The following is a 115,343-nucleotide window of genomic DNA, read 5'->3' on the forward strand; positions in this document are numbered from 1 at the left end:
AGTTCTTCACGTCGCTGACCAGTTTGTTGTTGGCGGTCTGGCCCGGGAGGAGCATGCCGTCGCGGTCGAGCGCGGCGAACCGGGCGCCTTCGCGAGCGGCCGACTCGAGCACGTTCTGCACCTCGTATATCCGCGTCAATTCGCTCACTCCCACGATCAGCCCCAAGAGCAGGGGCGCCACGCAGGCGAACTCGACCGCCACCGCGCCGCGGCGCGAGTCGGACCCAAGGCGGCGACGGGCACGAGGATTGCGGCCGACGACGCGGCGGTTCGAGGCGAGGGGGTCCATGACGAACGCTCCGGAACGGGGGAGGGCGAATGCGGGGTTATAAGCCGGGGGTGCGGCGATTCACTCGTGACGCATAAACGACTGGGCCTGCAGCACCACGCCGTTCATGAAGGGCATCGGAACCAACGCGACGTCGTTGTAAGCGACCCGCGCCCGAACCACGAACATCTGCCGCGGTTCGGCGGCGGAGACCTCCAGGTTCGGCAAGTCTTCGATCCCCGCGCCGGTCGCGGCGGGCGGGTTCGCCGAGTCGAACGCGCTGGCGTCCTTGACGAACACCGAAGTCGCGCCCGCCTTGATCGCCGAATTCATCGTCTGATTGACCCGCGCGGTCACGTTGGCCGTGGTCGTTCCCTCGGTGGCGCCCATCCGGGCCGCGACGCGCACCGCGCTGTTCAGCACGTTGGTCACCATTTGGGCATGGCCGAACTCGATCAGCGCGAACACCAGGAACATGAACACGGGCAAGATGAACGCCGTCTCGACGACCGTGGTTCCGCGGCGCGAGGAGCGCCGAGCGCGGCGGATGTGGGCGAGACGGAGCACCATCGTTCGGCGACCTGGGCAAGAGTCGCGCTTCGCGCAGCGGTCGGCTTCGATCGGCCTGCGACGGACGTCGGGGCGAGCGAATCGACGAGTGCGCAACGGCGCGAGAGGAGGCGGGCGAGAGACAAGGCGGGATTCAGGCGGGACAAGAGCCGAGTCGCGGCGCGCCGCACGGGGCGACGAGGCCGCATTCTCGGCTACTACAACCCTAGGTCGGAAAACCGGGTTGGGAGCGGCTTTCCGCAAGATCGGCGGAAGATTTTCGCCCGCCGGGGGCCAGCTGCGCAGCCGCCCGGATCGATCCTGCCGCCCCGGCGAGGAAGGATCCGGGGCTCAGAACCCTTCCTTGCGCATCACCGACGACGCGGTGATGGTCTTGCCCCCCATGAACCAGGGGCTGGGGATCCAGCTCACGTTCGAGAAGTCGACCGACGTGGTCACGGTGATCGGGGTTCCCGCGGTCGCCGTGCCCGGATTGGGCGTGACGGTCGTCGCGACCCCCGCGACGCCGATCCCCGTGGCGTAATCCGCGACGGCGCTGGTCACCGCGTCCGTCGAGGAGGTCAGGACGACCGCCTGGCGGGCCCCGACGCGCGAGGCGTTGACGAGCACCTGCTGGATCATCAGCGCCCGACCCACCTCGATGATGCCGATCAGCAGCATGAAGAACACCGGCGCCACGAGCGCAAACTCGACGACCGAGGCCCCGCGACGATGACGGCGCTGCGTGCGTCGCCGGCCGATCGAGTTGAGAAAGCGAGCGTTGTTCATAGCAAGGTCGACGGTTGAGGATTGCGGTTGTCGTTCGGGGCTACTTCACCAACACGACCGGCGAGAAGACGAAGTCGCTCGTCGAACTCGACGAAGGGACGATGCCCGTGACGACCATCGGCGCCGGCTGGACGATAACCCGCTTCGAGGTCATCGCCCCGGTGAGCCGCACTTCGAGGATGCGGATCCCCGCCCAGCGGACGATCGTGTATTGGGCGTTGTTCCCCGGGCCGACGACCTTGGAGAAGATCGGGATCATCCGCGGTTTGCCGATGATCGAGGCCAGTTCGTCTTTGACGCCGGCGCTGATCCCCGTGTCGCCGTTGAGTTGCAGCTCTCCCAGACCGTCGAACACGACTGACCCGCCGTGGTAGGCCAGATCGGCCGCGGAGACGCCGTGGAGGATCTGCCGGGCGATGTCGGCCGTGCTGTTGTTCGAGCTGCCGATGTCGACCGTGCCGCGATTTCCCGGCGAGCCGGTCCCCTGGGGATACAGATTCACCTCGCGGATTCCGTCGGAACCGCTGGTCACGGCTCCGGTGGCCGGGTCGTAACGCCAGTTGTCGCTGGTGCTGCCGGCCAGCAGGGCGTTCCAGGTTTCGACGTCGAGGGCGAACGGCAGCAAATCGAGATTCCCTCCGCCGGGCGGGACGGTGAATCCCTTGACGTGCCGCGAATACGCGGCGGTCGCCTCGGCGTCGACCCCCTGGCCGGTAAGGCCGAAGACCTTGGCGAAAAAGAACGGCACCTCGCCGTTGAGCGTGCCGTCGCGCCGGACGCGCACGCGGACCGCGTTGTATGCGTCGGCGTGACAGGTGCTGAGCTCGCCCGTGGTCGTCGACAAGTCGGCGATTTGTCCAAAGACGACGTCGCCGGCGGATTGGTTGCCGGAGTTTTCGCTCAGGGCGGGATTGACCCCGCCGACGGGGTTCACGCCGGCGTAGTCCGAGGCGACGGTCCGGCTGGCGGTCATTGCCCCCGCGGCGTCGGTTCCGGTCGAGACCCGCTTGGCGTGTTCCCAGCAGGCGGCCAGGGCGGCCGCGTCGGCGGTGCGCTGCAGCTCCTGCTTGTTCGACAGGACGTAGCCCACGTCGACCGAGAACGCGACCATCCCCAACATGACGATGGTCATGACCGCCGCCAGCACGGTGATCGTCCCTCGTCGTTCCGTCGCGCGTCGGCGGCGCGTGTGGCTATGCGAGCGGCTCATGACGAGATTCCTTATATTCGCTGGGGGAAACGAGAAAGCGAGGATGCGTCGACGAGAGTCCGTCGAGGGCGCGGCGGCGGGGGGTCAGGGATCGAGATCCGTGTCGACGTCGATCGGGGCCACGAGTTCGTAGACTTGTCCGACCGAATCGGTCCAGCGGAGCCGGGTGAGCGTGAGCGATTTGACCCGATTGCCGGCGAAACTCACCCCCGACTGCTCGATCGACACGGCCGGGCGATAGCTGTTCAGGTTGGTCGCGGTCGACGCATAGGAGAGCCGCAATTCGCCCTCCTCGTCGCCGAACGCTCCCCAGGAGGCGCTCGTACCGCCCACGACTTCGTAGGCGATCCGTCCCTCGTCGAGGGTCAGCCGCTGGACCCAGCTGACCGTTTCGTTGTTTTGGTTGAGCGTTTCCCCGTGGGCGCCGTCGCGAGCGCTCACGAAGTCTTCGTCATGCCACCGCTGCACCTGCATGCCGCCGGGGATGAAGCCGGGGTGGCTGCGGTGATTCAGGGTGAATACGAAGTAATCGCCGGAAACGTCGCCCGTCGGCGAGGTGACCATGACGACCTGCGGGGCGCTGCTGGGGCCGTCGGGTTCGCCCAGTTGCAGTTCCCAAAACTCCTCGATCTTGACGATGTCAATCGCCAGGGCCTCGCCGACGGCGACTCCCCCCCACGCGACCAGCGCCGCGACCAGGGCCGGCCAGCGCCCCCGCGCCTGGTTGGTCTCCGTGGCAACGCTGACCGGCAGCGCATTCGGCATGGGACGACTCGAACAGGCGGGGCGGCGCATGGCAGACTCCGGCAAAGGCGAGAAGGAACGGGGCGGGAGCAAGTCGACGCCATGTTCAGCGAAACTGCGCGCGCACGCAGTCGCCCTGAAACAGGGCGTCGACCGGGGGGAAATTCGAACCGGACGATCCGCGGCCGGGAGGCCCGGCGGATGCGATCGCCCTTAGGCAGGGACGTCAGGCGGGAAAAGCAGGCGGGACGAGATGCGGAGGCGGATCAGTGCAATCGCTTCGCTCCGCGAACCCCGGCGGGGAGAGGAGCGACGAACGACCGTGATCAACCACGATTGAAGCCTATGTCCAAAAACCCCAAGAGGTCGCCATTCGGGGGGGTATTTCCGCGAAATGCGCGATTCCGCAGCGAGACTTCGGGCGCAGGGCCCCGAGACGTGCACGCACGGCAACAGAGACTCGCGCGATGATGCCCGAAGTCGACCGCCGAGTCGGCAATCGGTTGCCTTGCGCGCGGCCAGTCGCCGACCCGAAATGGTCGTCTGTCAATGCATTAGCGATACACGATCGGCCGGACGAAGTCGCGTTTGCTGACCGTGAGCGCCAACTCGCCGAAGTTGTAGTCGCGGGCGTCGTGACCGCCGGCGATCGTGATGCTCTCGATCGCGTCCGCGTCGCGGTCGTCGTCGGAGTTCAGGTCCGGGGCGATCAACCCGTTGAGCGGACCCGACACGCCGCTGCCGTTGGTTCCCAGCGACTCGCGGCCGTCCTTGTAGCGCAGCGGCTGAATCGGCTGCGAGACGTTGTACGTGCCGGGGACGAGGTTCTCGAACAGGTAGGCCCCTGCGGCGTTGGTGGTCGTCGTGAGGAAGACGCTCTGCCCGTTGATGTCGACGCCGCCCAGGTACATCAGCACCCCGGCCAGCCCCGGTTCGCTCGGATCCATGACGCCGTTGTCGTTGCGGTCATGGTAGACGTGTCCTCCGATGCTCGACGGGAGCGTTTGGACGAGCGTCGGCTCGTCGTCGACGTTGTTGGCCAGCGTGATTTCTTCCTCATTGCCGCCGACTTCGGCCACGTTCAGCAGCGTGCCGGTGAACGTCGGAGCCACGGTGACGGTGATCGTGATCGTGCGGGTTTCGCCGTTGGCCATGTTGCCGAGGTTGAACACCAATTCACGGCCGTTCTGGCTCACGGGGGTCAGCGAGGCGCTGGTGAACGAGACCCCCGAGGCGGGCAGAGTGTCCTTGACCATGACCCCCGTGGCGTTCGACGGGCCGTTGTTCTTGATCGTCAGCGTATAGCTGAACGACTCGCCCGGCTGGACGGGGTCCTTGGTGTCGGTCTTGGTGATTTGCAGGTCGATCTTGGGGACGACCGGGTTCTCGGCGTCGTCTTTGTTGTTCAGCAGGTTGTCCTCGTTCGGGGCCGAGACCTCGGCCTCGTTCCGCAGGGTCCCCGTGGCCGAGGCCTTCACGTCGGCCAGAACGGTGATGACGATCACGTCGCCGGCGGCCATCGTGCCCAGGCTGCCGGTGAGCTTGCCGCCCGAATGGGCGAGCGCGATCCCGCTTTTCGTCAGGCTGTGCGAGACGTACGTGACGCCGGCGGGCAACGTGTCGACGAAGCTCACGTTGAACGCCGTTGCGGGGCCGTCGTTGGTCACCGTGACGGTGTAGGTCAGCCGTTCGGTCGGCGAGACGGCGCCCTTGTTCACGTCCTTGGTCAGCACAAGGTCGAACCCGTAGAAGCCGAAGTCGACCGTCAAGTTCGAGTTGGCCGCGGCATTGGCGCTGCCGAGGAGCGTGACCGCTTTGCTGACCACCCCGTGGCCCGCGAGGGCGTAGCCGTTGTCGTCGTTGTCGATTTTGTCGTCCGGGTCGGGCGTCGGGTCGTTGCCGGTGCTCGACTTGAGTCCGGCCAGCGCCTTGCCAGTCGTGAAGTTGCTCGCGTCGACCTGCACGACATAGCTGCCGGGGAGCAGGTTGGTGAAGGAATACTTGCCCTGGCTGTCGGTGTTCGTCGTCGCGAGGAAGACGTCGACCCCCGGGGTGTAGACGTTGTCGCCGTTCGTGTCGGCGTACAGATTCAGCTTGACCCCGGCGACCCCCTTCTCGCCCGAGTCGAGCTTGCCGTTGTTGTTCGAGTCGATCCAGACGGTGTCGCCCAAGGTCATGCGAGGCGAGGCGGTGAAATCGGCCCGCTTGTTGGTGAGCCCCACCAGCCCGATGCGCGACACCTGGCCGTCGACCGCGGTGACCCCCTCGAAGGTGAGCTCGACGGCTCCGACGTTGGCCCAGTTGACCCCCGAGCCTCCCTTGGCGGTGGGAGCGTCGTTGAAGCCGAAGACGAGCGAGGCGGTCGGGGCGCCGCCGGGGGTCTGCGGGACGATGGCCCGGAATTCCGACCAGTTGTTCGCGTCGGTGTAGACGCGGATCGACACGGCCGACGAGGGATGATCGGCGCCCACGGTGAGCGCGATCCCGGTCATCGTGTTGCCGTCGTGAACGGTGAAATTTTGCCCCCCCAGGCCCGTGGGATTCAGCGCCGTGCCGCTTCCGTCGACCCCGTCCCAGACGAGTCGGGCGTTGCCGGTGACCATCGACCCGCTGGCCAGGCGCAGGAAGCCGTCGGCGCTGATGAGCGACACGTAGGAGTATTTGTCGGTCCCCGCGGTGATCTCGACGTACATGTCGCGCTCGCCGCCGACGACCTGGGCGTCGACGACCGACGACGGAGTGCTCGAGGGCATCGGAGGCCGGGCCTCGACGACTTGTTCGGAATCGAAGCCGTCGATGGTCAGCCCCTCGGCCCCCTCGGCGTCGGCGGCGGAAATGACGACCTTCTTCACGTCAGCCCCGGCGACGAATTGCATCGAGCCCGGCAACGTGGTCTTCACTAGGTAAGTTCCCGCCTGGAGCCCCGCGAACCGGTACTCGCCCTGGGCGTTGGTGGTCGCGGGCGCCGTGGCGAGCACGTCGCCCGCGTCAAAGACGCCGTTGCCGTTGTCGCGGTACAGGGCGACCTGCGCCCCGGCGACCGCCACGTCGTTGGCCGAGTTGTTGTCTCCCTGGAGGTCGAGGCGGACGACGCCGACGATCTCGGCCATGTCGGCGGCGAGGAGCTGGCGGGACTCGAGCGTTTCGAATCGGAGTTGCTTCCGGGAACCGGACCACGGCGAGCGAGAATGGAAAGCCGGCATGCCAGCACCTCGTGCGTTCGTTCGGGGGTGTCGAGAGACTCTGTCTGTCTATCGGCAACGTCGGTCGCCAAAATCCGCTCTGACTGACCGCCGGCCAGGAGAAGGGAATGCCGGCGCCAGCGGCGCTGGCGCTAGCAATCGGACGTGGCGGCCGCTACAATTTTTCGCGTCGCGTCCCGCGTTTCTCTTGCCCCCGGACTCACGGCTATGGCGAAAAAACCCGCCAAGAAGGCTGCTTCCGCGAAACCCGCGAAGAAGGTCGCCGCCAAGAAAGCGGCCCCCAAGAAGGCCGCGGCGAAAAAAGCCCCCGCCAAGAAAGCGGTGAAAAAGGCCGCTCCTAAGAAGGCGGAGGTCAAGAAGGCCCCTGTCAAAAAGAAGGCGGCCAAGCGGGTCCGGGCCGTCAAGGAAGTCCGGCTCAAGGCCTTCTGGGGAGTCTTCAATCAGTCGATGCGCCGGTTGGCCATTTTCGACTTCAACAAGAAAAAGGACGCCGACAAGAAGGCCGAAGAGTTGACCAAGAGCGGCAAGAGCCCCCACTTTGTCCAGCTTGTCAAAGAGGTGATCGAAGGCTGATCCCCTCGTCGTGCCGGGTCGTCGTGCCGGCGACGCTTGAAGCTGCGTCGCTGCACCGCGCTTCGCTCGCAGCTTAGCCCAGCACCGCCGCCAATCGCGCGCGCGTCGCCGGGTCGTGGAACTCCAGCTTGCCGAACCCCCGCAATGCGCCGATCGCTTCGGCCGCGGCTTGGTGCTCGGGGTAGTTCGTCACGAGCATGACCGGCACGTCGCGCGTCGCCGGGTTCGCCTTGAGGCGGCGGATGACGTCGATTCCGTCCGAGTAGTCGACGTCGAGCTTGCGGTTCACGAGCACCAGGGCGTAGGGTTCGCTCGCCAGCGCCGCGAGCGCATCGCTCGCCGCGTCCGCTTGGCGGACTTCGCAGTCGAACGCGGACGTGAGAAACCGCTTGATCGCGGCATAATCGGGACCGCAATTGCCGACGTCGAGAACAAGCTTGGGCATAATCATTGTGCGAGGATCGCTGCAGTTAGCGAGACGATAGGAGATGGAATTGTCGCGGATCGTCGCGGTTGAGACAAACGGGGCGATCCCCCCTGCATGCTCAGGGACTCGCCGATGCCGTCTTCCTTCGTCGAAGAGCCCGCACCCAACCGGCCCGCTACGGCAGCGGGATGTCGCGCAATTCGAACTCGATCGGGACCGACACGATCGCCGCGGGGGTCTTGTAGATCCATTTGTACTGGGCGATGTCCCCCTCGATTTCGAACAGATAGGCGAATCCGATTTCGTCCTGCGTTTGCACGACCGTCTCGAAGCCGACGTGCTCGATCTGTTCGCCGGCTTCGTTTTCCAGGTAGGTGATGTTGTCGAAAACCCATCCGCGGTGCGATTCGAGCCCCGTCTCGCGCCCCTCGATCCGCAGCCGCATGTGAACTTCCCACAATTCGCCGTTCTTGCGGACGCGGTCGAGGGTGACCGCGACTCCGGCCGATCTCTGTTCCGCTCGCTCGGCCGTAGCGAGGTCGGCGAACGTGAACGCAGCGATCTTGCCCGGGGTCAGGGCCGTGAGCCGCCCGGTGATCGTTGCGAGCATCGTCGCCTCCCGGGCCGGCAGGACCAGGGGGAGCGTGATCTCACTGGCGTAGTTGCCCGCGGTCAGCTCGACGTCGATGACTCGTTGCTTGGTTTGCAGCGGAATCGTCCGCCCGTCGTCGGCCACGGCCTTCACTCCGGCGGCGTCGAGCGATAACGCGATCGGCGACAGCCGTGGTTCCCAGGCCGTTTCGAGCACGACCAGCAGATTGCTCTCCTCGGGGACTCGCAGTCCCCGCTGGGCGTGGACTGACGTGGCCTCCAGCCGGAAGGGTCCCGCATAAGCGGCCCGGCCGCTGCGGCGCAGTTCGTGCTCGCCCCGCTCAACGAGCCCCAGCCCCTGGTCGCCGGAGTAGGCGTACGGAGACAGATTGGCGTCGTCGAGCAACAGATCGATCGCGGACCAGAACTCGACGTCCTGCAGCGACAGCGTCACGCGCACCGGGGCCGAGTCTTGGCCGAACTGATTTCGGTAGTCGACGAGCTGGTTGCCGGTCGCTTTGGCGATCGCGGCGAGAGCCTCATCAAGCGGCGCGTCGTGGAGCTCGAGCGTCAGCCGCGACGCGGCGACCGCGGCCTCGGCGGTCGAGCGTTCGATGGTCGAGCGAATCCGCTCCAGCCGCAGCTTGACCTCCGCCGGCATCGCGTCGACCGGCTCGGGGAGTCGGGCGAGGAACGCCGGCATGTCGGCCGCGGCGATCCCCGCAGCGACGACGGTTTGTTCCGCCGCGTCGCGCTCGGCGGCGTCGCTGGCGTTGAGCCGTGCGACCAGCGCTGCCAATTCGCCGTCGGCGAGCTCCGCGGCAAAGGCGCCGGCCCCTGACGCCGCGATCGCCAGGATCGTCGCGACGACCAGCAGCGGGCCGACCCCTGCGGAGCGTCGCCGCGTCGCGCGGAGGAGCGTCGTCCGCAGAGTCCTCATTGCGTGTTTCCCCCATTGGCCGGCGACATGTGGTCTGCCTGCTCAGATCTTCCCAGGATCCCCAAATCGCCTTGTGCCGATTGTACCGGCTCGCCGAGTCGCGGCGAAGCAGCCGCAGCCGAGGGGGGCGGTTCTGCACGCGATTTGAAGGAAGCCCGGGGTCGGGGGAAGCGAGCCCCAGGCAAAGCGACCGAGGGCTCCGCTGCACTACGTTCCCGGCCGGTATGCGGAGGCGCGGTCGTCCGCAAGCTAGGCTTCAACCGGGGGAATCGCCCCGCCGTCGGGGAGTCGCCCCGCCGTTCTCGATGGAAGAAGGTCCCCGATTGCATGACGATTCTTGCGCGCATCGCCGCGACAGTCTTGGTCGTTGCGCCCGCGGTCTGCGCGGCTGCGGAGCCGCCGGCGTTCATGATGCGGGCCGTCGTCGCGGGACGGCTCGTCGAGGGGCAGCCGATCGCCTGGTCGACCGAGCGGGTCATGCTGCTGGGACGCGACGGCGCGCTGTACGACTTCGCCGCTGCCGAGGCGAAGCAGGCGAAGCGGATTGCGGGCGCGTTCCAAGGCTATTCCAGTTCGCAAATGCAGGCGCTGTTGCGGGAGGAGTTCGGCGCCGGCTGGGAGGTGACGCCGACGGCTCATTTCGTCGTCGCTCATCCCCGGGGTCCATGGAGCGCCTGGGCCGAGCGGCTTGAATCGCTCTATCGAAACTTCGTGCGTTACATGAGCGTCCGGCAAACGCAGCTCGCGGTCCCGGCGACGCCGCTTGCGGCGGTCGTGTTTCGCAACGAGCAAGAGTATTATCGTTACGCCGCCGCGGGGGGGGCGAACTTGGCGCCAGGGACGCTCGGGCACTACGACCCGGCCAGCAACCGGATCTACTTGTTCGACGTCGGCGGCGGGGGCGCCGACTGGTCGCTCAACGCATCGACGATTATTCACGAGGCGGCCCACCAGTCGGCGTACAATACGGGGGTGCATTCCCGCTTTGCCGAGCAGTCGCGGTGGGTCGTCGAGGGGCTGGCGATGCTGTTTGAGGCGCCCGGGGTATGGAACCCGGGCCCCGTGACCGAACGGGCGACCCGGATCAACGGCGATCGGCTGAGGCACTTCCGGCGCACGGCCAATTCGCGCCGCGAGGGGTGGATCGCGGGGCTGGTGGCGTCTGACGAGCGGTTCACCGCCGATCCGCTCACCGCGTATGCCGAGGCGTGGACGCTGACGTATTATCTCAGCGAGACGCGTCCGCAGCAGTACGGAGCGTATCTCGCCCAGGCGGCGCGGCGTCCGCTGCTGGGGAAATACCCGGCGACCGACCGGGCTCGCGACTTCGCCAAGCACTTTGGCGCCGACCTGCCCCTGCTGGCGGCCCAAGTTCAGCAGTTTGTCGACGAATTGCCTTGAGCGGGCCTGTGCGTCCACAGACTCACGCGACGTTTCCCAGAGACATTGCCGCGGAGGATTACGGAGGGCGCATGAGGACGCCTGGGCTCGATCCCAGCCGCCCGTCCGCTGCGCCCCCATCGTTTCAGGACACGAGCGGCGCGCCCTCCGGGCGTGAATTGGCCCAAACTTCTCGCGGTTCGCGACGAGGCGTATAATCAGGACGACACTGCGGGCGCTGCGAGGAGGCGCCCTTCCGATGGATCAGTCACTTCGATCGCGAACGTTCTGGGCGCTGCTGGCATGGGGAGCGGCGTGGCTGCTCGTCGGCCCGACGCAGGCCCAGGAGCCCGCAGCCCCGGCCCCGGGCAAGCTGGCCGCCCTCGTGAAGGTCGACCTGCCGCTGGTCGAGGGGGCCGACCGCACCCTCAAGCAGGCGCTGGTGCGCACGCGCGATCGGTTGCTCGTGGCGGCCCGTGCCGTCGGCGACGCCGAACGACCGATCGTTGTGCTGGAGTTTTCTCCCCAAGCAACCGGCGGACGCACCCCGTTCGAGACGGCCCTCTCCCTGGCCCGATTTCTGACCGGGCGCGACATGGCTGACGTGAAGACCGTCGCTTGGCTCCCGCGCTCGGTCCGGGGGCACGGCCTGCTGCCGGCGTTGGCGTGCGAGGAACTGCTCGCGGGGGCCGAGGCCGAGTTCGGCGAGGCAGGCGTCGACGAGCCCGACCCGCAGGGAGTGAGCGACGTCGTCATCCAAGCCTATCGCGAGGTCGCCGCCGCGCGGGGCATCGTTCCCGAGGCGGTGGCCGTCGCCATGGTCGACCCGAGCGTCGAGCTCAAGCAGTTGGAGACCGAGGAAGGCGTGCGGTTCGTGACGGCCGACGCCCTGGAGCAGTATCGCCGCAACCGCGAGGTGCTCGCCGAGCAGACGGTCGCCGCGGCCGGGGCGCTCGCTCGCTTCACCGGAGCCGAGGGACGGCGGCTGGGGTTCGTAAAGTATCTGGCCGGCGACCGGGCGGCTGCCGCGCTGGCGCTGGCGGTCGCCGAGGATTCGCTCGTCGAGCGGAGCACGCTTGGCGAGGCGTGGCGTCCGGCGATCATCAACGTCACGGGCGAGCTTGACGTGGCTCGCGCACGGCAGATCGGCACGCTGCTGGGCCATCACCTCGACGCGGGGGGGAACTGGGTCGCCCTGCGGATCGACAGCGCCGGGGGAGACCTGACCGCTTGCCAGCAACTCGCCCAGACGCTCGCCGAACTCGACGGGCAAAGCGTGCGGACCGTCGCCTACGTCGCGGGGCAAGCGCGGGGCGGGGCGGCGCTGGTGGCGCTGGCCTGCGACGAACTGGTCGTGCACCCCGAGGCGAAGCTCGGCGCGGGACCCGTGCGCCCGGCCCCGGCGCCGCGCGACAACCGACCGCTGGCTCCGCCGCAGTTGCCCGGCATGCAACCGCCGGTCGAACGACATCCCGACGCACAGCTCGACGCCGTGCTGGCCGACCTGCGTCGTTCGCTCGCTCCGCAGACTGGGCGCAGTTGGTCGCTGTTGGCCGCGATGATCGATCCCCGGGTCGAGCTGTTCGAGTACCGCCGCAAGACGACCGGCGAAATGCAACTGATGAGCCCCGAGGCGGTCGCCCAGCTCGCCGACGCCGACCAGTGGAATCGGGGCCCGGCGGTGCAGGGCGGAGGGGAAGAACTGCTGCTCACGGGGACGCGCGCCGCCCAACTGGGGGTCGCCAACCACACGGTCGACGACTTCGACCAATTCCGGCGGTTGTACGCCCTGGAGGGGGAGCCCCCGGTGCTCGCCCCGAACTGGGCGCTGGAATTGGTCGAGGCCCTTGCTTCGCCCGGGTTCTCGATGCTGCTGCTGTTGATCGGACTGGCGGCCTTGTTCGTCGAGATCAAAACCGCCGGACTGGGGGTCGGCGGGGTCGTCGCGACGGTTTGCTTCGTCCTGTTCTTCTGGGCCAAGTACCTCGATCAGACCGCCGGCGTCTTGGAGATCGTGCTGTTTCTCACCGGCGTCGTGCTGGTGCTGTTGGAGGTGTTCGTCGTCCCGGGTTTCGGCATCTTCGGTTTGGCGGGAGGGTTGTTGGTGTTGTTCTCGCTCGTGCTGGCGAGTCAGACCTTCGTCCTCCCCAAGTCCGAGGCCGACCTGCGCGAACTGCGTCGTTCGCTCAGCACCGTGGCCGGGGCCGTACTGGGGTTGATGGTCGTCGTCGCCGCGGGGAGGAAATATTTGCCCCATGCGCCGGTGTTCAACCGGATGATCCTCTCCCCGCCCCCGCCCGAAGAGCGGATCATCCGTTCGAGCCGCGAAGCGGTCGTCGACTATCGCCGGCTGGTCGGCCGCACAGGCCGGGCGACGACGAACCTGTGGCCGTCGGGCAAGGCCCGGATCGACGGCGAATTGGTCGACGTGATCGCCGAAGGGGATCCGATCGACCGCGACGCGGAGATCGTCGTCGTCGCCGCGACGGGGAACCGGGTCGTCGTCCGCGCGGCGGAAACGGCGTAGACAGCCTCGCCGTCAATATCCCCTCTTCTTCAACGCTTCTCAGCCGGCGTCGCGGTTCTCGTGCTCGATCGCCGGAACGTGTCTACGGGGCGATTTCCGTCCGCGAGCATTTCCGCCGCCCCTCGATTATGATGGGGCGGTTCTGGCGGTTCGTTCTCTTCGCAGGTTTGCCGAATATGAAGCGCATCTCGTTTTCGACGACTGTGGCATGCGTCGCAGCACTCTTGTCATTGTCACTTGCGACGACCGGACTTTCTTGGCTTGCTCCCCGCGCTGCGGCGGTCGAAACGGTCTGGGTCGGCGGCGCGACGGGCAACTGGTTCGACGCGGCGAACTGGTCGACCGGCGTCGTGCCGAATTTGCCTAACTCGGAAGAAACGAATGTCCGCATCGACGGTCGTCCGGAGGCGGGTTCAACTGTTTCGGTCAATGGCAATGTGAACATCGATCATTTAACTATTGATTACGGGGACACTCTCGAAGCAGGTTCCGGGGGGTTATTCGGTGCGAAGACGACCACGATGGCGGGGAAGTTGTTGCTTTCCGGAACTGGATCGTTGTATCTCATCCCAAACGGCTTGTTGAACGTCGATTCGACCGGCGAAGTCGTGTTAGGGGCGGGGAGCCCTCGGATTCTTGCTCAATCCGGAGGAAGCTTGTGGAATCGCGGAATCGTTCGCGGCGGGGGTACGATTCAAGCCCCGTTGATCCTCGTCAATGAGGGGACTGTTCAAGCGGACTTGCCGGGACAAGCCTTGCAGTTCCTGCTGCTGAACGGGTTTCCCCCGCTTCACTTCAACAGCGGGCTGATCGTTGCGACGAACGGAGCGAGACTTGAGATCACTGGCGGCGTCAACAATGCGTTTGGTCTGCAGCAAGGAATCGTCGAAGCGAGAGGGGACTCGACGATTTCGTTCACCGGGACCGGGAGCAACAACAGCACCGTCATTGGCGGACGTCTCGTCACGACTGTCGAGGGGGGAACGTCGGAAGGACTGGTGGCCCTTAACAAGATTCGACTGGAGAACGTACACAGCGAGGCCCGCGTCGAGATGGACGCCGGATCGATCCTGGGGACGTTCGTCAATGACAACTTATTGACGCTGACAGGTTCGACAGTCATGGGTCCCGGAACCGTTTTTTCAGGCCAAGGGCGTTTGATGCTGAACGACGGCTCGCTCGTCGGGTCCGGTTCGTCGTCTCAATCGGTGAGTTCGCTGGTGAATTCGGAGGGGCATGCGATCGTCGGCGTCGGCTCCGTCGGCTCGTCATACCTCCGTTTGACGAACAGGGGGCTCATCGAAGCGGGGCCTTCAGCTTCGCCAGGAACGTCCAAGATCTTGGGAATCATGGCTCAGTACGGGCAGTCTTATTATGGCGGCCCCTTTGTCAATTCAGGAACGCTGCGTGCGACGGAGGGATTCACTCTGATGGTGCAGACCCAGAGTTCCCCGGCGGCGACGATCCTGAATAGCGAGGGAAATCGCCACGGTTTGATCGAGGCCGGCCTGGGCGGAATCGTCGATTTTACTGGAAACAGCGTCGAGGGGGGGACGCTCAGGACCGCAGTTCCCGGGCCGGATGACCCTCCCGAAGCCGTTGCCGGATTGATCCTAAGACTGAACTCGATCACCGACGTCCGTTTGGAAGGCTTGCTTGATTTTACGAAGAACATTCAGACAAATCCAAGCATCAACGTTGCCGGGGTCATTGATAATCAAGGTGAACTAAGGTCGAGCTACTTCTGGTTACAGCAATCGACGACGCTGACTGGCGGCGGAATTGTACGCATTGGCGATGTTATCGGGGGCAGTGTCGGGGTAGCCGTGAACACGTATGCGCGAACATTCGTCAATCAAGACAATACGTTGGCCATCCGTGGTACGCTGAACGGCAGCAAGTTGGATATCGTCAACCGGGGCGTTATCCAGGTCGACGGCTCGGGCAAGTCGCTCACGATCCAAGCCAACACCCTCACGACGAACCCGGCGGCGGCGCTGGTCAATTCGGGCGTCATTCAAGCGATCGACGGGGCGACGCTGCAATTGGATTCCGTAACGAATTTCGAGGGAAGCGAAAAAGGGACGATTCATGCCGGCGATGCATCAACCGTGCGGGTCCAGAATGTCTTGGGCGGAAGACTGACCTCTTCCGAGACTGGTGTCATTCAAATCGCTCAAAACGGCTCGTTGCAGAACGTTCGTATCGAGGGCGAAGTCGAATTGATCAGCGGTATTGGAAAGCTGGCCGGAGCCATCGATAATCACGGGTTGTATGCGATTCGAAATCCGTCCGGCGCTCAATTTGGGCCGTTCCTCGACATCACGGCCCCGTGGACTCGCCTTGACGGGCCGGGCGAATTGGCATTCACCTCATTCGCTACCTCGATCTTGATTTCGGGTGCGCCGACTCCTGCCGTTCTGATCAATGGTCCGCAGCACACGATTCGCGGATGGGGAAGTATCTTGGTCTCAGGATTCCTGGAGAACGAAGGAACGATTGCAGCCGCTCCGACTTCTCCGCTGCAAATTGTAGTGAAGCGAGCGGGTCGGTTTATCAATAACGGAACGCTCTCGGCGGTGGGCGCCGGCGCGTCTATCGAAATCGTGACGGAATCCTCGCGGTTCGTGAACAACGGAATTCTCGAAGTAGGGCGAATCTTCAGCGTCGCTCAGGACTCCTGGCAATCGTTGGAGGTCGTCAACGCCCCCGGGGGCGTCGTCCACTTCGGAACGGGCGTCGGTTCGCTCCGGCTTTCTTCCGACGGCCCGGCGGGGACCGAGGTGACCTTCTTCAACTCTGAAGGGGCGTTGGTCGTCGGCGGAGGATCGATCACGCTGCACGACGCCAGCGGCGAGGATCACGTCACGACGTTCCGCAACGCCGGCGTGATCCGGACCGAGCCCGCCTCGCCGCTTGCACAAGCTGCGGGGATCAGCGTGCTCGGCGGTTTCGAACAGCTTGCCACGGGCCGGCTCGAACTTGGGCTGAAGTACGCCGAGACGGGGGGGTACGATCGGCTTGTCGTCAACGACGGCGACGCGGTGTTGGGCGGCGCGCTGGCGATTTCGCTCCGCAACGGATTCGTCCCGGCGATCGGCGATCAATTTGAGGTTCTGTTGGCCGACGACGGCGCGGTCGTCGGCGCTTTCGCCGCGCTGGAGGTCCCGTCGCTGGGCCCGGGGCGCAAGTGGACGCTCGATTACTTGCCGCACAGCGTCGTGTTGGGGGTCGCCGCGCTCGAGGCCGACTTCGACGCGGACGGCCAAACCGCAAGCGCCGATCTGGCTGTTTGGCAGGGCGGCTTCGGGTCGACCGGGGCGATGCCCAGCGCAGGAGACGCCGACGGCGACGGGCTCGTCGACGGGGCCGATTTCCTCGCCTGGCAGCGGGAGTTCGGTCAGGGAGCCGCGACGATCGCCGCTCAGCGCCTCGTCCCCGAGCCGGCGAGCGTCGCACTGGTCGCAACTGAAGTCTTTGCTCTAGCCGGCGTCGGGATTCGCCGCGGCCGCAATCGCGATGTCAAAATGCGCAATACTGGGGGGCCCCGCTCGGTCGATCCCGTACGATAAAATGCGTGGCGGGACGGCGCGCGTCGCCGTCGGTTCTCACTTCCCGCGATCGATCTTGTCGGGGCGCTGAACGATGGCATTTCGCGGGATAGCGACGATCCTGGCGTGCGCGGCGCTGGGGTCGGGGCCGGTCTGGGCGATCAACGGGGCCAGCATGGCGTTGCGATCCAACGGGGTCAGCAGCGGCGTGGCGTGGCGGCTCAACGACAGCGGTTACGTCGGCACGTACGTCAGTCTCGCATCCCCTGGCGAGATCATCGTGAGCGTCAACGCCCGGGGGCTCACGGCGGCGAACCCCGAGCGGATGAACGTCGTCATCGGCGACGAACGGGTCGGCTGGAACGTGACGACCGCGTCGACCACGTACCAGCACACGTTCCAATTGCCGGCGGGAACGCACTTCGTGCGGACCGAGTACGCCAATGGGCCGACGACCTCGGCGTTGATCGTCAACAGCGTCGACGTCGCGGGCGCCGCGGTTCTCAACGCCAACAACGGCGCCAACGCCCTGGCGGCGGCCAACTCGTACATCGCCACTTACCGTCAGGGGAACGCGACTGTGCAACTGCCCGCGGCCTGGGCGGGGGCCGAGGTGCAGGTGAAGCTGCGGAACCACGCGTTCAATTTTGGCGCGGCCGTCCCCAACAGCTTCAACGGGTCGCTGCTCGTGCCAAACCCGGCGCCGAACTCCGACGCGGCCCGGTTCCAGCAGGCCTTGCGGGACAGCCGGATCAATTCGCTGACGGCCGAAAACGCCGGCAAATGGGACGCCAACGAGCAAACTCGCGACGTGCTGACCTCGAACGTCTCCAACCCCAACGGGGGACCGAACATTCCCTATATCGATCGCATCAGTGACTTTGCCGCGGCGAACGACATGCGCTATCGGGCCCACAATGTCATCTGGGGCCCGAACTCCAGCGGCAACAACAACCAGCAGCCGACCTGGGTGCACAACATGCTCCAGAACCCGGCCGCAATCGACGCGGCCACGGGACAGCCGAACTCGGTCGCCTTGCGGGAGGAGGTGAGCGAGCGGATCGGCTACTACGTGCAGGATCGGGCTCAGCGTTTCGCCGAAGTCGACGTCTACAACGAGAGCTATCACACGGGCTCGAACCTGCCGGGGTCGATCAACTCGTATTGGAGCCTGTACGGCGTCAACGGGATCGCTTCGATTTACAAGGAAGCCAACGACGCCATTGCTGCGGCGGGGGCCGATGCCCGAGCGTTCGTCAACGAGTACAACGCGTTCAACAACGAGGCGGGCGATTATTACGCCAACTGGTACGCCCGGCACGTCGAGGCGATTCAGACCGCGGGGCAAACCCTTTACGGCGAGGACGTCGTCGGGGGGATCGGCGTTCAGTACTACAACGGCGGCACGGCCGGCAGCCACAACGCGGCCCGCAGCTACGCGGCGCTCCACAATCTGGCCGTTCAGGGGCTGCCCATGTCGCTGACCGAATGGGGCGTCACCGGCGGCACGGAGACGAACGCCGCCAACATCCTGGCCGACACGGCGACCCTGGTCTTCGGGACCCCCGAGACGACCGGGTTCACCCACTGGAACATCCGCGCGACCCCGGGGGCGTTCGCGCCGGTGGGGTCGCTGTACAACAACGACTGGTCGCTGCGCGAGACCGGGGTCCGGTGGCAACAGCTCATGGCCGAGTGGGACACCGATTTGGCGACCACCGTGGGCCCGGACGGAACGGTCGATTTCCGCGGGTTTTTCGGGGATTACGACGTGACGCTCGGCGGGGAGACCTATTCTTTCTCCTTGGTCAAAGGGATCGACCAGTACGAGTTGTCGCCCGCCCTGCCGATAGTGGCCGATTTTGACTTCAGCGGCGTGGTCGACGGGGGGGATTTGGCGGTTTGGGCAGCCAACTACGGCACCCTCGAGGCCACGTTCGGCGAGGGGGACGCCACGGGGGACGGGGTCGTCGACGGAGCCGACTTCCTGGTCTGGCAGCGCGCCAGAGGGGGCTCGGCCGGCACGCCGGCGGCGAACGCGATTCCCGAGCCGGGCGCAATCGGGCTCTTGGGGCTCGCCTTGGCCCTGGTCGCCGGGCTGGATGACGGGGCTTCCTGCGGAAGAACAGGGGGTCTGCGAAGTTTCTGCGGGCGATTCGCTCGCCCGGGGGCGGCGGCGCTGCTGGCGCCGTTTGGGTCGAGTTTTTTGGCGTGAAATTCGCTGGCCCCCGCCCTTGTGCCTCCTGGGGGCACGGGTATATTAACCGATTCGCACAAGCTTGCCCCTCCCCGGCTAGCGTAGCTCAATTGGCAGAGCAGCTGATTTGTAATCAGCAGGTTGTGGGTTCAAGTCCCTCCGCTAGCTCTGCGCTTGGTGGCTCGTTGTTGGGGGAAGGCTCGATTCGCCGCTGGGGACGGTTTCGTTTCCAGTGCGGCAATCGGACTCGGGGCGGCGCCTGGGCGTTACGCCGGGTCGCCTGAAGTTGAGTCTTCGAGCGTCGGCGCCGTCCCAGTCCTTGCGATCCTGGCGGCCCGCCGGGGAGTTACCGAAGCGGTCAAACGGGTCAGACTGTAAATCTGATGGCTCTGCCTTCGCAGGTTCGAATCCTGCACTCCCCACTGGAGACATGTCCGAACCTCGAAGCACGAAATCCGAAAGGGAGTTGAGCCTTTCCCGAACAGTTGTGAGTTTCGGATTTCGAGCTTCGAATTTCGAGTTTCACGTCCCGCGGGTGTAGCTCAATGGTAGAGCAATAGCCTTCCAAGCTGAAGACGAGGGTTCGATTCCCTTCACCCGCTTTGAGGCTGTCGGTTTCGGCCGATGGTCGTCGGCGAGGAGTTAACGAGACGATTCAACAGACGAGGATGATCGCCCGCTTTGGCCGACAGCTGATCGCCGACAGCCGATGGCCTGCTTCCGCTGCTGTAGCTCAGTTGGCAGAGCACTTCCTTGGTAAGGAAGAGGTCATGAGTTCAAGTCTCATCAGCAGCTCTTGCGAGTCGCCCCGAGCGAGTCGAACCGGTTGTTCATTTCAGTCACTGTGCTGCGATTTTTGGGTTTCGTCTTAGCAGCGTTTTTGGCCCATAAATCACGATTTGAGAATGGTCAGGGAGTAACATGGCAAAGGATACTTTTGAACGTACCAAGCCGCACGTGAACGTCGGCACGATCGGTCACATCGACCACGGAAAGACCACCACGACCGGCGCCATTCTGGCCGTGCAGGGCGCCAAGGGTCTCGCCAAGCCGAAGTCGTATGCCGATATCGCCAAGGGCGGTACGGTTCGCGACGCGACCAAGACGGTCACGATCGCCGCTTCGCACGTCGAGTACGAGACCCCCAATCGTCACTACGCCCACATCGATTGCCCGGGCCACGCGGACTTCATCAAGAACATGATCACGGGGGCCGCCCAGATGGACGGCGCCATCCTGGTCGTGTCGGCCGCCGACGGTCCGATGCCGCAAACCCGCGAGCACATTCTGCTGGCTCGTCAGGTCGGCGTCCCCCGGGTCGTGGTGTTCCTCAATAAGTGCGACCTCGTCGACGACGAGGAGTTGCTTGAGTTGGTCGAGTTGGAAATCCGCGAGTTGCTCTCCAATCACGGCTTCCCCGGCGACGAGATTCCGATCGTCCGCGGCAACGCCAAGGGCGCGTACGACAACCCCTCGGACCCCGAGGCGTCGAAGTGCATCACCGAGCTGATGGAGGCGATCGACGCCTACATCCCCGAGCCGGTTCGCGAGACCGACAAGCCGTTCATGATGGCGATTGAAGACGTCTTCTCGATCGAAGGTCGCGGCACCGTCGCCACCGGGCGGATCGAGCGGGGCGTGGTCAAGGTGGGCGAGGAAGTGTCGATCATCGGCCTGACCGACGCCCCCGTGAAGACGACCTGCACGGGCGTCGAAATGTTCAACAAGAGCCTCGATCAGGGGCAGGCCGGCGACAACGTCGGCTGCCTGCTTCGCGGCGTGAAGCGCGAAGACATTCAGCGCGGTCAGGTGCTTGCCAAGCCGGGCAGCATCACCCCGCACACGAAGTTCGAGGCCGAGGTCTACGTCCTGTCGAAGGAAGAAGGGGGCCGGCACACGCCGTTCTTCAGCGGCTATCGCCCGCAGTTCTACTTCCGCACGACGGACGTCACCGGCACGGCCAACTTGGTCGGCGACGCCGAGATGTGCATGCCCGGCGACAACGCCCGGTTGAGCGTCGAGTTGCAGAAGCCGATCGCCATGGACGACGGGGTCCGCTTCGCGATTCGCGAAGGGGGCAAGACCGTCGGTTCGGGCGTCGTGACGAAGATCGTGGAGTAACGAATGACTCAATGTCCAAGTCCCAATGACCAATGGCAAGTTGGTCATTGGTCATTGCGGCCTTGGTCATTGTTTGTAGGGGCGTAGCTCAATTGGCAGAGCGCTGGTCTCCAAAACCAGAGGTTGCGAGTTCGATTCCCGCCGCCCCTGCCATACAGGGGGCTGTCAGCGATCGGCTGGCGGCCGTCGGCTAGGCAGACAAGTCTCGGCAGACAAATAGGGAACGCAGGTTTGGCTGACAGCTGACGGCTGTAGGCTGACAGCTTGACACAGGGACGCACTCACGTGGCTGAGTTGATCGCAGGCATGTTCAACGGCTCGCGCTACAAGCGGAGCCAGGGGCGCGTTTGGCGGCAGATCACCTTTCTCGCCTTGGCGGGGATGATTGCCGTCGGCGCGTGGCGGTTGAGCTCGATGGCCGACGTGTGGCGCGCCGGCTGGCTGACCGGCGCCAACCGCTGGGTGGCGGTCTACGGGCTGCCGGGCCTCGTGTTGGCAGCCGGAATTTGGGGGGCGTTTCGGATCGTCAACTACCCGAAGTTCGCCGACTTTCTCATCTCGGTCGAGGCCGAGATGAACAAGGTCTCCTGGCCGAGCCGAGGCGAGTTGTATCGAGCGTCGCTCGTGGTGGTCGTCGTGATCTTCTTGCTCGTGACGATCTTGTTTGCATACGACTTGATCCTCAAGACGGTCATTAGCTGGTTCTTGGGGGCCTGAGTCCGACGGCGGGCGATCCTCGCCTGCGGGTCTCGGCACTGCGTTTGACATAAAGGCGCGCTCTGCAAGGGGCGTGACATGATTCGGTGAGCGACGAGCGGGAAGAACTGTCCGAAGATCTCACTGCGGCCGACGGGTCTGCGGTCGAGGCGCAAGCTGCGCCCCTCGAAGACGAGTTGGCCGACGCGACGGATTCGCTCGAATCGACCGACGAGTCGAGCGAAGAGGTTCTCGCCGAAGCGGAGCCTGAGGAGGCCCCGGCCCCCGCGGCGAAGCCGGCGAAGGCGGCCGACGCGAAAAAGGAACCGCCCGGGCCGGTCGTGATGGACTGGTACATCCTCAAGGTTCAAAGCAACCGCGAACGGTCGATCGCCGACGCCCTTCGCCGCAAGATCAAGATCGAGGGGCTCGACAAGTACTTCGGCGACGTCGTCGTGCCGACCGAAAAGGTCACCGAGTTCAAAGGCGGAAAGAAGAAGGTCGTCGAACGCAAGCTTTATCCGGGCTACATCGTCGTGCACATGTGCATTAACGACGACACGTGGTTCGCGGTGCGTGAGACCTCGGGGATCGGCGATTTCACGGGCTCGGGGGGCAAGCCGACCCCGATGCTGGCTCATGAAGTCGCTCGCATTATCCACAAAGAAGAGGAGCAGACCGACGAAGCCCCCAAGTTGGACATCAAGTTCAAGCTGGAGGACAAGGTCAAGGTCAAGGACGGCACGTTCGAAGGCTTCGAAGGGGACGTCAGCGCGATCGACGAGCAGAGCGGCAAGATCACCGTCATGCTCAGCATCTTCGGCCGCAGCACTCCCGTTGAATTGGAATACTGGCAAGTGGAGGGGGTGTAGCTCTAATCCTGAGGCGGCAAGCCTCAGGTCAGAAAGAGCGCGTCCGTCCTTCCGGCTTACAGCTCACAGCTTACGGCTCGGTTTATCATGGCAAAGCAATTAGTCGGCGTCGCGAAGTTTCAGATCCCGGGCGGGCAGGCGACGCCTGCGCCGCCGGTCGGCACTTCGCTCGGCAAGTACGGCGTCAACCTCGGGCAGTTCGTTCAGGCGTTCAACGACAAGACCAAGGAAGCCGGGGGGATGATGATCCCCGTGGTCGTGAGCGTCTACAACGATCGCTCGTTCGACTTCATCACGAAAAGCCCTCCGGCGGCCGTGCTTTTGAAGAAGGCTGTCGGGCTGGCCAAGGGTTCGGGCGTCCCCAACAAGACGAAAGTCGGCACGGTGACGACCGCCCAGATGCAAGAGATCGCCAAGATCAAGATGGCCGACCTCAACGCTCGCGACGTCGACCACGCCGTGCGAATGATCGCCGGCACGGCCCGCAGCATGGGGCTTGACGTCGTCGATTGAGTCGGCGGTCGCGGCGTACAGAGCCGTTCACTACGTCCAACAAGCTTACAGAGTCGCGGAGTTTACGGAGGGAGAAGCGAGAACGAAGCGCCTGCCGTTGCGAAGGCGTTTGCTCCTAGGAGCTTCGAGCGAATTCCTCGGACTTCCATGTTCGCCGTGTCTCCGCGGTTCACTCCTAACGACATTTTGATCGTCGCATGGTCGGCGATTGAGGCGAGAACGATGCCCAAAGTAGCGAAAAGAATGAAGTCGGCCGCGGCGAAGCGCCCCGCGACCTCGTTGCCCCTGGCCGAGGCCGTGGCCGCGCTCAAGAAGTACCCGGCCCCCAAGTTCGATCAATCGGTCGAGGTCGTCATGCGGCTCGGGATCGACCCGACGCAGGCCGACCAAATCGTCCGCGGTTCGATCGTGCTGCCGCACGGCACGGGCAAGGATCAGCGGATCGTCGTGTTCGCCAAGGGCCCGCAGGCGAAGGCCGCCGAGGAGGCGGGCGCCGAGCATGTGGGGGACGAGGACCTCGCCAAGAAGATTCTCGGCGGGTGGACCGACTTCGACGTTTGCATCGCAGCTCCGGACATGATGAAGATCGTCGGCCAGTTGGGCCGCGTGCTCGGTCCGCGGGGGCTGATGCCCTCGCCCCGCGCCGGCACGGTGACTCCCGACGTCGCCAAGACGGTGGCCGAGTACAAAGCCGGCAAGGTCGAGTTCCGCAACGAGAAGGCGGGCAACGTCCAGGCGCCCGTCGGCAAGCTGAGCTTCGACGACCAAAAGCTGGTCGAAAACATTCAAGCGTTCATCGACCGAATCGTGTCGCTCAAGCCGACGTCCTCCAAGGGCGTTTACGTGAAGAGCGCTCATATCAGCGCGACGATGACCCCCAGCGTGAAGCTGGCGACTTAACGTGATTTTATTGATCGCGGCCGGGCTCGGGGACGAGCCGGCTCGCGGGCTGCAGTTCGTGCGAGATCCCGGGCTGCTTGCCCCCCCACTGCCTACAGACCCTGTTGACGCCATGAGCAAGTATCTCAAAGGCCTGATTACCGACGAGCTGAAAAGCCGGCTCGGCAGCGTGACCGATCTGGTGGTGGTCGACGTCCTGGGCTTGGACGCGAACACGACGGTCGAGCTCCGCAAGCAGCTGGCTCAGAAGAACATCAGCCTCATGGTGGTCAAGAACAGCTTGGCCCGCCGAGCGGCCGAGGGGACGACCCTCGCTCCGGCGTTCGAGGGGGCGCAAGGCTCCGCGGCTTTGGTCTGGGGCGCCGAGGACGTCGTCTCGCTCGCCAAAGAAGTGACGCGAATCGCCGAGGACAAGAAGTACGCCAAGTTCATCCCCAAGGGAGGGGTGATGGACGGCGCCAAGCTCTCGGCCGCCGACGTCAAGGCGGTCAGCAAGTGGCCGAGCCGGGCCGAGCAACTCAGCTTGCTGGTGGGCCAGATCTTGGGCCCGGGCCGCAAGTTGTCGGCTCAGTTCCTCGGTTCGGGGGCCAAGCTCGCCAGCCAGATCAAGAAGAAGGGCGAGGAAGAGTGATTTATGATTTCGGACTCAGGATTTCGGATGTGCCTCTGAAGTCGTGGCCGATCGCTTCGAGTCGTAAATCGCCATTCATCATTCATAAATCAGAAATCCGAAAACGACTTTGGGGCTCGTCCCCGCTACTGCCAGAAAGGGTATTGTCATGAGCGACGCAGCCGTTGCCGAATTTTCCGCCGCCACGAAAGAGTTGGGCGACAAGATCGTCCAGCTCACGCTCAAGGAAGCCAAGGAGCTGAGCGATTATTTGAAGGACGTTCACGGCATCGAGCCGGCCGCCGGCGGCGCGGTCGTCATGGCCGGTCCGGCTGACGGAGGCGGCGGCGCCGCCGCTGCCGAGGAGCAGACTGAATTTGACGTCGTGCTCGAAGGTTTCGGCGATCAAAAGATCGGCGTCATCAAGGTCATTCGCGCCATCACCGGCCTGGGCCTCAAGGAAGCCAAGGACCTCGTCGAAGGCGTTCCGAGCAAGGTCAAGGAAGGCGTCTCGAAGGAAGACGCCGAGAAGATCAAGAAGGAACTGACCGAAGCCGGCGCCACCGCATCGATCAAGTAGCGTTCGCTTGCCCAGGCGTTCACGTCAGCGCGGCCGGCGTCTCGAATTCGGGGCGCCGGCCGGTCGCGACGCGTGACGCCGGTCGGCGATCGTCGTGCGCGCCGGCTGTGTCCGAACCGCACGGCACGCGCTCGTCGCGTCCGTCCCCGCGGATTTGACCGCCGAGATCGCTTGGCCGACAGGCCCCGCTTGTCGGCGGACGAACCGGCGTCCGCACGAGACTTTTGGTTCGGCGTCACGCGCTGCGACCCGGTCGACGCGTTCGACCATTTTCGCCTTCGCTCGACCGCCGCCTTCCCCGGCGGACGCGCGATCGCGGACCTATCCCACCTCGCGAAAAACGGAGCAGTTTGCCCCATGGCAGTCAAGGCTCAGCGGCGGCTTGTGACCAACGAAGTTCGCCATTTCGGCAGCGGCCGAGAATCCTTCGCGATCCCTGATCTCACCCAAATCCAGACCGAAAGCTACGACCGGTTTCTGCAGTACAGCGACGGCCCGACCGCCAAGCGCAAGGTCGAGGGCCTCGAAGCCGTGCTGCAGGAAATCTTCCCGATCGAGAGCTACGACAAGACGATCCGGCTGGAGTATCAGCGCTACGAGCTGGGCAAGCCGCGCTACAGCACCGACGAGTGCCGGCAGTTGCGGTTGACCTACGGTCGCCCCTTCCGCATTTGGCTGCGCCTGGTCAAGGATCAGCCGGTCGAGGAGGAGGTCTATCTAGGCGACATGCCGATCATGCTCGGCGGGGGCGAGTTCATCATCAACGGCGCTGAGCGCGTCGTCGTGAGCCAACTGCACCGCAGCCCGGGTATCGACTTCGTCACGGAGATCGAAGCGGGCGAGCGCCGCACCCATTCCTGTCGCGTCATCCCCGAACGCGGCAGTTGGATCGAGCTCAACACGACCAAGAAAGACAGCATCACCGTTCGCATCGACCAGAGCGGCAAGTTCTCGGCGATGACCCTGCTGCGGGCGATGGATCCCAAGTACGGGCTCGACTCGGAGATCATCCGTCAGTTCTACACGCCGACGAAGGAGAAGATCGTCGACGGCCGCAGCGCCGGCAAAATCGAGGGGAAGGTCTCGGTCGACGACGTCGTCTACCCGGTCGGCAGCGAACGCGCCGGCGAAATCATCATCGAGAGCGGCCAGCGGATCACCAAGAACGTCGCCGAGATCATCTGCACCAGCGGCGTGAAGACGGTCGAGGTGATCGAACCCCCGAAGACTCCTCACCTCGTCAACGCCTTGGCCGAGGACAACACCTCGAGCCACGAAGAGGCGCTGCTGCGCATTTATCAGCGGCTCCGTCCGGGCAACCCGCCCCAGTTGGAGAAGGCGCGGACGTTGTTCCAGGAAAAGTTTTTCGACGCCAACCGATATCGCCTCGGTCGGGTCGGTCGGTTCCGCATCAATCGCAAACTGGGCCTGAACGTCTCGGAAGACGAGATGGTGTTGCGACCCGAGGACCTGATCGCCTCGGTCAAGTACCTGCTGATGCTGGTTGCCGGCGAAGAGGGGGCGTACGTCGACGACATCGATCACCTCGGCAATCGCCGCTTGCGGACGATCGACGAATTGGCGAGCGATGAAATCCGCAAGGGCTTCCTCAAGCTCCGCCGCACCGTGCAGGAGCGGATGAGCCTGAAAGACCAGGAGGACATGACTCCGCGGAGCCTCATCAATCCCAAGAGCATCTCGGCGGCGATCGAGTACTTCTTCGGTCGGGGCGAGTTGTCGCAAGTCGTCGACCAAACGAACCCGTTGTCGATGCTGACGCACGAGCGGCGGTTGTCGGCGCTCGGCCCGGGCGGTCTCAACCGCAAGCGGGCCGGCTTCGAAGTGCGCGACGTTCACATTTCGCACTACGGCCGCATCTGCCCGATCGAGACGCCGGAAGGAACGAACATCGGGCTCATTTCGAGCTTGGCGATGTACTCGACGGTCGACGAGTACGGCTTCCTCGTCACCCCGTACCGGGTGGTGAAGGGGGGCAAGCTGACCGAGGAGGTGATCTGGTTACGGGCCGACGAGGAATCGAACGCCTACGTCGCCTCGGCCGACGTGCCGGTGAAGGACGGCAAGATCGTCGGCGAGACGGTCGTGGCCCGGTATCGCAGTGACTTCGTTCTCGTGCCGACCGACAAGATTCAATACACCGACGTGGCGCCCAGCCAGATGATCGGCGTCTCCGCGGGGCTCATTCCGTTCCTGGAGCACGACGACGCGAACCGCGCACTCATGGGCTCCAACATGCAACGGCAAGCGGTGCCGCTGCTGCTGGCCGAACCGCCGGTCGTGGGGACGGGCCTCGAGATCGACGTCGCCCGCCACTCGGGGATGCTGGTGCGGGCCAAGAACAAGGGGACCGTCACCTTCGTCGACGCCACCCGGATTGAAATCGGCGCCGACAAGTACGAGCTTCGCAAGTTCGTCGGCCTGAACGAGCGGACTTGCCAGAACCAGAAGCCGATCATCAAGCTCGGCGACAAGGTGGAAAAAGGCCAAGTGATCGCCGATGGCGCCGCGACCTTCAAGGGCGAGCTCGCCCTGGGCCGCAACGTGCTTGTCGCGTTCATGTCGTTCGAGGGATACAACTTCGAGGACGCGATTATCATCAGCGAGGAGTTGGTCCACGCCGACACGTACACCTCGATTCATATCGAGGAGTTCGACGTCGAAATCCGCGAGACGAAGCTCGGTCGAGAGGAGTTCACCCGCGACATCCCCAACGTCAGCGAGAAGGCGCTCCGCAACCTCGACGAGAACGGCATCGTCCGGATCGGCACCTACGTCCAGCCGGGCGACATCCTGGTCGGCAAGGTCTCGCCCAAGAGCAAGACCGAACTGACCCCCGAGGAGAAGTTGCTCCACGCGATTTTCGGCCGGGCCGGCGAGGACGTGAAGAACGACTCGTTGGAAGTCCCCTCGGGCATCGAAGGGATCGTCATCGAGGCTCAGAAGTTCTCGCGGCGGATGAGCCTCACCGAGGACGAGCGCAAGGCGTTCGAGAAGTCGCTCAAGGAGGCCGAGAAGGAAGGGAACGAAGGGATCGCCGTCGCGTTCAAGGAACTGGTGGGCGAGATCGAAAAGATCCTGCAGAAGAAGCTCTCCGACGAGGACGGCAACGAGCTGATCCACAACCAGGAAGCCCAGTTCATCGCCGACCAGGCGGTGCGGTTCCGGGTCGATCTGCTCGACATCCGCAGCGACGATCGCCACAAGGCCGTGCAGGCAGCCTACAAGCAATTGTGGCCGAAGGTGGAAGAGGCGATCGACCTCCGCGATCGCCGACTCAACTCGATGAAGCGGGGCGACGAACTCCGCAGCGGCGTGCTGCAGATGGTGAAGGTCTACATCGCCACGAAGCGGGTGATCTCGGTGGGCGACAAGATGGCCGGCCGCCACGGGAACAAGGGCGTGATTTCCAAGATCTTGCCGATCGAGGACATGCCGTTTTTGCCGGACGGGACTCCGATTCAGATCATGCTCAACCCGCTGGGCGTGCCGAGCCGGATGAACGTGGGCCAGATTCTCGAAACGCACCTCGGCTGGGCGGGGGCCAAGCTCGGCTTCCGCGCGGTGACGCCGGTGTTCGACGGAGCCGAGGAGTCGCAGATCAACGACGCTCTGGGCGAAGCGGGCCTCCCGCGCCACGGCAAGATCCGGCTCAACGACGGCCGCACGGGCGAGCCGTTCGAGCAGGAGACCACCGTCGGTTTCATCTACATGCTCAAGCTCCACCACTTGGTGGACGACAAGGTGCACGCCCGCAGCACGGGCCCGTACTCGCTCATCACCCAGCAGCCTCTGGGGGGGAAGGCGCGGTTCGGCGGCCAGCGGTTCGGCGAAATGGAAGTGTGGGCTCTCGAGGCCTACGGCGCCGCGTACATCCTGCAGGAGTTGCTCACCGTAAAGAGCGACGATGTCGAAGGCCGCACGAAGATTTACGAGTCGATGGTCAAGGGCGAGAACACGCTGCAAGCCGGCACCCCGGCCAGCTTCGACGTGCTCACGAACGAAATTCGCGGCTTGGGTCTGAATATGCAGCTCGAGAAGCGCGCGGCTCTGTAAGGGCGGACATTGCGAATTGGTCATTGACCAATTTGAAATCCCAACGTGACTTCACAGCCGGTTCGTCTCCCCGACGACCGCGGTCACTTGTACGAGGAAATCCATGAGCATTCTTGAAGGCTCGAATTACGATCGCGTCAACGACTACGGCTCGGTGAAGATCAGCCTGGCGCGGCCGCATGATATTCGCAGTTGGTCGTTCGGCGAGGTGAAGAAGCCCGAGACGATCAATTACCGCACGTATCGTCCTGAAAAGGACGGCTTGTTCTGCGAGCGAATTTTCGGCCCCGAGAAGGACTGGGAATGCGCCTGCGGCAAGTACCGCGGGATGAAGTACAAGGGAATGATCTGCGATCGCTGCGGCGTGAAAGTGACCCACAGCCGCGTGCGCCGCAAGCGGATGGGGCACATCGAGCTGGCGGCCCCGGTCGTCCACATCTGGTTCTTCAAGGCCATGCCGAGCCGGCTGGGCAGCCTGCTGGCGATGAAGACGACCAGCCTGGAGAAGGTGATCTACTTCCAGGATTACGTGGTCGTCGACCCGAAGGAGACGCCGCTCAAGGCCCAGCAACTGCTGACCGAGGAAGAGTACCGCTCGGCCCGCGAGCAGTACGGCGAAGGCGCTTTCGAGGCCGACATGGGCGCCGAGGCGATTCGCAAGCTGCTGCAGAACCTCGACCTCGTGAAGCTCAGCGAGGAGCTCCGCGTCGAACTGAAGGAGACCGGCAGCAAGCAGAAGGCCAAGGACCTGATCGCCCGGCTGAAGACGGTCGAGTCGATCCGCGATTCGGACAACAAACCCGAGTGGATGGTGCTCGACGTCATCCCGGTGATTCCTCCGGATTTGCGACCGCTGGTGTTGTTGGACAGCGGCAACTTCGCCACGAGCGATCTCAACGACCTCTATCGTCGGATCATCAACCGCAACAACCGGCTCAAGAAGCTGGTCGACTTGAACGCCCCCGAGGTGATCATCCGCAACGAAAAGCGGATGCTGCAGCAGTCGGTCGATGCGCTGTTCGACAACAACCGCTGCAAGCGGCCCGTCCTCGGCAGCTCGAACCGGCCGCTCAAGTCGCTCACGGACATGATCAAGGGGAAGCAGGGTCGGTTCCGCGAGAACCTGCTCGGCAAGCGGGTCGACTACTCGGCCCGGTCGGTGATCGTCGTCGGTCCGCGGTTGAAGCTGCACCAATGCGGCCTGCCGAAGAAGATCGCGCTGGAGCTGTATCAGCCGTTCATTATCCGCCGGCTGAAGGAGTTGGGGCACGCCGATACGATCAAGTCGGCCAAGAAGATGCTCGAGCGCAAGGACGAGGAGGTCTGGGACATTCTCGAGGAGGTGATCACCAATCACCCCGTGCTTTTGAACCGGGCTCCCACGCTGCACCGCATGGGCATCCAGGCGTTCGAGCCGATCCTGGTCGAAGGCAACGCGATCCATCTCCATCCGCTGGTCTGCCGCGGCTTCAACGCCGACTTCGACGGCGACCAGATGGCGGTTCACTTGCCGCTGTCGATCGAGGCCCAGGTCGAGGCCCACACGCTGATGATGTCGACGCACAACATCTTCAGCCCGGGCAACGGCTCGCCGATCATCAGCCCGTCTCAGGACACGGTGATGGGTTGCTACTACCTGACCATGAACGTCCCCGAGGCGCGCGGAGACGACATGGCGTTCGCCTCGCCCGAGGAAGTCGAGACGGCCTACGCCGCCGGCAAGCTCCACACGCACGCCAAGATCAAGCTGCGGCTTCCCAAGGACAAGTGCCTGCGCGACGACTTTGACGCGAAGACCGGCTACGGCAAGCGGATCAACACGACCGTCGGTCGCGTGATTTTCAACCGCATCCTGCCCAAGGGGATGCCGTACTACAACATGCCGCTGCGGTCGTCGGACTTGGCCCGCGTGATCAGCGACTGCTACGAAATGCTCGGTCGGCGGTACACGATCGATTTGCTCGACGACATGAACCAGATCGGGTTCCGGCAGAGCACGCTCAGCGGGCTGTCGTTCGCGACCGACGATCTGGTCACGCCCGAGACCAAGGGAAAGATTCTCGCCGAGGCCGAGAAGGAAGTCATCAAGACCAACAAGCACTACCAGCGCGGGATCATCACCGAGAACGAGCGGTACAACAAAGTGCTCGACGCGTGGACCCATGCTCGCGAGCAGATTACCGCCGAGATGATGACCGGCCTGGAAAGCGACTATCGCGGCAACGCCTACGTGAACCCGATCTTCCTCATGGCCCACTCCGGCGCCCGCGGCGGCATCGAGCAGATGCGGCAGTTGGGCGGCATGCGCGGGCTCATGGCTAAGCCCTCGGGCAAGATCATCGAGACGCCGATCAAGGCCAACTTCCGCGAGGGGCTGACCGTGCTCGAGTACTTCAGCTCGACCCACGGCGCCCGCAAGGGTCTGGCCGACACGGCCCTCAAGACGGCCGACTCGGGCTACCTGACCCGCAAGCTGGCCGACGTCGCCCAGAACGTGGTCATCACCGCCGAGGACTGCGGCACGACCCAAGGGATCACCAAGGGAATCATCTACCGAGGCGAAAAGGTCGAGGTGAGCCTCGCCGACTCGATCCGCGGCCGGGTGAGTCGGGCCAACATCGTCAACCCGATCACAGACGAGGTGATCGTCGCCGAAAACGAGATGATCACCGCCGACATCGCGCGGAAGATCGAGCAACTGGGGCTGGAGAAGATCCAGGTCCGCAGCCCGATGACCTGCGACGCGGCGCTGGGCGTCTGCCGCCGCTGCTACGGCATGGACCTGTCGACCGGCGCCATGGTCGAGGAGGGGATGGCCGTCGGCATCATCGCCGCTCAAAGCATCGGCGAGCCGGGCACCCAGCTCACCATGCGGACCTTCCACATCGGCGGCGTGGCCACCGGCGACGTCGAGAAGAGCGACATCAAGACCAAGAAGGGGGGCATCGCCAAGCTTGCCCGGCTCAAGGTCGTCACCAACGACGCCGGCCAGCAAGTGGTGCTCACCCGCAACGGCGAGATCGCCCTGGTCGACGAGAAGGGGCGCGAGGTCGAAAAGTACGAAGTCCCCGCCGGCGCCGTCCTGCAGGTCCAGGAGGACGAAGCGGTCAAGGCCGGGGCCGTCATTTGCGAATGGGATCCCCACTCGATCCCGATCCTCGCCGAGACCGGCGGCAAGATCCGCTACGAGGATCTCGTCGAGGGCGAGACGATGCGCGGCGAGGCCGACCCCAGCGGCAAGCGGCGGTACGTCATCATGGAGCACAAGGGCGATCTCCATCCGCAGATCGTCGTCGAGAATCCTGACGACGGCAAAATCATCGATTTCTACTACATGCCCGAGCGGGCTCACATCGAGGTCGACGACGGCCAAGTCATCACCCCCGGCACATTGCTGGCGAAGACTCCGCGCGAGGCTTCGGGAACCCAGGACATCACCGGCGGTCTGCCCCGCGTCACCGAAATCTTCGAGGCCCGCAAGCCGAAGGACCCGGCCGTCATCGCCGAAATCGACGGCGTCGTCGAACTGTTGGGCGAGAAGAAGCGCGGCAAGCGCTCGATCATCGTCCGCAGCGAGGCGGGCATCGAACGCGAGCACCTCGTCTCGCACTCCAAGCACTTGCGGGTCCACGCCGGCGATCATGTCCGCGCGGGCGAGTCGCTGGTCGACGGGCCGCTGGTGCCGCACGACATCCTGCGGATCTCCGGCGAGGAAGCGGTGCAGCAGTATCTGACCCGCGAAATCCAAAACGTGTATCGCAGCCAGCGCGTCGAAATCAACGACAAGCACATCGAGATCATCGTCTCGCAAATGCTGCGCAAGGTGAAGATCGAGTCCCCCGGCGACACCGACCTGCTTCCCGGCTCGGTGATGGACAAGTTCGACTTCCGCTCGGCCAACGAAGCGGTCTCGAAGTGTCTGAAGATCACCCACAAGGGAGACAGCGACTTCTCCGAGGGGGCGATCGTGCCCAAGGACGCGCTCGAACAGACCAACGCCCAGATCGAGTCGCTCGGCGGCGACATCGCCAAGGGCGCCAAGCCGAAAATGGCCACGGCCAGCACGCAGTTGCTCGGCATCACCAAGGCGTCGGTTCAGTCGAGCAGCTTTATCTCCGCGGCCAGCTTCCAGGAAACGACCAAGGTCCTCACCGAGGCGGCTCTGGGGGGCAAGACCGACTTCCTCGTCGGTCTCAAGGAGAACGTCATCCTCGGTCACCTCATCCCGGCCGGCACCGGCTTCAAGACGGTGCAGGAATCCGAGGTGCGGATCCAGCCCGCGGCCCTCGAGGCCCTGGCGGCCGAGAAGGAGCGGATCCTCGAACGGTCGTTCCCGTTGTTGGAGTCGGCCCTGCAAGCCCAAGGGGGCGGCATTCCCGACAAGAACGGCGACGCTCCGACCCCGCAGGAGCACCCGGGCACGCTCGACGCCCTGCTGGGCGGCGGCGAACCGGCCCTCCCCGAGTCGGCCGCGCCCGAGAGCGACGACAAGGACGCCTGAGCGCCGCGGCGATTGCCCGCCCGGTCGCATTCGCAACACCACCCGACGGGGGGCCGATTCGGCCCCCCGTCGTCGTTGGCGAATGCAGGGGCGGCGCGATCGAAGGCGAATCTCGTCGCGGTCGCGGTCCACGAGCCTAGCGGCCGCGACGCCGAACTCGCCGAGTCGCAATCGCTCGCCCTGCCGACGCTCGTGCCGGGCTTTGCGTTGCCGCTGGCGGACGTCCTTCGCGGGTGAGCCGCATCCCGGAAGGCGCTCGTAGCCCCATTGGGCCGTAACTGGCGCCAAGCTTCGGGCTTCGGCAACCGCCGGGGCGCGAGGCGGGGCGGAATTTGCCGACGTTGGGTCGAGTCGGCCGGCCGGCTGGAAATCTTCGCTCGCTGGCCATTTCGCCCAGTTGACGCCCTTGGCGGATTGCCCTAAAATCCGCGGTTCGCCCTCGTATTCGGGGGTCAGTAGGGTTCTTTGACACTTGGGAGTCGGTCCCGTTGTTCCGTCGATTTCGTCCCGGTTTTCGGGGGGAAGTCGCCGCGAGGCGGGCCGTATTCGACGGGCCGGTGCGCCCTGGAGCGAGTCGTGGCATCTGCGAAGGAAGTCATCAGGATTCGGATGGAGGCGTACGACCACTCGGTGCTCGACCAAAGCGCCGCGGAAATCGTCGATACGGCCAAACGGACCAATTCCGAAGTTCACGGCCCCATCCCGTTGCCGACCCGGATCGAGCGGTACACCGTTCTGTCCGGTCCCCACGTGGATAAGAAGGCCCGTCAGCAGTTCGAGATTCGGACCCACAAGCGGCTCATCGACATCGTTCAGGCCACGGCCAAGACGATCGAGGCGCTCAATAAGCTGAGTCTGCCGGCTGGCGTGGATATCAAGATTAAGGCGACGACGGCCTAACGGGGCGATTGCGGCGATGTCGGCGACTTGTCGGTCGTCGGGATTGCCAGTCGCGATTTATCGGGCTGTCGTCGATTTCATACCGACCTCAGCGAGTTTTTTCACCGCTATGACTTGGAAGCTCGAAGGGTAAGCCGGGGCATGCCCCGCGTCTCCCGTCGAGCCCAGCCGATCTCGGGGATCACCAGCGATGGCCACGCAAGTGCGCGTTCCAGGCATTCTGGGGCGCAAAATTGGCATGACGCAGATTTACGGCGAAGACGGCGGCGTCGTTCCTGTGACGGTCGTGCAGGCGGGTCCTTGCCACGTGCTGCAAGTGCGCACGGCGGAACGAGACGGCTACGAAGCGGTCCAGTTGGGGTATCTCGACAAGCCTCGGCGATTGGCTCGCCGCAGCGAGCGCGGTCATGTCGCCAAGCTTGACAGCAAGGCGGCCAAAAAGCGAACTGCTGCCGGCGTCGAAACGCTCCCCAAGGCTGGGTGCGAGCCGAAGCGGTTTGTCCGCGAGATTCGCGGCGGCGCCGGCGACCTGGAGGTGGGCGCCGCGGTCGACGTGACCGCCTTCGAGGGGGTTCAGCGGGTCGACGTCGTCGCGACCAGCAAGGGTCGCGGCTTCTCGGGCGCCATGAAACGGCACAACTTCAGCGGCCAGCGGGCCACGCACGGCGTCAAGAAATGCCACCGGGCCCTCGGCGGCACCGGTTGCAGCGCGTTTCCCAGTCGGCTGTTCAAGGGCGTCCGCATGCCGGGGCAATACGGCAACGCTCGTTGCACGGTCCGGAATCAGTTGGTGGTCAAGGTCGACTCCGAGCAGAACCTGCTGTTGATCCGAGGCGCCGTCCCCGGCCCCAACGGCGGTTACGTGGTGGTCAAGCAAACGAACAAAGTGTGATAAGGGAAGGCCGTCGGCTGTCGAGCGCAGTCTCTTGGCCGGATCGTCATTTTCGATGCATTCGTCCGGCTCACGCCCGGCAGCTTACAGCTCTTAGCTAGCAATCATGCCCAAGCTTACTGTTCTCGATGCCAAGGGTCACAAGGTCGGCACCTACAATTTGGAGGTGTCCGATCTCGCTCCGCGCATCAACAAGCAGCTTCTGCACGACGCGGTGGTCATGTACCAGGCCAACGCCCGGCAGGGGACGCACAAGACCAAGAATCGGCACGAAGTGTCCGGTTCGACCCGCAAGATGTACAAGCAGAAGGGGACCGGCAACGCCCGGGCCGGCCATCGCAAGAGCGGCATTCGTCGCGGCGGCGGTCACATGAAGCAGATTCATCCGCGGGATTACAGCTACTCGTTGCCGCGCAAGGCGTTGCAGTTGGCCACTCGCATGGCCCTGGCCGCCAAGCTGCGGGACGACGAAATCGTGGTCGTCGACAAGCTGGAGTTCGCCGCCCCGAAGACCCGCGAGATGGCCGGCGTGATCAGGGCCGTCGGTTGCGACGGGGCCTCGGTGCTGGTCGCGACGGCGGCTCACGACGCGAACGTGTACAAGAGCGCCCGGAACATCGCCAAGGTGGCGATCTCCCCGGCGAGCGATTTGAACGCCCTGAAGCTGCTGTCGGCCCGCAAGGTGCTGGTGACGACCGCCGCGTTGGATTACTGGAAGGCCAAGGCCGCCGGCAACGGCAAGGCCGAGGGCGAGTCGTCGGGAGTCTGACGCCGATCGAGCGGACGCCGAGATCGCTTGAGCAACTGACGACGAACTACGGAATACGGACTTACGACCATGCCACGACATGTACCGCTAAAGCCGGGCCTGACGCTTGAGCCTCATCAGGTGATCGTCAAGCCGCTGGTGACCGAAAAGGGAATGCATAAGTCGACTCGCAACAACGCGTATGCGTTCGAGGTGAATCGACTGGCGACCAAGGCGGACGTGAAGCGTTCCGTCGAGGAGTTGTTCGAGGTGAAAGTCCTGAAGGTTCACACGCAGAACCGCAAGGGAAAGCCGCGGCGGACGCGGTTCCGTTTCGGCTATACGGGCGCCTGGAAGAAGGCGATCGTCACGCTCGATGCGGAACATCGGATTGAATTTTTCTAAGGAGCTGTCAGCTGGGGGCCGCAAACTGTTAACCAGAAAGTGGATAACGGCTGAGCGGTTCAAGGCTTGGAGCTTACAGCCTAGAGCTTGATTATGGGTATTCGCAAATACAACCCGACGTCCGCCGGCCGGCGCAACGCCTCGGTGAGCGACTTTGCCGAGCTGACTCCAGGCGCCAAGCCGGAGAAGAGCCTTCTGCGCCCGAAGCGCAAGACCGGCGGTCGCAACAACCAGGGGAAGATCACCGCCCGTCACCGCGGCGGCGGTCACAAGCAGCAGTACCGGTTGATCGACTTCCGACGGAACAAGGACGGCATTCCGGCGAAGGTCGACTCGGTGCAGTACGACCCGAATCGCTCGGCCCGGATCGCGCTTTTGTTCTACGCCGACGGCGAAAAGCGGTACATCATCGCCCCGGCCGGACTCAAGGCGGGGGACGAGGTGATGAGCGGCGAGACGGCCCCGGCGAAACTGGGCAACTGCCTGCCGCTTAAGAAGATGCCCTTGGGGACGGAAGTCTACAACATCGAACTGCAACCGGGCCGCGGCGGCGAATTGTGCCGCAGCGCCGGATCGCGGGCGACGCTCATGGCGCGCGAAGCCGATTGGGCGCAGATTTCGCTTCCCAGCGGTGAAATCCGCCGGATTCCCGCCGCCTGCCGGGCCACGATCGGCGCCGCCAGCAACGGCGACCACAGCGCCATCGAGTTGGGCAAGGCGGGCCGCAAGCGGTGGATGGGGCGCCGTCCCCACGTCCGCGGCACGGCGATGAACCCGATCGACCATCCCCACGGCGGCGGCGAAGGTCGCACCAAGGGGGGGCGCAATCCGGTCAGCCCGCAGGGCAAGTGCGCCAAGGGCGGCATGACCCGCCAGCGTCGCAAGGCGTCGAACAAGGCAATCGTCCGTCGTCGCCGCAGCCGGCGCTACGGGGTGCAGAAGTTGGTCACGAAGTAAATAGGAGCTGTAAGCCGTAGGTCGTCAACCAGAGCAATGGCTCCGGCTTTCGCGATCTGGCTTAGAGCTTTATAGCCAAGAGCTTAGAGCCACTTATGGGACGTTCACTCAAAAAAGGCCCGTACGTCGACCCCAACGTGTACGCGAAGGTCGAGAAGCAGAACGATGCGGGGACGAAGAACCCGATCACGACGTGGGCCCGGGCGTGCACGATCATCCCCGAGTTCGTCGGCCACACGTTCATGGTCCACAACGGCAAGAGTCATTTGAAGGTGTTTGTGACCGAAGACATGGTCGGCCACAAGCTGGGCGAGTTTTCCCCCACCCGCAGCTTCCGCGGCCATGGCGGCAAGGGCAAGAAGTAGCAGAGGAGCTGTTCGCTGGAGGCTGCAAGCCGGAGACTTCGTCGATTCAGCGTTTTTCAGGCTAACGGCCCATAGCTCATAGCGTAGAGCTTCAATTATGTCATACACAGCAACGCACAAACACGCCCGCATCAGCCCGCGCAAGGTTCGGCCGATCGCCGATCTGATTCGCGGTCAGCGGGTGGACGACGCCCTGGCGATTTTGCAGTACCAGCCGCAGCGGGGCGCCCGCATGCTGGAGAAGGTGCTCAAGAGCGCCATGGGCAACGCCGAGGATCTGCGGGCTCCCAATTTGGGCGGACTGCGGGTCGTCGAGGCGCGGATCGACGGGGGGCCGATGTTCAAGCGGGTTCGCCCCCGGGCTCGCGGCATGGCTCACGTGATCAAAAAGCGGATGTCCCACATTATCGTTTCGCTCGCCTAACGCTCGCGCGAGCGGACTTCGCCGCTCGACGGGTTCGCAAACTCAGAAGTTACTTATGGGTCAAAAAGTCAATCCCATCGGTTTCCGCACCGGCGTCATGCTCGGCTGGAAGAGCCGCTGGTACGCGTCCAAGAAAGAGTTCGCCGAGTTGTTGGTCGAAGACCATAAGATTCGCAAATACGTCCACGCAAAGTACAAATTCGCCGGAATCCCCAAGGTGGAGATCGAGCGGACCCGCGACGAAGTGAAGGTCGTTCTGTTCGCCGCCCGTCCGGGCGTGATCATCGGCCGCAAGGGGGAAGAGGTCGAGCGGTTGCAGGACGAGCTGCAGACGCTGGTCGGCCGGCGAATCAACATCAAGATCGAGGAAATCGGCCGCCCGGAGTTGCAGGCGCAGCTTGTGGCCGAGGACATCGCCGAGCAGTTGGCCAAGCGGGCCAGCTTCCGCCGGACGATGAAGCGTTCGATGGAACAAACGATGGAAGCGGGCGCCAAGGGGGTGAAGATCCAATTGGCGGGCCGACTGGGCGGGGCCGAAATGGCTCGCCGCGAGAAGCAATCGCTCGGGTCGATCCCGCTGTCGACGTTGCGGGCGAAGATCGACTACGGATTTACGGAGGCCAAGACCGCTCAAGGGCACATTGGCGTCCAGGTGTGGGTCAACCAAGGCATGTTTGAGGACGAGACCGATGGCGCTGATGCCCAAGAGGGTCAAGCACAGAAAAAGCCAAAGAGGTCGTATAAGAGGTAATGCGACGCGCGGCAATCGAGTCGTGTTTGGCGAGTTCGGTCTGCAGTCGCTGGAAGGCGGCTGGCTGAGCGCCCAAACGATCGAAGCCGGGCGTATCGCTGCCCAGCAATACATCCGCGGCGAAGGCAAGTTGTACATTCGGGTGTTTCCGCACAAATCGATCACGTCGATTCCGCTGGAAACTCGAATGGGCAAAGGCAAGGGCGAGCCCGAGTTTTGGGCCGCCACGATTCGCCCCGGAACCGTGCTGTACGAACTGGCTGGCGTGAGCGAAGCGGCCGCGAAGATTTGCTTCGCCCGGTTGGCTCACAAGATGCCGGTGCGCGTGCGGATGATTAAGCGAACCTGACGACTGGCCGAAAGCTGAGAACCGACCGATGTCCAAAGTCACTGAACTCCGCGACATGAGCGACGAGCAGTTGGCGCTGACCATCAAGGAAGCGGCCGACAAGCTGTTCCGTCTGCGGGTCCAATCGCAGACCGAGCGGCTCGACGCGCCGACCGAGCTGCGTCGCCAGCGTCGCCTGATCGCCCGCGTCAAGACGATTCAAACCGAGCGGCGGCTGACCGCCAGCAAGTAACCGCGAGCAAGCAAGCGGCGGAACGCCGACAGCTGAAAGCTGGAACCTATGCCCAAGAAAGTAATGACCGGCGTCGTCACCGGCGACAAGTGCGCGAAGACCCGGCGGGTCGAGATCAATCGGCTCGAGCGGCACCCGAAGTACGGCAAGTTCATCCGCAAGCGGACCGTTTGCCACGTCCATGACGAGGCGAACGAGTCGGCGGTGGGGGACACGGTCGAGATCGTCGAGTGCCCGCCGAAGTCGAAGCTGAAGCGGTGGGACTTGGTGCGGGTGGTGGCCAAGAGCCAGTTGGTCGACATCGCCGCGATGCGAGCCGCCGCCAAGCAGGCCCAGGCGGCCGAAGGCGCCAACTAAACGAGCCCCGGAAACAACCTCACGGCAAGCCGCGGCCTCGCGGGGCGTCGTTCAAGATCGCCCGTCGAGCGTCGCTCGAGAGCCCGACGAAAGTCGCTAGAGAGTCAGTCAGCCATGATCCAAATGCAAACTCGCCTGAACGTCGCGGACAACACCGGCGCGAAGGAAGTGATGTGCATCAAGGTGCTCGGCGGCAGCCGCAAGCGCTACGCCCGTCTGGGCGACGTGATTATCTGCAGCGTCAAGAGCGTAATCCCCGGCAGCGACGTCAAGAAGAAGGCGGTCGTGCGAGGCGTGATCGTGCGGGCCAAAAGCCCCTCGCGTCGCAGCGACGGCAGCTACGTCCGATTCGACAACAACGCGATCGTCATCATTGACAAAGACAACAATCCGCGCGGCACGCGCATCTTCGGGGCCGTCGCCCGGGAGTTGCGGGAGCGCAAGTTCATGAAGATCGTCAGCCTGGCGAACGAGGTGGTGTGAGGCGCGGCCTCGCTGCGGAACTGCGGCCATGGGACGACAGGACCATGGAACGGCAGGACCCGGCGGCGGCTCCGTCAGTAAAGACAGACGCCTCCCGCTCCGTTCGATCCAACGTCCCATCGTCCCAACGTCCTCGAATCGTCCCCGCCCAGCCATGTTTATTCGCACAGGCGACAACGTCCAAGTGATAGCCGGAGCCGACCGCGGAACCGTCAGCCGGGTGATCCAGGTCGACCGGGCCGCCGGCAAGGCGCTCGTCGAGGGCGTCAATCGCGTTTACAAGCACGTCCGCCGCAGCCAGAAGCACCCTCAAGGGGGCCGACTGAGCAAGGAAATGCCGATCAATCTGTCGAACGTGGCGTTCGTGTGCAGTTCGTGCAACACGGCCGTGCGGCTCGGGTCGCGGTTCCTCGACGACGGATCGAAGGAACGTTTCTGCAAGAAGTGCGGCGCCTCCGCGGGCCAGATTTCGCCCGCCCACAAGTCGCACGCCAAGAAGTAAGTCACAAGCAGTCAAGCCACCGTCGCCGAGACCTGATCTCGTATCCCAAGTCTCCCGACTCAAGCCTCACGCCTCCCATGACCCCGCGCCTGCAAGAACGATACTCGACGGAAATCCTGCCTTCGATGGCGGAGAAGTTCGGTCGCGCCAACCGACTCAGCCTGCCGAAGATCGAGAAGATCGTCGTCAGCATGGGCGTCGGCAGCGCGATCGCCGACAAGAAGCACATGGACGACGCCGTCCAGGCGATGACTGAGATCACCGGCCAGAAGCCGATGGTCTGCCGGGCGCGCAAGTCGGTCGCCGGTTTCCGACTCCGCGAGGGAATGCCGATCGGCTGCAAGGTGACGCTCCGCGGCGCCCGGATGTACGAGTTCCTCGATCGGTTGATCTCGCTGGTGTTGCCCCGCGTGCGTGACTTCCGGGGGCTCAGCCTCAAGGCGTTCGACGGTCACGGCAACTACAGCCTGGGGCTTACCGAGCAGCTCGTGTTCCCCGAGCTCAATCCCGACAAATATCCGCGGCAGCAGGGGATGAACATCGCCATCTGCTGCAGCGGCGGATCGGACGACGAATCGCGCGAGATGTTGCGAGGATTCGGCATGCCGTTCCGGGCCGAAGGAGCGGCGGTGTAAGCGAGCCGTTTGCCGCGGCTCGTCAGTTTGATTTCCGTGTAACGTTGCAAAGTTCCTAACGAGGCCCTTACGTGGCAAGCAAGTCGAAGATCGCCAAGGCCGAACGCACGCCGAAGTTCTCGACGCGGCGCGAGAGTCGGTGCAAGTTGTGCGGACGTCCTCGGGCCGTGTATCGCAAGTTCGGCGTGTGCCGGATTTGTTTCCGCAAGCTGGCCGACCAGGGATTGATTCCCGGCGTGAAGAAGTCGAGTTGGTAAGCGAGTCGGCTATTCGTCGAGCCCCGCGGCCAGCCAGCCGCCGGGCCGAGTTCCTTTCAGGTTGTTACGAGTTCAATCGGGGGCGTCGCCCCCAGTTGTTGGCAGCGGCGGGGATGCCGAACAATCCCCCGGGAGTTTGAAACCGCAATGATGACCGACCCCATCGCCGACATGCTCACCCGCATTCGCAACGCCGTTCGCGTCGAACGGCCGATTGTGGACATGCCGCTTTCCAAGGTGAAGCGCGGCGTCGCCGAGGTGCTGAAGCGTGAAGGCTACATCTGGGACTTCCACGAGGAGCAGGGCGAGGAAGATCCCGCCAAGCGGCTCTGCATCGACCTGAAGTACGGTCCCAACGGCGAACGGGTCATTCGCCATATCAAGCGCGTCAGCAAGCCGGGCCGCCGCGTGTACAGCAAGGCGATCGACTTGCGGCCGATCCTCAACGGCTTGGGCATTTCGATCATCAGCACCAGCCGCGGCGTGCTGAGCGATCGCGAGGCTCGCCAGAAGAAACTCGGCGGCGAAGTGCTGTGCGAACTGTGGTAAAGGGCCTTCGGCTCGCAGCGACAAGACGCTTTCAGTTCAGGTTCAACTCAAACGCATTAACAGGAGCGGCCCTTAAGCATCAGACCGTGTTCGGCCGCTTGTTCAGGCGATCATCGCTTGGCCAAGCGCCGACGGCTGACAGCTGACAGCCCCCCGCCATGTCCCGAATCGGCAAGAAACCCGTTGAGATTCCCTCCGGCGTCAAAGTGACCGTCGCTTCGCGCGAGATCACCGTCGAGGGGAAGCTCGGCAAGCTTTGTTGGACCCACCGTCCCGAGGTGCAGGTCGTCGTCAGCGACGACGGCAAGGAAGCGCTCGTCACGCGCGAGAGCGACGAGCGAGCCCCCCGCGCCCTGCACGGCCTGACCCGCGCACTCGTCCAGAACATGGTCGACGGCGTGTCGAAGGGCTACGAAAAACGGCTGGAGATCCAAGGGGTCGGCTACCTGGCGGCGATCCAGGGGGACGTCCTCCAATTGCGCGTCGGGTTCGCCAACGAAATCCACAAGAAGATACCCGCTGGTCTCGACGTGACCTGCCCCGACCAGACGCACATTTCGATCAAGGGGATCGACAAGCAGAAGGTGGGACAGTTCGCCGCCGAGGTGCGGGCCGTCCGCAAGCCGGAGCCTTACAAAGGCAAAGGCGTCCGTTACGAAGGCGAACAAATCCGTCGCAAGGCCGGCAAGACCGCCAAGTAGTTTCGGAATCCTCCCGGCATTCGCCGCATCGCTTGCGGCCTAGCGCTCCAACCAACTCGACACGACCATGGATCATAGCAAAGCACTCGGCAAGCAGCGTCAGCGCCGCAAGTGGCGCGTCCGCAAGCGGCTCAAAGGCGACGCCGAGCGTCCCCGGCTCAGCGTTTGCCGCAGCCTGAAGAACATCTCGGTGCAGGTGATCGACGACTCGATCGGCAAGACGATCGCTTCGGCGTCGACCGCCGACAAGACGCTCGCCAAGACGATCAGCTACGGCGGCAACTGCGACGCGGCCGCGGCGATCGGCAAGGCGATTGCCGAGCGGGCCAAGCAAGCCGGCGTGACGAAGGTGCGGTTCGACCGCGGCGCCAACAAGTTTCACGGCCGCGTAGCCGCTCTGGCCGCCGCGGCCCGCGAAGCCGGCCTGGAGTTTTAAGCATTCGACCACCGCAGGCCCCGCAGGGCGCTTGCCGTTCCCCTTTGCCATCGAAGGATTCCCAACCGTGTCTACCGGCTCCTCCGAACGCCAACGCGGCGAATTGTCCGAAACCGTGGTGAAGATCAAGCGCTGCTCGGCCGTGGTGAAGGGCGGTCGTCGATTCAGCTTTGCCGCGATGGTGGTCGTGGGGAACGGCCATGGCAAGGTGGGCTGGGGTTACGGCAAGGCCAACGAGGTCCCCCCGAGCGTCGAGAAGGCGGTCAAAGAAGGGATGCGCAGCCAGGTCGAAATTCCGCTGGAGGGGGAGACGATTCCGCATGAAGTGCGGGGTCGCTACGGCGCCGCCCAGGTGGTGCTGGTCCCTGCCGGTCCTGGCACCGGGGTCATTGCGGGCGCCGCGGTGCGGGCCGTTTGCGAGGCCGCCGGCATCCACAACATCCTCACGAAGAGTTTTGGTTCCAATAATCCCGTGACGCTGGTCAAGGCGACGATCAACGCCTTGCAGCAGTTGCGACCCAAGTACGAGATCGAGCGCTTGCGCGGAGTCACCCTGTCATGAATTTGAGCGACGTCAATCGCGGCATTCATCGCCACAAGAGCCGCAAGCGACTGGGCCGGGGCATCGGCTCGGGCCAGGGCAAGACCGCGGGCCGGGGCCACAAGGGCCAGGGCGCGCGCAACGGTTACTCGCGCCTGGTCGTGTTCCAAGGGGGCACGATGCCGGTCGTGCGCCGCGTTCCCAAGCGGGGTTTCAACAACCGTTGGGCCCTGACCGTGGCGGTCGTCAACCTGGGACAGATCGACGCCGCGTTCGCCGCGGGCGACGAGGTGACCCCTGCGACGCTTGCCGCGAAGAACCTCGCCGGCGGTCGGTACGACGAGTTGAAGATCCTGGGCGACGGCGAGCTGACCAAGAAGCTCTCCGTCTCGGCTCACCGGTTCAGCAAGTCGGCGATCGAGAAAATCGAGAAGGCGGGGGCTCAAATGGTCTTGCTACCCGGCAAGACGCCGGTGGAAGATAAGAAGAAGGCGGCCAAGGCGGCGAAGACGGCCAAGGCCTGAGTTCGCCGCAAGCAAAGCCGCTGGTCGAGAGCCGGCGGCCTTGGCCGCCGCGTGATCGGCGTTCAAGGTCGCCGGCTTAGTTCTTGTAATTCTTGATCGCGGTCCGCCGCGCAGTAGGACGCACAAGTCATGTGGGAAAAACTCCGCGTCGTTTGGCAGATCCCCGAGCTGCGGCGGAAGATCCTCCTTACGCTTGCCCTGCTGGCCGTCTATCGGCTCGGCTTCCAAATCCCGTTGCCGATCGTCGACCCGCAAAAGGTCGAGGCGTTCAGCAAGTCGGGGGGCGGCGTCGCCGACGTGCTGCAGCAGGTGGCCGTGTTCAGCGCCGCCCAGGTGAGCAACGTCACCATTTTCGGCCTGGGGATCATGCCGTACATCTCGGCGTCGATCATCTTCCAGCTCTTGGGCAGCGTCTATCCGCCGCTCGAACGACTGCAGAAGGAGGGCGAGGCGGGCCGCAAAAAGATCAACGAATACACCCGCTACGCCACAGTCTTCATCTGCATCATCCAAAGCTGGATCTACATCAACGCCTACGTCGTGCAGTACGACCTGGTCGACGCCAACTTTCTCAATCCCGACACCGGCAACGTCTACTTCGGCTCGAAGGTCATGGCGGTGCTGACGATGACCGCCGGCACGATCTTTCTGATGTGGGTCGGCGAGCAGATCGACGAGTTCGGCATCGGCAACGGCATCAGCCTGCTCATTATGGCGGGCATCCTGGCCGGCATGCCGGGGGCGTTCGTCGAGCTGATCGGCAAGAGCAAGCTGGAACTGTCCGGCGGCGGCGGCGATTTGGGCATCGAGCAACTGCTGCTGTTGGTGGCCATGTTCTTCAGCGTGATCGTCGGCGTGGTCTTCATTACGCTCGGCCAGCGGCGGATCCCGATGCAAAGCGCCAAGCACATCCGCGGGCGCAAGGTGGTCGGCGGCGGCAAGAACTTCCTCCCGCTCAAGGTCAATCAGGCCGGCGTCATGCCGATCATTTTCGCCAGCAGCTTGCTGATGCTGCCGGCCCTGTTGTTCGGCATGCTGGCTCGCATCAACTGGGCCGAGGGGAGCTTCTGGAGCCGGTTGTTCACCGGGGCGACCGAGGCGTTCCAGCGCGGCAACGGGTTCGTCTATGCGGTGTCGTATATCGCGCTGATCTACTTTTTCTGTTTCTTCTGGACCGCGATTACGTTCAATCCGAAGGACGTGTCCGAGAACTTGAAGAACTACGGTTCGTTCATCCCGGGCTACCGTCCCGGCAAGCGGACGGCCGACTACCTGGAAAAGGTGATGGTTCGCATCACCTACGTAGGAGCCGGCTTCTTGGCCCTGATCGCGATCATCCCGACGATGATATCCACCCAATTGGGCGTGTCGTTTATGGTGGCCCAGTTCTACGGAGGGACCGGCCTGCTGATCGCCGTGAGCGTGGCGTTCGACCTCGTGCAGAAAATTGACAGCCACTTGGTGATGCGCAACTACACAGGTTTGTTGGAAAAGTCCTAAGCCGCCCTTCGCCTCGCCGGGCAGTCAGTCGCTGCATCCGGGCGTCGCCCAACTCGCCCCGTTCGGGCGAGAGGTCATGCCATGCGTATAGTGCTCTTTGGCGCCCCTGGCGTCGGCAAGGGGACCCAGGCGGTGCGCTTGTCGCAACGGCTGAGCGTGCCGCACCTGTCGACCGGCGACATGCTGCGAACCGCTCGGGCCGAGGGAACTGCGGACGGCGTCGAGGCGGGCGCCCACATGGACGAGGGCCGGCTGGTCCCCGATGCGCTCGTCCTGCGGATCGTCGAGGCTCGACTCGCCCACGGCGATTGCGGCGGGGGGTTCATCCTCGACGGCTTTCCCCGGACCGAGCCGCAGGCCGAAACGCTCGACGAGTGGCTCGCCGACCAGGGTTTGCCGCTCGACGGCGTCGTGCAGATCGTGGTCGGCAAGGAAGTGATCCTCGAGCGGTTGTCGCTCCGCGGTCGCTCGGACGACGACGTCCGCGTGATCGAACGCCGACTCGATCAATACGAGCAGCTCACCCGGCCGCTGATCGAGTACTACGAACACCGCGGAATAATGCGCTACGTCGACGGCATCGGCACGCCGGACGAGGTCTTCCAACGCCTGCTGCGCGAGTGTGCGTAGTTCCCGCCGCTTTCCGAGTCGCCTTGACCGCAGCCTCCCCCCGAGAAGTCGCTTGATTGTCGAAACGATGTTGCAGTTGAAGTCCACGCGCGAGATCGGATTGATGCGCCGCTCCGGCCTAGCCGTGTGGCGTGCGCATCAGATAGCCGCGCGGATGATCAAGCCCGGCGCCACGACCTACGAAATCGACAAGGCGATCGAGACGTACTTCGACGGCATCGGCGCCGAGCCGCTGTTTCGCAACTACCCCAATACGGTCAAGGGCAAACCGCCGTTCCCCGCGGTCACGTGCATGAGCGTCAACGAGGCGGTCGTCCACGGCATTCCCAGCCATCGGCCGCTGGTCGAGGGGGACGTGGTGAGCATCGACACCGGCTGCCGGCTCAACGGGTGGTGCGGCGACGCGGCCTACACCTACTCGGTGGGCCGACTGAAGCCCGAGGTGCAGCGGTTGTTGGACGTGACCCAGGGCACGCTGCAATTGGCGATCGACCTGCTTCACACGAAGAGCTACTGGAGCGCAATCGCTCGCGAGATGGCCAAGTTCGTCCGCGACCACGGCTACTCGACCGTCGAGTGCTTCGTCGGGCACGGCATCGGTCGCGACATGCACGAGGATCCCCAGGTCCCGAACTTCCCCAGCCGGTCGCTGCGGGGGAGCGGGGATTTCCGGATCGAGCCGGGGCTGGTCATCGCGGTCGAGCCGATGGTCAACATGGGAACCAAGCGGGTCAAGCTGTTGGGGGACCATTGGACCCAGGTCACGTCCGACGGCAAGCCGAGCGCCCACTTTGAACACACGATCGCGATCACGGCCGACGGGCCCCAGGCCCTGACCATCGGCCCCACGAGCCCCGCGGAGACAGAGTTGGCGGCGGTCTGAGCGGGAGGAGGCTGCCGAGGGCCGTTCCCCCCTGGAAATCCGGCCTGTCCGGCTCGCCCCGACCGAGCGAGCCGAATCCGCCAAGGCAAATTATGTGCCCAGCCCCCTTGCCCCTTGGGACTCGGCGCGGCTAAATTAACCCGTTTCGCCAAATACCGACCGGGCCAACCCCCCGGAGGACGTGATGAAAGTCAAAGCCAGCGTCAAGCGAATCTGCGACAAGTGCAAGGTGGTTCGCCGCCGCGGCGTCGTGTACGTCGTGTGCGCCAATCCCCGCCATAAGCAGCGTCAGGGCTAGTCCGCCCCGAATCGCGCCCGGCATCCCTGCCGTAAGTCGTTCGCATCGCGACACTTCGAGATTGAAAGAGACCATCCATGCCTCGTTTGCAAGGCGTCGACATCCCGGCTGATCGCCCGACGGTGATCTCGTTGACCTACCTATACGGCGTCGGGCCGAAGATCGCCCGCGAGTTGTGCCACAAGGCGGGGGTCGATCCCCACGCCCGGGCTCGCGAGATGTCCGAGGACGAGGTCGCGCGGATCGCCGCCTTGCTCGACAAGGACTATGTGGTCGAAGGCCAGTTGCGCCGTCAGGTGAGCCAGAACGTCTCCCGACTGCGCGACATCGCCTGCTATCGCGGGTTGCGGCACCGTCGCGGCCTGCCGGTCCGCGGGCAGCGCACCAAGACCAACGCTCGGACCCGCAAGGGCCCCAAGAAGACCGTCGCCGGCAAGAAGGGCGTCAAGGATCTGCGTTAATCGCGGTCGCGACGACCCTCCCCCCGGCGCCGCACGCGGCTTGACGATTCACCCCCCGTTCAACCTTTAAGATTCCCGACGGAGTCGACGCGCAGTGGCCAAAGAAAAGAAAGCCGTCAAGACGAAGGTCAAGACCAAGAAGGCTCGTCGCAACGTGACGGTGGGCGTGGCCCACATCGTGGCGACCTTCAACAACACGACGGTGACCATCACCGACACCAAGGGAGACGCCTTGTGTTGGGCGAGCGCCGGCACGAGCGGTTTCAAGGGAAGCCGCAAGAGCACGCCGTTCGCCGGCCAGTGCGCCGCGCAGCAGGCCGCTGAGAAGGCTCGCAAGTTCGGCATGAAGGACGTCGACGTCAAGGTGAAGGGCCCCGGCAGCGGCCGCGAAAGCGCGATCACGGCGCTCGAGGCGGCCGGCCTGAAGGTCAAGAGCATCGAAGACGTCACCCCGCTCCCCCACAACGGTTGCCGCCCCCGCAAGAAGCGGCGCGTGTAACGACGATTCGCATGCACGATGCGTGCGGGGCCTCGGCTCGACCCGGCTCCGCAATGCGTCTGCTGGCATTCCATTTTTTTCCGTCGCCCGCCCGGCAGTCGCCGCACGTGGTCGGCCCCTCAGGATTGCTTAGCTCGCTCTATGGCTCGATACAACGGACCGGTTTGTCGTCTCTGCCGTCGTGACGGCATGAAATTGTTCCTCAAAGGCGTTCGCTGCGACTCGACGAAGTGCGCGTTCGACCGCCGCGACTCCCCGCCGGGGCAACAACAGGCCCGCCGCGGCAAGCCGACGGACTATGCAATTCACCTCCGCGAGAAGCAGAAGGTGAAGCACTACTACGGCGTGCTCGAACGGCAGTTTCGCCGCTATTTCGACATGGCCGACCGCGGCAAGGGGAATACGGGCGACTCGCTGTTGGCCCTGCTCGAGCGGCGGCTGGACAACGTCGTCCACCGGCTCGGCTTCGGCGCCAGCCGCGCCGACGCGCGGCAGTTGATTAACCACGGCCACGTCACGGTCAACGGCAAGCGGGTCGACATCTCCAGCTACCTAGTCTCGGTCGGCGACGTCATCCGGATCAAGAATCGGGCGAAGAGCCTCGACCGGGCCCGGGCGACCCTGGCCGACTTCAGCCGCGACGTGCCCGACTTCCTGTCGGTTTCGACCAGCGACATCCCCGAGGGGGTGGTCGGCCGGTTGCCGACGCACGAGGACGTGTCGTTGCCGGTGCAGACGCAGTTGATCGTCGAGTTGTGCTCGCGGTAAGCGTCGCTCGTCGCACGCGTTATCGATTCGTCGAACAAAGATTCAAGCGACAACCAACCGACGACCGCTTCGCCGCGCTGCGGCTTCGCTCGTCGTCCCTTGAGGAGGTTTCTCATGCATATCCGCTGGCGTGGTTTGGAGCTGCCGAGTCAGGTCGTGTGCGACGCCGCGACGTTGACCCCCACCTACGGCAAGTTCTTCGCGGAGCCGTTTGAACGCGGCTTCGGCACGACCGTGGGCAACGGCCTGCGGCGGATTCTGCTTTCCAGCCTCGAAGGGAGCGCCGTCACCCAAATCAAGGTCCACAACGCCCAGCACGAGTTCACGACGATCGAAGGGGTGATGGAAGACCTCACCGACATCGTGCTCAACATCAAGTCGCTGGTCGTCAAGAACCACAGCGAGTCGACCAAGGTGCTGCGCGTCGAACGCACCACCGCGGGGGTCGTCACCGCCGCCGACATCGAAACCGACGAAGCGGTCGAGATCATCAACAAGGATCTCGTGATCGCCACCCTGACGGCCGACGTGCCGTTCATCGTCGAGATGGTCGTCGAGAACGGTCGCGGCTACACCTCGGCGTTCGAGCACGGCGAGAACATTCAGGAAATCGGCATCATCCCGATCGACTCGGTCTTCAGCCCCGTGACCCGCGTTCGGTACGCGGTCGAGGAGACTCGCGTCGGTCAGAAGACGAACTACGACAAGCTGACGATTGAAATCTGGACCGACGGTTCGGTCAGCCCCGAAATGGCGCTGGTCGAGGCGGCGAAGATTCTTCGCAAGCACCTCACCCCCTTCGTGCAGTACGCCGAGCTGGGCCCGCAGGTCCATTCGGCCGCTCGCGGCGGCGGGGCGCCGGGGTCCGACGCGGCCCTTGAATCGAAGCTCAGCATGCCGCTGTCGGAGTTGAACCTGTCGGTTCGAGCCGGCAACTGCCTGGAATCGGAAAACATCATGACGGTCCGCGATCTCGTGCAGCGGAACGAAGACCAATTGCTCGAGGTCCGCAACTTCGGCGAGACGACTCTCGCCGAGGTGCAGCAGAAGCTTCGCGAGTTGGGGCTCCACCTGGGAATGCGCGTCGCCAGCCCCGCCGGCAGCTTCTAATACTCCGTACTCAACGCGATCATTTTCCCGGCGCGGTTCGGCGCCGTTCCGGGATTCGCCTCACGCCACATCGCCGACGGTAGTCACTGCCATGCGTCACCGCAGAAAAGGCCGCAAGCTCGGTCGCAATCCCAATCACCAGCGCGCCCTGCTGCGCAGCTTGGCCAGCGCCCTGTTCCTCACCGAACGCGATGCCGAGTTCGACGACAACGCCCCCAAGGTGAAGGGGCGGATCATCACCACGATCCACAAGGCGAAGGAAGTTCGCCCGCTCGTGGAGAAGTGCATCACGATCGCCCGCCGCGGTTTGCTGGCCGAGAAAGCCGCGCGCGAGTTCGGCACGTCCGCTGAACGCCAGAGCGAGCAGTGGAAGGCGTGGCGCGAGAGCGAGTCCTGGAAGAAGTGGAACCAGGCGATCGCCCCATGCGTCGCCGCTCGTCGCCGCTGTCTGCAGCTCTTGGGCGACAAGCAGGCCGTGCGCGTCCTGTTCGACGAGGTTGCCGAGCGGTTCCTCGATCGCCCGGGCGGATACACGCGGATCGTGCGGTTGGCCAAGCCCCGGTTGGGCGACGCCGGCGTGCAAGCCCTGCTGGAGTTCGTCGGCCAGCGCGATCGCGTCGTCGAGCGGAGCCAGAAGCCGAGCTTCGAGACCGCTGAAGCGTAGGCGTAGGCTTCGCGCCAAGTCTTGCTGCTGACGGATTGTCCGACGCCCAGGAGGAGCTATGGAGAGCTCGTCGCGCGGGTTCGATTTCACTGCCGCGATGCGCAACCTCTGCGCCGACATGGTCCGCCGGCTTCCCGAGTTGGGGCATGTCGAGATCGAACGCGTCGCCGTCGGCATCGTGCAAACACGCCGGCCCGTCGCTCACGGCATGTACGCGGCTCTCACCCCGCTGCGGTTCGAGGGGGGCCGGACCGAGAGCGTCGTTCGCGGCCGCCGCTATCGCGTGCAATCGCTCCGCGACGCCCGGGGGCGGGACTATCTGTACCTGCTCACGTTCTATTTGCCGCGGTTCCAGAACACGACGCTCGAGGAGAAGCTCTCGACCGTGCTCCACGAGTTGTGGCACATCGGGCCGAACTTCGACGGCGACCTGCGGCGGCACGAGGGGCGGTGCTTCGCCCACGGCCGATCGCGCAAGGACTACGACGCCGAGATGGACCGCCTGGCCCAGCGGTGGCTGGCGGAGGACCCGTCGCCGGCTTTGTATGAGTTTCTCGATCGCAACTTCGACGAGTTGCAGGCCGAGTTCGGCTTCGTCGCGGGGGATCGTTGGCCCGCCCCCAAGCTGATCCCCGCGTGACAGCAGTGCGGGCGCCGGCCGATCTTGCCGGCGTTATGCAGACGGCGTACTCTCCCCCTCGCGTCGCGTTGCGGCCCGCTGGCCGGGGGAGTTCCTGGTCGCCGGCGTCCGTTCCTCGCCCTTCCGCACAAGTTCGAGCGATTCGATGCCGTCCGTGCTTCGCACCGGCTGTTTTGCATGGTTCGTCGCAGCGACGCTGGGGGGGTGCCACAGCGTGGCGCCGACGTCGACCGATGCGCTCGACAAGCTGCTGAAGCCGGTTGCGCTGACTCCCGACAAGGTGTTGCTCGAGGTCTACCAAATTCGCGTGTCGCCGGCGCAACGCACCGCGGCCGACGCCGCCTGGGCCGCGGCCGACGAGCAAGTCCTCTCCCCCGAACTGCGGACCAAGCTGCTGGCCAACGGATTGCGGGCCGGGGTGGTCGGCACGGCAATGCCCTCCGAGTTGACGAAGTTGCTGAATCCCGACGGCTCGGCGGCCTCCACGCCGAACTCCGGCGAGCAGCTCATCACGCAAAAATCAATCTCGCCGCCGGCCGCGAAGAGGATCGAGCAACTTCGCTCCCATGAGGAGATGACGGTGCTCGTCAACGAGGTGCGCGACTCGCTTAGCCTGCTGATCAGCGACGACTCGGTCCGCGGGCGGACCTACTCCCAGGTGCAAACGGCTTACGTGGTCAAGGCGGCCGCCGAGCCGGGGCAGCAGGTCGTCGTCCGCGTCACTCCCGAATTGCAGTACGGCGAAATCCGCAATCGCTATCAGGGCCGCAGCGACCAGGGGATCTTTATGTACACCCCGTCGCGCGAGCGGGAGTCGTATCCGCAGTTGGCGATCGAGGCGAAGCTCGCCCCAGGCGAGTCGTTGCTGTTGGGCGGGTTGGCCGATTCCGCGGGCAGTCTTGGCCACGCGCTGCACGGCTCGGTCGCCAAAGACGAAGCCGTCGGCGAATCGCGGCTGGTTTTGGTCCGCGTCGCCAAGGTGCCCGACAGCGAGATCCTGGCGGAGCGGTGACCCGCTCCCGGCGCCGGATCTTGCCTCGTGCGGCGCCCCCTCTTCGTCGGGGGGGGATCCTGGTAAAATTGGCAGCCGTTGCCCGGACGGAGCCGATTTCCCCAGCCTCTTGCCTCCCCCCGCCACTCCCTCGAAGGAGCCCCGCCATGCCTCTGGTGCCCATGCGTTTGCTGTTGGATCACGCCGCCGAGAACGACTACGGCCTCGCCGCGTTCAATGTGAACAACATGGAGCAAATCCAGTCGATCATGGAGGCGGCCAAGGAGACTGATTCGCCGGTCATCGTCCAGGCCAGCCGGGGAGCCCGCAGTTACTCGCAGGACAACTACCTGCGGCACCTGATGCTGGCCGCCGCCGAGCTGTACCCCAGCATCCCCATGGCGATGCACCAAGACCACGGCAACAGCCCCGAGACCTGCAAGAGCGCCATCGAGAACGGCTTCACCAGCGTCATGATGGACGGCTCGCTCGAAGCGGACGGCAAGACCCCCGCCAGCTACGATTACAACGTCAAGGTCACCAAGGACGTCGTCCAACTCGCCCACGCCCAAGGGGTGTCGGTCGAAGGGGAACTCGGCTGCCTGGGTTCGCTGGTGAGCGGCGAGGGCGAGCAGGAAGACGGCCACGGCGCCACGGGGGTGTTGTCTCACGACCAGTTGCTCACCGATCCCGAAGAAGCCGAACGATTCGTCGCCGAGACCGGCGTCGACGCCCTGGCCGTGGCGATCGGCACCAGTCACGGCGCGTACAAGTTCAGCAGCAAGCCCACAGGCGACGTGCTGGCCATGGACCGCATCATCGAAATTCACAGGCGGCTTCCCAATTGCCACCTCGTCATGCATGGCTCCAGCAGCGTGCCGCAAGAGTTGCAGGACGTCATCAACAAGTACGGCGGCAAACTGAACCCCACGTTCGGCGTGCCGGTCGAGGAGATCCAGCGGGGGATCAAGCACGGGGTGCGCAAGGTGAACGTCGACACCGACAATCGTCTGGCGATCACCGGCGCCATTCGCAAGGTGTTCGCCGAGAGCCCCGAGAAATTCGACCCCCGCGACTATCTCAAACCCGCCCGCGAGGCGATGAAGCAGGTGTGCGTCGCCCGGATGACTGCCTTCGGCCAGGCCGGCAATGCCGGCAAGATCAAGCCGGTCTCGATCGAGAAGTTCGCCAGCTATTACGGCAAGGCGTAACGCCGCGGGCAGGCTTCCAGGCTTCCCACGACCCGATTCGCCGCCAGGGACGTCGAGTGCGCCAAGCAGACGCCGAGCCGCAGGCTCTGCTCTTGGCGAACTTGGCGGCCTTGGCGGTTTTCTATTCCCCCCCTTTTTTGTCGGTGAATCTGCACGAGGCTCGTCCAAGTTTGGCCCCATCACGGTGTGCGGATAGAATCACGCCATGCGCGCTGCAGAATCCTTGGCGACGATTCAGGATGAAGCGCACCTGATCGCCGAGCGCCAGTTGCTGTCCGGCGGCGACGTCGTGCCGGGATTCGAGTTCCTATCCCCGATCTCATTGCTGCACCGTGATCCGCCGCGAGACGACGCTTGCCGACGGTCGGCCGGGGTGGCTGCTCATCTCGCAGATCGAGCATGCGCGGATCAGCGCCGAGTTGGCCGCTGCGTGCGTGCCTGATGCGCTGCTTCCCGCTCGCGATGGCGGCAACGGCGCTTCGCCTCGCGCTGCGCCGCTTCAAAAGTCGCACGACGCCGATCTTGTCGCCGTCCGCGCCGAGGTTCTCGCCGCCATCGCCGCCCACGACGACGGCTGGCGGCAATGGGAATCCTCCCCCGGCCTCGACGCCGACGGCCGCCCGCGATCGTTCACCGAGTTGCCGCTGGTGGAGGCCCTGCGGATCTGGTCCGCCTCGATCGCCGCGGCCGCGACGATCGGCCCGCTCGCGGCCTGGATGATCGCAGGGCATTTTCGTCGGCTGCTTGATCACAGCGAGTCGCTAGGGCGCGAACCGCTGGCCGACCTGTGGCGGGCGACCCACGATCGGCCGCGCGAGTTGCGTCTCGACGAGTGGCAATTCGCCGACCCGCTCGTTCGCACGCGCGCCCTGGCCGACGCGGCCCTCGCGGCGCTCCGTACGTTCGACGCGGCCAGCCTGTGGTTCTGCTGCGGCTGCGGCGGGTTTGACGGGGCTCGGCAGGACGAGGAGGCGATCTCCTGCAGCCCGCTGAAACTCGAGCTCGTCGGCGGGGCGACGACGACGCTCCGATCCGCGCCCGGCGGCGCAACCGCCGACCCGTGGCCGTTCACGCCGCCGGAGTTGACGCTGATCGCGCCGGCCCTGTTGGTCCCGGCGCGGCGGCATGGAAGTGCGTCGGAGCTGCTCGCCGCCGCGGCGCCGTGCGAGTTGCGCTGGACTCTTCGCTCCAGGTAAGCCGCGCTGCACGTGGGCCGTTCTCTCCGAGAATTGCCGTCCGCTCTCGGAGAAAGCGGACTACGAGGCCGGCGGCGCCGTCGAGATCCGTCGCAGACCGGCGCGACAGGCGGCCATGTCTCCCGCGGCGAGCGCCTCGCGGGCGGCCGCCAGCGCCGTCTCTTGCTCGGGCGTGAACGGCACGGCCGCGCCGGGGGGGGGAGGCGACGGAACAAGCTTCGTCCCGATCGCCGCGATCAGCGCGGGGAGTCCCGCGCCGGTGGAAGCGCTCACGGCGATCGCCGATCGCGATCTCTCGACCGCCGTGCGTTCCGGCAAACCCAACCGATCGATCTTGTTGAGCACCGTGATCGTCGGCGTTTTCCCCAGATCGCTGCCGATCTCGCCCAGCAGTTCGGCGCGCTGGGAGGCGGCGGTCGAATCAAGTTCGCCGAGCGAGTCGGCGGCCAACTCGCTCGCGTCAAGCACCCACAGCGCAAGGTCTGCCGCGGCTAGTCGCCCCCGGGCAAGCTCGACTCCCGCGGCCTCGAGCGGATCGCTCGCCTCGCGCAGCCCCGCGGCGTCGGCCAGTTCGATCGGCCAGCCGTCGAGCGCGGTCGCGGCGGCGACCACGTCGCGGGTCGTTCCCGGCTGGTCGTACACGATCGCCCGGTCGTAGCCGACGAGCGCGTTCAGCAGCGTACTCTTCCCCACGTTCGGTCGCCCGGCGATCGCCACGCGCCACGGGGTCGTCAGGTGCAGCCCCAGCGGCGCCCGCGCGAGCAGATCGTCAAGGAGCGTCGCGGCATCAGCTCGATCGTCAGTCGCCAGCGCATCGGCGATCGCGTCCAACTCGCAGCGCAGGGCCCCTTGCCGCTGGTCGAGCAAGATTCTCGCCGTGCGCAGAGTCGGCGCCGCGGCGAGCGCGATCTCCGCCGCCGCCTCGATCGAACCCGCGCTGTTCGCGAGCCAGTCCTGCCATGGAAGAATCTCGCAGCCGGCCTGCGCAAACGCCGCCAGAATCCGTTCGACCGCCGCGACGCCGCCGTGGCAGTGCACCTCGACGGCCTCGTCGCCGGGGCGCGTCACGACGACGTCCTCCGCGCTGGCCTCGTCGTCGCGCCACGCTCCCAGGGCGATCCGCATCAGCGGTTGATCGCGAATGGCACGCCTGCTGGCGGCTTGAAATGCGCGATCCACGGCGTCCAACGCCGCGGGGCCGCGTGCAGCGACCACCGCAATCGCCCCGCGCCCGGGAGGAGTCAGCACGCTCGCCGCATTGCGAGGCGACGCGGGTTTCATAAGGCGTGCCGCTCGTCGAGTTCTTCCGCTGCGGCGTTCAGCCCCGCGAGCGTCAGGTGCGGCACGTGGCGCACGGGAAGGGCGCCGGCGTTCATCTCGGCGACGAACGCCGCAGCGGCCCCGCCGGTTATGAGCGCCTGAGCGACGTCGGCGCGGGTTGCGGCAAGGCGGCGGACGAGCTCCATCGCTGCGCCGATCGCGCCCCAATACAGCCCCGCGGCGATCGCCTCCTCGGTCGATTTGCCCAGCGGCGCGGGAGGCGAATCCCACACGGTCGTCGACAAGTCAGGCAGCGCCGCAGTCCCGGCGTGCAGCGCCGCAGCCGCCACAGCCGGGCCCGGCAAAATCGCCCCGCCGAGGAACGTCCCGTCGACGCCGACCAAATCGACCGTGGTCGCCGTCCCCATGTCGACGACGATCGCGGCGCCCTGCGGCACAAGCCGATGCGCGGCGACCGCATTCAGCAACCGATCGATGCCGACGCGCTCGGGCCGCTCGACTTCGATCGCCAGCGGCAGGTCGGTCCCGGCAACGCGGCGCACCACATTGCCGGCTCGCGCCAAAGCGCCGGCCAGGGCATCGGCCGCGGCGGGATGGACCGAAGCGATCAGCCCGCGCCACAGCGGCGCTTCGATCTGCTCGTCGCACCAGCGGTGGATCTCGCTCAGCCACTCGGTCGTCGGCCGATCGCGATGCCGCACGGCGAAGGTGGCCGCCGGGGTCGCCAGCGCCGGCGGGGCGATCTCCAGGCACGCCGCCGCGGCCGGCTTGCCGCCGGGACAGTTTTGCGCGACCGGAAACCACCCGAGCTTCACGCGGCAGTTTCCCACGTCGATGGCCAGTACGCCGCGGGCGTCGGTCGCGTTGTTCGCGGAGTGCGTCATGCGTTCTGCCGAGCGGCATCAAGCATCTGATAAGTGCGGCGGGTCAGATCGTTGAGCCCTGCGCCGGTCACGGACGAGAAGAGAATCACTTCCCGCCCGGTCGCGGCGGCCAAGGCCTCGCGCACCGCGGGGGCGTCGGGGAGCTCCGCCTTGCTCACGGCGATCAACTCGGGCCGGTCGGCCAAGTCGACGTCGTACTGGGCGAGTTCGGCTCGGATCGCCTGATAGTTTTCTACGGGGTCGCTGCCGTCCATCGGAGTCGGCTCGACCAAGTGCACCAGCACGCGACACCGTTCGACATGCCGTAGGAACTCGTGCCCCAACCCGGCCCCCTCGTGGGCGCCTTCGATGAGCCCCGGGATATCGGCCATCACCAGCGTGCGATCCATGTCGATCTGCACGATTCCCAGGTTGGGGATCTTGGTGGTGAACGGGTAGTCGGCGATCTCGGGGCGAGCCCGCGACACTCGCGACAGCAGCGTGCTCTTGCCCGCGTTCGGTTTGCCCAAGAGGCCCACGTCGGCGATCACCTTCAGCTCGAAGGTCAGCCGGCGGCGTTCTCCGTCGGTCCCGGGGGTCGATTGCCGCGGCGCCTGGTTTGTGGCGCTTTTGAAGCGGGCGTTCCCTTTGCCCCCTTTGCCTCCTTGGGCGGCGCAGACCCGTTCGCCGGGCGCATTGAGATCCTTGAGGACGAAGTCGCCGTCGGCGTCGATGATCACGGTGCCTGGGGGGACGCGAATGATCACGTCGTCGGCGTTGGCGCCATGCCGGCCTGAGCCGCTGCCGGCCGTTCCCGAGCGGGAGCGCCAGTGTTTGCGGTGGACCAGCTCGGCGAGCGTGTCGACCCCCGGCTCGGCGACGACGATGATGCTCCCTCCGTTGCCGCCGTCGCCGCCGTCGGGTCCGCCGCGGGGGACGTACTTCTCGCGTCGAAAGCTGACGCACCCGTCCCCGCCGCGACCGGCCTCGACTTCAATAGTGACGCGATCGACGAACATGGCGCGAGGCGGGGAGGGGGGAGAGTGCGGAGGTCAGGGGCCAAGATCGAGAACTACGCGGGTCACGCGACAAACGCTTGCGGCTTAGCTCCGCGCAATCGCCCGCACCAGAAACAAAACAGGGATGCACCTCGCGGCGCATCCCTGGCGGTGGATCGTGTCGATCGAAGCGACGCAAACGCGTCAGTTCGCCGCCGCTGCGGCGACGACGTTCACGCGACGACCTTCCTGGTCGAACATCACCTTGCCCTCGACAAGCGCAAACAACGTGTAGTCCTTCCCCTGACCGACGCCGCGACCGGCGCGGAACTTGTTCCCGAGCTGCCGGACGAGGATGCTGCCGGGGGTGACCGCTTGGCCGCCGAACCGCTTGACCCCGCGGCGCTGACCGTTGGAGTCGCGCCCGTTGCGGCTGGAGCCTTGACCTTTTTTGTGTGCCATGACCGGGAGTCCTGAGACGTGAGAGCTGATTCGTGAGGGAGCAAGTGCGACCGCAAACGCTTGGGCTCGCGTCCTGACTGCTCAGGAATCAACCCCCGCGCCTTACGGCGTCCCGCTCAACCGAGTCCCGAATTTTACCGGTAAACCCAGCGATAGGCAACGCCTTCGCCGACGCCGTAGAGGGCGCCCTGTTGCGGGGGGACGCCGAAGCGGATTTCCCGCTCGTTTTCCCCGAACTCGTCCCCGGGGCGCCAGAAATTCAGCTGCAGCGTCTTACGGGTGAACGTGCGACCAGTCCCCGGGGGATCCCCCGCCTTGAAGGCCCCGGCGGGGTCCTTCCAGTCGTAGCCGTTCGACAGGCCCCCGACGAAGATGCTGAAGAAGTCGATCTCCGGATCAACGTCGACCCAGGTCGCCACCCCCCACGCGCCCTGCTGTTGCCGGCCGGTCTCGATCGGCAGCTCCAGTTGCGCGATCTCGGCGCTGTTGAGCAGCTTGCCTCCACGCATTTCGCGGCGGGCGATCGCCGGGATCGCCGCAGGGACGACCCGGTCGAGGTAGGCCTTGCGGACCCGCTCGCCCGTCTTGGTTCGGTCTTGGCTCACAAGTACGAACTCGGGGAGGAACCGCACGGGATCGCTCCCTTCGGCGCTCGTCTGGAATTCCCCCTGGGAGTTGACCGATCCGGCCAGCCCCGTTCCCGTGTTGCGGATTCGATAGACAAGGTACCACACCAACTGCTTGCTTATCTGGCCGTCGGGTTGCGGGACATCGACCTCGATCATTCGCAGCGGCTTCATCGCCAACTCCAGGCACCACGCGTTCTGCGTGAACGGCGCGTCCTTGGCCATTTCGTAGAGCGTCCGAGTGACGGTCGTGCTGAACGGATCCCACTCGAGCGACTTGTCGGCCCGCAGTTCGACCACGTCGTGACGCTGGATGGCGTCGCCGCGATCGACGTCGGGGGGGATCACCGTCAAAACGCCGGGGGCGAAGTCGATCGAACCGGCCTCCAGGTCCGCGACGCTCGTCGGCGCCGCGTCGGAAGTCGGCAGGCTTTGCGCTGCCACGAACGGCTGAGCCCCGACGGGCCACGCGCACAACCACCCGGCGGCCGTCAACGACAGCCGGACTATCAGGACTCGGGCGCCACGGGGCATGAAAGGCTCGCTGCTGTTCCGGCAAAGGGGCACAAGAGACGCCCCCTCAAGAGCAGGGGCGAGTACGGGCGGGAAGTTCCTTCAGTATAAATGCCCCCCCGGCCTGCAGCAAATTTCGCCCCGGGCTCGCCGCGATGCCCATTGCGCTTTCAGGAAGGGCGCCTGAGGTCGGAGCGCAGCGAAGCCCCCGGATGGCATCGGGAGGCTCGCTCCGTCCGACCCTCCGTCCCGCCTCCCGCGGCGTCAGCAGGATGGCGTGCCGGTCGGGTTGCGCCGATCTTGCACTTTGCAGCAGTTAGACCGAGACGGCGCCGTCGAGCACCGCAGCCCGCCAAAAAAAACGCCCCGATCCGCCGGCCAAGGGCCGAGCGAACCGGGGCGCGCGAGATCAACTCTCGGAGACGTCGATCGCTACGAGCCGATCAGGTCTCCTTGTCGTCAGCCGGAGTTGCGGATTCGGCCGGCGTCTGATCCGAGGGGGAGGCGTCCTCGACCGGCGGGCGTTGGGGCCGATCGGGCCGCGGGCCGCGTCCGAAGCCTCCGCGACCGCGACCGTCGCCAGGGCCTCCCGGTCCGCGACCTTCCGGCCCGCGAGCGCCGGGACCTCCGCGACCATAGGCGGGCCGGTCGTCATCCGGCCCAAACCCGCGACCGACGCCCGGGCCGGGACCAGGACCGCGACCGGGGCCGCGGGGCCCGGGGGGCGGGCCGAATTCCTCCCCGGGACCGCCGCGACGACCCATCTCCATCATCCGCTCGCGAATCTGCCGCAGTCGTTCCGTGAGTCGGCCGAATTCCTCGCGCGACAGCTTGTTGTCCTTGTCCGCGTCGAACTCGTCGAACATCACCATGGGATCCCGGAGCGGCCCGCCTTGCGGGGGGCCTTCCGGCCGCGGACCCCGACCCGGGGGCGGACCGAATTGATCGCCCGGGGGAGGTCCGGCTTGTTCGCCGCGACCCGCGCCAGGACCGCGACCTGGGCCGCGCCCTTGCCCGCCGCGGGCGCCGGGTCCGGCGGGACGTTCGCCTTGCTGGCTGCGACGAAACTCGCGGGCTTTCGCTCGCTCCTCGTCGCTCAGTTGGCCGTCGCCGTCTTCGTCAAACCGCTCGAGCATCTGGGCGCGCCATGCGGCGCGATCGCCGCGGGCGGCGGGCGCCCCGTCGCTCGGCGGAGTCGTCTCGGCAGCCCCCTGAGCCCAGGCGGATCCGCCCGCCAACGCCCCGGCCGCACACGCCATCGTCAGTGAGTACAAAATTCGTCGCATCTCTGCCTCCGTTTTCCCTGAAGGAAAGAAAAGGATCGGGTCGGGCCCTCTATGGAAATTCAACGCCGGCAACACGAAAAAGTTTCGATGTCGGGATTCGCCGATGCCGGCGGCTGGCAATGTCCGCAAGAAACGGGACTGTCTGCACGGGATGCGGACGGATTGCACGTTGTTGACCAAGGGGACAGGCACGCCCGCGGAATGCGACGATCGGGAGGGTTCTTGGCATTTATCCGCGACCCAGGCCCCCGGTTTCAACCGCCTGTGAGGCGGAACTGAATCGCGCTTCGTCGGCGGGGGAAGTCGTCTAGAATACGCCTGTTTTGGCGGTTTGGTCGGTACGGGCTGCGCTCGCGTTATGAACACCTCGCTTCAAATCGCCGGAATCCTCGCCCTGGGCGTCGGCGCCCAATGGGCTGCGTGGCGGCTGCGCGTGCCGGCGATCGTGCTGCTGTTGGGCTTCGGGCTTGCCCTGGGGCGGGTGCTGCCAGCCAGCGAACTGGGGATGAACGACGACCTGTTCTTCGCCGTCGTGTCGTTGTCGGTCGCCATCATCCTGTTCGAAGGGGGGCTCTCTCTCACCTTCCGCGAGATTCACGGCATTCGCGGCGTCGTCATCCGATTGGTGACGGTCGGCCTCGTCGTCACATGGCTGGGAACCGCCGCCGCGGCCAAGTGGCTCGCCGGGTTTTCGACCGAATCGGCGCTGCTTCTCGGCGCGCTGTTGACCGTCAGCGGGCCGACGGTCGTGTTGCCGCTGTTGCGCCATGTGCAGCCGGTGCGACGAGTCGGGTCGCTTGCCCGCTGGGAGGGGATCGTCAACGACCCCATCGGCGCCGTGCTGGCGGCGTTGGTCTTCGAACTTCTCCTCCACGGCCAGGGGGAGTACGGCATCGCCGGCGAGAGCGTCAAGCAGTTCACAATGTCGCTCGCGCTGGGCGTTGCGCTCGGGCTGGGGGGAGGTCGACTTTTGCAAGGGGTGTTGCGTCGTTACCTGCTTCCCGACCACTTGCAGAACCCGCTCATCCTGGCGTACGTGCTGCTGTTGTTTGCCTTGTCGAATCAGCTCAAGTCCGAATCGGGGCTCGTGACCGTTACGCTTCTGGGCATTTACCTCGCCAATCAGCGAGTCGTTTCCGTGCGGCACATCGTCGAGTTCAAAGAGAATCTCAGCGTCCTGTTGATTTCAATGCTGTTCATCACGCTGGCCTCGCGACTGCGGCTCGACGCCGACGCGTTTCGCAGGATCGGTTGGGGCAGCGTGGCGATGGTCGCGGTGATGATCTTCGCGATCCGTCCCGCGGCCGTGTTCGCGTCGACGATCGGTTCGACCCTGTCGTGGCGGGAGCGGGCGTTCCTGGCCTGGATTCACCCGCGCGGCATCGTGGCCGCCGCGGTCGCGTCGCTGTTGGCGCTTGAGATCAAACGCAAATTGGCGGACGTCCCCGGGGCTCAGGACCTGGCGGCCGACGCCGACCGGTTCGAATTGGTCGTGTTTCTCGTCATCATCGGGACGGTCACCGTGTACGGCTTGTCGCTGGCGCCCGTGTCGCGCTGGCTGGGACTCTCCGGCGAGAATCCGCAGGGGATCCTCTTCGCCGGGGCCTCGCGGGCCTCGCGGCTTATCGCCAAGGCCGTGCAGGACGAGGGCTACTCGGTGCTCCTGGTCGACACCAACCCGCGCAACAACGCCGCGGCTCGCATGGCGGGTCTGCCCGTTCTCTACGCCAGCATCGGCAGCGAGTACGTCCATGATCAGATCGATCTGGGGGGGATCGGGCGTCTGCTGGCGATGACTCCCAACGACGAGGTGAACACCCTCTCCGTCATGGGGTTCGCGGAGCGGTTCGGCCGGGCCGGGGTCTACCAACTCGCCGCTCAAGAAGCGTCGAGCGAACGGACCGACCGCGTCGCCGCGTATCGTCGCGGTCGGACGCTGTTTAATCGCCCAATCACGCTGCAACAGCTTGAGGAGCGAATCGCAGGAGGCGCCAAGCTGAAAAAGACCACGATCAGCGACGACTTCACTTACGACGACTTTCTCGCCCGCTACGGCGACGCGGCGCTCGTTCTGTTCCGCGTCGACGAAACCGGCAAGCTGATCATCGCCACGTCTGAAACCCAACAGCATCCCAAGAGCGGCCAGAAGCTCATCGCGCTCGTCGGCGAAGGAGTGGAGCCGCCTCCGGCCGAGGACTCGCAACGCAACGCCGGTTCGCCCTCGGCGTGATGTCGGGCGACTGAGGCAAGCATCGGACTCGGTTCGCCGCTGAGCGGGCCCGTCGTCTCAGGGCCGCTTTGTGCCGACGTCGTCGTCGGCGATAGCTGCTGGCGGCGATTCGATTCCCCCCGACCGGCGGGGAACGTCGCCGTCGTCGTCCGGGGGGCGTCCGGCCGTGCATTCCGGACATCCCGCAAAGTTTCTCAAAAGCCTTCGCCTCTCTCGGTCGATAACGAGTTTTGGATAAAGCCTATTCGTCGTCCGCCGAGGCGATTGGCGCGGTGCGTCTCATGGGAGAGACGCCGCGGCCTCCGCGAGACGATTCACACGATCGGCGCCGCGACTGGCGCCAGCGGCTGAGGGCGCACGGCCTCGGCAGGGGGGGAATCTGTCATGAGGGGGGATCATTTCGCCGGGGCGCCGACGCGGCGCGCCGGTCGGCCGCTCTCGGCTGCTCTGCTGGGGGGCGTGTCGTTGTTGGCCGCCTTTGCTCCGCCGACGAACGCGTCGGCACAGTCGACGTCGACCGCCGCGTCCCCGGGGCGTCGCGAGAAGTCGATCGTCATCTCGACGGGGCAACTCGCTCCGGGCGATCCTGAACTGGCGATCGTCACGGACCAAGCGGACGAATGCCCGCTGGAACCGATCAACCGCAGCACCGGCGCCGAGCCGGAGCTCGCTCGCAACCCGCAGTTTGCGAAGTCTTCCTCGACCGGCGCCGGTGCTGCCGGCGTGCTCGAGTCCGGCGATTACGTCGACGCCTGCGAGCCCGACGCGGCCGACTTCGATCAAACGACCGCCGGCGCCGAGACTTTGGCCGCCGAAGCGTTGCCGGTCGATTCTGCGGAAGTCCGCCCCGCGAGCTTCAACGGCGTGACCCCCGGCGTCTCGACCCGCGAAGAGCTCGTCGTCGAGTGGGGCGAACCCGCGCTCCAAGAGCGCGGGCGGCTGACGTACCACTTCGAAAACTTTCCCCGCATCGACGTTCAGGTCGTCGCGGGCGTGGTGACCACGATTCGCGTGTCGTTGCCCGAGCCTGTCGACGCCCCGGCCCTGGCCGCCAAACTGGGTCTCAGCGAACTGGCGCCCGCCGTGGCCGTCACCGACGACGGGGCGGCGATCAGCACCGCGTTCCCCGAACGGGGCGTTACGCTGCTGCATCAACCGCAGGGGATGCTGGCGGTCGCTTCCGACGCGCTGGCCGGCGCAGGCGACGGCGAAACGTTGGTTTACGAAATCGAACTTGCGGGGATCACCGCCGCTCCGTTCGTGCGTCGGGCCGAGAACGCCGGTCCGCGCGACCACGCGGCCAAGATGGCCGATTTGCAGCAGGCGCTCGAGCTCGACGGCGCCAGCGCCCGGACCCGGTACCTGCTGTCACAGTGCCAGCGCGCCGCCGGAGCCGCGGTCGAAGCCGAGTCCTTGGCCGCCGCCGCGGTCGAACTTGACGAGACGAGCGACGTCTACCGACTGCAATGGGCGACATGCCTCAAGGATCTCGCCCAGTACGACGCGGCGGTCGACCAGACCCGCAAGGTGCTCGAGAGCCCGCAGACGACGAAGCTCGTTCGCGCCGAAGCGCTCAATCTGATGGGTCGGCTGGCGGCCCTTGGATCGCGCGACGTGCAACAGCGAGCGGTGCCGCTGCACGCCAAGGCCATCGAACTGGCCGACCAGTTGGCCAATGCCGGCGACCCGCCGACCTGCCGGGCCGCAAACGCTTTGCTGGTCGACGCCCACTTAGCGACTGCCGAGCGCTTGGCCGCCGGTCAGTGGCAGGACAAAGACGAAACGATCGCCCAGTGGATCGCTCGCGCTTCGGCGATCGCCGAGCAGATGATCGCCGACGGGCAAGGGGACGAGGGGCTGCGCCTGCAGGTGGCGGTCGCCGCGCTGCGGGCCGGGGCCAAGCTCAATCCGCCGATCGATCCCAAACTGTGGATTGCCGAAGCCGAGCAAGCCGCCGAAGCGGTCAAAGAGAAGTGCGACGACGACCTGGGAATCGCCGAGATCGACTGGCAGCTTGCGCTGGCCTACTCGTCGGCGGTCGAGATCCAGCACCGTCGCGGCATGGCCGAGGCGGCCCTCGAGTACGGCTCTCAAGCCGAGCAGTTGTTGGCCACCCTGGCCGTCCAACGCGAGCAGTTGCCTGACACGGGGTTCATCGTCGGGCGGCTGTTCTTCCAGATCGGCGCGGTGCATGCGGTCCATCTCGACAATCACGCCGACGCATGCGAATGGTACGACCGAGCGCTCGAGCCCCTGCTGACCCCGACTCCTGTGACTCCCGAGGCCGCCCCTGGCCAGCACGGCGACGCGCTGGTGAGCATGGGCGTTTCGTTCTGGAACCAGGACGAGCGCGAGCGGGCGTACGAGCTGACCCAAGCCGGATTGGAACTGATTCAGCAAGGAGTCGCCGAGGGGCTGCTCGACGCCGAGTCGCTCAAGGTGCCCGAGAGCAACCTCGCGGCGATGGGCCAAGTGCTAGGCAAGAAGCCGCTTGTGGCTGTTCACCAGCCGAAAGTCGACCTCGTGCCCTTGCCGAACGCCAAGCAGTCGCAGCCCAACGGCACGCAGCGCCAAGCGGCTGCCGGCAACAATCGACGCATGCCGCAGCAAACGGCCGCGCGCCGCACCAACGATGGCGTGCAGCGCCGCTAATCGCCTCTACGGCGACGACAATCGACTCGACCCAGCGGCCGGCGCAAGCCGGCCGTTTCTTTGCGCGCCGCGATTCTTGCGTTAGGCTGTTGGCTGGTCCTCTGCCACGCCGAGCCCCGAGCAAGACGAGCCGTGTCCTCCTTCGACCCGCAAGCCTACGGTGCGGCGATGTCGCCGCTCCTGGCGATCGATCGCTGCCGCGCACTCGATGGCGGCGCTCCCGATCGCGACGTTCCGACCGCTTTGGGTCAGTTGTCGCTCGCTGAAGCGTTCGCCCCGGAGCGAATCCGCGATGAGACGGCCGCCCGGGCGTGCTTGGCCGGGCTCTGGCTGCTGCATGACTGTATCGACGAGTCGCACGCCGTGAGCCAGGGGATCGACACCCCCTCGGGCAGCTTCTGGCACGGGATCATGCACCGTCGCGAGGGGGATTTCGGCAACTCGAAATACTGGTTCCGGCGGGTCGGCGACCACCCGGCGTACGAATCGCTGCCGGCCGCCGCTGCGTCGCTCGCCGCAACCGCCCCCCAGCGCTCTTGGGCCGAACGGCTGGCTCCCGGGGGGCGGTGGGACCCGTATGCGCTGGTCGACGCCTGCCAGGCGGCCCTGCGTGACCGGGGGGATTTGGCCCCCTTCTGCCGCCGGGTTCAGCAGGCCGAGTGGGAGTCGCTCTGGGACTTCTGCTACCGCTCGGCGATCGGCTGACCGCCCCCGGCGGATCGTGATGCCTTTGCCAAATTGAGGGGTGGCTGGGGTCGAACGAAGTGAGCCCCCAGGGGATCCTGGGGGCTCCGCTGCGCTGCGACCTCAGCCACCCTTCCAAGGGCATTGGTATCACCACCCCCCCGGCGGCGACCCTTGCCGGGGCTCGGCAAAAGCCGATACTGAAGGTCTTGCCAACCCCGCAGGACCGCCGGGCTCGCGCCCCGCGTCGCCTGCCTTCTTGCCACACATCCGTAAGGAACCCTCGCCATGTCGCGCTCCGGAGCGATCACGTTCAAAGGCAACCCCATGACGCTCGCCGGCCAAGCCGTCTCCGCCGGACAAGCGGCGCCTGACTTCAAGCTTCACTACTTCGAGGGGGGGATGAAGGCGATCACCCTGGCCGACTGCAAGGGCAAGCCGACGCTGCTGTCGGTCGTCCCGTCGCTCGACACGGGCGTCTGCGCAATGCAGACCAAGAAGTTCAACGAATCGCTCGGTTCGCTGGGCGACAAGATCAACGCGCTCACCGTCAGCCTCGATCTGCCGTTCGCGATGAACCGTTTTTGCGGCGCCGAGAACATCACCAACATTCGCCCCGCGAGCGATTACCAGGATCGCAACTTCGGTCAGAACTACGGCACGCTGATCGAGGAGTTGAAGATCTTGACCCGCGCCATCTTCGTCCTCGACGCCGACGGCAAGCTGACGTATGCCGAGTACGTCCCTGAAGTCACGAGCGAACCGAACTACGATGCCGCGCTGGCCGCGGTGAACGCCCTGCTGTAGGAGCTAGGTCGACTGAAGATCCGACAAGCCATGGGTTGTCGTATGAAAGCCCGTAAGCACGAAGTCGGAGGATGTCCGCCAGAAGCAATGCTGTGTGGCTTACAGCCGTCAGCTTACGGTCTTTCGCCTCGTCGCGCGAACGATTCGCGACCGTTTGGATTTGCCGCTGAATCCCGCCTGAAATCCCGCCTTGCTCTCGATTCTTGCCAGAACCCCACCCCAGGAACCCCGCCATGTCCAGTCTTGTGCAAAAGCCGGCCCCGTCGTTCCAAGCTCAGGCCGTCATGCCCGACGGCTCGTTCAAGCAGGTCAGCTTGGAGGACTACCAGGGCAAGTACGTCGTGCTGTTTTTCTATCCGCTCGACTTCACCTTCGTTTGCCCGACCGAGATCATCGCGTTTTCGGACGCGGCGAAGGACTTCGAGTCGCGCGGCGTGCAGCTCTTGTCCTGCTCGATAGACAGCCACTTCACGCACCTAGCGTGGCGTGAACGGCCGCGCGAGCAGGGGGGCCTGGGGAACATCCAGTACCCGATGCTCGCCGATCTCAACAAGCAGATCGCCGAGAACTACGGCGTGCTGCTCCCCGGCGGGATCGCCTTGCGGGGGTTGTTCCTCATCGACAAGACCGGCGTCGTTCGGCATCAGGTCGTCAACGACCTGCCGCTGGGCCGCAGCGTCGAGGAAACCTTGCGGATGGTCGACGCCCTGCAGTACTTCGAGGCCAACGGCGAGGTCTGCCCCGCAAACTGGAAGAAAGGTTCGCTGACGATCAAGCCGAACCCGCGGGAGAGCCGCGAGTATTTCGAGAAGGCCCACCTGCAGACTGCAGGTTGACGACTGCGCAGCTGCGGGCGATCGATTTTCCGGGCGGCGCAGGATGACCTGCGCCGCCTCGGTTTCGATATTGGGCCCGCACGACGCTCCGCAACGGGCTCGTGAACGACTCTCGGTCGGGGCGGTTGTGAACGAATCGACGCAGCGAGACGTTGTTGACTTCCGTGTGCTTTGACGCAGCCGATTCGACTCGATCTGACAAAGCACGAGATTTCCCTGGCGTGAAAGAAGTTTGGTCATGGCTCGATTGATTGTCATTGTCGCGACGATGATCGCGATTGCGCTTTTGGCGAATCACTTTTTGTTGCAGGGGGGCGACGTTCCCCCGCCCGGCGCCCTCGACGCGCCGGCCGAGAAGGCCGTGGTCGAAGAGCCGGCCAAAGAGAAGGCGGCCAGCAAGTCCGCCACGGAAGCGGTCGACCAAGAGTCCGCCTCAGATAAGGTCGCCGACACAGTCCAGGCGGCCGGCGCTGCTGAAGAGACTGCCCCGGCGAGTCCCGCGACGCAAGACGTCGTCGCCGAAGCCCCGATCGCTCCGGTCGGGAAGCCGGCCGAGGAGACGGTCCTGTTGGGCGAGGACGACTTGACCGCAGGTGTTCCCGGCGAGGGGGATCTCACGCTCGACGAGATCAGGGCGTGGGTCTCGGACGCCAAGAATCACGTCGTGCTCAAGCCGCAGTTGCCGCTGGGGCTCGACGCCGGCGCCGGCGAGATCCAAGGGCTCGACGAGAACCCGCTGACCCGGGCGAAGATCGAACTCGGCCGACAGTTGTTCTTCGATCCCCGCCTCTCCAAGGACGGCACGATCAGTTGCGCCTCGTGCCACGACCCTGAGTTCGGATACGCCAAGGACACGCAATTCGGCGTCGGCATCGCCGGGCAGACCGGCAATCGCAATTCCCCCGTGGCGTACAACCGCATCCTCAGCGGACCCCAGTTCTGGGACGGTCGGGCCTCGTCGGTGGAAGAGCAGGCCGTCGGCCCGATCGCCAACCCGATCGAGATGGGCCACGAGCACGAGGCCTGCGTCGCGCAGCTCAGGGAAATTCCCGGCTATGTGGCGCAGTTCGACGCGGCGTTCCCCGGGATCGGGCTCACGCTCGACGGCGTGGCCCAGGCGATCGCGTCGTTCGAGCGCACGCTCGTCACTGGCCCGGCGCCGTGGGATCATTATCAGGCCCTCAAGTCGTTCGAGCAGGCGTACGCCGAGGACCTTGAGCCCGAGTATCTCGGAGAGTTCGAGGAGGACGATCCCGAGGCGTTCGCCCAATACCAGGCGCTCAAGGCTGCGGCCGAGGCGAACCCGATTTCCGCCAGCGCGGTTCGCGGCGGCGAGATTTTCTTCTCGAACAAGGGAGGCTGCACCGCCTGCCACGTCGGGGCCAACTTCACGGACGAGAAGTACCACAACCTCGGCGTCGGGATGGACGCCGACGAGCCGGACCTCGGCCGGTACGTCGTTACCGAAGTCGAAGCCGACAAGGGCGCCTTCAAGACCCCGACCGTGCGCAACGTCGCCCTGACGGCGCCCTACATGCACGACGGTTCGCAACAGACCTTGGAGGAAGTCGTCGAGTGGTACGCCAAGGGAGGACATCCCAACCCCTGGCTGAGCGACAAGGTGCTGAAGCTCGAACTCACCGACCAGGACAAAGCCGACCTTGTGGCGTTCATGAAAGAAGGCCTCACGAGCAAGCTGCCGAAGGTCGAGAGGGGACGGTTGCCGGAGTAGCCAATCCCGTCCGGCGCAACTGCGACCGAGCAATGCGACAACCACGGATGACACGGACCGTTTCGATTCCTGTCGGCTCGGCTTGATTTCTAGCGCGTGTTGCCATGCGATCTCCAAGTCGAGATCGAGTCGCGGCAGTATCGATCGGCGAGATCTGTGAATTCCGCGGTACCTGGGGATGCGGCTTTGAGCTGTCGCGATAGGAGAGTTCCGGATGCAACCTCCCCAGGGACCGACGCCTCGGGGACGAGGGGCGGCCATCCGACCCGACAATCCGTATCTCACGGTTCAGCAGGCCCCCGACCTTGAGCATGTCGCCGACGACGCGGAGTACCTGGGCGAACTCGAGCGCCCCGCGACGCAGTACCTCGACGATCTGTCGCAGTCGATCGTCAGCGAGAACGATTCGCCCGACATTCCGTTTCGTTGGAGCGTGAACCCCTACCGCGGGTGCGCCCACGGGTGCAGTTACTGCTACGCCCGGCCGACGCACGAGTATCTGGGATTTTCCTCGGGACTCGATTTCGAAACGCGCGTGCTCGTCAAACGCGACGCCCCGCGGCTGTTGGCCGAACGGCTCGCCGCTCCCCGGTGGCGGCCCGAGTTGATCGCCTTCTCGGGGGTGACCGACTGCTACCAGCCGATCGAGCGCGCGCTGCAGCTCACCCGCGGTTGTTTGGAAGTCCTCGCCGAGTGCCGCAATCCGACGGCGATCATCACCAAGAACGCGCTGGTGCTCCGCGACCTCGACCTGCTCAAGGTCCTCGCCGCACACGACGCGGTGCGCGTGGGGGTGAGCGTCACGACGCTCGATCAGTCGCTCGCGCGGGAACTCGAGCCACGGACGAGTTCTCCCGCGGCGCGGCTGCGGGCGATTGCGGAGCTCTCTGCGGCGGGGATTCCGACCGAGGTCCTCGTGGCGCCGGTGATTCCCGGGCTCAACGACAGCGAGATCCCCGCGATCCTCCGCGCCGCGAAGGAGGCGGGGGCCCGTCGGGCCGGATTCATCCTGCTGCGGCTGCCGACGACCGTGCAGCCGATCTTTTTGGAGTGGCTCGCCCGCTGCCGACCGAACGAAGCGGCCAAGGTCGAGGCGTTCGTTCGCGACGCGCGCCAGGGGCGGCTCAACACGGCCCAGTTCGGCGAGCGCATGCGGGGCCGCGGCGTGCGGGCCGAGCAAATCGCACAGACCTTTCGCGTCTTCGTCAAGAAGTGCGGCCTCGACGAGCTTCTCCCCCCGCCGAGCGCCGCCGCGTTCCGCCCCCCGCGCATCACGGGGAAACAGCAGTCGCTGTTCTGAGAACGAAGTTGCTTCTCCGGCAAGAGCGCCGAGTCAGGGCGTCAAAGCTGCGGTCAACGCCGCGTCGACGTACGCTCCGATCGCCGGCTCCTGCGAGGCGCGCGGGCCGGCGACGTTGAGCCGGGCGACGGCGTGCCGCGACAGAAACTGCCGCAGCAGCACCGCGGCCTCGAGCGGCCCGCACTCGTCAGCCGTCAGAACAAGCAGCGGTTTCCCCTCGCGCTCGGCCGACTCGGCGGTGAGCCGCGTTCCGCCGGAGAGCTCGCGTCGCAGGGCGAAGACGACCGTCGCCTCGCTTTCGCGGACGTTCCGTTCGGTCCGTTCGGCGTAGCGGCGCGACTCGGTCTCGCGCAGCCGGTACCGCGCCGGCAGCGGCCCGTCCTCGGCCAACCGTCCCAGCGGACACCAGCCGTCGTGCGGCAGTCCCGTGCGAATAGCAAAATCAAGCGCCGCCCGATCCGCCCCCGTCTGTCCGCCCGAAACGATCGTCAGCACTGATGGAGACGCCATGGGCAAAGGGGGAGAGGCTGAACCGCCAAGCATCTCAAGTAGCGTCGACGAACCCCGGATGAACGCAGACGCACGCGGACGCGAAGGCAAGGAACACGGACTCATTCCGATCTGCGTTCGCCGGCGGTTCCTCCCAGCCGGTTCCTGAGAGGCGCTCTTGGCGTCCTTGGCGGTTCAAGAGAACGTGCACAGGCTGCTCTGCACGGTGTCCTCCGTGCCGATCAACCCGCAGCCGCTACGGTCGCAGGCCGTCCGGCACGCCGTTGGGATAGTACTTCTCGATCGCTTGCTCGATGTATTCCGCCCGGTTGGCGGGCTTGGGGTGGGTGCTCATGAACTCCGGCGGGCCGCCCCCGCCGCCGGTCGCCCGGTCGAGCACCTCCATCACCTTGATCATCGACCGCGGGTCGTATCCGGCCGAGCCCATCAGCCGCACGCCCCAGTCGTCGCTCTCCAGTTCCTGATCGCGGCCGTACTTCATGCTGAGGACCGACGAGACCATCTGCGCCATCCGGGCGCTGTTCGCGTCGCCCCCCAGCACGCCCATCGCTCCGGCCAGCCCTTGGTACAAGCCCTGCTTGGCCATCCGTTGGTTGCCGTGGCGGGCCAGCACGTGGCCGATCTCGTGCCCCAGCACCCCGGCCACGGACCCTTCGGTCGGCAATTGGTCGTACAGGGCTTGCGTCATGAACACTTGCCCCCCCGGCAACGCGAACGCATTGACCGTCCGCGGGTCGGACAGCAGCGTGAACTGGAACGCTTTGAGATAGGGGTTGCGCCGCGGCGGCTGATCCGGGTGCTTGCGCGACTCCTCGCGGAGGTCCTTCTCCAGCGCGTCCAGCAGCCGCCAGCCGATTGTTTGCACCGTTTGTTGGGCCTGGAAATCGCGCGACGGCCCGCCGTGCTGAGCGACCATCTCGGGCGCCGCCTGCAGGCCAAGCTGGATCTCCTCGGCCTCTTCGGTCATCGCGACCCGCTGCACCTCGCCGGTCGTCTCGTTGAGATCGCCCGGTTTGGCGTAATAGCTGAGAAAGGCAAACGCGGCGATTGCCAGGGCGATCAACAGCCGCACCTTGAGCGCGCTGCCCATGCTCGGCTGGGCCCCGTTTCGCGGAGTCCCGCGCCCGAACATGGGCCGGGCCTGCCGCGATTGGCCGTAGCCCCGTTGCTGCTGAGGAGTTCCGAATTGAAAGGGCATGACGCAACTCGCCAAATGCGATCCCAAGGGGGGAGAAGCGACGACCGACGAGCCGTATCATAGCAAAGCGCGTTCGCCGAAGCACGCGCCGTGATCGCCTCGATGAGCCGAGGGCGTTCGACCCCGGGCGCCTGGCGGCAGAGTTGGTTCCCCTCAACGCCCTCATTGCCGCGAGCCGCCCGTATCTGTCCCAGCGAGAGACCCGACCATGCCCCGCACGCCCCGCGTCGAGATCGAATTCTGCACCCAGTGCCGCTGGCTGCTGCGAGCCGGGTGGACGGCTCAGGAGCTGCTGACCACCTTCTCGCAAGAACTGGGCGAGGTCGCTCTCGTCCCAGGCACGGGCGGGGTGTTTCGCGTCAGCATCGACGACCGCCTTGTCTGGGATCGCGCCGCCGAAGCGGGTTTCCCCGAGCTCAAGGAGCTCAAGAAGCGCATCCGCGACCTCGTCGCACCGACCAAAGACCTCGGCCACAGCGACCGGATCGCGGAGCAGTAGAACCGCCAAGGACGCCACAAGCGCCCAGAAAGGGCGCGACGGCACAACCTCACGGCGCCAGCGAGTTCGCCAGCGCCACGACCGCCAGGGCCGTGCAGAGCAGGGGGTCGTCTTCTTTCATCAGCGAGCTCGCTTCGTTCCGAAAGGCGCCGTCGGGACGCTGCTGCGCCGCCACGAGCTCGGCAAGCTGCCGGCGCTCGGTCTCCGGCCAGTCGAGGGCGCGATACGCCTCGGCCCGGACCGAGTAGTGATAGAACTTGACCGCGTCTCCCCACGGCTCGGGGTAGTCGGTCGGGATCCCCTGCGGGTAGTCGAGGTTCGAGTGCTCGCGGAGCCACGACTCGGCGCCGGCGAGCCGCTCGTCGTCGCGTGCCACGCCGGCCGCGATCAACGCCAGGATGCCGTCGCAGGTGGCCGTCGCGTAGCTGCGCCAGTGAGGCGCCGGGTCGTCGCCGACGCGCCCCTTGTTCGCCGCGAGCACGGTCGGCGAGAAGTAGAATCCCCCGTCAAAAGGAGAGGCGGAGACCCCCTCGCCGGCGGGGAGCGCAGGCTGCGGTCGCGTCATCATCAAGAAGGGCGAGTTGTACCGCTGGACCACCCCCAAAAACACCTCGGCCCGGGCGGAGTACCGCGACGTCAATTCCGCTCGCACGCCCGCCGGTCCCTCGGCCGCGGCCGCGAGGGCCGCCAGCGCCCGTCGCGTGTGGGCCAAGTCCATGTGTCCGGGATCGCCGGGCCCCTTGGCGACGTCGAACCCCCACCCGCCGTAGGCGAAGTTTGCCGGCGAGAACTCCTCCGCTTCGTCGAACTGAGCGCCTGCGAGCCAGCGGGTCATTTTCGCGAGCAACTCCTCGTCGCCAGGATCATCGACCGCCAGCAGGCACAGGATCGCATACGACGTGCTGTACGCCGGGTACTCAAGCACGTCCGCATCGGTCCGTCCCAGCGCCCCGGCTTCGTCGACGTGTCGGCGAATGAAGTCGAGCGCCCGATCGACCCCCTCGGCAGGTCGGGGCGCAATCTCCTCGGGGACGGCGAGCAACGCATGCAGCACGTACGGCGTGAGCGCCTGCCCGCTGCGCATCACCGCGTACTGCCCGCTATGCCACCCCCCGTCCTTGCCTTGCTGCGACCAGAGGCGAGCCGCGGCGCGAGCAAGCGCCAGGCGCGGCGACTCGATCTCGGCCGACGCCGTCGGAACGGCTTGGAAAACGATCGCAACGGCAATCACTGACAGCATCAGCGGATTCATGCTCAGCGTCTCTCATCAGCGCAGGGAGAAGAAAACAATGACGAGCCGGTCCGCCGCGCGGTCCGGAACGGGCACGTGCGATCGCCGCGGTCGGCAATCGCGAGCGTGCACCGATCTCGGCGAGTCCGGACGACGGCAGGCGCTACGCTATTTGCTCACCGCCTCGGTCGCCGCGGCGAGAGTTTGGCCGCCGCCGGCGGTCCGTTCTGCCATCGCCACGAGAAACTCGCGGTCGCGGTCGGTGGTGAGGCATTGCACGACCGCCGCGGTGCAGAACACGGGGCTGGTAATGCAGTGATGGCCCGCCCAACTGCCGTCGTTGTTTTGGATCTTGGCGAGCCGCTCTTCCATCTTCTTCTGCCACTCGGCGAACTTCTCGCCCCCGGCGATGACGAGCGTCTCGCTCGTCATCAGATAGCTGAGGAATTCCTCGCCGCCGTTGTTGCCGAAGCCGGCCAGCAGCTTCTCGTCGTTGAGCCGATCGATTTGCGAGGCGTTTTGGACTGCAGCCGCGGCGAGGCGGCGGACTTGCAACTCGTCGGTCACGCCCGACTGCCGGATCGACTCTTCGCTCACCGGGGCCGAAGCGGCCACCTTTCCCTCAGCCTTGGCCCGTTCGACGACCTGCTCGGCGGCCGCGGCGTCGGCGGCATTGCCGCGGAAGGCGCCGTTGAAGGCGTACAAGTCGACCCCCGCAGCGGCGCTCGATTCGGTGCGCCCGCTCTTGGAGTCGTAATTCCCCTTCTGGTAATCGCGCGCCTTCTGCAATACTTCTTTGTCGACCTGCTTTCCTCCGGCGGCGGCCAGCTCGAGCGCCGAGCAGGCCAGCGACGACTGCAGCACGGGCGCCCAGCCCCCGCCTTCGTTCCAGGCCCCGTTGGCCGATTGCGACTTCTGCAACTTCGCCAGGCAGACGTCGAGCGCCTTGTCGGTCCGCTCCCGCAGCGGATCGTCGGCCGGCAGCATCGCCAGCGCCCGGGCGAGATACTGGGCCGTCATCGCCGTGTCGACGAACCGGCCGAGCTTCGTCTGCGGCTGAGTTCCTTCGATCGCCGTGATCCGCGACTCGTTGGGGGGGGCCTGTTCAACGGCGGTCAGCAGGTACTCGAGCCCCTTGCGGACCTGCGACTTGTACTCGCCGGCGATCGGGGTGTGCCCGCTCCGCAACAACGACAGCAACGTGAACGACGTCGTCGCCGGGTCGGTCTTCACCGCGTGGGGATCGCGAATGTTTTGGGCCGAGTGGGACCCGCCCCCCCAGCCCCCGTCGTTGTGCTGGGCCGCGATCAGCCACGCGACCCCCTTGGTGACGAACGCGGGGATATCGCCAGGGCTTGTGTGGTTGGGATGCTCGTCTCCTTTCGCCTTGCCGTCGGTTTTCGCCTCGGTCGATTCGTCGGCGGGCTTCTCCTCGGCGGCGATGGCCTCGGCCTGTTTTGCCGCGGCGAGCGACTCCTCGATGGTTCGCGGGGCGTCGTCCCCCCGCGTCCCTGCGGCCCAGACCGCCCACCCCGCCAGTCCCGCCGCTCCCCACGCCCATGCTTGCAGTTTCATCTCGTTCGCCTCTCGTAGAACCGGAAGTGGATGTCATGCCTGAATCGGGGCGCAACGCCGCGACTCGCGACCTGCCGCCGCTCAGGCGTTCGGCCGAAGCGTTGGACGCCCGAATTCTACGAAGAGTTCCCGTGATTTCTTGTCACGAGGATGTAACGAGGGGCGGGGCGAGTCGCTTGCATGCAACCGGCGCCGCACGGACAGGCTGAGCATGCAGTCCGATGTCCCGGATCGTGAGTTCTTCCGAGTTCATCGTCGACTGCGATGAATTCGGAACAAGATTCGCCCGACGACTGCCAGGTCGCCTTCGATCAGGTCGACCGCGAGTGACGTGAAGCACGTCATTCGTCCGGCTTGCGCCGCTTGCGCACGCGGCCCTTCGGGGCGAACATGCTTTGCACTGCCGCGACCCCTTCCAGGAGCAGGTCGACTTCCTCGAGCGTGTTGTACAGATAGAAGCTCGCCCGCGTGCTGGCCGAGATCCCCAGCACCCGGTGGAGCGGTTGCGTGCAGTGGTGCCCGGCCCGCACCGCGACGCCGAACCGGTCGTTCAGCACCTGGGCGAACTCGTGGGCGTGGATCTGGTTGAACGCAAAGCTTACCAGTCCCGCGCGGTGCTCGGGCGCCGGGCCCAGGATGCACAGCCCGTCGGTCTGTTCGAGCCGTTCGTAGCAGTACCGCGTCAGTTGCTGCTCGTGCCGGTGGATCGCCTCGAGCCCGACCGCCTGCAGATAATCGATGGCCGCGCTCATGCCGATCGCCGGGACGATCGGCGGGGTCCCCGCCTCGAACTTCGCCGGCAACTCGGCCGGGGTGAACGTGTCGAGAAACACGTCGTTGATCATGCTCCCCCCGCCCAAGAACGGGGGCATCGCGTCCAAGAGCGCCTCCTTGCCGTACAGCACGCCGACGCCGGAGGGGCCCAGCATTTTGTGCCCGCTGAAGGCCAGAAAGTCGCAGTCGAGCGCCTGGACGTCGGTGGTCATGTGGGGAACGCTTTGGGCTGCGTCCACCAGCACCAGCGCCCCGGCCGCGTGGGCCTGCTCGATGATCTCGCGGATCGGGGTGATCGTCCCCAGCGTGTTCGAGACGCTCGTCACGGCCGCCAGCTTCGTCCGTTCCGACAGCAGCGACGTGAACGACTCCATGTCGAGCCGCCCGTCGCCCGTCATTCGCACGTGCTTAATCGTCGCCCCGGTCCGGGCCGCCAACTGCTGCCACGGGACCAGGTTCGAGTGGTGCTCCATAATCGTCGTCAGGATCTCGTCCCCGGCGCGAACGTTGGCGTCCCCCCAACTGCGAGCCACGGTGTTGATCGACGCGGTCGACCCCGAGGTGAAGATCACCTCGTGAAAGCGCTTGGCGTTGATAAACGCCCGGGTCTTCTCGCGGGCCTCCTCGTATAGTTCGGTCGAGCGCTCGCTGAGGGTGTGGATCCCCCGATGGACGTTTGCGTAGTCGCGCTCGTAAACCCCGGTGATCGCGTCGATCACCTGCCGCGGATGCTGCGTGCTGGCCGCATTGTCCAGGAACACCAGCGGCCGCCCCTGGCCGACTTCCTCCGTGAGAATCGGAAAGTCCGCCCGCCACTGGGGCGAGAGAAGCTGCGCGGGATCGACGGGCGTGACTGAGGGCGGCATGCGAATTGAGCGTGGCGAATGACCAATGACCAAGTTCCATTGACCACGGTCAGACTCCCGCGTTCCTTTTCTTGGTCATTGGCGCTTGGTTATTGGTCATTTCCAACTGGCGAATGAATCGCCCCTTGGATCACCTTCCACGACAGCAGGCAGCACTTCTGCCGATTCGGGGTCAGCCGCGGGCCGTAGAGATTGAGCATGTCCTCGGCCGAAAACTGCTTCACGTCCTCGACCGTCTTGCCGAACAGTTCCTCGAGCAGCATCGAAGCCGAGGCTTGGCTGATGACGCATCCCTCGCCGGTGAAGGCCAGATCGACGATCTTCCCCGCGTCGTCGAGCTTGAGCTGAATCTCGACGACGTCGCCGCACAGCGGGTTCTTGTCCCGATGAACGTGCGTCGCCCCCGCGAGCGGCCCGCGATGAAACGGGTCCTCGTAATGGTCGAGGATGTGGTCCTGATAGAACTCGTCGTCGGAAGGCATGCGAGCGGCGTGAGTCGTGAGTCTTGAGGCGTGAGATCCGGCGAGCGAACTTCAGTTCGCGGCACAAGCGGCAAAATATCCTCGCGAGCTGCGGCGTCCCCGCCGCTGGCCGGCGAAACCGATTCGCCGTTCCATGCAGTCTAGAAACGCCCCGAGCGCAGGGCAAGAACGGCGTGTCTCCCTCGTGGACGAGCAACACGATGAACAAGAGTGTCGAGTGAGGTTGCGAGGACCGCAAAGAACACGCCTGCCAACAGCAAGGGAACCCGCAGAAACCCGCTCAGCGGCGTATCGCTCGGTACGAAGAGCACTGTTGCGACGAAGCAGCCTATCGCGACGCTCCGACAAAAAGTCAATATCCGCTGCTGGCGAAGGCGTTTGCGCTCGGCGACCTGGGCGGCGATCTGCCTGGCGAAGGACTTCGTCACCGTACTCGGATGTGTTGACGTCGCGGCGACCTCGGGCGAGGCGCCCCGCAGTTCCGGCGTCGTCCGACCGGAAAACTCGTTCGCTGCCCGAAAATCAGGAGTAAACCACAACAATGTCCCGCAATGCGGACACGGCGCATCGTGCGACCAAATCGATGGCTCGATGCACACCGACTTGCCGCACACTCGGCAGCAACTCGGCTCCCCTTCGGGCGTGCGGGTCGGGGTGAACATCGCGCGGAGGCGCCATGGATGCGGGGTCAAGAAACCTTTGAATTCATTCTACGCCAGCGCGTGAGCGACCGCCAAACAGTAGGATGGCGCACGCGACGGGCCGGGGGCGAGACGCCCCGGCTCGCGCCGAGGGGGGGAACTCCAATTCGAGCGCAGTGTCACGCCTTGTCCCGCAAGATTTCCGTCGCCCCGTTCTTGCCGCAGGCTCCCATCACGCCTCCGCCCGGGTGGCTGGCGGCGCCGCAGAGGTAGAGGCCCGGGACCGGCGTGCGGTGGTCGGCCCACCCGGCCACCGGGCGCATGCTGTACAGTTGGTGGAAACCCATGGCCCCCTGCATGATGTTTCCCCCCGTGATCCCGTACACCCGCTCCAGATCCAGCGGGGTGAGGACCTGCCGATGCTCGATCGCCCCTGGCACGTTCGGGGCGTAGCGGGCCAGCACCTCGACGCACCGATCGCCCAGCGCCTCGCGCTGGTCGTCCCATGAGCCCTCGGCCAGCTTGTACGGGGCGTACTGGACGAAGATGCTCAGGATGTGCTTGCCGGGCGGGGCGATCGTGTCGTCGACGCTGGTGGCCATCGTGCATTCCAGCACCGGCTCGGCGCTGGGTCGGCCGTACTTCGCGTCGTCGTACGCCCGGTCGATGTAATCCATGCTGGGGCCGATGTGCATCGTGCCGTGATGGTGAGGCATGACCCCCGACCCCGGCAGGCAACTGAACTGCGGCGGTTCGGCCAACGCGAGATTCACTTTCGCGCTTGCGCTGGCGTAGTCGATCCGCGCGACCGCCTTGCGGAACTCGTCGGGGAGCACCGCCGGGTCGAGAAACTTCTCGAACGTCAGATGCGCATCGACCGTCGAGGCGACGACCCGCGTCTCGATCTGCGAGCCGTCCTCGAGCCCCACGCCGCACACGCCGTGCCGGTCAGTGTGGATGGCGTGAACCGGCGCCTCGCGACGGACGACGACCCCCAGGTCGGTGCAGGCCCGCTCGAGCGCGTCGGACAGCCCCCCCATTCCCCCCTGCACGTACCCCCACACCCCGCGGGCGCCGCCGGCCTCGCCCATGACATGGTGCAACAGCACGTACGCGCTCCCTGGCGAGCTGATTGACGTGAACGCCCCGATGATCGCGTCGGTGGCCAAGGTCGCCTTGAGCGCCTCCGACTCGAACCAGCGGTCGAGGATCGGCCGCGCGGCGCCGGTCAACAGCTCGATCGCCTCGGGCATGTCGGAGCCCAGGGCCTTGAGCGCATTGTGCAGCTTCCACAATTTCTTGCCGTCACGCAGCCGTTTGGCCAGACCGATCTTCCGCCACCCCTCGGGCAGCGGCAGCGGGTCGGGCGCCGACTCGCCTAGGCTCGGTTCCAGCGTCTCGGCCACTCGCTCCAGCAGCCGGTTGTAGCGCGGGTACGCCACCGCGTCGGCGACGCTGAATTTGCTGATCTCCCGCTCCACGAGCGCCGCGTCGGGTCCCAGGGTCAGGCTCCGCCCGTCGGGCAGCGGCGTGAACGACGACGGGTTCCGCGGCAGGATGTTCAGCCCGTACTCTTTCAACCGCAGCTCGCGCAGGATCGGCATCTGAAACAGGCTGATCACGTAGGCCGCGGTCGAGACCTTGTACCCGGGCCACAACTCCTCGGTCGTCGCGCAGCCCCCCAGCACGTGTCGCCGTTCGAGGACGCAGACCCGTCGCCCCGCCTTGGCCAAATACGCCGCGCAAACCAACCCGTTGTGCCCGCCGCCGATAACGACCGCGTCGAACTTTCCAAGGTGAATCATGAAGGGAGCGCTTCCGTGCAAAAAGGGGCTGGCGGCCGACGGTTGTCGGCTCACGACCTCGCTACGAAACTAGCCGAGCAGGCCGGCGCCGAAAAGGCGATTCGCGCCGAGTCGCCGCCGCGCTCCCCCGATCGACGCTGGTTGAGCCCTGCGAACTTTGCCGTGCTCGCGCAGTTTTCCATGCTTCGCGCGCTACAACCCTAGCAATTTCGCGGTGGCCAACCAGTGAAGCTCGCCCGAATCCGGTCCGGGGGCTTCCCACAGACTCACCGCGGCGACCGCCCCTTTGGCGAACCGGAGGTTCGCGTTCCGCCGGCCGATCAGCTCGCCGGCGAGAAAACTCACGTCGGGGGCGTGGCCGACCCAGCACGCCGAATCGACCTCCAGCGAGCGGGTCCACGCCGTCAGCTCGTCGAAGTCGCTTCCGGGGGCGAGCGCCTCGAGCCGGACGACCTCGGGTTCGTGGGCCGTCCCGGCGGCGATCAGCTCGGCCGTCTCGACGCACCGGGCGTAGGGGCTCGTGGCGATTGCCTGCGGAGCGAACCCCGCCTCGGCCAGCCGGGCGACGACCCGCGCGTAGCGCTCTCGCCCTGCTTCTTCGAGCGGTCGCTGCGAATCGTCGGGCCACCGCGGATCGCCGTACTCATAGGCCCAGGCATGCCGGGCGATGTAGATGAACATGGGGGAGGAGCGAGGGTGATTGATGAGCGTTCCAAACCCGGCGCGGATCGCGTCAGCGATCGCGCCACAAGTCGCGATCCGCGACGCCGAGCCGTTGTTGCACCGCGGCGATCTCCCGTTTGAAGCGTTTTGCGTCGACCGGATACCCCGCCGTCGGCTTGAGCCCCGGGACGCGCTCCCGCCACCAAGCGTTGAACTCGTGCATTGCCAGTTCGCGCAGGTACTTGGCCGTCATCGAGGCGAGCGCCGCGGGGAGTTCCGCCTCGCCGCCGACGCGAAACGTCGCCGTGCAGGACGCGCCGCGATGCGACCAAGCATAGCGACTCGCCGCCCGGCTCTCGCCGTGGATCTCGATCCAACTTTCGGGAAAATGACTTTGCACGAGCGCCGCGTAGCGATTCCGCCCCCCGTGCTTGTCGCACGTGATGACGATCTCGCCGCGAGCCGGGGCGTCCCCGCCCCCGGCAAACTCGGCGTCCCCGCCCCCGGCGCACATCCCCTCCGCCTCGATCGCTTCGTCGACGATCTCCCGCACCAAGGCGAGCGTCACGTGCGACAGCGCCGCCCCTTTCGTGCCGTGCACGTCGACCAACGCATTGAACTCCGCGGGAAACACCAGCCGCGCCCGCAGCGAGACGAGCTGCACCCCGGCTTCAAGACACGACGTTCTCAACAGCTCGGCGGCCCCGGCGACGTCGTCCCTCGTCGCTTCGAGCGGCAGGGCCAACGCATCCTCGGCATGCCACGGCAACCGCCGCCGCAATTTGTGCGGATCGGCGCCGAGCGATTCCATAAGATCGGTCGTGGAGAGCGTCGGCGGACCGGAAGAAGCCGTCCACGCTGCGAGCACGCCGCGCTCAAGCGTCCGCAAGCCGCTCCCCGGCTTGTAGAGCGCCTTGGAATCGGCGATCGCCACCGGCGGCGCCCCGTCGCCCCGCAGAGCCCGCTCCCCGTTCCGCTTGCGGCTTCGCGCCCCCCGGTCGGAGCCGTCCCGTGTCACCCCCTCGCGGAGCAACGCGTAGAGATCGACTTCGTCGCGGTGCAGTGCGACGGGCGTTGCGGCGATGGCCGCCGCGGGCGAGGACGCCGCGGCTCGCGGAGAAGCATGTTTCGAAGTCGGCGTCGTTGCGCGCGACTTGTTGCGAAGCGCATCCCCCATCGCACCGACGCACCACGCCGTCGCCGCGACCGCCAGCGGTCCCAGATTCGGCCCGTACCCCGCTTCGTCGACCCCGATGAGAATCGTCATGCGAGGCAGTATAGCGACCTCGTGGTCGATTCTCTCCGAGAATCGACTGCAATGAGCGGACGGCGCTAGCCGCCGGCGTCGCCACAGCGGAGCCATACCGACCGCCGCAGGGGGGCGTGAAGCGTAACGGAGCGTATCGTACTCATGTCGGCGAAAGCGCCGCGAACTTGTCGAAATCCGTCAGAAGAACCCGCCCCCGCCTTGGGGCGCGGTCGAGTCGGGCGTGTACGCGGCCTTGTGTTCTTCGAGGATGAGTTCCCTCGCCTCGTCCGCCTTCAGTTCGGCGTTCCACCCGGTGAGCATCTCGACGCCGACTTGCGTTCGGTCGACGCCGCGCTCGAAGGCGTCCAGCCAGCAAACGGCCGCTATCGCCGCGACCTGCACTTCGACCGAATCGCTCTCCTCGCCGATTCTCACCAGGGACTCCGCCAGTTTGCTGTCGAAATCCGCTCCTCGCGAACCAGACAAGCCCAGCGCTCGCACTAGTGCGACTTGCTTGCGAGGCTCGCTGTCCCCGGCGGCCTCTTGGATGACGCGCTCCGCGACCGAGAGATTGTTGCTTTTTCTCGTAGTAGCGCCCATGAGCTGCCGAGCGCGCCGCTGGACCCTTTCATTGGGGTGCGTCAGTCCGGTTATCAAGGCGTCGAGGTTCGAGTCCGTCAGGGGCATGCCCGAGCCCATGCCGTCGGACCCGAACCCGTGATAACCGGCCGGCGTCGTGAGCAGCCCCAGGGCGAGGATCGCCTCGTCGGCCTCGTCGCCGGCGAGCAGTTCGTCAAGCAGCGCACGTCCGTGGTCGCTCTGCGACGCGGCCAGCGCCGTCAGCGCCGACGGCCGCAGCGGCGACTTCCGGTCGCGAGCCCACTCCAGCAGCGTCGCTTGACTCTGTGTGTCGACGTGGCGCAGATGACTGACAAGGACGTCCGTCAACTTGCCCCACTTCTTCGCATCGCTGCGATACCGCTCGACGAGCGCCGGAAACCAATCTTCCACGGGGAGCTGCGGATCGCCCCCGGCGGTCAGCAGCTCGATGGTCCGATGCTTCAGCTTCCCGGCGCCGTCGCCGCCCCAAGTGGTGAAGTCGTACTCCCCCGCCACGTCGAGGATCGCCTCGGCCGCCTCGCGCCCCTTGCCGGCTCGGCCGAACGCCGCCATCGCCTCGATCGCGTCGATTCGCTTCTCGGTTTTCAGTTCGTACCGCCACTTCGAACGCCACTGCTCGAACGTCTGCCCGTCGTACAACAGCACCTCCCCCTGCAAGCCCGGTCGTCCCCGACCCCGACCCGGGCCTGCGGCGGCATCAAGGGGATCGGCGTACCGCTCCTGCCGGCCATACTCCGGCGCCGCCTTGCGCGTGATCTGCACGGCGACCTCAGACAGCATCTTCGAAAGCTCCTTCTTCACCGCCGCCTCGGCCTCCTCGACCGTCATCCCCCCCACCGCGACGCGGCCGTAAGCCGGCCCGAGAGCGAGTCGGCCTTGCTCGTCGAGCCGATACTCGCCGTCGATCGGCTTGTCAGGAAACGCGCCGAGCACTTGCACCACGACCGTTTCGCCCGGTCGCAGCCGCATCGTTTCCGGCGGCAGATCGCCCGAGACGTACGGCGCAGTCGGAACGGGCGCCGCCGTTGTCGCCATTGACGCTATCTTAGTCGCCGGCGCGCCCACAAGCGGATGCCCAGAGCCCCAGTTCGAGGACGGCTCGCTGGTCGCGGCGTCGGAAATAAAGGGAGAACTGCCAGACGGCGCCCAACCCGGCGGAGAAGCCCACGTAGTACGAGCAGCCTCGTGATCCGTCGTCGCCGCCGGCGCGAGCACGCGGAAATCTTTGCGGAACTCCTCGTCCGACTCTTGCCATTCCTTGCGTTGCTTCTTCGCCGCGGCGAGGAACTTCCGAATAATCGCGTCGAGGGCGCGGCGGTCCTTGTCAGGATCGGGGAATATCTGCCGAAACGACAACGTGATTGTGTTACCCTCGGTCGGGATGTAGACGGCAAGCCGACCCTCGAACGGATGGCCGATCGTCGGATCGATTCTGATTCCCAGCGAGCCGTAATCTTGATACCTCGACAGTTCCTCCCACGCGGAGTGCAGCACTGCTTGGCTCGTCAGAAGTTGCTGCCACTGTCGCAGCGACTCGTTGCGGGCCTTCGCCGCGTCGTCCGCGGTTGCATCCGGGGCAGCCGGGGCGGCGGGCACGGTCAGATGGACGACCGTTGTCCATCGTTCCATGAGTTCTTGCTGCCAATCTTGCGGGAGGTACGCGGGCGCCGACGCATAGGGATTGAACGTACTCAGGACCTGCGGGTCTTGCAACGTTACGCTCTCGCCGGCCCGCACCGGTTTCAGCTCACTCGTCGCTCCGTATGTCTTCGCCATGGGGGCGGCTTGCGATGAGCGCAGCTTTTGCAGTTCGTCCTTCTTCGCCGCGAGTTCCTCGGCCAGGATTTCTTGCACGCCGACATACTCGTCCGCCAACTCGTCTCGACGGACCTCCATTCGCTCGCTGAAGGTCCGTTCGGCCTTCTCGACCGCAACGGATCTCTTGGCATTCAATTCCGCTTGCAGTTCGGCGAGTTGCTGCTTGAGTTTCTGCATGCGCTCGACGTGCTGGGCATCGCCAGTTTGCAGGGCCGCGATCTCGTCGTTGCCGAGGGCTTGCAGGACGAACGAAATGCGACTGCGAAGCATCCCAAGCTCGGCGTCGTCCCCCAGGGCCTGCTTGACTGCGCCGAGCCGCCGGTCGGCCGACTTGAGTTTCGCCAGCTCGCGGGCCTGTTCGAGCCGACTCTCCAGCAGCCGCTTTTCCAGGTCGACGATCGCCGCCTCGATCCGCGCCTCGTCGCCGGGGGCGGACGGACGATATCCGCTCGTCGCCGGCTGCGGTCTGTCGACCTGCGTCGGCCACGGGGAAACAGGCTCGACTGTGCTGCCGTACCTTTCGCCCATCTGCTGGGGCGTCAGCATCGGGTTCGAGGGCAGCGGGATCCCCTCGCCGACCAGTCGGGCCGTCACCCGCGTCCCGGAACCCCCTTGTCGCGACTCGAACACGAACTTCGCGTTGGAATCTGCCGGCACCGTTGCGATCAGCATCCGCACGACCGTCTCCCGACCGTCCGGGGCCTGGCGAACCCCCTCCTCGATGCGGCACGGAAATCCTTGCGATTCGATATCCCCGAGCAATTGCCGCTCATCGGCCCCGGCGGGCGTCGTGGTACGGATTTCTTTGGTCCGAGATAATGGGTCTAGATCCGTCGCTAGAGTATATCGGTCCTGAGCCGCAGGCTGAGAAACGGTGGTTTGTGCTTGTCCTTCCACGGCGATCGCCTTCTGCGACACGGCCGTCAACGACACGACGCCTGCAGCAGTTGCCGCCAGCGCCGCGCCGACGACGCATACCGTACTCCGTGAAACTCGCATCGATTCGCGCTCCACATTGAGGATGCGCCGCACCCGCGACGCGAGGGGATGATTGGCCATCGCACTTGCCGCAGCGAGCCGGGGCGTCCTCGCCCCCGGCGCGCGCCGCTTCGCCGCCAGCGTCACCAACAAGTCCGCATACTCGACCGGTCGCCCGGTGAGCCCGACCACGATCGCGTCGCAGCACTCCTCGCGATCGCGGCGCACCTGCCGGCTCGCCAACCACACGGCCGGGTGGAACCACAGGCACGACTCGACCACCCGCTGGGCGAGGTTGACCGCATTGTCCCAGCGGCGGACGTGGGCCAGTTCGTGGACGAGCGCCAGCTCGAGATCCTCGGGGCCCCACCCCGTGACCGCCGCGGCCGGCAGCAGCACGAGCGGGCGGACAATCCCCACGAGCACCGGTTGGGCGATCGCATCGCTGGCCGCGACGGCGACCTGGCGCGAGATCCGCAGCGCCGCGCGAATCCGCTCGGCCGCGGCCACGATCGGCCCGTCGCTCACCGGAACGGCGTTTCGTCGCAATCGTTGGGCGCCAGTCAGCCCGAGGGCAAGCCACGCAAAGGTGACGGGCGCCCCGACGAGCCACGCCCAAGGCAAGTGCGCAACGGCCCCGTCGAGGAGCGTGTGCCAAAACGCGCCGCTCGCGCCCCCGTCGCCGTCTGCGACGAGTTGCGGCGCACTCGGAACCGGCCCGCCCCCCGCTGGCGGCTTAGCGGGCTGGGCGCCCGACGCCTCGTTCCAAGTCGCCGCCTCCGACGTCGTCGTCTCCCAATCCCCCGCAGGCGTCGGCTTGCCTGCCACGAACGGCGTCTCTTTGAGATCGATCACCCGCGGCGGCGCGCTCGGCGCCGGCGCGGGCGCAAAGGAGGGAACCCAGTTCGCGGCGTCGGCGAAGACGGCCCCAGCGGGGCTCGCCATGGGATGTGCGCCGGGGGCGGGGAGGCCTCGGCTCGCAGGGCCGTCATGTGTTGCGAGCCATGCGGCGATGGCGATTGGCGCCATCGACAAGCCGGCGAGCGTCGCCAGCGACGCGGCGTACCGCACGCCGGGGGCTGCCCGTCGCAAGGCGAGCCGCAACGTCGCCCCGACCGCCGCGACGAGCGCTCCGATCCACAACGAGTGGATCATCGTCCAACCCGCGAGCCGCCATAACGATTCCCCGACGATTGGCAAGTTCATAACGCAGGACCTTGTTCAGCGAGAGTTGGAGAAGTCGTCTGTTCCCGTCAGGGCGTCGTCAGATCCCAATCCGCGCGAGCCGCTCACCTAGTTCGTCCTCGCTTCGTGTCCGGCGCCGCGTCGATCAGCGCGCGGAGCTCGGCGAGCTGATCCGCGCTCAGCGCCCCCCCTTCGACGAGGTGGGCGACCAGCCGATCGGCCGCGCCGCTGAAGACGCGCTCGACGAGTCGATCGACGATCCGCCGCTCGGTCTTCTGCTGCGTGACGACGGCCGACCACACCGCGCCGCGGCCGCTGCCGGTCCGCTTCACCAGCCGTTTGTCGGCCATCAACCGCAGCATGGTGGCGACGGTGGTCGTGGCGACCTCGCGGTCGCGACGAATCGTTTCGCACAGCTCGCTCAGCGCGATCGGCCCGGCGGACCAGAGGACGCGCAGGATTTCGAGTTCGCCGTCGGTCGGCTGTTCGCTGGGGGGGCGGGACATGAGGGGCTCCGGAAGTCGATGCGGTCGGGCGCCGTGCGCGGCCCCGACGCCTGAATTCTAACGAATTAGAACAATCGGAATCAAGCGAATTTTGGAGAATACCGCTGAGAGCAGCTTGACGCCGCACGCAAGCTATTCGAATCGCACGACGACAAATGACGCCGGGGTCGGTCGCGGCGGAGCGGGGGGGGCGGCGGCGGAGGGGAGGCGCTCGGCGGCCAGCGCCCACGCCTCGCCGGCGGTCGGCGCCCGCGGCGCCAGCGACTCCCACGGGATCGCCGCTTCGCATTGCCATCGCTCGTCGTTCCCCAATGCGGCGACGAACCACTCCGGGTTCCAACGCGCCGCGCCCCATGCGGCGTCGGCCGTGTGACCGCGGTCGTCGACGGTCAGCTCGAACCAACTCGCGTAGTCGCGGTCGACGTCCACGAGCAGCCGCACCCGCTCGCGGCGGAAGCTCGCGCTGTCGTGCGTGCGCGGCGGACCGCCGTCGTTTGCGCCGGTCGGCGTCGCGCCGTGCGCCGTCGGCAAGCGTTCCGCCTGCAGGGCGAGGTACAAGTACTCCGCGTCCCAGGCGACGCGCAACTCCGCGGTCGGCTCGTTCGCGGCTTGCTCGGTCGCCAAGCCCGCGGCGCCGAGGGGCAACGCGGTCCCCTTGGACCAACACGCATCGTCAAGCTGCCCGTCGAGCGTCGGCGGGTCGGTCGCGGGGCAGGGGACTACCCGGTCGGGCGTCTCGCCGCGGGGATCGGCCAGCCACGCCTCGATCCGCGCCGCGTCGCCCCAGGGATTGCCGGGAGGAAGTCGCTTCACCGGTCGCAACGCCGAGGCCGAGCCGGCGCCATGCAGCTTGCGCTGCGCTGCAAACGTCGCCAGCGCCAGCGCGGGGTCGTCTCCCCATTCCTTGCGTCGAGCGATCGCCTGGTTGGCGGCGGTCAGCGCGTACTGGAGATAACTGGCGTACGGATTCGCGGGGGGCGAGTCCTCGTCGGCGACACGCTTGCCCGGCGTCTGCGGCTGTTGCGAGCGGGCCGCCTCCGCGCTGGCGTAAAGATTGACCAGCCAGCGCGTCGCCGCGAGCGCCGCCGGCTCGTCGGGGTAGCGCTCGACGATCGCTTGGCACACGATCGCCGCTTCGTTGAACTCGCCGGCGCGGGCGTTTTCGTCGGCAAGCTCGGCGAACAGCGCGGCGCCGGCGGCCGGAGAGAGATCGGCCGTCAGTTGCACCAGCTGCGCCGCGAACGCCGGATCTCCGAGCCGGCCGCGGATCATCTGCCGCACCAGCCGCACCCGAGCGGCCTCGTCTTCGCCCCCGCCGGCGACATGCGTCGCGGGCTGCACCCCCGCAGGCGCCGGCTCGGCGTCGGCCCTACGTGAATTGCAGGTGACGACCGCGATTGCCAGGGCAACCGCGGCGAACAATCGTGTCGGCATCGCCCCCCTCCTTGGTCGAGAATCCCGCCGCGATTGTACTCCCGGGGTATGCGAACCCCCAAGCCCAGCCAGGGTCCAAGGAGACTCGCGAGACTCGCATCCTGGCGCGAGTTCCGACAGCCAGCAGCCGGCCGGCAAGCTACACGTCCGCCTATACCGATTATGCCGGCGCGATCTCCGCGCCCGCCCCGGCGCCGCCTCGCGGAGTTCCGCAAGCTAAGTTTCAGTTGCCGCGGTCTCGCTGTTTGCTTCCCTCTCGTCGCTTGCCCCCTGGTTCGCCATGTCGGTCGTAGGCGCCACGCCGTCGCAGCTCGACGAACTGGCCGCTCGGGCCGGGGCGCTCTACACGCTTCCCGCCGTGGCGGTCGAGGTGTTGCAGCTCACCGACAATCCGCGCGTCGACGTGCGGGCGCTCAAGCAGTGCATCGAGCGCGACCCCGCGCTCACCGCCAAGCTGCTCCGCGTAGTCAACAGCTCGCTGTTCGGGCTCAGCCGCGAGGTGGGGGACCTCAACCAGGCGCTGGCCCTCTTGGGGGTCAAACCGCTCAAGATGCTTGTGCTGGGCTTCAGCCTGCCGGAGACGTTGTTCGCCGACGCCGGGCGCGAGCAGCTCGACTGGTACTGGCGTCACACGCTGGCCCGCGCCGTGGCCGCCCGCGAGATCTGCGAACAAGCCCTCAAACGCCCCGGCGACGACGTCTTCGTCGCGGCCCTGCTGCAGGACATCGGCGTGCTGGTGCTTCTGGCCGAGCTTGGCCCTCCCTACGCCAAGTTCCTCGGCGAGGTGATCGTCCAGCGGGCCAACTTCCACCGCGTGCAGGTCGACGAGCTTGGGTTCGACCACACCGAGCTGTCGGTCAAGCTGCTCGAACGGTGGCGCATGCCGCGGACCCTGGTCGACGCGATCGCCGAACCGCGGATCGTCAAGCGGCTCGCCAAGCTCGACGCGCCCCACGCGACCGCTTGCCGGGCGCTCCACCTCGCCGAGCTCACCGCACAACTCGTCGCCGAGCGCCGGCTGTCGGCGCTCCCCGACTTGCTCGAAGCGGGGGAGGCGTACTTCGATTGGGATCGCGCACGGTTCGACGAACTGATCGCCGCGCTCGAGCCGAAGGTCGCCCAACTGGCCGAGGTGCTCAGCGTCCCGCTCGAGGACGCCGAGGCCTACGCGACGATCGTCGCGGAGGCCCATCGGCAGATGTCGATCCTGGCCGAGGAATCCGCGGCGGACATGGCGCTTCGGGAGTCGGCGCTCGGCCGGTCCGCAACGGCGCCCGCGCTGGCCGCCGCGGCCGAGCCGGTGCGCGACGCTCTCGACGAATACCTCCGTCGGCAGGATCATGCGCTGGCGAATCTCGCCGGGTGGTCCCCCGGGGCGACGAGCATTTCTTCCGCATTCGATCGAGCCGCGCCGCGCCCCTCGCAACCGCCGGTCCCCGCCGGCCCCAGCTTGTCGCTCTCGGCAGGCGCGCTGGCGACGCGGTTCACCTTGGCCGTCGGGACGTGTCGCTCGCAACGGCAGTCGCTCAGCACGCTGGCGATCGCCGTGGAACCCGAGGACGACTCCGACGCGGTCGAGCAAGCGAGAGTCCGAGAGCTTGTCCTGCGCGTCTGGAGGCAGGCGGAGCCCGTCGAGCCGCTTCTGCCGACCGACGACGCGGCCGTGCAGATTGCGCTCTTGCCGACCTGCGATCGCCGGCAAGCCGCGGCCGCGGCAAACGACTTTGTCCGCCGCCTGCGGGCCGCGGTCGATCGACTTGTCGACGCCGAACGGTTTTCCCCGTACCGGATCTCCGCGGGCGTGGCGACGGTGAACGTCCCGGCCCGCAACTTCCCGCCGCAGGGCCTGCTCGAAGCGGCCCTCCGCTGCCTCGCCGCCAGCCAACGCAGCCAAGGGGCGGTCAAGAGCATCGAGATCAGTTGAACGGTTCCGCAGCCGGCGGCCCGTTTCCTCTCGCGGTCGGCGCGGTATGATTCGCCGATGACCGAGCCGCCTTCCTCGCCGACCGATCCCGCGCCGACTCCCCCTGCGGCGAGCTCCGCGTCGCCCGCTTCCGTTCAGCCTGTCCGCTCGCTGCGGGCCGAGGCGTTTCACGATCCGGCGGTCGAGTACCTGCCCGAGTTGCGGGTTTCGGACCTCCACTTTCGCCCGCAGCGCCGCACCTTGCTGCCGCTGATGCTGTTCGTAGCGACCTGTCTGTCGACCTTTTGGGTCGGCTGCACACGCTGGGAGCCGCTGGCGCCGCAGTACGCCGCCACCTGGGACGCGGTGGGCCGCACGATCGCCCGCAACTGGGGCACCGGGTTCGATTACATGGCCGCGGTCGTGGCGATCCTGCTCACTCACGAGATGGGCCACTTCCTGCAGACGGTCAAGCACCGCATCCCCGCCAGCTACCCCTTGTGCATCCCGGTCCCGTTTACGCCGATCGGCACGATGGGCGCCGTCATCGGCATGGACGGCATGCGAGCCGATCGCAAGCAAATCTTCGACATCGGCATCGCCGGGCCGCTCGCCGGGCTCGTGGTCGCGGTGCCCGTGCTATGGATGGGAATCAAGCGGCTCGATCTGGGGGGCCCGGTCCGCCCCGACGAGATGCAACTCTACCTGCCGCTGATCGCCCAGTGGATGCTCGAGCGCGCCCACGCCGACGCCCCCTGGGCCCACGCCCAATGGGTCGGCCTCTCGCAACTCAACCCCTACTTCATGGCCGGCTGGGTGGGGATGCTCATCACCGGGCTCAACATGCTTCCCATCAGCCAACTCGACGGCGGGCACACGATCTACGCCCTGTTCCGCGAGCGGGCCCACACGTTGGCCCGACTGTTTTTGTCGCTGGCCATCTTCTACGTCGTTGCGAATCTCGACGACGCCGTGATGTGGACCCCGATGCTCGTGCTGGTGATTTTCATGGGGATTCATCACCCCCGCACCGCAAATGATCGCGTCGAACTCGGCCCCGTGCGGTGGGCGATCGGCCTGGCGTCCCTGGCGATCCCCGTCATCTGCTTCCCGCTGCAAGGCGTGCGATAGCGCGCCTCCGCGGGACCGCTCCCGCGGCGAGCAGCACCAGGACAACGGCCGCCGGCTCGGGAACCGCGGCGTTGACGGCGCCGGCGGTCGCGGCGTGGTTGCGTTGCCAAGCCAGGAAGTCGCCCCCCGCGGTCGCCCCTTGCTGGTTCCCGTATTCCGTTTGCCATACGGCAAGGTCTGCGCCGTTGACGCGGCCGTCGCCGTTGAAATCGCCGCTCGCCGGGCCGGGCGTGACCCCGACCACGCGCAGCGCGACCGACTGCGGCTGGTAATCGACCAGCCACGCCAGATGCGGATCGAGCGGGGGGAGCGCGGTTGTGTGGAACGTTCCTTGCACGCCTCCGGCCGCCTCCAACAGCGTGAACGAGGTTCCGATCGACGGCTGATAGAAAACGAAGTCGCTGATGAGCGAGAAATCGAGCTTGCCCGCGAGCCGGGCGACGCCGCCGACGGCCAGCGGCGTCGGTGGCGGCGAAAGGTTCGACGGTTCGGACGCAATCTTGAGCGTTCCGCTTGAGAACTGATTGAAATCCCCCTCGACCGTCAGCTCGCCCCGTTCCACGGCGACGGTTGCGGCGTTCGAGATGTTTCCCGTGACGGCGAGCACTTGTTTCAGTCGGATCGCCAGGGTTGCGTTCGAGACGTTTTCGACGCCCAGGTCGATCGTCCCCCAACCCTCGACGACCCCGCTGTTGCGTAGCATGCCCTGTCCGCCCCGCGAGGCGGGAGGGGCGCCGCGCACGTTTCCGCCGAGCAGGCGCAACACGCCTCCCGGGTTGACGACAAGGCTGTTCGAAGACGCGACTTCGAGCGTTCCGCCATCGGCGATCCAAACGTTGGCGGGGCCGTTCGTGAGCGAGCTTGGTCCGAGGAATACGCTGGTTGCGCGCAGCGTCGATCCGGCGCCGGAGATGAACACCGAGTTGGCGTCGACGCTTGCCGATGGGTCCGGCACGTTCAGCGCACTGGAGACGACTCGCCCCCCTTGGGTCACGGAGAGATACGCCGAGGGACCGCGGACCGTCAGCGCCGCCGCGAGATTGAGCGACGACCCCTCCCCGCTCACGAACACGTGGGCTGCGGGGGGCGTTGCGGGGGGCGTCGAGCTTGTCGCCGTCGTGCCCAGCGTGAGGCTGGTGACCGCCAACGTTCCGCCGTTGCTGACGCGAACGTGGCTTCTGCCGCGTCCGAAGACCCCCACCTGCATATCGCCGAAGGCGCTCCACAGCGAGCCGGCGCCGGCGACCTCGAGCGTCGCCGTCCCGCCGTCGTTGCGCGAGTTGACGCTTATGACTCCGAAAGGCGTCAAATTGAGGAACGTTCCGCCGTCGAGAATCTTCATCTCGGCCGTGCCGTAGCCGTTCAGACTCACGCCGCCGCGATTGATCCAGGTCGAGCCGACGCCGCTGACGGCGACGGATCCCGAGGCCGGTCGCGACGCGTCGCCGACCGTCAGCGAGCCGGATTCGATGCGCCCCCCGTTAACGGCGATCGCTTTCCCCGTTCCTCCGCCGAGCCCCAGAAATATCAAACTGGCATTGGTCCACCACGATCCAGGGCCGTCGACGACGACCTGGCCGTAGCCCCCTTCGACTCGACCCAAGAACGCCGAGCTCGTGGCGAGTCGTCCTTTGTCGACGACCGACACGAGTCCCAGACCGCCAAGACCGGTGGTGAGCGTCTCGGCTTCGACTCGCGATCCTGCGTCGGACACGTGGAGCACCCCGACGGCGGTAGCCGCGCTCCCCAGAGTGAGGATTGGCGCAGTCAGTTCCGACCCGTCGTCGACGGCCACCGAGCCGTACCCAGTTTGACCGATCAACGAGGTCCCGTTCGGAGAACCCGACAGCGTCACGTCTCCTTGCGTCGTCACCGCAGCGGGCGAAAACTCGGCGACGAACAAGATCGGCGCCAGCACGAGGACGACCTGCCAGAACGAGACGCCAGGATTGCCGACCCGACGCTGCGCCAGGAAACGACGCAAGGGCGGAAGACTTCCGCCCGCAGACTGCTTGAACATGATGAGAAGCTCCCGACCGACCGGGGCCGCCCCTGCGCCCCGCTCGATACAGGCGCGAGTATCGCTTCTCAATCACATTCGGGTCAAGCCAATTCTCTTCACGGCACGAAGAGCGCAACCGAGGCGGAGCCAAGCCGCCGACGGGGCGACGCGATCGCTGCAACTCGCCGCTTTCCGGTTGCGGCCTAGCGCCCGCGACGACCTCCACCGCCGCCACCGCCGCCACCGCCGCGGATCGCGTTGCCGCCGCCGCCTCCCCCTCCGCCGCCGGAGCGGAGTTGCATCGTGCCTTGTCCGCCGGTGTTGCCCTGGGGCGTGAAGCTGCGCATGTTCGCGCCGCCCCCTCCTCCTCCTCCGCCGCTTGGTGCAAACGAACCGCGTCCCTGCGGGCGATACGACGGCGTGCCTTGGATGGCGTTCTGCCCGCCGCCGCTCTGGATTCGCGGCGCATTTCCCGCTGCGGGCAACTGCCGCATGCCCGGTTGCCAACTGCCGGAGGGCATCGACTGACCGGGCGTGACGCTGCGCCGGTAACTTTGGTTCGGCGCGCCGACGCCAGGGTTCACGTCCACGTTGCCGCGGTACGTTCCCTGCAGGCGCGGAACCGCGTTGTTGCCGGGGGCGGTTTCGACGGCGCCCCCCGTGCTCGGCAGGTAACGGTACGAGCGGCCCGGAGCGACTTGCCGTTGCGGCGCGCCGTTCGCGTTGCCTATGTTCCCCGCGGCGCTGTTCGCGTTGCCCTGGCCGAGGCCGATCTGGCCGCCGCCGGAGATGACGCGGCGCGAGCCGTCGACGCTGCCGCCGCTGCGGACCTGGGCGTTGGAATCGCCGCCGATCGCGCTCCCCGGACCGGTCGTGCCGATCGTGGCGTTCGCCTGTCCGCCGCCGGCGAAGCCCGGTCGCGACCCGCCGGGGCGCGAACCCGCTTGACGGTCCGGGCCGGGCAGCGCGTCGCCGTCGAGCTTCAGCCGTCCGGTGGCCCCCGGGGTCGTCGCGATGTTGCGCTTCGTCGTCGCATTGCGAGCCAGATCTTGCGCAGGCCCCCCGCTGCGGGGGACGCCGTCAACGCGGGCCGACGCATCGCCGAGGGTCGTCCGATTGCGGACTTGCCCGCCCGTCTCCAGCGCGGGCTTGCCGGCCCGAATCCGGCTTGAGACGTCCCCGGTCAAGTTCGTTTCGGCGGCGATCCGCTTCTTCTCAAAGCCGCGCCACTGTTCGATGTTGCCGGAAATCTTCGCCCGCTCGGTCGCGGTGGTCGCGCGGGTCGCGACGTTCAGCCCGTGATCGGCAAGCTGCCTGTGATTCGCCAACACGATGTCGGCGCCCCCGGGACGCGGTCCGCCGCGCCGCTGCCCGTCGCCGGCACGATCCCACTGATCGAACCGCCGGTACTGCTGTTCGAGGTTGGCGTGCCAGTTGTGGTTGTGCCGCCCGTCGTGCCAGCGGTGATACGCGAACAGCGGGTCGTAGAACCCGGGGCCGCGTCGGTGATACGCATGCCACGGATAGAACCCGAGATTCACGAAGCTCGGTCCGAACCCGCCGTAGAAGTAGTGGTGCCGATACGGGTTCACGAACAGGTTGACCGTCAGCAGGTTGATGTTCACCACCGCCCGCGGCCGATAGACGAACCCGGGGCGCAGGTACAGCGGCGAGCGCCAGTACACCGACGCGTACAGGAACCCGCGCCGCACGATCGGACGGTCCCAGAACCCGGAGACGTACACGAATCCGCGCGGCGTGTAAGCGTAGTACGAGGGGACCCACACCCAGTTCGGCTGCCCGACGTACCAGTACCCGGCGCGCCAAGCATAGGCGTTGTTCTGATAGATCCAACAGCCGGGAATCCAGAAGTGGTTGTCGCTCGGAGCGGGGCTCGACGGGCCCTGCTCAAGACTCTGCGGCGGAGCCGGCAGATAGGCGATCTCGGCCGCCTCTTCGCCGACCCAGAAGCCGGGCGACCAGACAAAGCCCCCCTCCAGCGGCGACCAGTGTCCGGGGACCCAACGCCGATCCGGCGGGGCGTTGCGCCAGACGCCGCTGACCCACGCGAAGTCGTTCTGGTCGGGCGACCACATCCAGTAGCCGGGGATCCAGATCACGTTGGCCCCTTCGGGGCGCACCTCCGGGGGCAGTTCGTTGATCGGCTCGGGGGGCTCGCGCGGCACGAGCGCCTTGCCCAAATCTTGGTGCATGGCCGGGTCGACCATCGGTTCGGCGAACGCTTCGTGAATCGGCCCGCGGTCGAGGACCTGCAACCCGTCAGCCGCAGCAACCTCGCCGCCAAGGACGGCCAGACCGCCCGGAGCGGGCGGCGGAACGTCGTTGTCCAATCGCGGCAGCGCCGGGGGAGCCAACTCGGGCGCCTGTGCCGCCGCGGGCGAGACCCCGACCCCCACGGCCAGGACGACGCTGTTCAGAGCGACCACGGTGCGCGTCGTCAGGACGCGGACCGACATGCGAAGAGTTGAATAGGCGGCCATGATTTTCTCCTCCCCGAAGCGCGACGCGGTCGTGACGACCCGTGCGGCAAGAAATTGGTGCGGGCCTGCGTAACGCCCGCGGCTGGTCTTCCGCTATTGAACCAATAGCGCAGAACTCGCCGGGAACAAGCAGTGCAAGCCCTGCGCCGCTGCGGGCGTCCCTGCGCGCACTGCGACGTAACCTGCCGCGAAATAACCAGTTGCAACCCGCGGATCATCCGCGCCAGGCCCGACTGGAACAGCCGCCCACGCAGTCAATTTGACGGCAAGCGCCGTCGAATCGGCCGAGGCGTCACCAATCTCCCGGCTCGCCCCAGACGGATTGACGGTACAGCACCAGTCCGTGGGCCGCGTGGTAGAGGGCGCCGCACTCGAGGTCGAGCTTGCGGGTCCGTTCCAGCAGGTCGCACAGAAAAACGACCGCCCGGCGGACCCATGCTTCCTGGAGTTGCTCGCGCGAGAGCGACAGCGACAGGAACTCCAGGATGTGCCCCGTCGCGGCAAGATGCTCGTCGATGCTGCGGCTGTTCGACGGGCGTTGGAAGAACATGATCGAGAACGCCCCGTTGGGGAGCTGGTACTCCCGCGCCGTGGCGATCGCCCATCGCACCCGAGCTTGCACCGCCTGCCAGTCGGCGGTCAGTTCGCGGTCGGGGTACGCGGCCTTCCAGCGATTGAGCGCCATCGCCAGCCCGATCAGCCGGTGCGTTCCCCCGCACGCCGCCCCGAGGATCCGCTCCATCCAGATCATTTCGTCGAAGCTCGGCCCTGCTTCCATCCCCGCCAACCGGCCCAGCGACCACGTCTCGCCGTCGCGGGCCTGCCATGTCTGGTCGAGCGGCTTGAGATAGTGCGACAACTCGATGATCGTCCAACTGCTTTCCTTCCCCTCGTAGCAGTCGTACATCGACCGGCGGATGAGATCGTAGACCTGGTACTCCTCGGCCCCGACCTTGATCTTCTGGTCGTGCGGCACGTGGCACTGGGCGATGATCGCCAGCCACTGGTCCTCGTGCCCCTGGCCGAAGCGCCCCGGTTCGATCTCGGCCCGCAGGCCGAACTCGGTCGGGGTCATCGTCCACCCCCGCATCGGCTTGCCCGCGAACAGCCAGTCGAGCGTGTTGACCGGCTGATCGCCGTCGAGCACCTCGAAGTCGCGGCCGAAAGCGAGCACCCCGTGGAGAATTTGCCAGGCCGCGTTCTCCTGGAGACTCATCTGCCGTTCGCGGTACGTGAACCGCAGAACCTCGTCGATGCGATCCCGCAGGGCGTCCCCCGCCATCTCGGGGAGCTTGCCTTGGACCACCCGGGCGGCGCCCCCGGCACTCGCAGCCGGAGGTTGCTCGGCCCCCTCGGCAGCGGCCGCAAAAGCGGGACAGGCGGTCAACCAGACGGCGGCAAGGACCCGGATCATAGCGTGCTCGAATCGGCGTCGAACGGGCCGAACCATCTTCGGCCGGCCGCGTAATAGGTGGTATCGGGGTGAAAACGTCCGCAGGGGCCAGTGTAGGCCGCGACGCGACGAATTTCACCCTCCCGCCGCGGCAAGACGATCGGCACGCCACGTGCACCCTTCCGCAATCCGTGAGTCCGACCGCCATTTTGGCGGTTGACTGACGACGGCCCCCCGAGAGACCCTGCTAGGGGCCGCCCACGAGCCGCCCGCGAGTCACCAATCACCAGCCGCCAATCACCGTTCCTATGTTGATGCACTTCGACCCCCTGTACTTCCTCTACCTCGCTCCCGGCTTGCTGTTGGCGTTGTGGGCTCAGTCCAAGGTCCGGTCGACCTACGCCCAAGCGCAGCAGGTCCCGTCGCGCCTCACCGGGGCCGGCGCCGCGCGCCACATCCTCGACGCGGCCGGGTTGCAGGACGTCGCCATCGAGCCGATCGGCGGCGAACTCTCCGACCACTACGACCCGCGCGCGAAAGTCCTCCGGCTCAGCCAGGGGGTCTACGGCGCTCGGTCTCTGGCCGCGGTGGGGATCGCCGCGCACGAAGCGGGCCACGCCATCCAAGACGCCAAACGCTACGCCCCGCTCGTGCTCCGCAACCTGGCCGTCCCCGCGGCCAGCTTCGGCGGCAACATCAGTTCGCTGTTGATCATGGCGGGCATCGGGCTGTTGTACAGCCAGATCGCGCTGGGCGGATTGTTGCTCAAGGCGGGCATCATCGCCTTCGCGTGCGTCGCGATCTTCCAGGTGATCAACCTGCCGGTCGAGTTCGACGCCAGCAAGCGCGCCAAGGCCCTGCTGGTGAGCCACGGCATCGTCCACGAACAGGAGATGGGTCCCGTGAACAGCGTGCTCAACGCCGCCGCGTGGACGTACGTCGCCGGCACGCTGCAGACGATCATGATCCTGCTGTACTACCTGATGCGCTTCAGCGGCGGCAGCCGCGAGTAAGCCGCGCCGGCGGAGCCCCCCGAGCCGCGAGTCCCCGACTCGCCGGGCGTCACGCCGCGCACCTGGATTCCCGGCCTTCGCAGCGGTAGGATGAACTCGCGGCGGCTTTCCGCCGCGGCTCGTCCGTTTCCCTGCGGAGGTCAGGAATATGCTGCAAAGGCTTTGCAACCACGCGTCGCTTGTGATCGTCGGAATGATTGTCGGCGCCGCCCTGGCGGCGGGCTGGCACGGGGTCAGCCGCGTCGTCCCCGCCTACGCCACCGCGACCCACGGGTCCGACAACTTCGCCATCGCCACGGGGCTGGTCGACGACGGCATCGAGGCGCTCTACTTCCTCGACTTTCTCACCGGCGACCTGCGGGCTGCGGTCATCAGTCGCCGAACCGGGCAGTTCAGCGCGTTCTTCCAGTACAACGTCCTGGGCGACTTCGCCAGCGTCAGCGACTCCCCCAAGTTCCTCATGGTCACCGGCACGGCCGACATCCCCCGCGGGCGGGGCGTGACGCAAATCAGCAAGAGCCTGATCTACGTCGCCGAGGCGACCAGCGGCCAGGTGTTCGCCTACGTCCTGCCGTTCAACAGCACCCTGAACGCCGCCGGCAAGGTTCAGTCCGGCCAGTTCATCCGCGTCGGCGGCGGATTCTTCCGCGACGCCTTCGTCCGCGATCCTTGAGCGTCAAGAATTGCGAAGATTCGAAAGTGCGAACCACGTCCCGCACGAGGAACTCCGAAAGCTGTCGAGTTCGCTAAGTTTCGTGCTTCGGATTTCGAGTTGCCTGAGCTCAGCATGATCACCATCCAACTCAACGGCGCCGACCGACAGATCGCCGCCGGCGCTACGGTCGCCGATTTGCTCGCCGAGTTGGAGCTCGACCCCCGACACGTGGCGGTCGAGCGAAATCTCGAGCTCGCCCCGCGCACCGCTCACGCCGACGTGCGTCTCGCCCCCGGCGATCGCATCGAGATCGTCACCCTCGTCGGCGGAGGGTGAGCGCGGAACGCGAGGACCAGAGAATCATGGGACCATGGGCCGACAGGCTTGAGTCCGATCGCTTCGTTCGGGTGGAAACTGACTCGATCCTGACGTCCCATGGCGCCATCGTCCGATGGTCCCAGAATACCGCTGTCCCGCTCTCCCCCCGTCCTCGTTCCCGTTCCTGACGGCAGCCAAACTATGAGCAGCACCGCCATCGCTCACGACGACCCCCTTGTCATCGGCTCGCACACGCTTGGCAGCCGGCTGATCGTCGGCACGGGGAAGTACGCCACCTACGCCCTCATGGGCGAAGCGCTCGAGCGCAGCGGCGCCGACTGCATCACAGTCGCGGTGCGGCGCGAGCGGCTCGTCGACGCCCAGGGGAACAACCTGCTCGACTTCATCGACACGTCGCGCTACACGCTCCTCCCCAACACGGCGGGGTGCTTCAACGCCGACGACGCGGTGCGAGTCGCCCGGCTGGGACGCGAGATTCTGCTGGGGCTCGACAACCCCGGCGCCGATTGGGTCAAGCTCGAGGTGCTCGCCGACGCCAAGACGTTGCTCCCCGATCCCGTGGCGACGATCGAAGCGACCGAGCGGCTGGTGGCCGACGGGTTCCAGGTCCTCTGCTACTCGACCGACGACCCGATCGTCGCCCGGCGACTGAAAAACGCCGGCGCCGCCAGCGTGATGCCCGCGGGAAGCCCGATCGGCTCGGGGCAGGGGATCCTCAACCCCAACAACATCCGCATCTGCATGGAGTACCTCAAGGACGGCGACCCCGACTACCCCGTGATCGTCGACGCGGGGGTCGGCGCCGCAAGCGACGTCGCGATCGCCATGGAACTGGGGGTCGATGGCGTGCTGCTGAACACGGCGATCGCCCACGCCCAGGACCCGCTGTTGATGGCCGACGCGATGCGCCACGCCGTGAGCGCCGGACGGTTGAGCAGTCTCGCCGGCCGCATTCCGAAGCGGTTGTACGCGACCGCCAGCAGCCCGGAAGAGGGGACGATCACCGCGGGGCCTCAATAGTGTGCGGGCCGACGCTGTGCTAAGCTGCAACTGGGAGACGAGTTGCAGTCGGAGATGAATGCCCGACGATGAGTCAGTTGCTCGCTGCTGCGCTTGACAGGCAGCGTTTTCTGACAAGTCGCGGACGGGAGTTGTGCATCATCGGCGGGCTCGCGTTGCAACGCTGGGGACAGCCTCGGCAAACGGCCGATGTCGACGTCACGCTGCTGACGGAGATCGGCGATCGGTTGCTTGAGTTGCGGAAGCAGCTGGATTCCGAAGCGTCGTCCTAACCGTCACTCGTCGCGCGAGGCCCCTTTCGTGCCCGACACGGACGTCATCACCCCGCTCGACGTGCTCGGTCCGCAGGGGCTCGTGGCGCAGCGGATCGGCGCGAAATACGAACAGCGGCCGCAGCAACTCGCGATGGCCGATGCGGTCGCCGCAGCGATCCGCGCGCGCAAGCACTTGATCGTCGAGGCCGGCACGGGGGTCGGCAAGAGCTTCGCCTATCTCGTCCCCGCGATCCTCGCCGCGACCGAGCCCGGTCCGCAGAAGCCCCCCCGGATCGTCGTCTCGACCCACACGATCAGCCTGCAAGAGCAGCTGATTCGCAAGGACCTGCCGCTGCTCAACGCCGTGCTGCCGCGCGAGTTCTCGGCAGTGCTCGTGAAGGGGCGCCGCAATTACCTCAGTCTCCGCCGGCTGCAGGGGGCGGTCGTCCGCAAGGCGAGCCTGTTCGACACGAGCGAAGCGTACGACCAGCTGCGCGAACTGCGCACCTGGAGCGAGGCGACCGTCGACGGCTCGCTCGCCGACCTGTCGCACAAGCCCCTCCCCGAGGTCTGGGACGAAGTGGCCAGCGATCACGGCAACTGCATGGGACGCCGCTGCCCGACGTACAACAAGTGCTTCTATTACCAGGACCGCCGCCGCGTGCAGCACGCCCAAGTCATGGTCGTGAACCACGCGCTGTTCTTCAGCGATCTGGCCCTGCGCAAGAACGGCGTCAGCATCCTGCCCGACTACGATGTCGCGATCCTCGACGAAGCCCACACCGTCGAAGCCGTCGCCGGGGACCACCTGGGGATCGCGATTTCCAGCGGGCAGATCGAGTACGTCCTCTCGCGGCTCTACAACGACCGGACCAACAAGGGGCTGCTCGTCGGGTACAAGCTCGACCAACTCGCCCAGCGCGTCGATCGGTGCCGCTACGCCGCCAGCGAGTTTTTCGCCGACGCGTGGGAGTGGAAGACGACCTCCGCCGCGAAGAACGGTCGCGTGACGCAGCCTCCGCCGTTCGCCAACACGCTGAGCAAAGAGTTGCAGGAACTGGCCCGCGGCGTGAAATCCGCCGGCGATGCGCTTCCCCAGGAGACCGAGCGGCAAGACTTCACCGCGGCGTTCCAGCGGCTCACGTCCCTGGCCGGCGAGCTGCACGCCTGGCACGCCCAGCAAGTGGCGGACGCGGTCTACTGGATCGACAGCAGCTTCACCCGCCGAGGAACCCCGCGGCTCACCCTCGCCGCGGCCCCGATCGACGTCGGCCCCGCGCTCCGCGAGCAACTGTTCCAACAGACGCCGACCGTGGTGCTGACCAGCGCCACGCTGGCGGTCGGTTCCCCCCCGTCGTTCGATTTCTTTCAACAGCGGATCGGTCTTTCGCAGTGCGAGAAGTTGCAACTGGGCAGCCCGTTCGATTACCGCGCGCAGGCCGAGCTCGTCACGCTGCGCGACATGCCCGACCCCGCCGTCCAGCGGGACGATTACGAACGGGCCGCGATCGAAGCGATCAAGCGGCTGGTCCGCACCAGCGACGGGAGGGCGTTCGTGTTGTTGACCAGTTACGACATGATGCGCCGCGTGGCGAGCGCCCTGGGCCCGTGGCTTCGTTCGCACAACCTGGGGCTCATCAGCCAAAGCGACGGGACCCCCCGCTCACGGATGCTCGAGCTGTTTCAGGAGAACCCCCGCTCGGTGCTGCTGGGGGTCGACAGCTTCTGGCAAGGGGTCGACGTGCCGGGCGACGCGCTCGAACTGGTGATCATCGCCAAGCTCCCGTTCAGCGTCCCCGACAAGCCGCTCTTGGAAGCGCGGCTCGAGGCGCTCCGCGCCGCCGGCGGCCAGCCGTTCCGCGACTACCAACTCCCCGAGGCCGTGCTCAAACTCAAGCAAGGCTTCGGCCGCCTGATCCGCACCCGCACCGACCGCGGCCGCGTGGTCATTCTCGACCCGCGCGTGACGACCAAATCCTACGGCAAACTGTTCCTGGCGTCCCTGCCGGACTGCCGGCGGGTTGAGGAGTAAAGACCCTAATTCGCGGCGAGGCTGCTGGCGGCAAGCTTCGCCCGGCTTGGCCAAGTTCGCGCGCTGCTGGCAGCCGACAGACCCCCTCTCTCCGAATGTCATCCGCAGAGGTGGAATTCCGCAAGGCGAGTTAAAGCTCGACCGATAAGTCCTTCCGGGATGGATTCAAGTTCGCGACGCCGGGACCCGCCCCGGCGTCGGCTAGACGAATGCTTGCGGCTGTCGCCCGACAGCCTTGCCCCGATTCCCTGCCGCGACGCCGAGGCGGAGCCTCGCTCGCGGAAACGGACCGCGCCGGCCGCGAGGCGTTGCGTCCGTCACTTTCGTGCAAGGATCGCACAATGTCACTGCGCCGCCGCTCTCTTGCCGTCCGTCGGTTGGCATGCGTTTGGGCTTGCTTGCTGGCGACGGGGCTCTCGTCGCCGCCGGCCCGGGGGGACCACTTCTTGGGTCGTCTCGGCCGCCTCGTCAAGGAGAAAGAGTATCACGGGGTGGAACCCGCGACCTGCTCCGACGGAGCGATCGAACAACTGGCGATGAACATCGACTGGCTCGAGCACCACATCGACACCTACGGCAGCGTCGTCGCCAAGCAGCCCGACGTCTGGGGCGAGGCTCGGCTGACGAAGCATCGCGACGAGTTCGAGCGAATCCTGTTTCAGGAGCTCAATCAATTCGAGTTCCAACTCAACGGCGTCATTCGCCAGTCGGACCAATCGTTCGCCGCGGCGGCGCTCGCGTTGAGCGTGGCCGCGTCCGCGCCCGCCAAGGCGGGGGACTCGATCAATACGACGGTCGAGGTCGGCGATCCCAAATCAATACTCCCGCAGTCGCCGACCGCCAAATTCGACACAAGCTACGACCTGAAGCGATTCGACGGCAACGACAAGATCAATATTGAGCCCGCCGTCTATCTCAACCAATTGTCGCGCTACGTCCAACATCTCCACGAGCTGCGGCGGATCAACGAGGGAGACGACACGAGCGACTCCCCCGGCTACGCGCTCGACCTGGTGCGGATCCCCGTCTCGATCCTCCCCGGCAAACTGACGCGCGAGGGCTTTGGCGCCGAGATTACGGTCACGGCCACTCCGGTTCTGACCAACGACCTGCTGACGACGACGTTCCGCAACTTGGTCATCAACGACCTCGTCGACCAACTCAGCCTGCCGTTGCTGAAGCTCGCCGAAGGATCGCAAAAGCGGCGGGAAGCGAAAGCCGCTGAGAAGAAGGCTTCAGAGCAATTCGAAAAACTTGGCGGGACGAAAGCACTAGTTGAAGTTAATTGTTTCCACCAGCGCATCACAGGTGCCGTGAACTCTGACCAGTTGCTAGGCAAGGTTCTTGGGGACATGCTCAAGTCACAGCATTCTTCAATTCGAGAACTTGCAGAATGCTATTTGGCGGAACTGGACGATCGCGCCTCGATTGCCTCAAAAACCACGTCATCGACTGCGAAGTATCCGAAACTCAATTCATATAGCACAGTCAGGATGTACGCGCTGAGCGAGGCGAACTTAGCCAGCGCAAAACAAGCGCAGTCGCTGATTGACATGCGACAACGGGTAGAGAATCTCCCTAAAGAGAGGCAAGAAGTTGTGACGGAACGTCTTTCCTCTCAGACGAAGGAAATGGCTAAAGTCATTTCAGATCGAGCGGAGAATCTCGCACAACGCATTGCTGAGATGAAGCAGAAACTTGACGAGGCCAACGAAAGAGCGATGTCGTCCGAGGATGCCGTGAGAGCTCAAGCCCCAAACGCCGTCTCCAGTCGCGGTCGTCGCTCTCGCTTTCCTTTGCCCCCCTCGCAGATTCTGGCTGTGTTCGGCATCGAGAATCTTGAGGGCATCGCGGACGAGTTCTACTCCGCCTACGAAGGCCGCAACGTCCGTTGGAAGGGAGACGGTTCCTGCAAGACGGATTGCCGCATCGACCTGCTCGACATGCGACGCTGGTTGCAGGAGGAGCTCGACGCCGCGTTTGAATTACTCGTCCAACCCGGGCGAGTTGAAACGTGGTACCAAGCGTCCGCCCCGCAGTTCGGACTGGCCCGGGCGATTCGCGAATGCCGCTTGGCCGACGTTCCCGGCGGGCCGAACGACGAGGGCGAGAGCGTCGCGACCATTCGCGGGCGATTCTTCCAAGGAATCTGTCCGCGCAATGTCGTGGTCGATCAGCTAGGAATCGGGTGCGGGCAACCGCGCACGACCATCGAGTGCCTCGCCTGGGCTGTGGCCGTCGACTCGGCCTTGCTCAACGCCCGGCTCAACGAGGACGTGCGCCGCACCGCCGTCGCCAAGCAGTGCTACGAACTGCAGTCTGATCGCGATCTGTGCTTCTTCCTCCCCGCGCCGCAGCAGCCGGGAACAAGTCCGGGTATCGAAGAACTGGTTGCCGAGCACCTGGAAGCGGCCGAAAAGTTCCAGCAGTACGTCCGCTGCCGGTGGCCGATCCACGTGTTCGCGATTGACCCCTGTTCGCAGGAGCAGAACATCGCCGACTACTCCTCGCGCCGGCGCGAGTTGCAGCTTGCCCTGTCGATGGGCTTCGTCCAGGGCCAGATCGGCGCCAACGCACTGATGCAGCACAGTCGCCAGCTCGAGACCGAAATCGAGACGATCTCGCTCAACCAAACGATCGTCGGGTTCGGCCACGGCAGCAACACGTTCGGCTGGCGGTTTATGCCGCGCGTCCAGGCGCTCGATCAACCGGGAGCGGCGGGGACCGTTTGGCAGTCATTGCGCGGGACGCCCCGCGACCACGACCTCCGCAAGCGGCAACTCGAACCCGGGATGCGCGAGTGCGTGGCCATCGTCATGATGCCTTCGTTCGTGCCCTACGTTGATTTCGACGTCCGCTCGAACTGGTACCGGCTCACGAACCCGAAAAACGCCGCCTTGACTATGAAGGACACGGTCCGGCTCAGCCGCGCCGTCGCCGCCATGCGCAGCTCTCGGGCGCAGTGCGCCAAATGCGCCCACTGCTATCGCGACGGCGAAGTCGATCGCCTGATGAAGCGCGTCGAACAGCTCGACGCCGAGCTTCCTCTGCAAACGATGCGACAGCAGATTCCGTTCGAGAACACCCTGGGCGGCTTCGAGATGTTCAATTCGGGCGTGACCGATTTCGCGCCGGAGCTGTACGGCTGGTACGGCGCCCCGGGGATTGTGCTCGAGAGCGACGTTGCGAATCTGTATCATTGCGGATGCTACGCGGACTGTCAGTATTGCAAAGATGGCGGCGACAAGTGCTTCCGCGCCTCGTTCGCAGGAGAGAACTACGCCCAGACCGCTGATCGCAACAAGAAAGCCCTGCCGCTGCCCACCTGCGAAGGCGCCGGCACGACGCTGTTTCTGGTGGGCAATCACCTCAGCGTCCACGATACGAAAGTCATCGCCGGCGGGGTGTGCATCCCCGACGTGCGGCTCGTCAGCCGCGAGATCATGCGGGTCACAATCCCCTCGTGCGTCAGCAAAGTGGAGGTCGAGGGCAAGCCGTACGTCGCCGTCTACGCCGCCACGCCGTACGGCGTGACGAACCACCTCCACATTCCCGTTGCCGAGAACCCGCTTAAGAAGGCCGAATCCGAATTGGCGAAAAAGGTGACCGATCTGGAGACCGCGGTCAAATCGCTGGCGACCGCCGCCCCAGGCTTCTCGGCGGGATCGGCCAAGATCGGGGTGACGGCCAACTGCAACGAGCAGACCCGCGCGCTCGAGTTCGCCACAAGCGTCCCGGCGCACGTCGACCTGAAATTTTCGACTCCGTACGTCGAACCTTGCCATGCTAACGTCGTGATGGCCGTCAAGTACGCGGGACAGTTCCAAGGCGCCGTGATTTGCCTGACAAGCCAGCCGGTCGCCGTGGCCGACGAAATGGGCGTGCGACTGACGCTCGGCAGCAATGTTGCAAGCGAAATCGTCCAGCGGATCGCCAATGCGCAACCGACGATCACCGCCGGCAGCTTCGACGAAAAGAAGCTATTGAAAGCGTCGGCGCACCTGTTCCTCCAGAAGCCGGGTTGCTGCCAGACTCCGCTCCGCGGCGAGATTCCGATCGAAATCAAGTTGGCCTGCGAGTGTTGCGCCAAGGCGGCGCCGGCGACTTCGGGAGGCGAAAAACCGGCCGAGGCGGTCCCCGCCGGGCCTGCTGTGCCGACTCCGGGTCCGACGCTCCCTGCGCCTGCCGCGCCTGCGGCGCCGGCTGCGACTTCGTGCAATTGTGCGGATGCCGGAACTGCGAGTCTGTTCATCCGCTGATGGGTCCCGGAACGCGTCGCGTCAATCCCCCGCGGAGGCCAGCAGCGCCGCGGGGTCGAATCCCGCCGGGGCCAGCTGCGCCAGGTTGATCAGTGCGTCCCCTTGTTGCACCAGCGGGTTGTTCGTGTGGCCGATGACGATCCCTGTCTCGGGCGACGTCACCGGCGTGGCGTCGTCGCCGAAGACGTCGGCGATCACGCCGATCCGTTCCTTGGGAGCGACGCGGGCGCCCAGCTTCGTCTCCAGTCGCAGGATGCCGCCGTGGCGGGCGCGGATCCAGGTCGTCCGCTCCACGAGCGCCGAGTGGGCCCCCTTGCGCTTCGGCGCCGTGCGGCGCATTTCGAGCGCCGCCAGCACCCGCAGCACGCCGTCGCGCCCCAGGCGAATCGCCTCGTCGTCGAACCGCAGCGGTTCGCCCGCTTCGTAGACGATGGTGCGAATGCCGTGGGCGGTGGCCGCCTTGCGCAGCGAGCCCTCGATCGCCCCGGCGTGCATCAGCACCGGCGCGGCGAATGCCTCGCTCAGGGCTCGCGTCTCTTCGTCGTGCAGGTTTGCGCGAATCTGCGGCAGGTTCGTCCGGTGGTTCGACCCCGTGTGCAGGTCGATGCCGTACTGGCACTTCAGCACGATCTCCTGCATGAACAGGTGGGCGAGCCGCCCGGCGAGCGAGCCGCGCTCGCTCCCGGGGAACGAGCGATTGAGATCCCGGCGATCAGGCAGATACCGGCTCTGGGCGTTGAAGCCGAAGACGTTGACGATCGGCGCCGTCAGCAAGCACCCCGCCAGTTGGGCGGGCTCGGTTTGCTCGAGCACCTGCCCGATGATCTCCACGCCGTTCACTTCGTCGCCGTGGACCGCGGCGCTGATCCACACCGTCGGCCCCGCCTTGGCGCCGTTCACGACGACCACCGGCAGCGAGAGCCATGTTCCCGTCGGCAGACGAGCGACAGGAATCTCCAGCCGCCGCCGCTCTCCCGGCTGCACGATCGTCCCGGCGATCTCGATGGGCAGGTTCTTGTGTCGCATAGTCGCTGCTCATGGAACCGCCACGGATGCCAAGTGCGCCCAGGCGGAGCTAAGTCAAGGAACCTCAGGCGAACGCGGAGGACGGTCGGGCAGGGCTTGTTCAAAACGGGATCCGCGTGCCGCTGCCTTCACGCGGACGCTCGATCCTCTTCTTGGCGTCCCTGGCGGTTCGAACTGCAGAGGCGCAACGTCATCCCCGCCCCCGGTCGCGCTGCTTCCCTTCCTTGGCGTTTTTCTCGATGAACTCGATGATCTTTCCCGCGACGTCGACCCCCGTGGCGCCCTCGATCCCTTCAAGCCCCGGCGAACTGTTCACTTCCATCACGACCGCGCCGTGATTGGAACGCAGGATGTCGACGCCCGCGATATTGAGGCCCATCGTTTTGGCCGCACGAACCGCGGTCGAGCGCTCCTCGGGGGTCAGCTTGACCTTCTCGGCCGTGCCGCCGCGGTGCAGGTTCGAGCGGAATTCCCCCGGCGGGCCTTGGCGTTTCATCGCCGCGACGACTCGCCCGCCGACGACGAACGCGCGGATGTCGCTCCCCCCCGCCTCCTTGATGAACTCCTGCACGAGAATGTTCGCGTCGAGCCCGCGGAACGCCTCGATGACCGCCTGGGCCGCTTTGCGCGTCTCGGCGAGAATGACCCCCACCCCCTGCGTCCCCTCGAGCAGCTTCACCACGACCGGCGCGCCCCCGGCCAAGTTGATCAACCCGTCGATGTCCTTGGTCGAGTGGGCGCATCCCGTGACCGGCAGCCCGATGCCGTCGCGCGACAACAGTTGCATGCTCCGCAGCTTGTCGCGACTGCGACTGATCGCCTGCGACTCGTTGGCCACGAACACTCCCATCATCTCGAACTGCCGTACGACCGCCGTGCCGTAAAACGTGTTCGAGGCGCCGATCCGCGGGATGACCGCGTCGACCTGCACCCGTTCGCCCGAGTACAACACCTGCGGGCGATGGGAGGTGATGTCCATGTAGCAGCGCAGATAGTCGACGACCGACATCTCATGGCCGCGATCGCGACCCGCCTCGCGCAGCCGCGTGGTCGAGACGAGCTTGGGATTGCGAGAAAGAATGGCGATGCGCACAGATGCTGGCTCGGAGAGTTGGCGGAGGGGGGGAGGAAGCCCGGAACTCGAAGCTCAATATCCAAACCGAATTCCCAACTCGAAGGCCGACGCGAGTCGTTGATTCTGAAGGCGCGTTTCGGACTTCTGCTGTGAGTTCGAGCTTGGCAGTTCGAGTTTTTCGCGTGCCGTGTCAGCGGCGCTTGCTCGCCAAGTAGCTCCGTCCCGGGTCGACCGTACAACGTCCGCGGAGCGCTTGCCGACCCAGCAGCATACGAAACCCCATTTGGTCCCGCGAGGCCAGCGTCAGTTCGATCGGCCAGCGCAGCCCGGCCAGTTCCAACTCGACGAGCGCCACCGGCCGCCGGCTGGCATGCCCGGTGCTGCTTCGCACCTGCCGATACTCGACCAGCGGCGCCTCGGCGATGACCGCCGTCATCTGGTTCCGTTGCAGCGGGTGGATTTCGAACCGCAGCCAGGCGTCTCCCTCGCGGCGGAACTCGACGATGTTGAATGCATGGATCGCCGAGGTCCGCGCCCCGGTGTCGACCTTCGCCTTGACCGCCTCGACCCCCAGACCCGGCAAGGCGAGCCACTCGCGCCAACCGACAATGAGCTTGGGGAGAGCAGGGCGTCGAGCCATGAAAGGTGCGCTCGGAGCGAGTGAGTGAGGTGACGCGTCGCGATTCCGATTGTCGCCGATCAGCCGCGCGACGACCACGGCAGTCGACGCCGCGGTTGCTCCGGGAGCTGACGCTTCCCGGCTCGGGCACAATCAGAGCGAGACGGGAAAAACCTTGACAAACGAAAGAATAGTGATACTTTGTCCACTATAACAATATCCCTCCCGAGCCGGGAAGCGTACCCGAGCCGGGAAGCGTCAGCTCCCGGAGCCCCCATGCCCGCCCCCCTCCACTGGCTGCTCACCAGCACGACCTACGGCTCATGGCTTCCCGGCGACCCGCGGGGCAGCGTCACCTCGGTCCGCGATTACCGGCCCGGCGATCCGACGACCGCCAGCCGGGTCGAGCACGACCGCCCCGGCGAGCCGTGGGAGCCCTCGCGCCCGGGGCTGCATCGCAGCGCTCTCAGTTTAATGAAGGCCCCCGCGATCGTTCTCAATCGCAGCCACGCCCGGACGCTCGTCGAGCAGTTTCGCACCACGGCGGGGGTGCGAGGGTGGAAACTCTGCGCCGTCGCCGTGATGGCGACCCATTTCCACGTCGTCGTCGAGGCGGCCGAGACCGTCTCCGGCGACAAGCTGTTGGGCGACCTCAAGGCCTGGGGCACGCGAGCGCTGACGCAGCGCTTCGGCGCCCCGCGATCCGGAACCTGGTGGACCGCCGGCGGGTCGAAACGCCGCAAGAGCGAACCCCGCGCAGTCGAAGCCGCGACTCTCTACGTGCTTGAAAAGCAGCACGCCCCGCTGGCGATTTGGTCCCCCTAACCGCCGCTCTAACACCGTTCCCCCCCGAGCCGGGAAGCGTGAGCTCCCGGAGCGACGGCGCCTATGACTCCGGGAGCTGACGCTTCCCGGCTCGAAGGATGCGACTCATGGGAGCTGACGCTCCGCGGCACGGGGCTCGCATGCCCCCTCTTCCGTGCCCCTTCGGTCGCTGGTTGACCCCCCCCGGCAGGCTACTTAAGCTAAGGGATTCAGGGGACTTCGGGCGTTTTAAGCGTATTGCCTCGGGCTCCGGGAGCTGACGCTTCCCGGCTCGGACCTGGGTACACGCTTCCCGGCTCGGACCTGGGCGGACGATTCTCGGCTTGAGTTTGGGCTGACGGCTTGGGGCCTGACGCCGTGACTCGGGCGGTCCTGCTGATCACTACGACTTCCTTCGGTCGCTTGTCGCGCCGCTCGCCATGCTTGCCAAACGCGTGATCCCCTGTCTCGACGTCGATCGCGGGCGCGTGGTCAAGGGGACCAACTTTCTCAACCTCCGTGACGCGGGCGACCCGGTCCAAGTCGCGGCCCGCTACGAGGCCGACGGCGCCGACGAATTGGTGTTCCTCGACATCGCCGCCAGCCACGAAGGGCGCGACATTATGCTGGACGTGGTCCGCCGCACGGCCGAGCAGGTGTTCATGCCGCTGACCGTCGGCGGGGGGATTCGCACGCTCGAGGACATCCGGGCGCTGCTCTTGGCCGGATGCGACAAGGTGTCGATCAACTCGGCCGCGGTCCGCGACCCCGAGTTCGTCCGCGCCGCCGCGCTGCGGTTCGGCAGCCAGTGCATCGTGGTGAACATCGATCCCAAACGGGTGACGCGCGACGGCCGCGAGACCTGGGAGGTCCACATCAACGGCGGGCGGATCGGCACGGGGCTCGACGCCGTGGCTTGGGCCCGGCGGGTGCAGGAACTGGGCGCCGGCGAGATCGTGCTCACCAGCATGGACGCCGACGGCACCAAGGACGGCTACGATCTGGAGATGACCGCCGCGGTCGCCGGAGCCGTTTCGATCCCGGTCGTCGCCAGCGGCGGCGCGGGAAAGCCCGAGCACTTGGCCGACGCGGTGACGATCGGCAAAGCGGACGCGGCGCTTGCGGCCAGCATCTTCCACTTCGGCGAGTACAGCATCCAGGAAACCAAACGGATCATGGCCAGCCGCGGCGTCGAGGTGCGCGGGGCGGCGTGAGGGGGACGCTGAGCGACCGGCGCCTGACGAAACTACCCGCGTCGCCGACTTCCGCCCCCCCCGCATCACGCTCCAAGTCGTCAATCGCCAGTCGCCAAACCCCAGCCACTTCCCCCCCGTCACCGCCGAAGGCTCCACCATGGGCAGTGCCATTCGCGAAGAGGACTACGACAGTTTCGTCGCTCCGCATCAAGATTTGGAGATCGACAAGATGTTTCGCGCGTGCGTGAAACTCGAAGCGAGCGATCTCCATCTCAAAGTCGGCAAGCCGCCGATGGTGCGCGTGCGGGGCGAGCTGCGCCCGATGAATCGCGGTCCCATCGACGACGAGGAGATGGTCCGCCTCTGCTTTCCGCTGATGAACGAGCGGAGCCGGAAGATCTTCGATCGCGACGGCGGCGCCGACTTCGCCCACATGTGCGACGTCGACGGCACGAACTGGCGGTTCCGCGTCAATCTGATGCAGCAGCTGGGGCACGTCGGCATGGTCGCCCGCCGGGTCAACAGCTGGATTCCCGACTTCGAGGGGCTCTATCTCCCCGCTTCGATCGTCAACCTCTGCACCTACGACCAAGGCATGATCCTGCTCGCCGGGGTCACCGGCTCCGGCAAAAGCACGACGATCGCCTCGATGCTCGACTGGATCAACCACCGCTACCGCAAGCACATCCTCACGCTCGAAGATCCGATCGAATTCGTCTTCACCGAGGACAAGTGCCTGATCAACCAGCGCGAGATCGGCATGGACGTCGTCGATTTCGAGATCGGCATGAAGCACGCCGTCCGCGAAGACCCCGACGTGATGCTCGTGGGCGAAATGCGCGACAAGGAAACCTTCATGACCGCCATCCACGCGGCCGAGACGGGGCACTTGGTCTTCGGCACGATTCACGCCTCCAGCGCCGCCTCGACGATCGGGCGCATTCTCGACCTGTTCCCGCAGGAAATGCACGGCGCTTTGCGCAGCGCAATTGCGATGAACATGAAGGGAATCATCGCCCAGAAACTGCTCAAGAGCATCAAACCGGGCGTCGCGCGGGTGCCGACCGTCGAGATCATGACCTTCACCCCCACGGTGCGCAAGCTGGTGCTCGAGGAAGAGGATCACAAACTCGGCGACGCCATCCGCATCGGCGCCGAGGACGGCATGCAGGACTTTACGCAAAGCCTCAAGAAGCTCGTCGACGACCAGCTCATCGACCGCGAGGTCGCGATGGAAGTGGCGCCCAACAAAGAGGCCCTCAAAATGGCGCTCAAAGGCATCGAAGTCAAACAACCCGGGATTCTGTAATGCGCGTTGCGAGAGTATGCGCGGGGGCGATCGTGCTGGCGGCGTGCGTCGCGGCGGCGCCGACGGTTCGCGGTCAAGCCGGTCGACTCCTCGTGCCGACCGAACCGGTCAAACCCCGCGCCGGCGTGGCCGAGGCGGCCGTCGCCCTCAACGAAGCCGAGCCCCAGCAGCCCCCGGCCGCGCCCTCGGCTCCGACCCCGCCGACCGATCCGGCCCTCGCTTTGGGCCAACGCCTGCAAAGCGGCGCGTCGATCCCCTGGGGGGCGCTCGCCCAGGCCGGCCTCATGCTCGGTTTGGTCCTCGCCTGGGTCGGTACGACCGACTGGGCCAACCGCGACGCGCAGATCTTCGACGTCGGGTACAAGAAGTGGATTCCGATCGTCTTCGCGCCGTTTGCGCTCTTGGCGATCGCGCTGGCCTTTGTGCCGATCAGCTTCTGGATCAAGTGGCCCGTGCTGCTGACGGCTTACGCGGCGACGTCGCTTCCGTACGTCGTCGTCCACAATCGCAAGGTCCAGCCGCATCAGACGGTGCTGACCGCGTCGTGGTGGCGGTACCTGTTCGCGGGCCTGCTGGGCAAGGTCGGCGTCAAGGTCAAGACCGAACGCCAGGCCACGTACGAACAGGGGGCGCCCGTCGAACTGTTGGCCATGGGCGCCGAGACCGCCAACGACGACAACGTCAACCTGCTCACCGCCCGGCAGTCGCCCGGCTACATCCTCGTGAAGGACATGATCGCCGACCTCGTCAAGCATCGCGGCGAGCGGCTCATGCTCGACTTCGGCCAGCAGGGAGTCGCCGTGCGGCGGCAGATCGACGGCGTCTGGCACGC

At 66.0% G+C, this 115,343-nt stretch carries 103 protein-coding genes and 5 tRNA genes (2 of these 108 only partly in view); 74 read left to right on the top strand and 34 right to left on the bottom strand.

The features are described 5' to 3' along the window. From KF688_09155 to KF688_09180, 6 genes are all read right to left on the bottom strand, one after another. Positions 1–289 carry the 5' portion of a pilus assembly protein gene (locus KF688_09155; GenBank protein MBX3425835.1) on the bottom strand. 233 nt of this gene lie to the left of the window's left edge, so only the first 289 of its 522 coding nucleotides appear in the window; it begins with the start codon at positions 287–289; its stop codon lies beyond the left edge, outside the window. Between the two features lie 60 nt (positions 290–349). Further along, on the bottom strand, positions 350–838 hold the full coding sequence (locus tag KF688_09160) for a pilus assembly protein (protein ID MBX3425836.1): 489 nt from the start codon (positions 836–838) through the stop codon (positions 350–352). 330 nt (positions 839–1,168) lie between these two features. Next, positions 1,169–1,606, bottom strand: a complete 438-nt coding sequence (locus KF688_09165; protein MBX3425837.1) for a pilus assembly protein — start codon at positions 1,604–1,606, stop codon at positions 1,169–1,171. Between the two features lie 40 nt (positions 1,607–1,646). Next, positions 1,647–2,816 carry a hypothetical protein gene (locus KF688_09170; GenBank protein ID MBX3425838.1) on the bottom strand — a complete coding sequence of 390 codons (1,170 nt, stop codon included), beginning with the start codon at positions 2,814–2,816 and terminating at the stop codon, positions 1,647–1,649. A gap of 84 nt (positions 2,817–2,900) precedes the next feature. Continuing rightward, entirely contained in the window at positions 2,901–3,581 is a 681-nt protein-coding gene (locus KF688_09175) for a hypothetical protein (GenBank protein MBX3425839.1), read from the bottom strand. Between the two features lie 533 nt (positions 3,582–4,114). Continuing rightward, the gene (locus KF688_09180; GenBank protein MBX3425840.1) at positions 4,115–6,763 is read right to left on the bottom strand and encodes a DUF11 domain-containing protein; all 2,649 of its coding nucleotides are present in this window, start codon (positions 6,761–6,763) and stop codon (positions 4,115–4,117) included. A 207-nt stretch (positions 6,764–6,970) separates the two neighbouring features. Between KF688_09180 and KF688_09185 the strand changes: the two genes are divergently transcribed. Beyond that, complete coding sequence (locus tag KF688_09185; protein ID MBX3425841.1) at positions 6,971–7,336, top strand: hypothetical protein; 366 nt, start codon at positions 6,971–6,973, stop codon at positions 7,334–7,336. Between the two features lie 73 nt (positions 7,337–7,409). On the opposite strand, the gene KF688_09190 is transcribed toward KF688_09185, so the two are convergent. Further along, positions 7,410–7,781, bottom strand: a complete 372-nt coding sequence (locus tag KF688_09190) for a response regulator (GenBank protein ID MBX3425842.1) — start codon at positions 7,779–7,781, stop codon at positions 7,410–7,412. 157 nt (positions 7,782–7,938) lie between these two features. Then, the gene (locus tag KF688_09195) at positions 7,939–9,294 is read right to left on the bottom strand and encodes a hypothetical protein (protein ID MBX3425843.1); all 1,356 of its coding nucleotides are present in this window, start codon (positions 9,292–9,294) and stop codon (positions 7,939–7,941) included. 327 nt (positions 9,295–9,621) lie between these two features. Here KF688_09195 and KF688_09200 point away from each other — a divergent pair, with 327 nt between their 5' ends. Both KF688_09200 and KF688_09205 read left to right on the top strand, forming a co-directional pair. Then, on the top strand, positions 9,622–10,695 hold the full coding sequence (locus tag KF688_09200; GenBank protein MBX3425844.1) for a DUF1570 domain-containing protein: 1,074 nt from the start codon (positions 9,622–9,624) through the stop codon (positions 10,693–10,695). Positions 10,696–10,933: 238 nt separating this feature from the next. Continuing rightward, a complete protein-coding gene (locus KF688_09205; protein ID MBX3425845.1) occupies positions 10,934–13,201 on the top strand; it encodes a hypothetical protein in 2,268 nt (755 codons plus the stop codon). Positions 13,202–13,283: 82 nt separating this feature from the next. Here KF688_09205 and KF688_09210 read toward each other — a convergent pair whose 3' ends face one another. Beyond that, positions 13,284–13,646, bottom strand: coding sequence for a hypothetical protein (locus KF688_09210; GenBank protein ID MBX3425846.1), 363 nt, complete (start codon positions 13,644–13,646; stop codon positions 13,284–13,286). Between the two features lie 112 nt (positions 13,647–13,758). Here KF688_09210 and KF688_09215 point away from each other — a divergent pair, with 112 nt between their 5' ends. From KF688_09215 to KF688_09460, 50 genes are all read left to right on the top strand, one after another. Next, positions 13,759–16,773 carry a hypothetical protein gene (locus KF688_09215; protein ID MBX3425847.1) on the top strand — a complete coding sequence of 1,005 codons (3,015 nt, stop codon included), beginning with the start codon at positions 13,759–13,761 and terminating at the stop codon, positions 16,771–16,773. 73 nt (positions 16,774–16,846) lie between these two features. Continuing rightward, positions 16,847–18,967, top strand: a complete 2,121-nt coding sequence (locus KF688_09220) for an endo-1,4-beta-xylanase (GenBank protein ID MBX3425848.1) — start codon at positions 16,847–16,849, stop codon at positions 18,965–18,967. A 77-nt stretch (positions 18,968–19,044) separates the two neighbouring features. After that, positions 19,045–19,117, top strand: a tRNA-Thr gene (locus KF688_09225). A gap of 172 nt (positions 19,118–19,289) precedes the next feature. Then, positions 19,290–19,371, top strand: a tRNA-Tyr gene (locus KF688_09230). 109 nt (positions 19,372–19,480) lie between these two features. Next, positions 19,481–19,551, top strand: a tRNA-Gly gene (locus KF688_09235). Positions 19,552–19,671: 120 nt separating this feature from the next. Then, positions 19,672–19,744: transfer RNA gene (locus KF688_09240), tRNA-Thr, on the top strand. A gap of 126 nt (positions 19,745–19,870) precedes the next feature. Further along, positions 19,871–21,070, top strand: a complete 1,200-nt coding sequence (gene tuf / locus KF688_09245; GenBank protein MBX3425849.1) for an elongation factor Tu — start codon at positions 19,871–19,873, stop codon at positions 21,068–21,070. Between the two features lie 77 nt (positions 21,071–21,147). Then, positions 21,148–21,223 (top strand) — tRNA-Trp (locus KF688_09250). A gap of 132 nt (positions 21,224–21,355) precedes the next feature. Then, positions 21,356–21,787, top strand: a complete 432-nt coding sequence (gene secE, locus KF688_09255; protein ID MBX3425850.1) for a preprotein translocase subunit SecE — start codon at positions 21,356–21,358, stop codon at positions 21,785–21,787. Positions 21,788–21,873: 86 nt separating this feature from the next. Further along, positions 21,874–22,638, top strand: coding sequence for a transcription termination/antitermination factor NusG (gene nusG, locus KF688_09260; protein ID MBX3425851.1), 765 nt, complete (start codon positions 21,874–21,876; stop codon positions 22,636–22,638). Positions 22,639–22,725: 87 nt separating this feature from the next. Further along, positions 22,726–23,151 carry a 50S ribosomal protein L11 gene (rplK, locus tag KF688_09265; GenBank protein ID MBX3425852.1) on the top strand — a complete coding sequence of 142 codons (426 nt, stop codon included), beginning with the start codon at positions 22,726–22,728 and terminating at the stop codon, positions 23,149–23,151. A 222-nt stretch (positions 23,152–23,373) separates the two neighbouring features. Further along, positions 23,374–24,051 (top strand): 50S ribosomal protein L1, encoded by a 678-nt coding sequence (gene rplA, locus KF688_09270; GenBank protein ID MBX3425853.1) that lies wholly within the window; start codon positions 23,374–23,376, stop codon positions 24,049–24,051. Positions 24,052–24,163: 112 nt separating this feature from the next. Next, positions 24,164–24,682 (top strand): 50S ribosomal protein L10, encoded by a 519-nt coding sequence (gene rplJ, locus KF688_09275; protein MBX3425854.1) that lies wholly within the window; start codon positions 24,164–24,166, stop codon positions 24,680–24,682. A 148-nt stretch (positions 24,683–24,830) separates the two neighbouring features. After that, positions 24,831–25,241, top strand: coding sequence for a 50S ribosomal protein L7/L12 (rplL, locus tag KF688_09280; GenBank protein MBX3425855.1), 411 nt, complete (start codon positions 24,831–24,833; stop codon positions 25,239–25,241). Positions 25,242–25,598: 357 nt separating this feature from the next. Continuing rightward, positions 25,599–29,315, top strand: coding sequence for a DNA-directed RNA polymerase subunit beta (gene rpoB / locus KF688_09285; GenBank protein ID MBX3425856.1), 3,717 nt, complete (start codon positions 25,599–25,601; stop codon positions 29,313–29,315). A gap of 103 nt (positions 29,316–29,418) precedes the next feature. Continuing rightward, positions 29,419–33,816, top strand: coding sequence for a DNA-directed RNA polymerase subunit beta' (gene rpoC, locus KF688_09290; protein ID MBX3425857.1), 4,398 nt, complete (start codon positions 29,419–29,421; stop codon positions 33,814–33,816). 75 nt (positions 33,817–33,891) lie between these two features. Continuing rightward, on the top strand, positions 33,892–34,053 hold the full coding sequence (locus tag KF688_09295) for a hypothetical protein (GenBank protein MBX3425858.1): 162 nt from the start codon (positions 33,892–33,894) through the stop codon (positions 34,051–34,053). A gap of 339 nt (positions 34,054–34,392) precedes the next feature. Beyond that, the gene (gene rpsJ, locus KF688_09300) at positions 34,393–34,716 is read left to right on the top strand and encodes a 30S ribosomal protein S10 (protein MBX3425859.1); all 324 of its coding nucleotides are present in this window, start codon (positions 34,393–34,395) and stop codon (positions 34,714–34,716) included. Positions 34,717–34,954: 238 nt separating this feature from the next. After that, positions 34,955–35,608 carry a 50S ribosomal protein L3 gene (gene rplC, locus KF688_09305; GenBank protein MBX3425860.1) on the top strand — a complete coding sequence of 218 codons (654 nt, stop codon included), beginning with the start codon at positions 34,955–34,957 and terminating at the stop codon, positions 35,606–35,608. A 106-nt stretch (positions 35,609–35,714) separates the two neighbouring features. Continuing rightward, entirely contained in the window at positions 35,715–36,377 is a 663-nt protein-coding gene (gene rplD, locus KF688_09310) for a 50S ribosomal protein L4 (GenBank protein MBX3425861.1), read from the top strand. Between the two features lie 69 nt (positions 36,378–36,446). Beyond that, positions 36,447–36,761, top strand: coding sequence for a 50S ribosomal protein L23 (rplW, locus tag KF688_09315; GenBank protein ID MBX3425862.1), 315 nt, complete (start codon positions 36,447–36,449; stop codon positions 36,759–36,761). A 93-nt stretch (positions 36,762–36,854) separates the two neighbouring features. Further along, positions 36,855–37,718, top strand: a complete 864-nt coding sequence (gene rplB, locus KF688_09320) for a 50S ribosomal protein L2 (protein MBX3425863.1) — start codon at positions 36,855–36,857, stop codon at positions 37,716–37,718. A 95-nt stretch (positions 37,719–37,813) separates the two neighbouring features. Next, positions 37,814–38,083, top strand: coding sequence for a 30S ribosomal protein S19 (gene rpsS / locus KF688_09325; protein ID MBX3425864.1), 270 nt, complete (start codon positions 37,814–37,816; stop codon positions 38,081–38,083). A 97-nt stretch (positions 38,084–38,180) separates the two neighbouring features. Further along, positions 38,181–38,507: a 50S ribosomal protein L22 gene (gene rplV, locus KF688_09330; GenBank protein MBX3425865.1), complete on the top strand. Its 327-nt coding sequence runs from the start codon at positions 38,181–38,183 to the stop codon at positions 38,505–38,507. Positions 38,508–38,562: 55 nt separating this feature from the next. Then, the gene (gene rpsC, locus KF688_09335) at positions 38,563–39,258 is read left to right on the top strand and encodes a 30S ribosomal protein S3 (GenBank protein MBX3425866.1); all 696 of its coding nucleotides are present in this window, start codon (positions 38,563–38,565) and stop codon (positions 39,256–39,258) included. After that, complete coding sequence (gene rplP / locus KF688_09340) at positions 39,197–39,607, top strand: 50S ribosomal protein L16 (GenBank protein ID MBX3425867.1); 411 nt, start codon at positions 39,197–39,199, stop codon at positions 39,605–39,607. The genes rpsC and rplP overlap by 62 nt, the downstream gene beginning before the upstream one ends. Positions 39,608–39,635: 28 nt before the next feature. Beyond that, positions 39,636–39,839 (top strand): 50S ribosomal protein L29, encoded by a 204-nt coding sequence (gene rpmC, locus KF688_09345; GenBank protein MBX3425868.1) that lies wholly within the window; start codon positions 39,636–39,638, stop codon positions 39,837–39,839. A 48-nt stretch (positions 39,840–39,887) separates the two neighbouring features. Beyond that, positions 39,888–40,196, top strand: a complete 309-nt coding sequence (rpsQ, locus tag KF688_09350) for a 30S ribosomal protein S17 (GenBank protein ID MBX3425869.1) — start codon at positions 39,888–39,890, stop codon at positions 40,194–40,196. 114 nt (positions 40,197–40,310) lie between these two features. After that, the gene (gene rplN, locus KF688_09355) at positions 40,311–40,679 is read left to right on the top strand and encodes a 50S ribosomal protein L14 (GenBank protein MBX3425870.1); all 369 of its coding nucleotides are present in this window, start codon (positions 40,311–40,313) and stop codon (positions 40,677–40,679) included. A gap of 154 nt (positions 40,680–40,833) precedes the next feature. Next, entirely contained in the window at positions 40,834–41,181 is a 348-nt protein-coding gene (rplX, locus tag KF688_09360) for a 50S ribosomal protein L24 (GenBank protein MBX3425871.1), read from the top strand. Positions 41,182–41,258: 77 nt separating this feature from the next. After that, positions 41,259–41,816: a 50S ribosomal protein L5 gene (gene rplE, locus KF688_09365; protein ID MBX3425872.1), complete on the top strand. Its 558-nt coding sequence runs from the start codon at positions 41,259–41,261 to the stop codon at positions 41,814–41,816. 71 nt (positions 41,817–41,887) lie between these two features. Further along, positions 41,888–42,073 (top strand): type Z 30S ribosomal protein S14, encoded by a 186-nt coding sequence (locus KF688_09370; GenBank protein ID MBX3425873.1) that lies wholly within the window; start codon positions 41,888–41,890, stop codon positions 42,071–42,073. A gap of 147 nt (positions 42,074–42,220) precedes the next feature. Next, a complete protein-coding gene (gene rpsH, locus KF688_09375; GenBank protein MBX3425874.1) occupies positions 42,221–42,622 on the top strand; it encodes a 30S ribosomal protein S8 in 402 nt (133 codons plus the stop codon). A gap of 158 nt (positions 42,623–42,780) precedes the next feature. Next, positions 42,781–43,323 carry a 50S ribosomal protein L6 gene (gene rplF, locus KF688_09380; GenBank protein ID MBX3425875.1) on the top strand — a complete coding sequence of 181 codons (543 nt, stop codon included), beginning with the start codon at positions 42,781–42,783 and terminating at the stop codon, positions 43,321–43,323. Between the two features lie 67 nt (positions 43,324–43,390). Next, complete coding sequence (rplR, locus tag KF688_09385) at positions 43,391–43,759, top strand: 50S ribosomal protein L18 (protein MBX3425876.1); 369 nt, start codon at positions 43,391–43,393, stop codon at positions 43,757–43,759. Positions 43,760–43,808: 49 nt separating this feature from the next. Further along, positions 43,809–44,321, top strand: a complete 513-nt coding sequence (rpsE, locus tag KF688_09390) for a 30S ribosomal protein S5 (protein MBX3425877.1) — start codon at positions 43,809–43,811, stop codon at positions 44,319–44,321. Then, a complete protein-coding gene (gene rplO / locus KF688_09395) occupies positions 44,318–44,824 on the top strand; it encodes a 50S ribosomal protein L15 (protein ID MBX3425878.1) in 507 nt (168 codons plus the stop codon). Before rpsE ends, rplO begins: the two co-directional genes overlap by 4 nt. A 129-nt stretch (positions 44,825–44,953) precedes the next feature. After that, positions 44,954–46,324: a preprotein translocase subunit SecY gene (gene secY / locus KF688_09400; GenBank protein MBX3425879.1), complete on the top strand. Its 1,371-nt coding sequence runs from the start codon at positions 44,954–44,956 to the stop codon at positions 46,322–46,324. Between the two features lie 81 nt (positions 46,325–46,405). Beyond that, positions 46,406–46,954 (top strand): adenylate kinase, encoded by a 549-nt coding sequence (locus KF688_09405; GenBank protein ID MBX3425880.1) that lies wholly within the window; start codon positions 46,406–46,408, stop codon positions 46,952–46,954. 67 nt (positions 46,955–47,021) lie between these two features. Further along, positions 47,022–47,837, top strand: a complete 816-nt coding sequence (map, locus tag KF688_09410) for a type I methionyl aminopeptidase (protein ID MBX3425881.1) — start codon at positions 47,022–47,024, stop codon at positions 47,835–47,837. 184 nt (positions 47,838–48,021) lie between these two features. Beyond that, on the top strand, positions 48,022–48,135 hold the full coding sequence (gene rpmJ, locus KF688_09415) for a 50S ribosomal protein L36 (protein ID MBX3425882.1): 114 nt from the start codon (positions 48,022–48,024) through the stop codon (positions 48,133–48,135). Between the two features lie 77 nt (positions 48,136–48,212). Beyond that, positions 48,213–48,596: a 30S ribosomal protein S13 gene (rpsM, locus tag KF688_09420; protein MBX3425883.1), complete on the top strand. Its 384-nt coding sequence runs from the start codon at positions 48,213–48,215 to the stop codon at positions 48,594–48,596. Positions 48,597–48,690: 94 nt separating this feature from the next. Further along, positions 48,691–49,095, top strand: coding sequence for a 30S ribosomal protein S11 (rpsK, locus tag KF688_09425; protein ID MBX3425884.1), 405 nt, complete (start codon positions 48,691–48,693; stop codon positions 49,093–49,095). A 141-nt stretch (positions 49,096–49,236) separates the two neighbouring features. Continuing rightward, positions 49,237–49,863 (top strand): 30S ribosomal protein S4, encoded by a 627-nt coding sequence (gene rpsD / locus KF688_09430; protein MBX3425885.1) that lies wholly within the window; start codon positions 49,237–49,239, stop codon positions 49,861–49,863. 114 nt (positions 49,864–49,977) lie between these two features. After that, positions 49,978–50,973, top strand: coding sequence for a DNA-directed RNA polymerase subunit alpha (locus KF688_09435; protein MBX3425886.1), 996 nt, complete (start codon positions 49,978–49,980; stop codon positions 50,971–50,973). Between the two features lie 91 nt (positions 50,974–51,064). Continuing rightward, positions 51,065–51,637, top strand: coding sequence for a 50S ribosomal protein L17 (locus KF688_09440; GenBank protein MBX3425887.1), 573 nt, complete (start codon positions 51,065–51,067; stop codon positions 51,635–51,637). A gap of 58 nt (positions 51,638–51,695) precedes the next feature. Next, entirely contained in the window at positions 51,696–52,277 is a 582-nt protein-coding gene (locus tag KF688_09445) for a hypothetical protein (protein ID MBX3425888.1), read from the top strand. A 145-nt stretch (positions 52,278–52,422) separates the two neighbouring features. Further along, complete coding sequence (locus tag KF688_09450; GenBank protein MBX3425889.1) at positions 52,423–53,289, top strand: hypothetical protein; 867 nt, start codon at positions 52,423–52,425, stop codon at positions 53,287–53,289. 146 nt (positions 53,290–53,435) lie between these two features. Further along, on the top strand, positions 53,436–54,479 hold the full coding sequence (gene fba / locus KF688_09455) for a fructose-bisphosphate aldolase class II (protein ID MBX3425890.1): 1,044 nt from the start codon (positions 53,436–53,438) through the stop codon (positions 54,477–54,479). A gap of 332 nt (positions 54,480–54,811) precedes the next feature. Then, on the top strand, positions 54,812–55,675 hold the full coding sequence (locus tag KF688_09460) for a DUF3891 family protein (GenBank protein MBX3425891.1): 864 nt from the start codon (positions 54,812–54,814) through the stop codon (positions 55,673–55,675). A 60-nt stretch (positions 55,676–55,735) separates the two neighbouring features. Here the strand turns inward: KF688_09460 and KF688_09465 are convergent, their stop codons facing one another. The 6 genes from KF688_09465 to KF688_09490 form a co-directional block, all read right to left on the bottom strand. Beyond that, complete coding sequence (locus KF688_09465) at positions 55,736–56,743, bottom strand: 50S ribosome-binding GTPase (protein MBX3425892.1); 1,008 nt, start codon at positions 56,741–56,743, stop codon at positions 55,736–55,738. 209 nt (positions 56,744–56,952) lie between these two features. Beyond that, positions 56,953–57,840: a type III pantothenate kinase gene (locus KF688_09470; protein MBX3425893.1), complete on the bottom strand. Its 888-nt coding sequence runs from the start codon at positions 57,838–57,840 to the stop codon at positions 56,953–56,955. Further along, positions 57,837–58,838: a GTPase ObgE gene (obgE, locus tag KF688_09475; GenBank protein ID MBX3425894.1), complete on the bottom strand. Its 1,002-nt coding sequence runs from the start codon at positions 58,836–58,838 to the stop codon at positions 57,837–57,839. The genes KF688_09470 and obgE overlap by 4 nt, the downstream gene beginning before the upstream one ends. A 183-nt stretch (positions 58,839–59,021) precedes the next feature. Continuing rightward, on the bottom strand, positions 59,022–59,279 hold the full coding sequence (rpmA, locus tag KF688_09480) for a 50S ribosomal protein L27 (protein ID MBX3425895.1): 258 nt from the start codon (positions 59,277–59,279) through the stop codon (positions 59,022–59,024). Positions 59,280–59,413: 134 nt separating this feature from the next. Next, positions 59,414–60,439: a hypothetical protein gene (locus KF688_09485; protein ID MBX3425896.1), complete on the bottom strand. Its 1,026-nt coding sequence runs from the start codon at positions 60,437–60,439 to the stop codon at positions 59,414–59,416. 422 nt (positions 60,440–60,861) lie between these two features. Continuing rightward, positions 60,862–61,704, bottom strand: coding sequence for a hypothetical protein (locus KF688_09490; protein ID MBX3425897.1), 843 nt, complete (start codon positions 61,702–61,704; stop codon positions 60,862–60,864). 358 nt (positions 61,705–62,062) lie between these two features. Here KF688_09490 and KF688_09495 point away from each other — a divergent pair, with 358 nt between their 5' ends. From KF688_09495 to KF688_09525, 7 genes are all read left to right on the top strand, one after another. Next, positions 62,063–63,934 (top strand): sodium:proton antiporter, encoded by a 1,872-nt coding sequence (locus KF688_09495; protein MBX3425898.1) that lies wholly within the window; start codon positions 62,063–62,065, stop codon positions 63,932–63,934. 384 nt (positions 63,935–64,318) lie between these two features. Beyond that, positions 64,319–66,586 (top strand): hypothetical protein, encoded by a 2,268-nt coding sequence (locus tag KF688_09500; protein ID MBX3425899.1) that lies wholly within the window; start codon positions 64,319–64,321, stop codon positions 66,584–66,586. Between the two features lie 132 nt (positions 66,587–66,718). Further along, positions 66,719–67,291 (top strand): hypothetical protein, encoded by a 573-nt coding sequence (locus KF688_09505; protein ID MBX3425900.1) that lies wholly within the window; start codon positions 66,719–66,721, stop codon positions 67,289–67,291. A gap of 267 nt (positions 67,292–67,558) precedes the next feature. After that, a complete protein-coding gene (tpx, locus tag KF688_09510) occupies positions 67,559–68,077 on the top strand; it encodes a thiol peroxidase (GenBank protein MBX3425901.1) in 519 nt (172 codons plus the stop codon). Between the two features lie 233 nt (positions 68,078–68,310). Then, a complete protein-coding gene (locus KF688_09515; GenBank protein ID MBX3425902.1) occupies positions 68,311–68,913 on the top strand; it encodes a peroxiredoxin in 603 nt (200 codons plus the stop codon). Between the two features lie 268 nt (positions 68,914–69,181). After that, on the top strand, positions 69,182–70,645 hold the full coding sequence (locus KF688_09520) for a c-type cytochrome (protein ID MBX3425903.1): 1,464 nt from the start codon (positions 69,182–69,184) through the stop codon (positions 70,643–70,645). Between the two features lie 214 nt (positions 70,646–70,859). After that, positions 70,860–71,945: a PA0069 family radical SAM protein gene (locus tag KF688_09525; GenBank protein ID MBX3425904.1), complete on the top strand. Its 1,086-nt coding sequence runs from the start codon at positions 70,860–70,862 to the stop codon at positions 71,943–71,945. A 33-nt stretch (positions 71,946–71,978) separates the two neighbouring features. Here the strand turns inward: KF688_09525 and KF688_09530 are convergent, their stop codons facing one another. Together KF688_09530 and KF688_09535 are read right to left on the bottom strand one after the other, a co-directional pair. After that, positions 71,979–72,560 (bottom strand): putative molybdenum carrier protein, encoded by a 582-nt coding sequence (locus KF688_09530; protein MBX3425905.1) that lies wholly within the window; start codon positions 72,558–72,560, stop codon positions 71,979–71,981. Positions 72,561–72,690: 130 nt separating this feature from the next. After that, positions 72,691–73,587, bottom strand: a complete 897-nt coding sequence (locus tag KF688_09535; GenBank protein MBX3425906.1) for a M48 family metallopeptidase — start codon at positions 73,585–73,587, stop codon at positions 72,691–72,693. A gap of 274 nt (positions 73,588–73,861) precedes the next feature. On the opposite strand from KF688_09535, the gene KF688_09540 reads away from it, so the two are divergent. Further along, complete coding sequence (locus KF688_09540) at positions 73,862–74,152, top strand: SelT/SelW/SelH family protein (GenBank protein MBX3425907.1); 291 nt, start codon at positions 73,862–73,864, stop codon at positions 74,150–74,152. A gap of 49 nt (positions 74,153–74,201) precedes the next feature. On the opposite strand, the gene KF688_09545 is transcribed toward KF688_09540, so the two are convergent. The 11 genes from KF688_09545 to KF688_09595 form a co-directional block, all read right to left on the bottom strand. Continuing rightward, complete coding sequence (locus tag KF688_09545) at positions 74,202–75,404, bottom strand: hypothetical protein (GenBank protein ID MBX3425908.1); 1,203 nt, start codon at positions 75,402–75,404, stop codon at positions 74,202–74,204. A gap of 147 nt (positions 75,405–75,551) precedes the next feature. Continuing rightward, entirely contained in the window at positions 75,552–76,958 is a 1,407-nt protein-coding gene (locus KF688_09550; GenBank protein MBX3425909.1) for a hypothetical protein, read from the bottom strand. A gap of 341 nt (positions 76,959–77,299) precedes the next feature. Further along, the gene (locus KF688_09555; protein MBX3425910.1) at positions 77,300–78,598 is read right to left on the bottom strand and encodes a cysteine desulfurase; all 1,299 of its coding nucleotides are present in this window, start codon (positions 78,596–78,598) and stop codon (positions 77,300–77,302) included. An 89-nt stretch (positions 78,599–78,687) separates the two neighbouring features. Beyond that, a complete protein-coding gene (locus KF688_09560; GenBank protein ID MBX3425911.1) occupies positions 78,688–79,080 on the bottom strand; it encodes an SUF system NifU family Fe-S cluster assembly protein in 393 nt (130 codons plus the stop codon). 140 nt (positions 79,081–79,220) lie between these two features. Then, positions 79,221–79,742 carry a hypothetical protein gene (locus KF688_09565; GenBank protein MBX3425912.1) on the bottom strand — a complete coding sequence of 174 codons (522 nt, stop codon included), beginning with the start codon at positions 79,740–79,742 and terminating at the stop codon, positions 79,221–79,223. A 158-nt stretch (positions 79,743–79,900) separates the two neighbouring features. Continuing rightward, positions 79,901–81,526 carry an NAD(P)/FAD-dependent oxidoreductase gene (locus KF688_09570; protein MBX3425913.1) on the bottom strand — a complete coding sequence of 542 codons (1,626 nt, stop codon included), beginning with the start codon at positions 81,524–81,526 and terminating at the stop codon, positions 79,901–79,903. 192 nt (positions 81,527–81,718) lie between these two features. Further along, positions 81,719–82,207 carry a histidine phosphatase family protein gene (locus KF688_09575; GenBank protein MBX3425914.1) on the bottom strand — a complete coding sequence of 163 codons (489 nt, stop codon included), beginning with the start codon at positions 82,205–82,207 and terminating at the stop codon, positions 81,719–81,721. Between the two features lie 52 nt (positions 82,208–82,259). After that, positions 82,260–83,456, bottom strand: coding sequence for a hypothetical protein (locus tag KF688_09580; protein MBX3425915.1), 1,197 nt, complete (start codon positions 83,454–83,456; stop codon positions 82,260–82,262). Between the two features lie 180 nt (positions 83,457–83,636). Beyond that, a complete protein-coding gene (locus KF688_09585; protein MBX3425916.1) occupies positions 83,637–88,061 on the bottom strand; it encodes a polysaccharide biosynthesis/export family protein in 4,425 nt (1,474 codons plus the stop codon). 83 nt (positions 88,062–88,144) lie between these two features. Next, positions 88,145–88,546, bottom strand: coding sequence for a BlaI/MecI/CopY family transcriptional regulator (locus tag KF688_09590; GenBank protein MBX3425917.1), 402 nt, complete (start codon positions 88,544–88,546; stop codon positions 88,145–88,147). Positions 88,547–88,678: 132 nt separating this feature from the next. Beyond that, positions 88,679–89,980 carry a hypothetical protein gene (locus KF688_09595; GenBank protein ID MBX3425918.1) on the bottom strand — a complete coding sequence of 434 codons (1,302 nt, stop codon included), beginning with the start codon at positions 89,978–89,980 and terminating at the stop codon, positions 88,679–88,681. A 280-nt stretch (positions 89,981–90,260) separates the two neighbouring features. Between KF688_09595 and KF688_09600 the strand changes: the two genes are divergently transcribed. Together KF688_09600 and KF688_09605 are read left to right on the top strand one after the other, a co-directional pair. Next, complete coding sequence (locus tag KF688_09600) at positions 90,261–91,904, top strand: HDOD domain-containing protein (protein ID MBX3425919.1); 1,644 nt, start codon at positions 90,261–90,263, stop codon at positions 91,902–91,904. A gap of 57 nt (positions 91,905–91,961) precedes the next feature. Further along, positions 91,962–93,014 carry a site-2 protease family protein gene (locus KF688_09605; protein MBX3425920.1) on the top strand — a complete coding sequence of 351 codons (1,053 nt, stop codon included), beginning with the start codon at positions 91,962–91,964 and terminating at the stop codon, positions 93,012–93,014. Here the strand turns inward: KF688_09605 and KF688_09610 are convergent. From KF688_09610 to KF688_09620, 3 genes are all read right to left on the bottom strand, one after another. Next, positions 92,983–94,998 (bottom strand): hypothetical protein, encoded by a 2,016-nt coding sequence (locus KF688_09610; GenBank protein MBX3425921.1) that lies wholly within the window; start codon positions 94,996–94,998, stop codon positions 92,983–92,985. The genes KF688_09605 and KF688_09610 overlap by 32 nt on opposite strands. 221 nt (positions 94,999–95,219) lie before the next feature. Continuing rightward, positions 95,220–97,517 carry a YXWGXW repeat-containing protein gene (locus KF688_09615; protein ID MBX3425922.1) on the bottom strand — a complete coding sequence of 766 codons (2,298 nt, stop codon included), beginning with the start codon at positions 97,515–97,517 and terminating at the stop codon, positions 95,220–95,222. A gap of 292 nt (positions 97,518–97,809) precedes the next feature. Continuing rightward, positions 97,810–98,931, bottom strand: coding sequence for an ADP-ribosylation factor-directed GTPase activating protein isoform b (locus tag KF688_09620; GenBank protein ID MBX3425923.1), 1,122 nt, complete (start codon positions 98,929–98,931; stop codon positions 97,810–97,812). Between the two features lie 287 nt (positions 98,932–99,218). Here KF688_09620 and KF688_09625 point away from each other — a divergent pair, with 287 nt between their 5' ends. The 7 genes from KF688_09625 (at position 99,219) to KF688_09655 (ending at position 108,482) form a co-directional block, all read left to right on the top strand. Further along, a complete protein-coding gene (locus KF688_09625; protein MBX3425924.1) occupies positions 99,219–99,923 on the top strand; it encodes a zinc metallopeptidase in 705 nt (234 codons plus the stop codon). A gap of 148 nt (positions 99,924–100,071) precedes the next feature. Continuing rightward, positions 100,072–100,596: a hypothetical protein gene (locus KF688_09630; protein MBX3425925.1), complete on the top strand. Its 525-nt coding sequence runs from the start codon at positions 100,072–100,074 to the stop codon at positions 100,594–100,596. A 117-nt stretch (positions 100,597–100,713) separates the two neighbouring features. Further along, on the top strand, positions 100,714–100,914 hold the full coding sequence (gene thiS / locus KF688_09635; protein MBX3425926.1) for a sulfur carrier protein ThiS: 201 nt from the start codon (positions 100,714–100,716) through the stop codon (positions 100,912–100,914). 183 nt (positions 100,915–101,097) lie between these two features. After that, positions 101,098–101,937: a thiazole synthase gene (locus tag KF688_09640; GenBank protein ID MBX3425927.1), complete on the top strand. Its 840-nt coding sequence runs from the start codon at positions 101,098–101,100 to the stop codon at positions 101,935–101,937. Positions 101,938–102,005: 68 nt separating this feature from the next. Continuing rightward, positions 102,006–102,209: a hypothetical protein gene (locus tag KF688_09645; protein ID MBX3425928.1), complete on the top strand. Its 204-nt coding sequence runs from the start codon at positions 102,006–102,008 to the stop codon at positions 102,207–102,209. 133 nt (positions 102,210–102,342) lie between these two features. After that, the gene (locus tag KF688_09650) at positions 102,343–104,223 is read left to right on the top strand and encodes a helicase (GenBank protein ID MBX3425929.1); all 1,881 of its coding nucleotides are present in this window, start codon (positions 102,343–102,345) and stop codon (positions 104,221–104,223) included. Between the two features lie 341 nt (positions 104,224–104,564). Beyond that, positions 104,565–108,482, top strand: a complete 3,918-nt coding sequence (locus KF688_09655) for a hypothetical protein (GenBank protein ID MBX3425930.1) — start codon at positions 104,565–104,567, stop codon at positions 108,480–108,482. Positions 108,483–108,503: 21 nt separating this feature from the next. Here KF688_09655 and KF688_09660 read toward each other — a convergent pair whose 3' ends face one another. The 3 genes from KF688_09660 to KF688_09670 all read right to left on the bottom strand — a co-directional run bounded on the left by KF688_09660 (position 108,504) and on the right by KF688_09670 (position 111,223). Beyond that, positions 108,504–109,508 (bottom strand): succinylglutamate desuccinylase/aspartoacylase family protein, encoded by a 1,005-nt coding sequence (locus tag KF688_09660; GenBank protein ID MBX3425931.1) that lies wholly within the window; start codon positions 109,506–109,508, stop codon positions 108,504–108,506. Positions 109,509–109,698: 190 nt separating this feature from the next. After that, entirely contained in the window at positions 109,699–110,601 is a 903-nt protein-coding gene (rimK, locus tag KF688_09665) for a 30S ribosomal protein S6--L-glutamate ligase (protein ID MBX3425932.1), read from the bottom strand. 172 nt (positions 110,602–110,773) lie between these two features. Further along, the gene (locus tag KF688_09670; protein ID MBX3425933.1) at positions 110,774–111,223 is read right to left on the bottom strand and encodes an ATP-dependent zinc protease; all 450 of its coding nucleotides are present in this window, start codon (positions 111,221–111,223) and stop codon (positions 110,774–110,776) included. A gap of 255 nt (positions 111,224–111,478) precedes the next feature. Between KF688_09670 and KF688_09675 the strand changes: the two genes are divergently transcribed. The 4 genes from KF688_09675 to KF688_09690 all read left to right on the top strand — a co-directional run. Further along, complete coding sequence (locus tag KF688_09675) at positions 111,479–112,027, top strand: transposase (protein ID MBX3425934.1); 549 nt, start codon at positions 111,479–111,481, stop codon at positions 112,025–112,027. Between the two features lie 419 nt (positions 112,028–112,446). Continuing rightward, positions 112,447–113,220, top strand: coding sequence for an imidazole glycerol phosphate synthase subunit HisF (hisF, locus tag KF688_09680; protein MBX3425935.1), 774 nt, complete (start codon positions 112,447–112,449; stop codon positions 113,218–113,220). A gap of 139 nt (positions 113,221–113,359) precedes the next feature. Continuing rightward, the gene (locus KF688_09685) at positions 113,360–114,511 is read left to right on the top strand and encodes a PilT/PilU family type 4a pilus ATPase (GenBank protein MBX3425936.1); all 1,152 of its coding nucleotides are present in this window, start codon (positions 113,360–113,362) and stop codon (positions 114,509–114,511) included. After that, on the top strand, positions 114,511–115,343 hold the 5' portion of the coding sequence (locus KF688_09690; GenBank protein ID MBX3425937.1) for a hypothetical protein. The gene runs 1,051 nt beyond the window's last position; only the first 833 of its 1,884 coding nucleotides appear in the window; its start codon is at positions 114,511–114,513; the stop codon falls past the right edge of the window. Before KF688_09685 ends, KF688_09690 begins: the two co-directional genes overlap by 1 nt.

Source organism: Pirellulales bacterium (genome assembly GCA_019636345.1).
GTDB lineage: Bacteria > Planctomycetota > Planctomycetia > Pirellulales > Lacipirellulaceae.

Coding starts and splice junctions, on each gene's coding strand:
- KF688_09160 (MBX3425836.1), bottom strand. CDS start 838: ATGGTGCTCCGTCTCGCCCACATCCGCCGCGCTCGGCGCTCCTCGCGC.
- KF688_09165 (MBX3425837.1), bottom strand. CDS start 1,606: ATGAACAACGCTCGCTTTCTCAACTCGATCGGCCGGCGACGCACGCAG.
- KF688_09170 (MBX3425838.1), bottom strand. CDS start 2,816: ATGAGCCGCTCGCATAGCCACACGCGCCGCCGACGCGCGACGGAACGA.
- KF688_09175 (MBX3425839.1), bottom strand. CDS start 3,581: ATGCCGAATGCGCTGCCGGTCAGCGTTGCCACGGAGACCAACCAGGCG.
- KF688_09180 (MBX3425840.1), bottom strand. CDS start 6,763: ATGCCGGCTTTCCATTCTCGCTCGCCGTGGTCCGGTTCCCGGAAGCAA.
- KF688_09185 (MBX3425841.1), top strand. CDS start 6,971: ATGGCGAAAAAACCCGCCAAGAAGGCTGCTTCCGCGAAACCCGCGAAG.
- KF688_09190 (MBX3425842.1), bottom strand. CDS start 7,781: ATGCCCAAGCTTGTTCTCGACGTCGGCAATTGCGGTCCCGATTATGCC.
- KF688_09195 (MBX3425843.1), bottom strand. CDS start 9,294: ATGAGGACTCTGCGGACGACGCTCCTCCGCGCGACGCGGCGACGCTCC.
- KF688_09200 (MBX3425844.1), top strand. CDS start 9,622: ATGACGATTCTTGCGCGCATCGCCGCGACAGTCTTGGTCGTTGCGCCC.
- KF688_09205 (MBX3425845.1), top strand. CDS start 10,934: ATGGATCAGTCACTTCGATCGCGAACGTTCTGGGCGCTGCTGGCATGG.
- KF688_09210 (MBX3425846.1), bottom strand. CDS start 13,646: ATGTTCACATTGCCATTGACCGAAACAGTTGAACCCGCCTCCGGACGA.
- KF688_09220 (MBX3425848.1), top strand. CDS start 16,847: ATGGCATTTCGCGGGATAGCGACGATCCTGGCGTGCGCGGCGCTGGGG.
- tuf (MBX3425849.1), top strand. CDS start 19,871: ATGGCAAAGGATACTTTTGAACGTACCAAGCCGCACGTGAACGTCGGC.
- rplK (MBX3425852.1), top strand. CDS start 22,726: ATGGCAAAGCAATTAGTCGGCGTCGCGAAGTTTCAGATCCCGGGCGGG.
- rplA (MBX3425853.1), top strand. CDS start 23,374: ATGCCCAAAGTAGCGAAAAGAATGAAGTCGGCCGCGGCGAAGCGCCCC.
- rplJ (MBX3425854.1), top strand. CDS start 24,164: ATGAGCAAGTATCTCAAAGGCCTGATTACCGACGAGCTGAAAAGCCGG.
- rplL (MBX3425855.1), top strand. CDS start 24,831: ATGAGCGACGCAGCCGTTGCCGAATTTTCCGCCGCCACGAAAGAGTTG.
- rpoB (MBX3425856.1), top strand. CDS start 25,599: ATGGCAGTCAAGGCTCAGCGGCGGCTTGTGACCAACGAAGTTCGCCAT.
- rpoC (MBX3425857.1), top strand. CDS start 29,419: ATGAGCATTCTTGAAGGCTCGAATTACGATCGCGTCAACGACTACGGC.
- rplC (MBX3425860.1), top strand. CDS start 34,955: ATGACGCAGATTTACGGCGAAGACGGCGGCGTCGTTCCTGTGACGGTC.
- rplD (MBX3425861.1), top strand. CDS start 35,715: ATGCCCAAGCTTACTGTTCTCGATGCCAAGGGTCACAAGGTCGGCACC.
- rplW (MBX3425862.1), top strand. CDS start 36,447: ATGCCACGACATGTACCGCTAAAGCCGGGCCTGACGCTTGAGCCTCAT.
- rplB (MBX3425863.1), top strand. CDS start 36,855: ATGGGTATTCGCAAATACAACCCGACGTCCGCCGGCCGGCGCAACGCC.
- rpsS (MBX3425864.1), top strand. CDS start 37,814: ATGGGACGTTCACTCAAAAAAGGCCCGTACGTCGACCCCAACGTGTAC.
- rplV (MBX3425865.1), top strand. CDS start 38,181: ATGTCATACACAGCAACGCACAAACACGCCCGCATCAGCCCGCGCAAG.
- rpsC (MBX3425866.1), top strand. CDS start 38,563: ATGGGTCAAAAAGTCAATCCCATCGGTTTCCGCACCGGCGTCATGCTC.
- rplP (MBX3425867.1), top strand. CDS start 39,197: ATGGCGCTGATGCCCAAGAGGGTCAAGCACAGAAAAAGCCAAAGAGGT.
- rpmC (MBX3425868.1), top strand. CDS start 39,636: ATGTCCAAAGTCACTGAACTCCGCGACATGAGCGACGAGCAGTTGGCG.
- rpsQ (MBX3425869.1), top strand. CDS start 39,888: ATGCCCAAGAAAGTAATGACCGGCGTCGTCACCGGCGACAAGTGCGCG.
- rplN (MBX3425870.1), top strand. CDS start 40,311: ATGATCCAAATGCAAACTCGCCTGAACGTCGCGGACAACACCGGCGCG.
- rplX (MBX3425871.1), top strand. CDS start 40,834: ATGTTTATTCGCACAGGCGACAACGTCCAAGTGATAGCCGGAGCCGAC.
- rplE (MBX3425872.1), top strand. CDS start 41,259: ATGACCCCGCGCCTGCAAGAACGATACTCGACGGAAATCCTGCCTTCG.
- rpsH (MBX3425874.1), top strand. CDS start 42,221: ATGATGACCGACCCCATCGCCGACATGCTCACCCGCATTCGCAACGCC.
- rplF (MBX3425875.1), top strand. CDS start 42,781: ATGTCCCGAATCGGCAAGAAACCCGTTGAGATTCCCTCCGGCGTCAAA.
- rplR (MBX3425876.1), top strand. CDS start 43,391: ATGGATCATAGCAAAGCACTCGGCAAGCAGCGTCAGCGCCGCAAGTGG.
- rplO (MBX3425878.1), top strand. CDS start 44,318: ATGAATTTGAGCGACGTCAATCGCGGCATTCATCGCCACAAGAGCCGC.
- secY (MBX3425879.1), top strand. CDS start 44,954: ATGTGGGAAAAACTCCGCGTCGTTTGGCAGATCCCCGAGCTGCGGCGG.
- KF688_09405 (MBX3425880.1), top strand. CDS start 46,406: ATGCGTATAGTGCTCTTTGGCGCCCCTGGCGTCGGCAAGGGGACCCAG.
- map (MBX3425881.1), top strand. CDS start 47,022: ATGTTGCAGTTGAAGTCCACGCGCGAGATCGGATTGATGCGCCGCTCC.
- rpmJ (MBX3425882.1), top strand. CDS start 48,022: ATGAAAGTCAAAGCCAGCGTCAAGCGAATCTGCGACAAGTGCAAGGTG.
- rpsM (MBX3425883.1), top strand. CDS start 48,213: ATGCCTCGTTTGCAAGGCGTCGACATCCCGGCTGATCGCCCGACGGTG.
- rpsD (MBX3425885.1), top strand. CDS start 49,237: ATGGCTCGATACAACGGACCGGTTTGTCGTCTCTGCCGTCGTGACGGC.
- KF688_09435 (MBX3425886.1), top strand. CDS start 49,978: ATGCATATCCGCTGGCGTGGTTTGGAGCTGCCGAGTCAGGTCGTGTGC.
- KF688_09440 (MBX3425887.1), top strand. CDS start 51,065: ATGCGTCACCGCAGAAAAGGCCGCAAGCTCGGTCGCAATCCCAATCAC.
- KF688_09445 (MBX3425888.1), top strand. CDS start 51,696: ATGGAGAGCTCGTCGCGCGGGTTCGATTTCACTGCCGCGATGCGCAAC.
- KF688_09450 (MBX3425889.1), top strand. CDS start 52,423: ATGCCGTCCGTGCTTCGCACCGGCTGTTTTGCATGGTTCGTCGCAGCG.
- fba (MBX3425890.1), top strand. CDS start 53,436: ATGCCTCTGGTGCCCATGCGTTTGCTGTTGGATCACGCCGCCGAGAAC.
- KF688_09470 (MBX3425893.1), bottom strand. CDS start 57,840: ATGACGCACTCCGCGAACAACGCGACCGACGCCCGCGGCGTACTGGCC.
- obgE (MBX3425894.1), bottom strand. CDS start 58,838: ATGTTCGTCGATCGCGTCACTATTGAAGTCGAGGCCGGTCGCGGCGGG.
- rpmA (MBX3425895.1), bottom strand. CDS start 59,279: ATGGCACACAAAAAAGGTCAAGGCTCCAGCCGCAACGGGCGCGACTCC.
- KF688_09485 (MBX3425896.1), bottom strand. CDS start 60,439: ATGCCCCGTGGCGCCCGAGTCCTGATAGTCCGGCTGTCGTTGACGGCC.
- KF688_09490 (MBX3425897.1), bottom strand. CDS start 61,704: ATGCGACGAATTTTGTACTCACTGACGATGGCGTGTGCGGCCGGGGCG.
- KF688_09495 (MBX3425898.1), top strand. CDS start 62,063: ATGAACACCTCGCTTCAAATCGCCGGAATCCTCGCCCTGGGCGTCGGC.
- KF688_09500 (MBX3425899.1), top strand. CDS start 64,319: ATGAGGGGGGATCATTTCGCCGGGGCGCCGACGCGGCGCGCCGGTCGG.
- tpx (MBX3425901.1), top strand. CDS start 67,559: ATGTCGCGCTCCGGAGCGATCACGTTCAAAGGCAACCCCATGACGCTC.
- KF688_09515 (MBX3425902.1), top strand. CDS start 68,311: ATGTCCAGTCTTGTGCAAAAGCCGGCCCCGTCGTTCCAAGCTCAGGCC.
- KF688_09520 (MBX3425903.1), top strand. CDS start 69,182: ATGATCGCGATTGCGCTTTTGGCGAATCACTTTTTGTTGCAGGGGGGC.
- KF688_09525 (MBX3425904.1), top strand. CDS start 70,860: ATGCAACCTCCCCAGGGACCGACGCCTCGGGGACGAGGGGCGGCCATC.
- KF688_09530 (MBX3425905.1), bottom strand. CDS start 72,560: ATGAGTCCGTGTTCCTTGCCTTCGCGTCCGCGTGCGTCTGCGTTCATC.
- KF688_09535 (MBX3425906.1), bottom strand. CDS start 73,587: ATGTTCGGGCGCGGGACTCCGCGAAACGGGGCCCAGCCGAGCATGGGC.
- KF688_09540 (MBX3425907.1), top strand. CDS start 73,862: ATGCCCCGCACGCCCCGCGTCGAGATCGAATTCTGCACCCAGTGCCGC.
- KF688_09545 (MBX3425908.1), bottom strand. CDS start 75,404: ATGAATCCGCTGATGCTGTCAGTGATTGCCGTTGCGATCGTTTTCCAA.
- KF688_09550 (MBX3425909.1), bottom strand. CDS start 76,958: ATGAAACTGCAAGCATGGGCGTGGGGAGCGGCGGGACTGGCGGGGTGG.
- KF688_09555 (MBX3425910.1), bottom strand. CDS start 78,598: ATGCCGCCCTCAGTCACGCCCGTCGATCCCGCGCAGCTTCTCTCGCCC.
- KF688_09560 (MBX3425911.1), bottom strand. CDS start 79,080: ATGCCTTCCGACGACGAGTTCTATCAGGACCACATCCTCGACCATTAC.
- KF688_09565 (MBX3425912.1), bottom strand. CDS start 79,742: ATGTTCACCCCGACCCGCACGCCCGAAGGGGAGCCGAGTTGCTGCCGA.
- KF688_09570 (MBX3425913.1), bottom strand. CDS start 81,526: ATGATTCACCTTGGAAAGTTCGACGCGGTCGTTATCGGCGGCGGGCAC.
- KF688_09575 (MBX3425914.1), bottom strand. CDS start 82,207: ATGTTCATCTACATCGCCCGGCATGCCTGGGCCTATGAGTACGGCGAT.
- KF688_09580 (MBX3425915.1), bottom strand. CDS start 83,456: ATGACGATTCTCATCGGGGTCGACGAAGCGGGGTACGGGCCGAATCTG.
- KF688_09585 (MBX3425916.1), bottom strand. CDS start 88,061: ATGAACTTGCCAATCGTCGGGGAATCGTTATGGCGGCTCGCGGGTTGG.
- KF688_09590 (MBX3425917.1), bottom strand. CDS start 88,546: ATGTCCCGCCCCCCCAGCGAACAGCCGACCGACGGCGAACTCGAAATC.
- KF688_09595 (MBX3425918.1), bottom strand. CDS start 89,980: ATGCCGACACGATTGTTCGCCGCGGTTGCCCTGGCAATCGCGGTCGTC.
- KF688_09600 (MBX3425919.1), top strand. CDS start 90,261: ATGTCGGTCGTAGGCGCCACGCCGTCGCAGCTCGACGAACTGGCCGCT.
- KF688_09605 (MBX3425920.1), top strand. CDS start 91,962: ATGACCGAGCCGCCTTCCTCGCCGACCGATCCCGCGCCGACTCCCCCT.
- KF688_09615 (MBX3425922.1), bottom strand. CDS start 97,517: ATGGCCGCCTATTCAACTCTTCGCATGTCGGTCCGCGTCCTGACGACG.
- KF688_09620 (MBX3425923.1), bottom strand. CDS start 98,931: ATGATCCGGGTCCTTGCCGCCGTCTGGTTGACCGCCTGTCCCGCTTTT.
- KF688_09625 (MBX3425924.1), top strand. CDS start 99,219: ATGTTGATGCACTTCGACCCCCTGTACTTCCTCTACCTCGCTCCCGGC.
- KF688_09630 (MBX3425925.1), top strand. CDS start 100,072: ATGCTGCAAAGGCTTTGCAACCACGCGTCGCTTGTGATCGTCGGAATG.
- KF688_09640 (MBX3425927.1), top strand. CDS start 101,098: ATGAGCAGCACCGCCATCGCTCACGACGACCCCCTTGTCATCGGCTCG.
- KF688_09645 (MBX3425928.1), top strand. CDS start 102,006: ATGAGTCAGTTGCTCGCTGCTGCGCTTGACAGGCAGCGTTTTCTGACA.
- KF688_09650 (MBX3425929.1), top strand. CDS start 102,343: ATGGCCGATGCGGTCGCCGCAGCGATCCGCGCGCGCAAGCACTTGATC.
- KF688_09655 (MBX3425930.1), top strand. CDS start 104,565: ATGTCACTGCGCCGCCGCTCTCTTGCCGTCCGTCGGTTGGCATGCGTT.
- KF688_09660 (MBX3425931.1), bottom strand. CDS start 109,508: ATGCGACACAAGAACCTGCCCATCGAGATCGCCGGGACGATCGTGCAG.
- KF688_09670 (MBX3425933.1), bottom strand. CDS start 111,223: ATGGCTCGACGCCCTGCTCTCCCCAAGCTCATTGTCGGTTGGCGCGAG.
- KF688_09675 (MBX3425934.1), top strand. CDS start 111,479: ATGCCCGCCCCCCTCCACTGGCTGCTCACCAGCACGACCTACGGCTCA.
- hisF (MBX3425935.1), top strand. CDS start 112,447: ATGCTTGCCAAACGCGTGATCCCCTGTCTCGACGTCGATCGCGGGCGC.
- KF688_09685 (MBX3425936.1), top strand. CDS start 113,360: ATGGGCAGTGCCATTCGCGAAGAGGACTACGACAGTTTCGTCGCTCCG.